Annotated in this window: 128 protein-coding genes, 1 other RNA gene, 1 pseudogene and 1 other annotated feature (2 of these 131 only partly in view); of the genes and pseudogenes, 92 read left to right on the forward strand and 38 right to left on the reverse strand. The window is 45.1% G+C overall.

Annotated elements, in window-relative coordinates; translation table 11 throughout:
* The 6 genes in view from VJ374_RS06380 to VJ374_RS06405 are tightly spaced (at most 54 nt apart) and all read left to right on the forward strand, a layout consistent with a single transcriptional unit that may run on beyond the window.
* Positions 1–141: the 3' end of an ABC transporter ATP-binding protein gene (locus VJ374_RS06380; RefSeq protein WP_056060756.1), read on the forward strand. The gene continues 540 nt to the left of window position 1, outside the view; 141 of the gene's 681 nt are visible here — the last part of the coding sequence; its start codon lies beyond the left edge, outside the window; its stop codon occupies positions 139–141.
* Positions 138–956, forward strand: coding sequence for a hypothetical protein (locus VJ374_RS06385; protein WP_329470623.1), 819 nt, complete (start codon positions 138–140; stop codon positions 954–956). Before VJ374_RS06380 ends, VJ374_RS06385 begins: the two co-directional genes overlap by 4 nt.
* A gap of 12 nt (positions 957–968) precedes the next feature.
* Positions 969–2,042, forward strand: a complete 1,074-nt coding sequence (locus tag VJ374_RS06390) for a hypothetical protein (RefSeq protein WP_329470624.1) — start codon at positions 969–971, stop codon at positions 2,040–2,042.
* 54 nt (positions 2,043–2,096) lie between these two features.
* Positions 2,097–2,978: an ATP-binding cassette domain-containing protein gene (locus VJ374_RS06395; protein WP_329470626.1), complete on the forward strand. Its 882-nt coding sequence runs from the start codon at positions 2,097–2,099 to the stop codon at positions 2,976–2,978.
* A gap of 5 nt (positions 2,979–2,983) precedes the next feature.
* Complete coding sequence (locus VJ374_RS06400) at positions 2,984–4,027, forward strand: hypothetical protein (RefSeq protein WP_329470628.1); 1,044 nt, start codon at positions 2,984–2,986, stop codon at positions 4,025–4,027.
* Positions 4,024–5,121 carry an ABC transporter permease subunit gene (locus tag VJ374_RS06405; RefSeq protein ID WP_329470630.1) on the forward strand — a complete coding sequence of 366 codons (1,098 nt, stop codon included), beginning with the start codon at positions 4,024–4,026 and terminating at the stop codon, positions 5,119–5,121. The genes VJ374_RS06400 and VJ374_RS06405 overlap by 4 nt, the downstream gene beginning before the upstream one ends.
* A 90-nt stretch (positions 5,122–5,211) precedes the next feature.
* On the opposite strand, the gene VJ374_RS06410 is transcribed toward VJ374_RS06405, so the two are convergent.
* The 3 genes from VJ374_RS06410 to VJ374_RS06420 form a co-directional block, all read right to left on the reverse strand.
* Positions 5,212–6,105, reverse strand: coding sequence for a hypothetical protein (locus tag VJ374_RS06410; RefSeq protein ID WP_056060761.1), 894 nt, complete (start codon positions 6,103–6,105; stop codon positions 5,212–5,214).
* Between the two features lie 89 nt (positions 6,106–6,194).
* Entirely contained in the window at positions 6,195–6,401 is a 207-nt protein-coding gene (locus tag VJ374_RS06415) for a DUF2922 family protein (RefSeq protein WP_035408457.1), read from the reverse strand.
* Between the two features lie 35 nt (positions 6,402–6,436).
* On the reverse strand, positions 6,437–6,664 hold the full coding sequence (locus VJ374_RS06420; RefSeq protein ID WP_329470632.1) for a DUF1659 domain-containing protein: 228 nt from the start codon (positions 6,662–6,664) through the stop codon (positions 6,437–6,439).
* Between the two features lie 67 nt (positions 6,665–6,731).
* Here VJ374_RS06420 and VJ374_RS06425 point away from each other — a divergent pair, with 67 nt between their 5' ends.
* The 4 genes from VJ374_RS06425 (at position 6,732) to VJ374_RS06440 (ending at position 10,355) form a co-directional block, all read left to right on the forward strand.
* A complete protein-coding gene (locus tag VJ374_RS06425) occupies positions 6,732–7,727 on the forward strand; it encodes a potassium channel family protein (RefSeq protein ID WP_231496867.1) in 996 nt (331 codons plus the stop codon).
* 69 nt (positions 7,728–7,796) lie between these two features.
* A complete protein-coding gene (locus VJ374_RS06430; RefSeq protein ID WP_313122931.1) occupies positions 7,797–8,489 on the forward strand; it encodes a hypothetical protein in 693 nt (230 codons plus the stop codon).
* 59 nt (positions 8,490–8,548) lie between these two features.
* Entirely contained in the window at positions 8,549–8,962 is a 414-nt protein-coding gene (locus tag VJ374_RS06435; protein WP_023467922.1) for a hypothetical protein, read from the forward strand.
* A 49-nt stretch (positions 8,963–9,011) separates the two neighbouring features.
* On the forward strand, positions 9,012–10,355 hold the full coding sequence (locus VJ374_RS06440; protein ID WP_056060769.1) for a S8 family peptidase: 1,344 nt from the start codon (positions 9,012–9,014) through the stop codon (positions 10,353–10,355).
* A gap of 46 nt (positions 10,356–10,401) precedes the next feature.
* On the opposite strand, the gene VJ374_RS06445 is transcribed toward VJ374_RS06440, so the two are convergent.
* Complete coding sequence (locus tag VJ374_RS06445) at positions 10,402–10,845, reverse strand: hypothetical protein (protein ID WP_029341396.1); 444 nt, start codon at positions 10,843–10,845, stop codon at positions 10,402–10,404.
* A gap of 134 nt (positions 10,846–10,979) precedes the next feature.
* Between VJ374_RS06445 and rnpB the strand changes: the two genes are divergently transcribed.
* The 4 genes from rnpB (at position 10,980) to VJ374_RS06465 (ending at position 14,521) form a co-directional block, all read left to right on the forward strand.
* Positions 10,980–11,353, forward strand: an RNA gene (rnpB, locus tag VJ374_RS06450) — RNase P RNA component class B.
* A 111-nt stretch (positions 11,354–11,464) separates the two neighbouring features.
* Positions 11,465–12,610, forward strand: a complete 1,146-nt coding sequence (locus tag VJ374_RS06455; protein WP_214729810.1) for a THUMP domain-containing class I SAM-dependent RNA methyltransferase — start codon at positions 11,465–11,467, stop codon at positions 12,608–12,610.
* A gap of 478 nt (positions 12,611–13,088) precedes the next feature.
* The gene (locus VJ374_RS06460; RefSeq protein ID WP_329470640.1) at positions 13,089–13,871 is read left to right on the forward strand and encodes a hypothetical protein; all 783 of its coding nucleotides are present in this window, start codon (positions 13,089–13,091) and stop codon (positions 13,869–13,871) included.
* Between the two features lie 140 nt (positions 13,872–14,011).
* Positions 14,012–14,521: a hypothetical protein gene (locus VJ374_RS06465; protein ID WP_251140289.1), complete on the forward strand. Its 510-nt coding sequence runs from the start codon at positions 14,012–14,014 to the stop codon at positions 14,519–14,521.
* A 290-nt stretch (positions 14,522–14,811) separates the two neighbouring features.
* On the opposite strand, the pseudogene VJ374_RS06470 reads toward VJ374_RS06465, so the two are convergent.
* A pseudogene (locus VJ374_RS06470) lies at positions 14,812–14,928 on the reverse strand (excalibur calcium-binding domain-containing protein); the annotation flags it as partial.
* 8 nt (positions 14,929–14,936) lie between these two features.
* Entirely contained in the window at positions 14,937–15,608 is a 672-nt protein-coding gene (locus VJ374_RS06475) for a hypothetical protein (RefSeq protein WP_329470645.1), read from the reverse strand.
* A 184-nt stretch (positions 15,609–15,792) separates the two neighbouring features.
* On the opposite strand from VJ374_RS06475, the gene VJ374_RS06480 reads away from it, so the two are divergent.
* From VJ374_RS06480 to VJ374_RS06495, 4 genes are all read left to right on the forward strand, one after another.
* A complete protein-coding gene (locus tag VJ374_RS06480; RefSeq protein WP_329470647.1) occupies positions 15,793–16,053 on the forward strand; it encodes a hypothetical protein in 261 nt (86 codons plus the stop codon).
* 72 nt (positions 16,054–16,125) lie between these two features.
* Complete coding sequence (locus VJ374_RS06485; protein WP_329470649.1) at positions 16,126–16,602, forward strand: glutathione peroxidase; 477 nt, start codon at positions 16,126–16,128, stop codon at positions 16,600–16,602.
* Between the two features lie 113 nt (positions 16,603–16,715).
* Positions 16,716–16,892, forward strand: a complete 177-nt coding sequence (locus VJ374_RS06490; RefSeq protein ID WP_329470650.1) for a GNAT family protein — start codon at positions 16,716–16,718, stop codon at positions 16,890–16,892.
* Positions 16,877–17,182: a GNAT family N-acetyltransferase gene (locus VJ374_RS06495; protein WP_329470651.1), complete on the forward strand. Its 306-nt coding sequence runs from the start codon at positions 16,877–16,879 to the stop codon at positions 17,180–17,182. Before VJ374_RS06490 ends, VJ374_RS06495 begins: the two co-directional genes overlap by 16 nt.
* An 82-nt stretch (positions 17,183–17,264) precedes the next feature.
* On the opposite strand, the gene VJ374_RS06500 is transcribed toward VJ374_RS06495, so the two are convergent.
* Together VJ374_RS06500 and VJ374_RS06505 are read right to left on the reverse strand one after the other, a co-directional pair.
* On the reverse strand, positions 17,265–17,726 hold the full coding sequence (locus VJ374_RS06500) for a hypothetical protein (protein WP_329470653.1): 462 nt from the start codon (positions 17,724–17,726) through the stop codon (positions 17,265–17,267).
* Between the two features lie 3 nt (positions 17,727–17,729).
* A complete protein-coding gene (locus VJ374_RS06505) occupies positions 17,730–18,641 on the reverse strand; it encodes an EamA family transporter (RefSeq protein WP_329470655.1) in 912 nt (303 codons plus the stop codon).
* A 154-nt stretch (positions 18,642–18,795) separates the two neighbouring features.
* Here VJ374_RS06505 and VJ374_RS06510 point away from each other — a divergent pair, with 154 nt between their 5' ends.
* From VJ374_RS06510 to VJ374_RS06540, 7 genes are all read left to right on the forward strand, one after another.
* Positions 18,796–19,749 (forward strand): SMI1/KNR4 family protein, encoded by a 954-nt coding sequence (locus VJ374_RS06510; RefSeq protein WP_329470657.1) that lies wholly within the window; start codon positions 18,796–18,798, stop codon positions 19,747–19,749.
* 36 nt (positions 19,750–19,785) lie between these two features.
* On the forward strand, positions 19,786–20,214 hold the full coding sequence (locus tag VJ374_RS06515) for a BsuPI-related putative proteinase inhibitor (protein ID WP_312452679.1): 429 nt from the start codon (positions 19,786–19,788) through the stop codon (positions 20,212–20,214).
* Between the two features lie 444 nt (positions 20,215–20,658).
* Positions 20,659–21,552 (forward strand): N-acetylmuramic acid 6-phosphate etherase, encoded by an 894-nt coding sequence (gene murQ / locus VJ374_RS06520; RefSeq protein WP_329470658.1) that lies wholly within the window; start codon positions 20,659–20,661, stop codon positions 21,550–21,552.
* 12 nt (positions 21,553–21,564) lie between these two features.
* The gene (locus tag VJ374_RS06525; protein ID WP_308101342.1) at positions 21,565–22,938 is read left to right on the forward strand and encodes a PTS transporter subunit EIIC; all 1,374 of its coding nucleotides are present in this window, start codon (positions 21,565–21,567) and stop codon (positions 22,936–22,938) included.
* Between the two features lie 82 nt (positions 22,939–23,020).
* Complete coding sequence (locus tag VJ374_RS06530; RefSeq protein ID WP_329470659.1) at positions 23,021–24,067, forward strand: DUF871 domain-containing protein; 1,047 nt, start codon at positions 23,021–23,023, stop codon at positions 24,065–24,067.
* Positions 24,064–24,591, forward strand: coding sequence for a general stress protein (locus tag VJ374_RS06535; protein ID WP_329470661.1), 528 nt, complete (start codon positions 24,064–24,066; stop codon positions 24,589–24,591). The genes VJ374_RS06530 and VJ374_RS06535 overlap by 4 nt, the downstream gene beginning before the upstream one ends.
* A 101-nt stretch (positions 24,592–24,692) precedes the next feature.
* A complete protein-coding gene (locus VJ374_RS06540; RefSeq protein ID WP_329470662.1) occupies positions 24,693–25,250 on the forward strand; it encodes a DUF1349 domain-containing protein in 558 nt (185 codons plus the stop codon).
* Between the two features lie 71 nt (positions 25,251–25,321).
* On the opposite strand, the gene VJ374_RS06545 is transcribed toward VJ374_RS06540, so the two are convergent.
* Positions 25,322–26,428: a citrate synthase/methylcitrate synthase gene (locus tag VJ374_RS06545; RefSeq protein ID WP_329470663.1), complete on the reverse strand. Its 1,107-nt coding sequence runs from the start codon at positions 26,426–26,428 to the stop codon at positions 25,322–25,324.
* Between the two features lie 179 nt (positions 26,429–26,607).
* On the opposite strand from VJ374_RS06545, the gene VJ374_RS06550 reads away from it, so the two are divergent.
* Positions 26,608–26,874: a hypothetical protein gene (locus VJ374_RS06550; protein WP_329470664.1), complete on the forward strand. Its 267-nt coding sequence runs from the start codon at positions 26,608–26,610 to the stop codon at positions 26,872–26,874.
* Between the two features lie 53 nt (positions 26,875–26,927).
* Here the strand turns inward: VJ374_RS06550 and VJ374_RS06555 are convergent, their stop codons facing one another.
* The 6 genes from VJ374_RS06555 to VJ374_RS06580 all read right to left on the reverse strand — a co-directional run bounded on the left by VJ374_RS06555 (position 26,928) and on the right by VJ374_RS06580 (position 32,372).
* The gene (locus VJ374_RS06555) at positions 26,928–27,707 is read right to left on the reverse strand and encodes an HAD family hydrolase (RefSeq protein WP_329470666.1); all 780 of its coding nucleotides are present in this window, start codon (positions 27,705–27,707) and stop codon (positions 26,928–26,930) included.
* 124 nt (positions 27,708–27,831) lie between these two features.
* Positions 27,832–28,527, reverse strand: a complete 696-nt coding sequence (locus VJ374_RS06560) for a dihydropteridine reductase (protein ID WP_329470668.1) — start codon at positions 28,525–28,527, stop codon at positions 27,832–27,834.
* 26 nt (positions 28,528–28,553) lie between these two features.
* Positions 28,554–29,306 (reverse strand): iron ABC transporter ATP-binding protein, encoded by a 753-nt coding sequence (locus VJ374_RS06565; protein ID WP_056060813.1) that lies wholly within the window; start codon positions 29,304–29,306, stop codon positions 28,554–28,556.
* The gene (locus VJ374_RS06570; protein ID WP_329470671.1) at positions 29,303–30,367 is read right to left on the reverse strand and encodes an iron chelate uptake ABC transporter family permease subunit; all 1,065 of its coding nucleotides are present in this window, start codon (positions 30,365–30,367) and stop codon (positions 29,303–29,305) included. The genes VJ374_RS06565 and VJ374_RS06570 overlap by 4 nt, the downstream gene beginning before the upstream one ends.
* On the reverse strand, positions 30,364–31,359 hold the full coding sequence (locus tag VJ374_RS06575; RefSeq protein WP_329470672.1) for an ABC transporter permease: 996 nt from the start codon (positions 31,357–31,359) through the stop codon (positions 30,364–30,366). Before VJ374_RS06575 ends, VJ374_RS06570 begins: the two co-directional genes overlap by 4 nt.
* A gap of 20 nt (positions 31,360–31,379) precedes the next feature.
* Entirely contained in the window at positions 31,380–32,372 is a 993-nt protein-coding gene (locus VJ374_RS06580) for a siderophore ABC transporter substrate-binding protein (protein ID WP_329470673.1), read from the reverse strand.
* Positions 32,373–32,754: 382 nt separating this feature from the next.
* Here VJ374_RS06580 and VJ374_RS06585 point away from each other — a divergent pair, with 382 nt between their 5' ends.
* Positions 32,755–33,711 (forward strand): sensor domain-containing diguanylate cyclase, encoded by a 957-nt coding sequence (locus VJ374_RS06585; RefSeq protein ID WP_329470674.1) that lies wholly within the window; start codon positions 32,755–32,757, stop codon positions 33,709–33,711.
* A 55-nt stretch (positions 33,712–33,766) separates the two neighbouring features.
* Here the strand turns inward: VJ374_RS06585 and VJ374_RS06590 are convergent, their stop codons facing one another.
* On the reverse strand, positions 33,767–34,324 hold the full coding sequence (locus VJ374_RS06590) for a hypothetical protein (protein ID WP_329470677.1): 558 nt from the start codon (positions 34,322–34,324) through the stop codon (positions 33,767–33,769).
* Between the two features lie 253 nt (positions 34,325–34,577).
* Here VJ374_RS06590 and nikA point away from each other — a divergent pair, with 253 nt between their 5' ends.
* The 5 genes from nikA to VJ374_RS06615 are packed head-to-tail and all read left to right on the forward strand — an operon-like array spanning position 34,578 to position 39,581.
* Entirely contained in the window at positions 34,578–36,188 is a 1,611-nt protein-coding gene (gene nikA, locus VJ374_RS06595; protein ID WP_290787387.1) for a nickel ABC transporter substrate-binding protein, read from the forward strand.
* Positions 36,189–36,200: 12 nt separating this feature from the next.
* On the forward strand, positions 36,201–37,142 hold the full coding sequence (gene nikB, locus VJ374_RS06600) for a nickel ABC transporter permease (RefSeq protein WP_329470678.1): 942 nt from the start codon (positions 36,201–36,203) through the stop codon (positions 37,140–37,142).
* Positions 37,139–37,984 (forward strand): nickel ABC transporter permease subunit NikC, encoded by an 846-nt coding sequence (gene nikC, locus VJ374_RS06605; RefSeq protein ID WP_442899602.1) that lies wholly within the window; start codon positions 37,139–37,141, stop codon positions 37,982–37,984. Before nikB ends, nikC begins: the two co-directional genes overlap by 4 nt.
* Positions 37,981–38,787, forward strand: a complete 807-nt coding sequence (locus VJ374_RS06610) for an ABC transporter ATP-binding protein (protein WP_329470680.1) — start codon at positions 37,981–37,983, stop codon at positions 38,785–38,787. The genes nikC and VJ374_RS06610 overlap by 4 nt, the downstream gene beginning before the upstream one ends.
* Entirely contained in the window at positions 38,784–39,581 is a 798-nt protein-coding gene (locus VJ374_RS06615; RefSeq protein ID WP_329470682.1) for an ATP-binding cassette domain-containing protein, read from the forward strand. The genes VJ374_RS06610 and VJ374_RS06615 overlap by 4 nt, the downstream gene beginning before the upstream one ends.
* Positions 39,582–39,627: 46 nt before the next feature.
* On the opposite strand, the gene VJ374_RS06620 is transcribed toward VJ374_RS06615, so the two are convergent.
* Genes VJ374_RS06620 through VJ374_RS06630 form a run of 3 tightly spaced genes read right to left on the reverse strand, consistent with a single transcriptional unit; the run spans position 39,628 to position 41,503 of the window.
* Positions 39,628–40,398 (reverse strand): ABC transporter permease, encoded by a 771-nt coding sequence (locus VJ374_RS06620; protein WP_329470683.1) that lies wholly within the window; start codon positions 40,396–40,398, stop codon positions 39,628–39,630.
* Positions 40,395–41,279 (reverse strand): ABC transporter ATP-binding protein, encoded by an 885-nt coding sequence (locus VJ374_RS06625; protein ID WP_329470685.1) that lies wholly within the window; start codon positions 41,277–41,279, stop codon positions 40,395–40,397. The genes VJ374_RS06620 and VJ374_RS06625 overlap by 4 nt, the downstream gene beginning before the upstream one ends.
* Entirely contained in the window at positions 41,276–41,503 is a 228-nt protein-coding gene (locus tag VJ374_RS06630) for a PLD nuclease N-terminal domain-containing protein (RefSeq protein ID WP_329470687.1), read from the reverse strand. Before VJ374_RS06630 ends, VJ374_RS06625 begins: the two co-directional genes overlap by 4 nt.
* Before the next feature lie 184 nt (positions 41,504–41,687).
* Between VJ374_RS06630 and VJ374_RS06635 the strand changes: the two genes are divergently transcribed.
* Positions 41,688–42,038, forward strand: a complete 351-nt coding sequence (locus VJ374_RS06635) for a cupin domain-containing protein (RefSeq protein ID WP_329470689.1) — start codon at positions 41,688–41,690, stop codon at positions 42,036–42,038.
* A 233-nt stretch (positions 42,039–42,271) separates the two neighbouring features.
* Here the strand turns inward: VJ374_RS06635 and VJ374_RS06640 are convergent, their stop codons facing one another.
* Positions 42,272–43,354: a hypothetical protein gene (locus tag VJ374_RS06640; protein WP_329470690.1), complete on the reverse strand. Its 1,083-nt coding sequence runs from the start codon at positions 43,352–43,354 to the stop codon at positions 42,272–42,274.
* 76 nt (positions 43,355–43,430) lie between these two features.
* Positions 43,431–43,949 (reverse strand): transcriptional regulator, encoded by a 519-nt coding sequence (locus VJ374_RS06645; protein WP_329470693.1) that lies wholly within the window; start codon positions 43,947–43,949, stop codon positions 43,431–43,433.
* A gap of 150 nt (positions 43,950–44,099) precedes the next feature.
* On the opposite strand from VJ374_RS06645, the gene VJ374_RS06650 reads away from it, so the two are divergent.
* Complete coding sequence (locus VJ374_RS06650) at positions 44,100–44,369, forward strand: hypothetical protein (RefSeq protein WP_329470694.1); 270 nt, start codon at positions 44,100–44,102, stop codon at positions 44,367–44,369.
* A 58-nt stretch (positions 44,370–44,427) separates the two neighbouring features.
* On the opposite strand, the gene solA is transcribed toward VJ374_RS06650, so the two are convergent.
* The 3 genes from solA to VJ374_RS06665 all read right to left on the reverse strand — a co-directional run bounded on the left by solA (position 44,428) and on the right by VJ374_RS06665 (position 48,236).
* Complete coding sequence (gene solA, locus VJ374_RS06655) at positions 44,428–45,570, reverse strand: N-methyl-L-tryptophan oxidase (RefSeq protein ID WP_329470696.1); 1,143 nt, start codon at positions 45,568–45,570, stop codon at positions 44,428–44,430.
* 70 nt (positions 45,571–45,640) lie between these two features.
* Positions 45,641–47,338, reverse strand: a complete 1,698-nt coding sequence (locus VJ374_RS06660) for a methyl-accepting chemotaxis protein (RefSeq protein ID WP_329470697.1) — start codon at positions 47,336–47,338, stop codon at positions 45,641–45,643.
* A gap of 430 nt (positions 47,339–47,768) precedes the next feature.
* Positions 47,769–48,236: a DUF2975 domain-containing protein gene (locus tag VJ374_RS06665; RefSeq protein ID WP_329470699.1), complete on the reverse strand. Its 468-nt coding sequence runs from the start codon at positions 48,234–48,236 to the stop codon at positions 47,769–47,771.
* Between the two features lie 142 nt (positions 48,237–48,378).
* Here VJ374_RS06665 and VJ374_RS06670 point away from each other — a divergent pair, with 142 nt between their 5' ends.
* From VJ374_RS06670 to VJ374_RS06695, 6 genes are all read left to right on the forward strand, one after another.
* Positions 48,379–48,603, forward strand: coding sequence for a DUF2188 domain-containing protein (locus tag VJ374_RS06670; protein ID WP_075642185.1), 225 nt, complete (start codon positions 48,379–48,381; stop codon positions 48,601–48,603).
* A 112-nt stretch (positions 48,604–48,715) separates the two neighbouring features.
* Entirely contained in the window at positions 48,716–49,540 is an 825-nt protein-coding gene (locus tag VJ374_RS06675) for an SDR family oxidoreductase (RefSeq protein ID WP_308101361.1), read from the forward strand.
* A gap of 20 nt (positions 49,541–49,560) precedes the next feature.
* Positions 49,561–49,854: a putative quinol monooxygenase gene (locus VJ374_RS06680; protein ID WP_308101362.1), complete on the forward strand. Its 294-nt coding sequence runs from the start codon at positions 49,561–49,563 to the stop codon at positions 49,852–49,854.
* A gap of 211 nt (positions 49,855–50,065) precedes the next feature.
* Positions 50,066–50,272 (forward strand): helix-turn-helix transcriptional regulator, encoded by a 207-nt coding sequence (locus VJ374_RS06685; RefSeq protein WP_308101363.1) that lies wholly within the window; start codon positions 50,066–50,068, stop codon positions 50,270–50,272.
* A gap of 1 nt (position 50,273) precedes the next feature.
* Entirely contained in the window at positions 50,274–50,657 is a 384-nt protein-coding gene (locus tag VJ374_RS06690) for a hypothetical protein (protein ID WP_308101364.1), read from the forward strand.
* A gap of 28 nt (positions 50,658–50,685) precedes the next feature.
* Complete coding sequence (locus tag VJ374_RS06695) at positions 50,686–50,958, forward strand: hypothetical protein (RefSeq protein WP_329470705.1); 273 nt, start codon at positions 50,686–50,688, stop codon at positions 50,956–50,958.
* A gap of 189 nt (positions 50,959–51,147) precedes the next feature.
* On the opposite strand, the gene VJ374_RS06700 is transcribed toward VJ374_RS06695, so the two are convergent.
* Together VJ374_RS06700 and VJ374_RS06705 are read right to left on the reverse strand one after the other, a co-directional pair.
* Positions 51,148–52,062, reverse strand: coding sequence for a hypothetical protein (locus tag VJ374_RS06700; RefSeq protein ID WP_329470707.1), 915 nt, complete (start codon positions 52,060–52,062; stop codon positions 51,148–51,150).
* Between the two features lie 109 nt (positions 52,063–52,171).
* The gene (locus VJ374_RS06705) at positions 52,172–52,723 is read right to left on the reverse strand and encodes a GNAT family N-acetyltransferase (RefSeq protein WP_329470709.1); all 552 of its coding nucleotides are present in this window, start codon (positions 52,721–52,723) and stop codon (positions 52,172–52,174) included.
* 85 nt (positions 52,724–52,808) lie between these two features.
* Positions 52,809–53,054: a binding site (T-box leader), on the forward strand.
* 57 nt (positions 53,055–53,111) lie between these two features.
* On the opposite strand from VJ374_RS06705, the gene ileS reads away from it, so the two are divergent.
* The 3 genes from ileS to VJ374_RS06720 are packed head-to-tail and all read left to right on the forward strand — an operon-like array spanning position 53,112 to position 57,183.
* On the forward strand, positions 53,112–56,195 hold the full coding sequence (ileS, locus tag VJ374_RS06710; protein ID WP_329470711.1) for an isoleucine--tRNA ligase: 3,084 nt from the start codon (positions 53,112–53,114) through the stop codon (positions 56,193–56,195).
* Positions 56,196–56,205: 10 nt separating this feature from the next.
* The gene (locus VJ374_RS06715) at positions 56,206–56,691 is read left to right on the forward strand and encodes an SMI1/KNR4 family protein (protein ID WP_329470712.1); all 486 of its coding nucleotides are present in this window, start codon (positions 56,206–56,208) and stop codon (positions 56,689–56,691) included.
* A gap of 15 nt (positions 56,692–56,706) precedes the next feature.
* On the forward strand, positions 56,707–57,183 hold the full coding sequence (locus tag VJ374_RS06720) for a GNAT family N-acetyltransferase (protein WP_329470715.1): 477 nt from the start codon (positions 56,707–56,709) through the stop codon (positions 57,181–57,183).
* Here VJ374_RS06720 and VJ374_RS06725 read toward each other — a convergent pair.
* Positions 57,177–57,413: a hypothetical protein gene (locus tag VJ374_RS06725; RefSeq protein ID WP_329470717.1), complete on the reverse strand. Its 237-nt coding sequence runs from the start codon at positions 57,411–57,413 to the stop codon at positions 57,177–57,179. The two genes, VJ374_RS06720 and VJ374_RS06725, sit on opposite strands and share 7 nt — an antisense overlap.
* Before the next feature lie 59 nt (positions 57,414–57,472).
* Positions 57,473–58,129, reverse strand: coding sequence for a hypothetical protein (locus VJ374_RS06730; RefSeq protein ID WP_329470718.1), 657 nt, complete (start codon positions 58,127–58,129; stop codon positions 57,473–57,475).
* A 132-nt stretch (positions 58,130–58,261) separates the two neighbouring features.
* Here VJ374_RS06730 and VJ374_RS06735 point away from each other — a divergent pair, with 132 nt between their 5' ends.
* From VJ374_RS06735 to VJ374_RS06770, 8 genes are all read left to right on the forward strand, one after another.
* Complete coding sequence (locus VJ374_RS06735) at positions 58,262–58,948, forward strand: glyoxalase (RefSeq protein WP_329470720.1); 687 nt, start codon at positions 58,262–58,264, stop codon at positions 58,946–58,948.
* A gap of 30 nt (positions 58,949–58,978) precedes the next feature.
* Positions 58,979–59,389, forward strand: a complete 411-nt coding sequence (locus VJ374_RS06740) for a hypothetical protein (RefSeq protein ID WP_329470721.1) — start codon at positions 58,979–58,981, stop codon at positions 59,387–59,389.
* A 20-nt stretch (positions 59,390–59,409) separates the two neighbouring features.
* Positions 59,410–59,883 (forward strand): NUDIX hydrolase, encoded by a 474-nt coding sequence (locus tag VJ374_RS06745; protein ID WP_329470723.1) that lies wholly within the window; start codon positions 59,410–59,412, stop codon positions 59,881–59,883.
* 112 nt (positions 59,884–59,995) lie between these two features.
* On the forward strand, positions 59,996–60,844 hold the full coding sequence (locus VJ374_RS06750) for a Cof-type HAD-IIB family hydrolase (RefSeq protein WP_329470725.1): 849 nt from the start codon (positions 59,996–59,998) through the stop codon (positions 60,842–60,844).
* On the forward strand, positions 60,819–61,784 hold the full coding sequence (locus VJ374_RS06755) for a LacI family DNA-binding transcriptional regulator (protein WP_329470726.1): 966 nt from the start codon (positions 60,819–60,821) through the stop codon (positions 61,782–61,784). The genes VJ374_RS06750 and VJ374_RS06755 overlap by 26 nt, the downstream gene beginning before the upstream one ends.
* A gap of 70 nt (positions 61,785–61,854) precedes the next feature.
* Positions 61,855–62,592 carry a phosphotransferase family protein gene (locus VJ374_RS06760; protein ID WP_329470728.1) on the forward strand — a complete coding sequence of 246 codons (738 nt, stop codon included), beginning with the start codon at positions 61,855–61,857 and terminating at the stop codon, positions 62,590–62,592.
* A 28-nt stretch (positions 62,593–62,620) separates the two neighbouring features.
* Positions 62,621–63,226, forward strand: coding sequence for an AAA family ATPase (locus VJ374_RS06765; RefSeq protein WP_329470730.1), 606 nt, complete (start codon positions 62,621–62,623; stop codon positions 63,224–63,226).
* Positions 63,223–63,855 carry a DUF3108 domain-containing protein gene (locus VJ374_RS06770; RefSeq protein WP_329470732.1) on the forward strand — a complete coding sequence of 211 codons (633 nt, stop codon included), beginning with the start codon at positions 63,223–63,225 and terminating at the stop codon, positions 63,853–63,855. Before VJ374_RS06765 ends, VJ374_RS06770 begins: the two co-directional genes overlap by 4 nt.
* A gap of 45 nt (positions 63,856–63,900) precedes the next feature.
* Here VJ374_RS06770 and VJ374_RS06775 read toward each other — a convergent pair whose 3' ends face one another.
* Positions 63,901–65,877 carry a CDP-glycerol glycerophosphotransferase family protein gene (locus tag VJ374_RS06775; RefSeq protein ID WP_329470734.1) on the reverse strand — a complete coding sequence of 659 codons (1,977 nt, stop codon included), beginning with the start codon at positions 65,875–65,877 and terminating at the stop codon, positions 63,901–63,903.
* 346 nt (positions 65,878–66,223) lie between these two features.
* Here VJ374_RS06775 and VJ374_RS06780 point away from each other — a divergent pair, with 346 nt between their 5' ends.
* From VJ374_RS06780 to VJ374_RS06790, 3 genes are all read left to right on the forward strand, one after another.
* Positions 66,224–67,720, forward strand: coding sequence for a glycosyltransferase (locus VJ374_RS06780; RefSeq protein WP_290749761.1), 1,497 nt, complete (start codon positions 66,224–66,226; stop codon positions 67,718–67,720).
* A gap of 34 nt (positions 67,721–67,754) precedes the next feature.
* Positions 67,755–68,621 (forward strand): UTP--glucose-1-phosphate uridylyltransferase GalU, encoded by an 867-nt coding sequence (gene galU / locus VJ374_RS06785; protein ID WP_329470738.1) that lies wholly within the window; start codon positions 67,755–67,757, stop codon positions 68,619–68,621.
* A 92-nt stretch (positions 68,622–68,713) separates the two neighbouring features.
* Positions 68,714–68,989, forward strand: a complete 276-nt coding sequence (locus VJ374_RS06790) for a hypothetical protein (RefSeq protein ID WP_329470740.1) — start codon at positions 68,714–68,716, stop codon at positions 68,987–68,989.
* 78 nt (positions 68,990–69,067) lie between these two features.
* Here VJ374_RS06790 and VJ374_RS06795 read toward each other — a convergent pair whose 3' ends face one another.
* Entirely contained in the window at positions 69,068–70,060 is a 993-nt protein-coding gene (locus tag VJ374_RS06795; RefSeq protein WP_329470742.1) for a hypothetical protein, read from the reverse strand.
* A 201-nt stretch (positions 70,061–70,261) separates the two neighbouring features.
* Between VJ374_RS06795 and VJ374_RS06800 the strand changes: the two genes are divergently transcribed.
* The 4 genes from VJ374_RS06800 (at position 70,262) to VJ374_RS06815 (ending at position 74,642) form a co-directional block, all read left to right on the forward strand.
* A complete protein-coding gene (locus VJ374_RS06800) occupies positions 70,262–71,074 on the forward strand; it encodes an ankyrin repeat domain-containing protein (protein WP_329470745.1) in 813 nt (270 codons plus the stop codon).
* A 129-nt stretch (positions 71,075–71,203) separates the two neighbouring features.
* A complete protein-coding gene (locus VJ374_RS06805) occupies positions 71,204–71,674 on the forward strand; it encodes a DinB family protein (RefSeq protein WP_329470746.1) in 471 nt (156 codons plus the stop codon).
* Positions 71,675–71,735: 61 nt separating this feature from the next.
* The gene (locus VJ374_RS06810; protein ID WP_329470748.1) at positions 71,736–72,410 is read left to right on the forward strand and encodes a 5'-methylthioadenosine/S-adenosylhomocysteine nucleosidase family protein; all 675 of its coding nucleotides are present in this window, start codon (positions 71,736–71,738) and stop codon (positions 72,408–72,410) included.
* 204 nt (positions 72,411–72,614) lie between these two features.
* A complete protein-coding gene (locus tag VJ374_RS06815; RefSeq protein ID WP_329470749.1) occupies positions 72,615–74,642 on the forward strand; it encodes an acyltransferase family protein in 2,028 nt (675 codons plus the stop codon).
* Positions 74,643–74,699: 57 nt separating this feature from the next.
* Here VJ374_RS06815 and VJ374_RS06820 read toward each other — a convergent pair whose 3' ends face one another.
* From VJ374_RS06820 to VJ374_RS06840, 5 genes are all read right to left on the reverse strand, one after another.
* Positions 74,700–78,224, reverse strand: a complete 3,525-nt coding sequence (locus VJ374_RS06820) for a CDP-glycerol glycerophosphotransferase family protein (RefSeq protein ID WP_329470750.1) — start codon at positions 78,222–78,224, stop codon at positions 74,700–74,702.
* Positions 78,225–78,384: 160 nt separating this feature from the next.
* Positions 78,385–79,959: a glycosyltransferase gene (locus tag VJ374_RS06825; RefSeq protein WP_290749803.1), complete on the reverse strand. Its 1,575-nt coding sequence runs from the start codon at positions 79,957–79,959 to the stop codon at positions 78,385–78,387.
* A gap of 144 nt (positions 79,960–80,103) precedes the next feature.
* Complete coding sequence (locus VJ374_RS06830; RefSeq protein ID WP_329470752.1) at positions 80,104–81,996, reverse strand: glycosyltransferase family 2 protein; 1,893 nt, start codon at positions 81,994–81,996, stop codon at positions 80,104–80,106.
* 175 nt (positions 81,997–82,171) lie between these two features.
* Positions 82,172–82,558 (reverse strand): hypothetical protein, encoded by a 387-nt coding sequence (locus tag VJ374_RS06835; RefSeq protein WP_329470754.1) that lies wholly within the window; start codon positions 82,556–82,558, stop codon positions 82,172–82,174.
* Positions 82,559–82,667: 109 nt separating this feature from the next.
* A complete protein-coding gene (locus tag VJ374_RS06840; RefSeq protein WP_035408336.1) occupies positions 82,668–82,907 on the reverse strand; it encodes a hypothetical protein in 240 nt (79 codons plus the stop codon).
* Positions 82,908–83,439: 532 nt separating this feature from the next.
* Between VJ374_RS06840 and VJ374_RS06845 the strand changes: the two genes are divergently transcribed.
* From VJ374_RS06845 to VJ374_RS06940, 20 genes are all read left to right on the forward strand, one after another.
* Complete coding sequence (locus tag VJ374_RS06845) at positions 83,440–83,628, forward strand: hypothetical protein (protein ID WP_290784004.1); 189 nt, start codon at positions 83,440–83,442, stop codon at positions 83,626–83,628.
* A 369-nt stretch (positions 83,629–83,997) separates the two neighbouring features.
* Positions 83,998–85,293 carry a suppressor of fused domain protein gene (locus tag VJ374_RS06850; protein WP_329470757.1) on the forward strand — a complete coding sequence of 432 codons (1,296 nt, stop codon included), beginning with the start codon at positions 83,998–84,000 and terminating at the stop codon, positions 85,291–85,293.
* A 16-nt stretch (positions 85,294–85,309) separates the two neighbouring features.
* A complete protein-coding gene (locus tag VJ374_RS06855; RefSeq protein ID WP_035408330.1) occupies positions 85,310–85,849 on the forward strand; it encodes a hypothetical protein in 540 nt (179 codons plus the stop codon).
* A gap of 29 nt (positions 85,850–85,878) precedes the next feature.
* Positions 85,879–86,535, forward strand: coding sequence for a hypothetical protein (locus VJ374_RS06860; RefSeq protein WP_329470758.1), 657 nt, complete (start codon positions 85,879–85,881; stop codon positions 86,533–86,535).
* Between the two features lie 30 nt (positions 86,536–86,565).
* The gene (locus tag VJ374_RS06865) at positions 86,566–87,288 is read left to right on the forward strand and encodes a DUF2750 domain-containing protein (RefSeq protein ID WP_308101387.1); all 723 of its coding nucleotides are present in this window, start codon (positions 86,566–86,568) and stop codon (positions 87,286–87,288) included.
* 106 nt (positions 87,289–87,394) lie between these two features.
* Positions 87,395–87,970, forward strand: a complete 576-nt coding sequence (locus VJ374_RS06870; protein WP_329470759.1) for a hypothetical protein — start codon at positions 87,395–87,397, stop codon at positions 87,968–87,970.
* Between the two features lie 26 nt (positions 87,971–87,996).
* Positions 87,997–88,662 carry a hypothetical protein gene (locus tag VJ374_RS06875; protein WP_329470761.1) on the forward strand — a complete coding sequence of 222 codons (666 nt, stop codon included), beginning with the start codon at positions 87,997–87,999 and terminating at the stop codon, positions 88,660–88,662.
* A gap of 74 nt (positions 88,663–88,736) precedes the next feature.
* Positions 88,737–89,909: an SMI1/KNR4 family protein gene (locus tag VJ374_RS06880; RefSeq protein ID WP_329470762.1), complete on the forward strand. Its 1,173-nt coding sequence runs from the start codon at positions 88,737–88,739 to the stop codon at positions 89,907–89,909.
* Positions 89,910–89,919: 10 nt separating this feature from the next.
* Positions 89,920–90,399, forward strand: coding sequence for a hypothetical protein (locus tag VJ374_RS06885; RefSeq protein WP_329470764.1), 480 nt, complete (start codon positions 89,920–89,922; stop codon positions 90,397–90,399).
* Positions 90,400–90,414: 15 nt separating this feature from the next.
* The gene (locus tag VJ374_RS06890; protein ID WP_329470765.1) at positions 90,415–91,047 is read left to right on the forward strand and encodes a hypothetical protein; all 633 of its coding nucleotides are present in this window, start codon (positions 90,415–90,417) and stop codon (positions 91,045–91,047) included.
* A 37-nt stretch (positions 91,048–91,084) separates the two neighbouring features.
* Positions 91,085–91,552, forward strand: coding sequence for a DUF2691 family protein (locus VJ374_RS06895; RefSeq protein ID WP_329470767.1), 468 nt, complete (start codon positions 91,085–91,087; stop codon positions 91,550–91,552).
* A 58-nt stretch (positions 91,553–91,610) separates the two neighbouring features.
* On the forward strand, positions 91,611–92,615 hold the full coding sequence (locus VJ374_RS06900; protein ID WP_329470768.1) for a DUF2716 domain-containing protein: 1,005 nt from the start codon (positions 91,611–91,613) through the stop codon (positions 92,613–92,615).
* Between the two features lie 14 nt (positions 92,616–92,629).
* Entirely contained in the window at positions 92,630–92,797 is a 168-nt protein-coding gene (locus VJ374_RS06905) for a hypothetical protein (RefSeq protein WP_167368361.1), read from the forward strand.
* The gene (locus VJ374_RS06910; protein WP_329470770.1) at positions 92,787–93,158 is read left to right on the forward strand and encodes a hypothetical protein; all 372 of its coding nucleotides are present in this window, start codon (positions 92,787–92,789) and stop codon (positions 93,156–93,158) included. The genes VJ374_RS06905 and VJ374_RS06910 overlap by 11 nt, the downstream gene beginning before the upstream one ends.
* The gene (locus VJ374_RS06915) at positions 93,139–93,573 is read left to right on the forward strand and encodes a hypothetical protein (RefSeq protein WP_329470772.1); all 435 of its coding nucleotides are present in this window, start codon (positions 93,139–93,141) and stop codon (positions 93,571–93,573) included. Before VJ374_RS06910 ends, VJ374_RS06915 begins: the two co-directional genes overlap by 20 nt.
* Entirely contained in the window at positions 93,573–94,007 is a 435-nt protein-coding gene (locus VJ374_RS06920) for a hypothetical protein (RefSeq protein WP_035408320.1), read from the forward strand. Before VJ374_RS06915 ends, VJ374_RS06920 begins: the two co-directional genes overlap by 1 nt.
* A gap of 175 nt (positions 94,008–94,182) precedes the next feature.
* A complete protein-coding gene (locus tag VJ374_RS06925; protein WP_329470774.1) occupies positions 94,183–94,797 on the forward strand; it encodes a hypothetical protein in 615 nt (204 codons plus the stop codon).
* Between the two features lie 57 nt (positions 94,798–94,854).
* Positions 94,855–95,472 (forward strand): hypothetical protein, encoded by a 618-nt coding sequence (locus VJ374_RS06930; protein ID WP_329470776.1) that lies wholly within the window; start codon positions 94,855–94,857, stop codon positions 95,470–95,472.
* A 31-nt stretch (positions 95,473–95,503) separates the two neighbouring features.
* Positions 95,504–95,899: a hypothetical protein gene (locus tag VJ374_RS06935; protein ID WP_329470779.1), complete on the forward strand. Its 396-nt coding sequence runs from the start codon at positions 95,504–95,506 to the stop codon at positions 95,897–95,899.
* A 45-nt stretch (positions 95,900–95,944) separates the two neighbouring features.
* On the forward strand, positions 95,945–96,325 hold the full coding sequence (locus VJ374_RS06940; protein ID WP_290773690.1) for a DUF5412 family protein: 381 nt from the start codon (positions 95,945–95,947) through the stop codon (positions 96,323–96,325).
* Between the two features lie 95 nt (positions 96,326–96,420).
* On the opposite strand, the gene VJ374_RS06945 is transcribed toward VJ374_RS06940, so the two are convergent.
* Positions 96,421–96,843, reverse strand: a complete 423-nt coding sequence (locus VJ374_RS06945; RefSeq protein WP_329470780.1) for a hypothetical protein — start codon at positions 96,841–96,843, stop codon at positions 96,421–96,423.
* An 87-nt stretch (positions 96,844–96,930) separates the two neighbouring features.
* Here VJ374_RS06945 and VJ374_RS06950 point away from each other — a divergent pair, with 87 nt between their 5' ends.
* The 3 genes from VJ374_RS06950 (at position 96,931) to VJ374_RS06960 (ending at position 98,642) form a co-directional block, all read left to right on the forward strand.
* Positions 96,931–97,638: a hypothetical protein gene (locus VJ374_RS06950; protein ID WP_329470781.1), complete on the forward strand. Its 708-nt coding sequence runs from the start codon at positions 96,931–96,933 to the stop codon at positions 97,636–97,638.
* A 37-nt stretch (positions 97,639–97,675) separates the two neighbouring features.
* Entirely contained in the window at positions 97,676–98,245 is a 570-nt protein-coding gene (locus VJ374_RS06955; RefSeq protein ID WP_329470782.1) for a suppressor of fused domain protein, read from the forward strand.
* A 91-nt stretch (positions 98,246–98,336) separates the two neighbouring features.
* Complete coding sequence (locus tag VJ374_RS06960; protein WP_052169499.1) at positions 98,337–98,642, forward strand: hypothetical protein; 306 nt, start codon at positions 98,337–98,339, stop codon at positions 98,640–98,642.
* Positions 98,643–99,555: 913 nt separating this feature from the next.
* Here VJ374_RS06960 and VJ374_RS06965 read toward each other — a convergent pair.
* Both VJ374_RS06965 and VJ374_RS06970 read right to left on the reverse strand, forming a co-directional pair.
* Positions 99,556–100,155 carry a DUF624 domain-containing protein gene (locus VJ374_RS06965; protein ID WP_329470783.1) on the reverse strand — a complete coding sequence of 200 codons (600 nt, stop codon included), beginning with the start codon at positions 100,153–100,155 and terminating at the stop codon, positions 99,556–99,558.
* Between the two features lie 30 nt (positions 100,156–100,185).
* The gene (locus VJ374_RS06970) at positions 100,186–101,310 is read right to left on the reverse strand and encodes a GntR family transcriptional regulator (protein ID WP_047395681.1); all 1,125 of its coding nucleotides are present in this window, start codon (positions 101,308–101,310) and stop codon (positions 100,186–100,188) included.
* Positions 101,311–101,682: 372 nt separating this feature from the next.
* Here VJ374_RS06970 and VJ374_RS06975 point away from each other — a divergent pair, with 372 nt between their 5' ends.
* The 11 genes from VJ374_RS06975 to VJ374_RS07020 form a co-directional block, all read left to right on the forward strand.
* Positions 101,683–103,026, forward strand: a complete 1,344-nt coding sequence (locus VJ374_RS06975) for an ABC transporter substrate-binding protein (RefSeq protein WP_156358989.1) — start codon at positions 101,683–101,685, stop codon at positions 103,024–103,026.
* Between the two features lie 67 nt (positions 103,027–103,093).
* On the forward strand, positions 103,094–103,990 hold the full coding sequence (locus VJ374_RS06980; RefSeq protein WP_035408306.1) for a carbohydrate ABC transporter permease: 897 nt from the start codon (positions 103,094–103,096) through the stop codon (positions 103,988–103,990).
* A gap of 72 nt (positions 103,991–104,062) precedes the next feature.
* Positions 104,063–104,905 carry a carbohydrate ABC transporter permease gene (locus tag VJ374_RS06985; protein WP_082478680.1) on the forward strand — a complete coding sequence of 281 codons (843 nt, stop codon included), beginning with the start codon at positions 104,063–104,065 and terminating at the stop codon, positions 104,903–104,905.
* Between the two features lie 72 nt (positions 104,906–104,977).
* On the forward strand, positions 104,978–106,375 hold the full coding sequence (locus VJ374_RS06990) for an arabinan endo-1,5-alpha-L-arabinosidase (RefSeq protein ID WP_329470785.1): 1,398 nt from the start codon (positions 104,978–104,980) through the stop codon (positions 106,373–106,375).
* A gap of 278 nt (positions 106,376–106,653) precedes the next feature.
* Positions 106,654–108,345, forward strand: a complete 1,692-nt coding sequence (araB, locus tag VJ374_RS06995; protein WP_056060963.1) for a ribulokinase — start codon at positions 106,654–106,656, stop codon at positions 108,343–108,345.
* Positions 108,339–109,037: an L-ribulose-5-phosphate 4-epimerase gene (gene araD, locus VJ374_RS07000; RefSeq protein ID WP_047395665.1), complete on the forward strand. Its 699-nt coding sequence runs from the start codon at positions 108,339–108,341 to the stop codon at positions 109,035–109,037. The genes araB and araD overlap by 7 nt, the downstream gene beginning before the upstream one ends.
* A 33-nt stretch (positions 109,038–109,070) precedes the next feature.
* Complete coding sequence (araA, locus tag VJ374_RS07005; RefSeq protein WP_214769659.1) at positions 109,071–110,558, forward strand: L-arabinose isomerase; 1,488 nt, start codon at positions 109,071–109,073, stop codon at positions 110,556–110,558.
* 43 nt (positions 110,559–110,601) lie between these two features.
* On the forward strand, positions 110,602–112,128 hold the full coding sequence (locus VJ374_RS07010) for an alpha-N-arabinofuranosidase (RefSeq protein ID WP_052019041.1): 1,527 nt from the start codon (positions 110,602–110,604) through the stop codon (positions 112,126–112,128).
* 88 nt (positions 112,129–112,216) lie between these two features.
* Positions 112,217–112,369: a DUF6171 family protein gene (locus VJ374_RS15990; protein ID WP_442899607.1), complete on the forward strand. Its 153-nt coding sequence runs from the start codon at positions 112,217–112,219 to the stop codon at positions 112,367–112,369.
* A 17-nt stretch (positions 112,370–112,386) separates the two neighbouring features.
* Positions 112,387–113,385 carry an aldose epimerase family protein gene (locus tag VJ374_RS07015; RefSeq protein ID WP_329470786.1) on the forward strand — a complete coding sequence of 333 codons (999 nt, stop codon included), beginning with the start codon at positions 112,387–112,389 and terminating at the stop codon, positions 113,383–113,385.
* Positions 113,382–114,004: the 5' portion of a sn-glycerol-1-phosphate dehydrogenase gene (locus VJ374_RS07020; RefSeq protein WP_308101405.1), read on the forward strand. 547 nt of this gene lie beyond the right edge of the window; the window shows 623 of its 1,170 coding nt (coding positions 1–623); it begins with the start codon at positions 113,382–113,384; the stop codon falls past the right edge of the window. The genes VJ374_RS07015 and VJ374_RS07020 overlap by 4 nt, the downstream gene beginning before the upstream one ends.

The following is a 114,004-nucleotide window of genomic DNA, read 5'->3' on the forward strand; positions in this document are numbered from 1 at the left end:
ATCGCTGAAGTCGAGCAAGTGATCGACCGAGTGTTGTTCTTACGAGACGGTCAGATCGTCGAAGTCAAAGAGACGGATGAACTGCGAGGTCATCATCATCAATCGGTCCAAGACCGGATGCGGGAGGTATATCAAGGATGAAACGCTGGTTGTTATTAACGAATGAAGAACTGAAACGAAGTACGAAATTATTGGTGTTGTTGATTTCAGGGTTGATCGTCGCAGAAATCGCGTCACTGCTCTATCAGATTTACGATTATCAAAGCACGATCGAGAAAACGATGCGTATCGATCAGATTTCAGAAATGGATGCCATCGAACAAGGCGGTGGTGCGTTGACTTTCGCACAAGCGATTGATTTTTACGATTCAATCATTGTATTAGCGATGGGGATGATCGTCTTGTTCGCGTTCTGGATTTGGTATCGCGACTGGGTGGGCGAGACGAAGTACATCTACCGGCTACTATTGTTACCGGGGTCACGTCGGGCGATTATTGCATCGAAAATGACGGCGCTCTTACTTGTCGTTACGAGTTTGATCGGAATTCAGTGGGTGTTGCTGTTACTTAGTCGCAATCTTTACTTATGGCTGTTACCTGAACCGCAACAAGTTCCAGCAAGTATCGACGAGTATACGAGATTCCTGAGTGCCTTCTATACGATGTATCCAAGTGATGTTTTGTTCATTTTACTACTTGCTTTCATCGTCATCTCATTCGTCTTTTTAACGGTACTACTGGAGCGATCGCTCGGAAGAGGAAAAGCGATGTTACAGATTGGACTGTATGCTGTCATATTGATTGGCGGTTGGTTCGTCATCGGATTACTATCAGCAGTATTTCCATACGATTTCGGGCAACTCCATGTTCAACTATACTTTGGATACGTCGTGCTCCTGACGCTTTACATATCCTACAAAAATCTACGATTAGTCCAGACGCGACTGTCAGTATAAGGAGAGAACTTCATGAAACGATATCGACAACTCCTAGTAATCGGACTGATCAGTCTCGTAACGGTTGGCAGCTATATCGGTTATACGTGGACGATCAAAGACGCAGCCTTTTCCATCCAGACGGTTAGCGGGCAAACAACAAACAAAGAGTCGTTTACAGTTGACTTGCATACAGAGGGTAAACGTTCTCAGATTTATGAAATTACGAATAAGGGTTCAGTAGATGGGCAGTCGAATAGCTACTTCAATCAGTTCTTTGGAACGAACAACCTTCCAGAAATACCGGACCGTTACTACGAATTCATTACGCAACAAGAGACGAATACGAGTGGAAATCAAACGCTGAATTATGCAATTCAGATCAAAAACAATCATTTGAAGTTCAAGATGTTCAACTATCAAACCAAAGAACTGTTCGAGAAGACGTTCGACTATCCTTCGAAGCTCGAGACGGGGATCGAGTTGCAAGCGAATGTCGTCGATAAGCAAGCGATGAAAGTCTATGTCCAGTTGGATCATATCGATCAACCGAAAGATACGAAGCTCGTCGTGTTGGATTTAGCGAATGGTACGGTGCAGGACATCGTTCTTCAAAAATCAGCTCCAGTGGATCGAGTACGTCAGTTTGTAGCTATCCATCAAAATGAAGTCGTTTATTCCGAGAGAGCATTCGAAAGTGATGGAAGTGAAGAACCCGAAGCATTCCATTTTCTTGATGACGGAAAAAGCGTTCGACCGATCAAAGCGTTGAATCAGCGGAACGTTAGTTATACGACGCATGAAAATGGACGATATCTCGTCGGGTTCCGTTTTCCAGAAGGAGACACGAAACGACTCGAGTGGTCGACATTCGATATGAAGACAAAACAACGATCCGAGCACAGCGTGACGAGTTCACTTGTATTGAGAAATGTCGAGTGGATGAACATGACGAATGACATGAAACTTTATCTGACGTCAGAGACCAAAGGTGGGTTTCAAGTATCCATCGTCGATTTGAAACAGGATCGACTTCTCTATCAAGGAAAAATCGAGGACGCGAACCACCAGAAGAAAACGAGTATTTCTAATTTTGTAGTGCAATGAAATGGAGGCGTCATACCGAAACCGGATGACGTCTTTTTGAAAGGACAGAATGATATGAAACTAGAAATCGAACAGTTATCGAAAATCTATCCGAATCGAAAACAAGCGTTGCAGGATATCACGTTGACACTGGAAGCCGGAGTGTATGCCTTGTTCGGCGAAAATGGAGCAGGGAAGACGACGTTGATGAAGATTCTTGCTGGACTGTTACGTCCATCGCAAGGGGTGATTCGAGTCGATGGTCACGTCGTCTTACCGCTAGAAGAGACGTATCGCGAACGAATCGGGTATTTGCCGCAAGAGACACCGCTTTACGGTGATTTCACGGCAACACAGTTTTTAACGTACTTGGCAACGGTCAAGGGCGTTCCTAAATCCGTCATCACCTCTCGCGTCGAGCAAGCCTTGATCGATGTGAATTTGCTAGAACAAAAAAATCAGAAACTACGTCGCTTCTCAGGTGGAATGAAACGACGGATCGGGATCGCGCAACTACTGTTGAACGACCCGGACTTTTTGATCATCGATGAACCGACGGCAGGGCTTGATCCAAAAGAACGGATTCATTTTCGGAACGTCATCGCGACGATTGCGCGAAAACGAATCGTCTTACTGTCGACACATATCGTCTCGGATGTCGGATCAATCGCAAAGGAAATCATCCTAATGCAGCAAGGGAAGATTATCCGCCAAGCCAATCCCTATACCTTGCTCGATGAGATCGCGACTTCGATCTGGTCCGTCGATGTATCGGACGAGACATTGCTCATCTTGCAAGAGACGTACCAAATGGGTGCGATTCACCAAACGCGCTCTGGTAAAAATCGCGTCCGGATCATCTCGTCCGATCAACCGCATCCAGATGCGGTTCAGGAAGAGCCGCAACTAGAAGATTTATACCTTTATCACTTAGATGAACGGATGCGTGGCGCGTGATGTCGATGTTACGATTCGAATCATATAAATTATACAAATCGCTAATCGTCTGGTTGCTGTTGACCTTGATGGGAATCTTTTTCTTTCCAACATTAGTGGAACCTATTGATCATGTCGTCAAGTCCCGCTATTCTCCATTCGAAGGACCAGCGACAAAAGACGTCTTTAGGATGATTGAGGCAGATGGCAACATCATCAATGATCCAGATACACGAATGGGAGAAGACGACATATTTTACAAGAATGAAATCTATGCTCAAATCTTACATATGGAAGAAGCTCAAATTCAGCGGCAGCAACGCCTCGACGTTTTAAAAAGCGATACGTTCGAGCAAAAGCTCGTCAATCGTATCAACGTCGCATCGATTCGCTATCACGATCCGGCGGAAATCGTAGCGACGTTCGTCAATCAATCCGGACTCCTGTTCCCGTTGATCGCACTCCTACTCGTGACGATCAGTTATACACGTGAACGCATGACCGGAGTCGAACAGTACCAGTTGACGTCGCGGAATGGACGACACGTCTTATTACGTGCGAAATGGATGGCTGCCGTTATGTACGTGACGATCATCCATGTGTTGACGTATCTTGCGACGATCTTAGTCGTCCGTTATCAACTCGGACCAATCGATTGGTCGGCACCGATGCAAGCGATGGACGGACTTGCTGCAGCACCGTATCCATTATCGATTGGTGGATATGTACTGTGTACGTTCATTTATCAGGAACTTGCCTTTGTGACGCTAGCGACAGCTATTTTATGTGCCTCGTTATTCGCGAAACAGTACAGTCACGCCTTCATTTACGTAATGATTTTGATCGGCTTACCATTGACGTATGGTTACGTCATTCCGGATGTCTTTTTCCCAGAGTTCGTACAAATGCTGATCTTCTTTCTCCCAAGTCGTGGCGTCCTGACGCGTGAACTGTTCCAGACAGACATACCGTTCGTCTTACCGATTTTTGTGATGCTCGTTTGGATGCTACTGATTGTCACCCTTTACGTATTCATGATGCGTTACGTTAAAAGGAGGGAGCTGACATGAGTCGCGAGTTATTGAAGGTGGAATGGCAAAAGGTAAAACAACAAAAAATGGTGTGGGTTCTCCTGTGCCTCGTGTTCAGCATCGGTCTGATTTTTTCGTTTAGTCGGATGGGCTTGTCTGGAACGGAACGGACGAATGCGCCGTTTGAAGGGAAACTGACAAGGGATTTCGTAAAGCAGGCAACAGAGGGGAAAAAGCGTGTAATGAAGAATGGGATCACGAAAGCAGAACAGCGTGAATACGACATTTATTCGCAGATTTTGAAGGCGGATGGGCGGCATCAGTCACAATCGCAACGTGTCGACAAATTGCGTCAACAAGCGCGCTCTGCGACATCTGACATCAAAAAACGAAAACTCGAACAAGAGGCGTCGTTGCTTGCGAAAATCGATTATCAACACGTTGGCAACTACCGGACGCTTGATCAATTCATCGTATTTCTCGGTGTCGGAGGATTTGCGTTGCTTGCAATCGTCTTGACGTTAGTAACCGCGACGAGTTTTTCTCGCGAAGCGCAGACCGGGATGTTGCAACTGCTCTATAGCTCAAAGCATGGTCGCAAAGACGTCCTGACGGCAAAATTAACACTCTCGATCCTGCTCGTCACTGGCATCATCCTCGTTTACAATATCGTCCAGTGGCTCTTATTTTTCCGTCAGTCGAGCGGCTGGGAGTTACCGATTCAGTTTAACTATCATGATTCTCCATATCCGTTGACATTCGGGCAACTGTATCTGGTCGCTATTTTGATGCAGTGGCTGGTCGGCATCTCGTTAGTCATGACGTTCACGTTTTTCTCGTTACTCGTCCGGCATGTCCTTGCTGTTCTGATACTCGCATCGATTTGGTTGATTGGTCCGTTCATACTTGAAAAATTCTTTGGAGGCATCATGGCGAGCGAAACGATTCGCTCACTTCTCCTACTGACACAAGGGCAGTCATTGATGGTGTTCGTATTGTTTAGGGATTACCTTGCTATACCGGTGTTTGGGCAACCGATTATTTTACCAGTAGTCGTCATCGCCAGTAGCATCGCGACGATTTTCTTGTTCGGTTGGGGTTGTTACAAGCTTGTCTCGCGTCAGTCTGCCTAAAAAAACGCTTCGCATCGGAAAAAGTTATCCGGTGCGAAGCGTTCTTTTTTTCGTTTTGACTAGGAATCGATACGTCGTGAGGCGAAAGCATCAAGACGTGAAGTTTTTCTCTGTTGCTTTACAGGCACGCAATAAGGCATCCTTGAAAAAACGATCTTCCTGCGAAGCGAGTTGTTGTGTCGCTTCCTCGTCTCCGCGCAGTGAGCGAGCGAGCATCTGAATGACCTTGACCCAGCGCCGGACGTGATCAAGTTGTGGGCGACCCATCGCGACGTACACCGTGAACCAATCATTCTGATCGCGACGGATCATCCGTTGGAACAGTGATTTCGCGAGATCGACTTCTTCGGTCGTCGGGAGTTCGTTCGTCTCGAAATAACGACGTAACGCGGCAACGGCAGTTGCGTACGCTGCTTTGACGTCGTCTGACGGCTGATGCTTACCGTAGTCGGATGTCGACAGATGAAGTAAGGCAGGTTTTTTCTCGACACCCGTGATCCAGGCAGAGATCGTCTTATTGCCTTTATAAGCTTGACGGTTTGCGACCGGGAGCTTCGCCGTGACGTTTCCGACTTTCCCGATCAAGGTCACTTTGTTGTTGCGATCCTGAATTTCGGTCACTTTCAACTCGACCGTATCACCCATTTCATGAGGAATGGCTTTCGGCTGGAGCTTTTCTCCTGCCGAGAGCGGCGAACGCTTGCGGATCATCCGCAATGCTTCTTGTTCAATCCGGTCGTCAAGCGACCACAGATGTTCCGGTGGGACGTTGCGGAACCGGCGACGTCGGACCTTGATGTACTGGTCAAGCGCGTCAGCAGCTTGCTCCCGCGTCGATTCGCCACGTGCGACGGGGCCGATGATGTCTCGGAGCGTAATGGATTCGAGACGTTCCATGATGCCTTCGAACGGGATGAGTTCCATTACGTAGAGACTACAGACGACGAGTTCGCATTCGCGAGGAGTGAGTGGGCGTTTGGCCATAAATTGACTTCCTTTCAGCTGGTTGATGTTTCTAGTATACCAAAAAAAAGCCATCGTCACGTAATCCCGTGACGATGGACTGAAAAAGCTTACAAGACGAATGGCGATTCCGAACTATTTTGCAATTCAGCGGACGCGAGACGTGTGACACCGTTCATGAACGGGTCATGGGCGACGAACAAGTCACCGATTGCTTTGATCTCAGCCACAGTCGCATTTTCCTTCGCACCAGCGATCCGCAAGCGATACGGTTTTTTTGTCACCGTATCAAATGTCAGGACGATCGTATGTTCCATCAATGGTCACTCCTTTCATGAAATGTAGGGATAAGTTATGCCTTGAGTAGAGCGTAGTCACGGCTGATTTCCGTCAGCGCGTAGCGTCCGTCGAGTAAGCTGCCGACCGCTTGACCGATCGAAGCGACGACGTCTGCTGGAAGATTCGAACGTAAGCCGTTATAGCGGCGGCGAGCAACGATGGCATCACCGTTTGCTGTCACCTTGTCCTTCCGCTCGAAGACGATGACGAGACTCGTCTTGATCTCTTCTGCTTGTGTCATGTGTATCACCTCCTTCGCCCTTATTGACAGGGGAAGAGACCGGATTGTTCGAAAGGAATGAAAAAAGATGGTCTGGTTACGTTTTTTACGAAAAGTGTCGTTTTTACGCATGCGGACGCTCGGATATGCGTCACTGATCTTCGTCTTTGGTGTCGCGGGCATCATGTATGCTCTTGAGCCAGAAACGTTCGGATCCTACTTCCGGGCCGTCTACTGGACGATGACGACCGTCGTCACGGTCGGGTACGGCGACTTCTTCCCGAATTCTGATACCGGTCGGATTCTGACGATTTTCGTCTTCATCTTTGGAATCGGGATCGTCGGGGGACTGATCTCAAAACTGGTCGACGGTGTACAGTTGATTCGTAATCAAAAGGAAAGAGGGTTATTACAAGTGAAAGAAACAGGACATACCGTCGTTTTCGGTTACAGTCGGCGTTCGAAGCACGTCATCGATTCATTACTCGAACATACGGATGTCGTCCTCGTCGATGATTTAGAGCGCGAGCCATTCAGTCACCCACGATTTCATTACGTCTGTGGTGATCCGGCACTGACATCGACGCTCGAACGGGCACACATCGAAAAGGCAGTTCGCGCGATCGTCCTCGCCGATCATTCGATTCCACCGGTCCATGCTGACGGACGGACATTGTTGATTGCTTCAAGCATCGAACGGGCGAATCCGAACATTTATACAATCGTCGAAATGATGCTTGAAGAGCACCTCGACAGCTTCGAACAGGTTAAGGTTGATGAGGTGTTACTTGGTGATGAGACGATTGCCCGGATGGCGATCCTCGCGTCCCATCATCCTGGGGTGACGAAGGTCGTGACGGATTTGTTGACGAAGGACGGTGAGGGCATGTTCTCGATTCCGAGTAGACCGGAGTGGGGGACGTACCGTGACGCCTATCATGCCTTGCTAGAAGAAGGCGTCACGATCTTATCTGATGGAAAACGACTCGATTTGAACCGTCGACTCGATGAAGCGATTCCGAAAAACGGGACGTTGATCGTCTTGTGTTCGGAGGAAACCGCCCAACGAATCGGAGCGATTTAGAGAAGAAAGGATTTAACCAATCTTTTTTCGGGTATAGTAAATAAATTTACTAGACGGAGGAAAAAGATTATGACACAACCACAACCAGAATGGATTCAAGAATTATTTGAGACGGTCGATCAAGGCGAAATTAAAAATGCACCAAAATTACTCTATATGGCACTGACGCTTGAACCAAATTATTTTACAAAAGCAGTTAGCCGATTCAATCAACGGTTAGAAGTTGAACCATTAACGGACGTTTCGGAATTGTTGACGGTCTATCGTCAATTTTTCCTTTCAGCTAATCCATCAGAGGAGTACTGGTCACTTGCCTGGAACGAACTCATCCAGACGCTACAACATATGATCGACCGGCCAGAAGCACAGCAATTACTTAAAGAGCATGTCGATTTACTCGACTGGTGGTCGAGCGAATCGTTGCTTTCACTCCCGAGCTGGTTGACGATTTTAGATGTCGCTGAACGAATCGACGCGCTTGATCAATTTAGCAGTTATCTTCCAGATATCTTCGAGAGTTACGCGCTTGAAACAGCGAAGGACGAACCGTTCGCCCGTCTTGCCTGGTACGCACTCGCAAGCAATCAACAAGAGTTGCTTGCCCCTTACAGAGACCGGATTGAAGCCGGTTCTTCAAAGGAAATTCAGTCTCTTCGTCAAGCGGATCTCGTCGATCAAATTGAAACGACGCGGGTCGTTATGTTAAAGTCGAAAGATAACGAGCCGATTGAATTAACATTTGATCGAAAATGGACATTATAAATTATCGAAGAAAAAATGACACCTAGAAGCCGCACGAATTCAGTCCGAGGGGTGTAGGGATGATTCACGTCAATTTACCGAGTGGTGACTATGTCGTGTTAGTAGAAATAAATCGTGAAGTGCTGCTGTGTCATTCGATTGAAGAAGCGGAACAAGCACAACGCGACCGGTATGAACTGGTCGGACGGATGAGCGAACGCTTGCCGGCAGAAGTAATTGGACCATCGATTGCGGATTTTGTCCGCTTTTCGACCGGGTTCATCGGCGAAGAAGTGACGTGGCACGAGGAGGAAGAAGCCTTCTTTTGCCAACAGTTCGAGACATTCGACGGTTCCCCGTTAGGTGAAGATCTGACGGGGATCGATGCAACGCGTTGGCGTGCGGTCCTTGCACGCTATTATGCTTACGTGACGATCGGAAAGATCATTCCTTTTGAAGTCAGCGAAGAACCGGACGGCACGGTTCCGCTTTAGTCCAGACGATTCTTCGGTCGGCGCGTAATCAGAGAAGGGCAGGGTTCCCATGAAAAAGCAACTTGCACTACTCACGCTAGCGACAATCGTCGCCATGCCAACGTCTGCTTTCGCGCAGTCTCAATACGTACAATATGATCCGACGTTTACAGAACAACAAAAACAAGAGTGGTTGGCGAATCAGGGGCTGACCGAGATTCGTGCCTTGAAACAAAAAGGATTCTCGCTCGTTGAGCCGCTTGAGCATCTCGAAGAAAAGGATATCGATGCCGATTTGATTCCAATCACGGACGTCAAAAAAGCAACGGATTCTGCCCAGTTCCAGCAAACGTACCTCGATCAGTCACGGATTCCGGCTTACTGGAAGTACAGCCGCGGGAAATCGGACGTTCGCGTTGCAATCATCGATGATGCAATCGATACGAAACACCGCGAGTTCAAGGACGTCATCTATAAGACGACGACGATTTCTGGAATCCGGAAACCTGACGATCACGGGACACACGTCGCCGGTATCGTCGCGGCGCGTGAAGACGGTCAAGGGATCGTCGGTGTCGCATCTGGTGTCAAACTGATCGGGGCCGATGTCTTCGATGGAGACTTTGCCGCATCGATCGACATCGGCGACGGTATTTTGTATGCAATCGAGCAGGGAGCAGATGTCATCAATCTCTCACTCGGACAATATGAGTTTGATCCGTATATGGAAGCAGCGGTCAAAAAGGCGGAAGCGAAGAACATACTCGTCGTCGGAGCAGCCGGAAACGACGGGCGCAATAAAGTACTCTTCCCAGGATCGATGAGTCAAGTCGTCGGTGTCGGGTCCGTCGGAACGCTGGGGCGTGCCTCGACGTTCTCGAACTACGGTAAAGGAGTCAACATCATGGCACCGGGGGAAGGGGTCTACTCGACAATCGTCGGCAACAAGTACGGCTACTTGGACGGAACATCGATGGCGACACCGGTCGTCAGTGGTGTGTTGGCGCTCGCGAAATCGAAGAACCCATTCGTCTCGAACACGACGATGCGCAGTAAGTTATATGCTGCAGCGACGAAAAAATCAGGTGATACGAAGTTGCATTACGGAGCAGGTCGCTTGAATGCCGGAATCTTAGCGACACTGCCGGCACCGATCTCGAAGATCTCGTTACCGGCAACGGTTAAGCCGAATCAGGCGTTTACATTCTATTTTGATGAGTATGCGAGTGCGAAGACGACGACACGTCTCTATAAGGACGGGAAGGTCGTTAAGACATTCACGCAATCGAATTTAACGAACGGTACGCATAAGTTTACGTATAAGTTGAAAGACAAGGGGTCATATAAGCTTGTCTTTACAACGACAGGTGGACGGCATACGCGGACCGTCGAACGCTTACTGACAGTCAAATAAAAAAGCGCCTCCCACTGAGTGGGAAGCGCCGTACGAGACCTGAAGGTTACTTCGGGTCTTTTCCTTTTTTATAGACGGGCGTCGGAGGCGTCAATGCCTCTCCAGTCCATGTGATCATCGCTTCCATCTTGTATCCTGTGTCATCCTCATGGACGAACGACAGGCGACTGGAATCGATCAATTGGTATAAACCATAAGCGACCTGGTCGGCCCAAGAGCGTAACGTCATCGCTTCATCATACAACGGGATTTGCTCAGGGAACCGTTCGTTCATAAGCAAGATATCGTGTTGATCGAAATGATAGCTACGTTTTGAGAGTGCATCGGGCGCCTTGACGTTGAACGGCTCGAACGCGTGGATGAGCTCTCCTTGACGATAGAAGGCGAAGATGCCGTTTCGCAGATGAAGTGCCTTGATCTCGTCGATCTCGATCAGGAATGTCAACTTGCGAACCGTTCGCCGGTTCGTACCAGAGCGTCGTTTTTTCATGCTGCATGCCTCCTTCTGAACTCTTGTACTATACCGTGAAATGAGGCAGGGACGCAACTTTTTCGTTTATAAAACGAGAATTACCTCTTGCAGGAAAGCGGCATCTACGCTACACTCATAAGCAGTGACTATGTTGGTTCGGACAATCGCGGGGCATTTCGATGCTTTGAGGAAAGTCCATGCTCGCACAGCCTGCGATGGCTGTAGTGATCGTGCTACACTAAAAGATAAGTGTAGGCAGCGTCAAGCTGACGGCAGAAGGAACGCCTAAGTCTTCGGATATGGCCGAAACTTCTTGAAGGTGCCACAGTGACGGAGCTTCATGGGAAACCATGAAGGTGGAACGAGGTAAACCCCACGAGCGAGAAACCCAAATTTGGTAGGGGAATTTCCGGAGCGGAACTGAACGCAATGGAGAGCGTATGCAAATACGGAGATAGATGATTGTCGCCTGCGTGTGAGGGTCAAACCGTTTGGAACACTAAGGAACAGAACATGGCTTACAGGACCACATAGGCTGTTATTTTTAAGTTGAACGAGAGTCCAGGTCCACCCTGGGCTCTTTTTTTATTGCAATGAAACGATACTGTGGAAGAAACGATAAAGGAGTGAACGCGATATGGCAAAACGCTTAGTCATCGCGACAGCGGCGATGGGAATCGAAGCGCTCGTCGCAAAAGAAGTCCGTGCGTTAGGATACGAGTGTACGGTCGAAGACGGAAAGGTCTACATCGATTGTGAGATGGAGGACATTCCCCGTTTGAACATGTGGCTCCGGACAGCGGACCGGATCAAACTTGTCGTTGCTGAGTTCCGCGCAACAACATTCGAAAAATTGTTCGATCAAGTCAAGGCACTACCGTGGCACGAATTGATGCCGTGGGATGCGAACTTCATCGTCAACGGTCGTTCGGTCAAATCGAAGCTGTTCTCGATCCGTGACTGTCAAAAGATCACTGAGAAAGCGATCGTCTCGCACATGCAAGAGCAGTACAACAAAGGAACGGAATGGTTACCGAAGACAGGTGCGAGCTATCCGATCGAAGTCGCTTTGTTAAAGGATATCGCAACATTAACGATCGATACGTCAGGCGACGCATTACACAAACGTGGCTACCGTGAATTCCACTCAGCAGCTCCACTGAAAGAGACGATGGCAGCAGCGATGCTGATGCTGACGAACTGGAAGCCGGACATGCCGCTCTACGACGTCTTTACCGGTTCAGGCACCCTGGCAATCGAAGCGGCGATGATCGGGCGTAATATCGCACCAGGCATCAACCGGGAGTTCGTCTCGCAGGAATGGAAATGCATTCCGAAGAAGGCGTGGTTCGATGCGATCAACGAAGCGAACGACAAAGCGGAGTGGGACAAACCACTGAAAATTTACGCAAGCGATGTCGATCCAGAGATGGTCAAGCTTGCGAAAACAAACGCAGAACTCGCAGACGTCCGCGATGCGATCAACGTCATGCAACGTGACGCGGCAGACTTCAAACCGAAGGAAGACTTTGGTGTCATCATCGGAAACCCGCCATACGGAGAACGTCTCGAAGACGCGCGTGAAGTCCATCAACTGTACCGCAAGATCGGAACGGCATATAAAGAATTCCCATACTATAGTGTCTACATGATCACGTCGTATGTCGAGTTCGAAAAAGCCTACGGACGTCCAGCAACGAAACGCCGGAAGCTGTACAACGGGAACATCGAAGTTCAGTTCTATCAATATTATGGTTTGCGTCGGAAACGTCCGCAGGCTTAATCGATTCATAATGGCCAATTAAATTTTTAAGGTACAAAATAGTGAATAAGATATTACTAAATCTAGATTTTTCAAAACCACTCATTAGAGTGGTTTTTTTGTTCTGTTGGACTTATAAATTATTTCATAGTGATTGAATATTAACTTCTACACTAATATACTATAAAAATTTTAGTAAACTAGTTCACACAAAAGACAAAAAAATAAATTCTAAAAAATACCAATTTTAAAACGCTCGATAATTTATATGCTAAGATCTTTTTAAAGAAATATTCAACATTTTATTTGAATAATAAGGACTGCAACGCCTTATATTTCATATCAGTTAAATGATCAGTAGAAAGTATAAAAACATTATTTTTTGCATTTGATTTTCTATATATAAACTTACATAAAAGTGATTGAATAGTGATTTTTATCATTAAAAATTCAACTGAAGAATGAATTGACATCACTAAGAAAAGTGCTAATAATGTGATTGTATAAAAAATATACTTTTTTTGGACATAAATTACACGCAAAGGGAGTTTTCATTATGATTTTAAAAAAACCATTAATTACTAGTTTGTTAATAGGGGGCCTTATTTCATCAGTATCAGTTCCTGTGTTTGCAGAAAACAATACATCGACAATAAACGATGTTACGAATTCACAGAATGAAGGATTAATTGACATAAACAGTTCAGATCAAGATACAGTGGTAAGTGATGTGTTAACATTCAATCAAGTAGTGGAACAGATATCTGATGAGCAAGGGATTTCCGAAACTCAAGCTGCAAGAGCAATTATCTCGAATACACAAAATCCAATGGTTAAAAATTCATCAAATGCTATTACAAAAGGTTTAGTAGGGACTATGGCAACATCGCAAGCAGTTGCTGCGACGTCAGCTACTTATCGAACAATTAACACGAGATTTACTGTCACTAGTACATACAAACCATCACTCAATTTTTATTGCCAAACAAATGAGGGTGGCACTAGTTTTAGAGCAATAAAAAAAATACTAAACGTGTCTATGAATAGAGCGCATCTTGGAACTGGAAGATCTAAACAATTCGGTGGGGATGTATATACGAAGTTAGAGGACGCAAATCGAATTTATTGGATTGTTAATGGTGACTTTTTCGACAATGGATCAACTACTGGAGGTGGCTCTGTAAATCTTGGGATTGATAAAGCGGCTTCGATAGAGTTTAATGCATCACGTACATCGAATCATTATAAGTATATTTATAAAACAGGCTATACTCGTTTTTGAAATGTTGATATATTAATTTTCGAATTAATTAAAACCTACTGTATTTATTCTAAGGTGAAGTAATTAACTGCTTGTATTTTTTATTTTGCTAATTGAAATGAAAGGATTTTCTAATGAAAAATATATATCTATACTCTCTTATGACTGCACTTGCACTATCAGGATGTAGTACAGAAACCTCAAAAGAAGAAAATGCATCTTTAAATAATGGTGCTTACTTAAAGATAGGTATAGTTGGAGAAAAACCTCATATTCAAAAAGAAAATATTAAGTTTGAAGCTTTATCGTTGGAACAGTTGAAAGATACAAAAAAAGTTTCTTCTAACTTTGATGCTGTATTCATTACAAAAGGTAATTTGAAAAAGGCAGATGACGAAAAATATGTAACTGTTTATGATAATCTCAAAATACCGATTTTCTTCCTTCAAACTACAAAAGGGTTTTTGCCATTTGTAACTGAAGGACTGTCTTACAAAGAAGCTAGTGAATTGAATCATTCCTATGCATCAGGCTATCTAAAAGAAAAGAAAAGTTCATATCGTTATTGGGAGTATGGTTTGAATGATGATGTAGTAAACGAGAAGAATATCAATAACGTTTACTCTCGAATTTTTAAGACAGTTGAAGACGTTAAAAGAGAAAAAAGCTAATATCATTCATATACTTTCTAGACATAAGCACCTATTCTTTATAGGTGCTTATGTCTGTTATTTGAATTTCACCTTTTTGGTAATTATTATTATATTTTTAAAATATACAATATCTATTACATAGAAAGTGATCTTTTTAATGAGAAGAATATACATAAAAAGAACAACTCGTGATTAAATCTACGAATTGTCCTTTTTTCGATATCATTAAGCCTAACGGAATTAAAGGAACAATGATTCAAAAGAAGGTAAAAATAATCCAAGAGCCAACATGATAAAGTTAGAACGAATTAATTACGTTCACATGCAAAATTGTCTTTATCACGATCCATTTTAGCTTGATAGGCAGGATGTGTTTTAGAGACACCATCTGGATATTTTTTATTTAGTTCAGTACAATTTGAAAAGTTTGTTTTTACAGTTTTAGTAGCTTTCTTTCTGTTCTGTTCGCTTCAGCTTGAGCCTTTTCCTGAGCGATTTTTTTCTTTTTGTCTGCTTCAGCTTGAGCCTTTTCCTGAGCGCGCTTCTTCTTAGCAGTTTCTTCGTCACTAGACAATGTATTCTTTTTGATTTTTTCGCTGGACACTGATTGAGCAATGGACTTCTTATTTTCATTTTTGTTGTCTATGTCATCAGTAGCTAGAGCGATAAAAATAATAAAAAGTGCAAACAAATAGAACAGAGAAGCAACCGCCATTTTCCATATTTTTTTACTCCGATAGCCTGGTATTTTACGAAATAATGATTTTCGAAGCTGATGAATTTTTCTTTTTTGCTCTAGTAAAGCAACAATGCTTTCTCCATCGGGATTACCGATAAAAATCGTAAAAATGACTTTTGAAGCACCTTGGTACGTGTTATCTTTTTTCCGTGATCGTAAATACAGTTCCTCTGGGACATCCATCCATGATAGATGATGTAATAAATCTATTTTTGAATGACGTTTCACATAAAAATACAATCCGTCTGATTCATTCACTACTACATAATAAGAATCACCATAAGTTTCTTTTTGGTAGCGACCATGTGTAACATAGCTGTTTGGATGTAAATTTTTAAGTGTTTGAATTACCTCATTCGTATCCATCGATTTCAGCCCCTTCTTGTTTTTCTTCATCATATAACAAAAGGTAATAAATGTGTTTAAAATATAAAAAATAAACAGAAAATTTGAAATATTGAACGTAATATAAAAAATATAATTAATTAAACGATGGTCCTCTACATGTGTACAATAAAAAGAAGGAAATTATGAATTGCTGAAACCTTTAATGGATAAATTAGGTAAAAATAAGGGAGATGATGTCATGGCACGTTGCACGAATTGTCAATACAAGTTCAATACAAAAGAACTACTCGCTGTAAGCGTTACGATACACGGTAAAGGCAAACCATGTCCGAACTGTGGCGTGAAGCAATACATTTCAAAAGACTCGCAACATTACTTATCGCTCGGATATGTTAGTCTCTTGTTCGTCTTGATTCTCCCGTTCGTCATTAAACTGAGCGATCGGGAAAGCTCTGTCTGGTAACGTATCTGCAAGCCGCTAAAAACGACATCGATTTCGCCATGTCGTATACTGACAGCAAAGGAGATGACAGAGATGAAAACGTTATATGAAATCGATGTGCAAAACGCAAAAGGGGAGACGGTGTCGCTAAAGGACTACGCGGGGCGTGTTCTCGTGATCGTCAATACTGCGAGCAAATGCGGGCTCGTCAAACAACTTGGCGAACTGCAGGCGCTTTATGATAAATATGAGGAACAAGGAGTCACAGTGCTCGGCTTCCCATGCGATCAATTCAATCAGCAGGAGTTCGACAGTCAGGAAGAAACGATGGAATTCTGTCAGCTGAATTACGGCGTGACGTTTCCGATGTTTCAAAAGATCGACGTCAATGGATCAAATGAGCATCCGCTCTATACGTTCTTGAAGAAAGAACAGTCCGGCTTGCTGTCGTCGAAGATCAAATGGAACTACACGAAGTTCCTCGTCGACCGGAAGGGACAGGTCGTCAAGCGCTTCAGTCCAGTCGACTCTGTCCATTCGGTTGAGAAAAACTTAACCTTATATCTATAATCATAGTAAACGTCCAGCGCGAGTCGTTGGACGTTTACGAATGAATGCGAGAGGTACATATGAAAATCAATTCTGTCTCAATCAGAAAGATGCAACATACTGATTATAAAATCATGTCTCAATGGTTAAGTACAAAAGAAGTGTTGGAGTTCTATGGAGATGTGAATGCACCATTTACGTTGCAACAAGTGATAGATAAATACGAACCAAGAGTAAATGGAGAGATAGCTGTCGTTCCCTACATCGTAGAGTTAGATGATGAACCTATTGGTTTATGCAACGTTATTTAATAAATGACGAACAAAAAGAGACATTGGGATATCCTGTGAATTTTATCATATTTGGAATAGACCAGTTTATTGGTTATCCTGAACTTTTTAATAAGGGTGTTGGAACGAGAATGATAAAGTTATTCATTGAAGATATTGCTCGAGACAAGGAAGTAAATCGAATTATTTTAGATCCCGCCGTAGCAAATCTTAGAGCAATTAGAGCTTATGAAAAATGCGGGTTTCAGAAAGTGAAAAAAATCAATGAAGATACATGCTGGATGATGGAATATACGATTGACCGTTCATAATGTGTGCCTATAAATTTGCACAGAAAAGATCCATGAAACGATTGTCCGTTTCGTGGATCTTTTGCGTATGAAATGTTTCGGGTCATTCAGCGATGAACGAATCAAATGAATACGTGACGATTGCATCGCTGCGTTTATGTCCGAGGTCGGTCAGAACTGGTGGACGGGGAGACAAGACATGAAAATCCTGCTCGAATGCGCGGAGCCAGTAATGGACCCAGTCTTTTGCAGGATCGAGTCCCATCAGTTCACGCGCAAACGTCAGTAGCTTTGAATCGGTCAGCGTCAGGAGTGGAATCGGATTGATCTCGACGTCTTCTTTTAATTCATAGAGGTCCGGTGAACGTAGCAGAATCGCATCCGCCTCGAAGGTCAATCGGAAGTAATTGCAACTGTAGTCACCAACGATGACCATCGTCTCCTCCGTATGCCCACGGAAATGAAATATCAATCTGTTACCATTTGCGACATCCATCAAGAACTGATCGAGTCCGATGTTGTAATCCTCGCGAAATTGTAGTTTTTCAAGCGTGATTTCTTGCATGATTTAGCCTCCTGTCCGAGTTTGTCGTTCTTCTATCAAAACGGTTTGGCGCGTTGCTAGGCGAGACGAACTGATTAATAAGACGATACCGAGTAACAATAACGAGATCCCGAACCAAGCCGTGCCACTTAACTGTTCGCCGAGGACGAACACACCGAGCAAGGCAGCCGTCAATGGTTCACCGAGCGAGAGAGTGACGGCAGTCGACGACGGTACGTTCGATAGCCCTTTTGCGAATAACCAGTAAGCAAGCCCGGTTGCAACGACGCCGAGATGGAGGCTGATTCCGGCTCCTCGTGGCGTGACTAACCACGAGAGATCAAATAAGAAGAGCAGAGGTGATAGCAGCAAGGCGCTCGTCGTAAAGATGACGGCAACGACCGACAGCGGCGCATGGGTCTTGACAAGATCACGACTGACGAACGTATACCCGGCAAACGATAGTCCGGCACCAAGTGCAAGAACGATCCCAATTGGATCAATCGCGACCGTCCCTTGATTGTTCAGAAGCAACAGACAACCGGTGATCGATAATCCGGTTGAAGCCCACCACAGCAACGCCGGACGTTTTTTTAAGAACAGCCACTCGATGCATCCGGAGAAGATTGGTGCGCTACCAATCGCGACGACGGTACCGACAGCGACACCTGTCATTAAAACAGCCGAGAAGAACAAGGGCTGGTAAGCTGCCATGCTGACGGCAGCAAGTAAAATCGTCCGCAGTGGCCAGTCACGCAATGTCAGCTTTCCTTTTAGGAAGACGAGACAGAGCAAGAACAGTCCGCCGACAGCAAGACGTACAGCACCAATTGCAATCGGGTGTGCATCTTCTGGCGCAAAGGCTTGTGAGGTCCCCGTCGTACCCCAAAAGATCGCAGCGAGTAATATGAGTAACATCGATGATGATTTAGACATGAGTCACCTCTTCGAATGCAATTTTTTAATGATATTAGAACGAGAATACCACAGAAAGAGTAGAGTGGAATACACCAAATAATTGAAAAAATGGTATGGTGTATAAGGTGAAGTCGTATCATTCACGAATGCGAAAACGAAAAGGATGGGACCCATGAAAGAAATGAACCAAATCGAAGCGATACTTGACGTCTTATCACAAAAAATCAATCACGGATCGACCTTTATTCAACGGCGATACGACACTGGAGTCGCACAATTCAATCTGAATGATCCGGTGACGGAACAGGCGATTCAGTCGTTTGAAAAACAGTTCAAGCTAACGTTACCAAGTGAATATAAGACATTCCTTCGTTTACATGACGGAGCGGAGTTGTTCATGATTCAAGGTCTTGGCATCGAACTCTATCCGCTTGAAAAAGTCATTGAAATGACGATCCAGGCTAAAGAGGACGACCTGATCCATGAAGACTACGATCATTTCTTGATGATTGGCGAAATGAACGAAGGATACGTCTTGATCCATACGGAAGATGCGAAGACGGAGGAGACGCCGTATATGCACTGGATGTTTCATGAGTTGTCGACAGAGGAAACTGACCCGATCGGACAGAACTTCGGCACGTTTCTTGAATATGCGATCATTGCGCAAGGGGATATGTTCTGGGAGTTCAAGGACTTCTCGATTGCAACAGATGCTTATTATGTAGAGGACTACAATTCCGAAGAGGAAGTGAGCAAACCTCGACCGATTCGCTTCGTCGACTCGGTTCGCGTTGAAATCGAGTACCCGATTGCGAAGAAGAATGCTTATTTCTCGGTTAAGATTTTCGAAGGGAAACAAGATAAAGAAAGTCTCGGCGCTAGCTACGACTCGGATGCGCGCTTTGAAAAAGTGATGCAATCGGTTCGAGAATATTTAATGGCAGAGCGATTCCAGTATTCGTCGATCAAGGTCTTTCAAACGGAACATCGATTTTGGCAAAACGAGGACGAGACGGGTGATCCTTTGATTCGCAACCACAATCCACAACGGCAAGGAATGAGCTTCGACGGATACCGTGCCTTCGTCGAGGAGCCACCGCGTCCACTTCCAGGATGGGAGTAACTCAGCAATTTCTTTATACAGAATGGAGTTTTATAGATGAAAAAATGGTTGTTGATCCCTATGATTCTTTGTTTGACCGGTTGTATGATCCAACCGCAAAGTGGAAGTGAGACGAATGAGACATCCTTCAAAGGGACTACGAAAGAGGGACTCGTCTTTGAATACAAATTGACGAACACAGGAGACCATGCATTTGATGTCGTAGCTCGCTCTGGGCATTTGTTGAATGTCATCGTTCGTGAGAGCAAATCAAGGACTGTCGTCTTCGATTCAAGAAAGCAACAGAGTAAAACAAGCCAACAAAAGAAACGCGTCAAAGCATCAGAAACCGTCGTTCTCAAACAAACGGTACAAGGCGGTACGATCGAGCCGGGTACATATGATATCGAATATCTCGTTGAGGAGAAAGAAAAGAATAGCGACAGTTCTAGTTCAGTAGAGGATATGGAAGAGAAATTAAAATGATTTACGCCTCTGGTGAACGACTTCTTCAATAAATATCTTAGAGCCTCATACAGGTTCCGGTACGAATGATGCTATTAGTAACATGAGATGTAAAAAGTGGTTTCATAGGAAGCTGATTTTTGTCCTTTAGGCAACTAACGGGTGAAAATCAGCTTTTTGTTTATTAATGATACTATGCGACGCTGCTCTATCAACTGACGATTGATCAACCCTAGGTCCACGAATCCCATTGATCCTTGAAACGATCGGTCGCGACCAAGTCTGTTCCTTACTCGATTTTTCAAAAGAGATGGTCAGCGAAGCCCGCAGGAAATCTGCTGATCCATCCTGAAAAAGAAGAAAAGAACTTTATTATTGTATATAGAAATTTAATTTCAAAATTAAATAAAAAATATTGAATTAAAATTTCTTAATTGTATAATAAAGGGAGGGATAACAGAAAGGGTGAAGCAGATGTTAGATCAGTTAGCAACGGAACGTCGAAATGAGCGCACGATGCATCTCGACGATATGTCGGTCGAAGATGTGTTGCGCGTGATGAATGCCGAGGATCAGACGGTCGCAACGGTCATTCAAACGCAGGTACCAGTCATTGCTGAAGTTGTCAAACACGTCATTACGTCATTTAATGCCGGAGGACGCTTGATTTACATCGGTGCTGGTACGAGCGGGCGGCTCGGGATTCTTGATGCAGCAGAATGTGTACCGACGTTCGGGGTCTCACCAGATATGGTCGTCGGTTTGATCGCTGGTGGCGAACGCGCGTTGATTAAAGCCGTTGAGGGAGCTGAGGATAGTCGAACACTTGCCGTCGATGATTTGAAAGCGCTCCAGTTAGAAGCACGTGATACAGTCATCGGGATCGCAGCAAGCGGACGGACGCCGTATGTCATCGGTGGGCTTGATTACGCGAAGGAAGTTGGAGCGGTGACGGCAGCGATCTCTTGTAACACGAATGCGGTCATCAGTCGGCACGCGCGTTATGCGATCGAAGTCGAAACAGGTCCGGAAGTCTTGACGGGGTCAACACGATTAAAGGCTGGAACGGCGCAAAAGCTCGTCTTGAACATGATTTCGACGGCGGCGATGATCGGTGTTGGCAAGGTCTATCAAAACCTGATGGTCGACGTCCAGTCAACGAACGAAAAACTCGAGATCCGGGCGAAGCGGATGATCAGTGAGGCGACAGGAGTCGATGCCGTAACGGCGGAACGGATCTTCCATGAAGCGCACGGACACGTTAAGACGGCGATCGTCATGATTCTCGCAAACATTCCGTACACGGAAGCCGTCGAACGATTACAGCAAGCGAACGGATTCGTCCGAGACGCACTCTAAGGGGGAAACACGATGAAGAAGGAAGAAGTGCTGGCACAAGCGATCCTCGAGCACGTTGGTGGAAAAGACAATCTCCGGCAGCTTGCGCACTGCATGACGCGGGTTCGCTTATCGTTAAAGGACCCGACGCAAGCAAATATCGATGCGTTAAAACGGATTGATGGGGTCATGGGGGTCATCGATGACGAAACGTTACAAATCGTCGTCGGTCCGGGAACAGTCAATCGGGTAGCCGACCATTTAAGTCGCGAGACGGGACTCGCGATTGGGGAAGAGTCCGTGGATCCGAATTTGACACCAGAAGAACGAGCAGCGGTCGAGCGGCAAAAAGTGAAAGCGAAACAACAGTCACCGTTCAAGCGCTTCTTACGCCGGATCGGGAATATCTTCATCCCGCTCATTCCGGGGCTTGTCGCTTCCGGTATCATCAACGGGGGAGCCAACTTCGCGAAGAACGCGGGTGTCGATGCAACACAGACCTGGATGCAAATATTATTATTGATCGGTGGGACGGTCTTTGCATATCTCGCGATCCTTGTCGGTTGGAATACGGCGAAGGAGTTCGGCGGAACACCGGTGCTCGGGGCGATTGCCGGTGGGATTCTATTCAATCCGGTACTTGCGGACATCACGATTTACGGGGAACCGCTTGTTCCAGGCAGGGGTGGCTTGTTTGGGGTCATCTTTGCCGCGTGGTTAATGACGTATCTTGAGAAACACATCCGTCGTTTCATGTTCGCATCGATCGACATCATCTTCACGCCACTGTTGACGGTGCTGATCGTCGGATTCGCCTCGCTGTATGCGATCATGCCGGTGGCTGGACTGTTGTCAGACGGCATCATGAAAGCAATCAATGCCGTACTTGAGGTCGGTGGACCACTTGCTGGGGCAGTACTTGCCGGCTTCTTCCTACCACTCGTCATGGTCGGTCTCCATCACGGACTAACGCCAATCCACCTTGAATTCTTGAATACGATCGGCAACACGCCACTCTTACCGATTCTTGCGATGGCAGGAGCAGGTCAAGTCGGGGCAGCGATGGCGATCTTCGTCAAAACGCGTAACCCGCGTTTGCGTAACATCATCAAGGGTGCGATTCCAGTTGGTTTCCTTGGAATCGGTGAACCGTTGTTATACGGGGTCACGTTGCCACTTGGTCGACCGTTCGTAACGGCATGTCTCGGGGCAGCGGTCGGTGGTGCCTTCCAAGCGACGATGAAGACTACAGCACTTGGTGTCGGCGTATCCGGTTTATCGTTAACACCGTTGATCGATAACGGAATGTACTTGACGTATATCGGTGGTCTCGTCATCTCATACGTCGCAGGCTTCCTGTTCACGTACTGGTTCGGTTTCAAAGAAGAGATGGCAGACGGTATTTAAAGTAATGAAAAGCAGTTGAATCCTTCGAAAAAGAAGGAATCAGCTGCTTTTTCCCTAAGTAGAGAAGTGAAGGAGTGAGTCGATGAAAGGATTATCGATCTATTTAAATGAACCAATCACGGATGAGACGAATGAGTGGTTGCAGCGGATGCGCACCGTCGGCTTTACGTCGCTCTTTACATCGCTTCATATCCCTGAGGATGATTCCTCACTGTACGTCGAACGCTTGCAAGCGCTCGGTCGTGTAGCAAAGACACTCGGGTATGAGCTCGTAGCGGACATCGCACCAGCGTCACTTGCGACGCTCGGAAAGACGTGGGAGACGGCAGCGACGCTAACGGACTGGGGTGTCACCGGACTGCGGCTTGATTACGGCATCAGTCCGCGACAAATCGCGACATTATCGAACCAGATGATGGTCGCACTCAATGCCAGTACCTTAACGGCAGACGAATTAACTGAGATGAAGGCACATGGTCTGCAACTCGAACGTACGGAAGCGTGGCATAACTTTTATCCGCGACCGGAAACCGGACTCGACCGGACGTGGTTTGACGAAAAAAATGCCTGGTTGCAGGCGCAAGGATTACGCGTCCAAGCATTCATACCGGGCGACGGAACACTTCGCGGACCGTTATTCGAGACGTTACCGACACTTGAAGACCATCGGGGAGTGGCACCGTTCGCAAGTTATCTGGACTTAAAGCCGACCGTCGACCGAATCCTTGTCGGCGATCCACGGTTGACGGAAGCGACGATTCGGCAATTTGAAGCAGAGCAAGACGGAGTCATCGTACTTCGGGCATTCGCGAACGGACGACAAGAACAACGGGATACGGAAACGAATCGATTTGATCCGGCGCGGGATGTCATTCGATCCGTTGAATCGCGCATGAGTCCGTCGACGATTGATCTAACACCGCAAGATCAGTCTGCCCGCCCGCTTGGCACAATCACGATTGATAATGAACGCTACGGGCGATACGCCGGTGAGGTGCAAATCACGAAGTGCGATCTTTCGGCAGATGAACGGATTAATGTCCTTGGACGCGTGATTGCAGAAGATCGTCCTTTGATTGCGTTACTTGGTCCAGGAAGTAAATTCCGGATTGACTGGGTGGCGCCATGAGGCAGATCGTTGCCGAGCGCTTCGCCTATCTATACCGAGGGGAATTGTTCACGGTCATCACGATTTTACCACTCAGCTGGTTTGGTAATCGTGTCTTTCCGCAACTTCAATTATTTGAACTCAGTGCATTTTGGATGTCACTGTTTTTGTTCGAACTGTTGTTGATTCAGGGTGCTTGGTATTGGTATAGCAAGTGGAGACGTCTGAAGAAAGAAGGAACGTCAATTACCCGAGAACCGGTCGTCCGACGATTACGCCACTGTCGTGTCATCAATATTATTCTAATCGTTCTGACGACGTGCACGTTCGGAAGCGACTGGATTCGTTTTCAATCTGAGCTTCCGGTGTATGGATTACGAATCACCTTGTTTTTATATATTTTTGCGATTCTTGAATATATCAATTATTTCCATATCCAACTGATGTACGATAACCGGTCGGATGTGCAATACTTAATACGGAATCGACGTTTGAAACGATCAGCATTGAATAAGGATATGCAACGACTTCGTAAAGTAGTCTAAGGGTTCATAGAAAATAGGAGGGATTGTATGCTCGATATGCTCATTCGTGGCTATCGAAAGTTAAGGAAGTTAAGAGGGCGTTAAGAGGGAGGATACTATCGATGAAGTGGATCAATCGACCGACACGTATCGAACAGGAGACACCGTTACGCTTCATGACGGATCCGGATACGGATTTTTGGCGCAACACACATTATCAGTTTAATCGTCAGACGGGGCATGCGTTGTTGCAGGATGCTCCAAATGGAGAATTCAAATGCCGGATTGAAGTGAAATTAAAACCGAATGCTACATATGATCAAGCGGGGATTTTGCTATATGTGAACGATGACCACTGGGTGAAAGTCTCGGCTGAGTTCATTCCGGATGGTCCATCACATCTCGGTGCCGTCGTGACGAGCTTTGGGTACTCGGACTGGTCGTGTCGGGATGTCGACAACACATTGTTTGATGCGCCGCTTGTCTTTGAACTTCATTATCTCAATCAAGACGTCACGTTGTATCACGTGACGGGAGAGCACAAAGAGCAGCTCAGGATCGCACACTTACATGACGTGACCGATTTGAAGATCGGACCGTACGCCTGTAGCCCGGATGTAGAAGCGGCAGGATGTGAAGTAGAGATATTGAATTTCACATTAGAGAAAGTCGTTGAATAAAACATCAAAAAAGTGGGGCGATGCTATACATCGCTCCACTTTTTTTAAGAAATTGTTAAAAAGAAGGCGGATTAAAACTTAGCCGCTTTTTCTGGCATCGGACCCGTATACAACGATTGTGGTCTAAAGATTCGGTTGTCTCCTGCTTGTTCAAGGATGTGTGCCGTCCAACCGATGATGCGGCTAGATGTGAACGTCGGTGTGAACAGTTCTTTCGGAATATCGAGTCCTTTTAAGACGGCTGCTGCAAAGAACTCGACGTTCGTATAGAGTTTTCTGCCCGGTTTGTACTCTTCGAGTAAATCAATTGCTGTTTGCTCCATTTGTGTAATCAGATTGAACCAATCGCTTTCTTGCGCGAGATCTTTTGAGACGACTTTTAAAGCTTCTGAACGCGGATCACGTGTTTTATAGACGCGGTGACCAAAGCCCATCAGTTTTTCGCCTTTCTCTAACTTGTTCCGGATCCACGGTTCGATGTTGTCGATCGTTCCGATCTCATCAATCATCTCAATGACTTCTGACGGAGCACCACCATGAAGCGGTCCTTTCATGGATCCGATCGCGGCACAGACGCCAGAAATCATTTCCGATTCCGTCGAGACGACGACACGAGAAGCGAACGTTGAAGCATTCATGCCGTGTTCAATCGTTAGGATCAGATACGCCGTCAGTGCTTTGATCTCAACTTCACTCGGCAATTGTCCTTTGATCATATAGATGTAATTCGCGACGTGATCAAGTTCCGGATTCGGTTCGATGAAGTCAGCACCTTGATTTTTTTGATACTTATAGGCGATGATCGTTGGTAAGAGTGCTGTTACGTGCATCGCTTGATCAATTGTCGGTGGCCAAGCGAAAGCGGGTGTACCAAGTGCCGAGATTGCTGTTCGCATCGTACTCATGACATCCATCTCGTTCGGCAATGTATCGAGAATCGTTTTAACGTAAGAAGGAAGTTCGCGATAACTCGTCATCTGTTCTTTGAATGTCAAAAGTTCCGATTCAGTCGGGAATTCACCATTCCAGATGAAATACGCCACTTCTTCGAATGAATAGGATAATGCGAGTTCCTTTGCCCAGTGTCCGCGATAGATAAGGTGACCTAACGTTCCATCGACTAAACCGATTTGTGTTTCAGCGGCAATGACGCCTTCGAGTCCTTTTTTGTATTCCATCTTCAACACTCCTTTTCTAATATCTACTGTCAGTATGACTTACAACGATACCAAATCACCAGTTATTTGAATGCGTTTCCAAAATTATTCTGAGGTGTTCTATAATCAAAGAAGAAATTATAATGGTTTAATAGAAAATTGTATCTACTATGACGTACATAGTTGAAGAAGGAGTACATATGAATAAAGCCATGATTATTCGCTTATTAGGATTTTTCTTTGTATTGAATGTCTTTTTAATGATCGATATTTTCTTTTCAGTGAGCCGAACGATTCTTGAGCCAATGGCATTAGTCGTTGCTTCATTGACCATGTTCATTCCTGTGAAACGGCTCAAGCCACTAGAAGAACAAACGCTGTCGATTTTCAAATCGAGTATCGCTGTCATAATAGGGATGCTCTTGATGAGCGGATTATTCTTACCCATCGTATTCCTCTTTGGATGAGTAACTATTGATAGAGATTTAACTATTGATCCGAAAATTTCACCAGGCGTTATTTAGGAATACGACGTGGAATAGACGTATTTTTGGCTTAGATGTCTGATTTGTTCGGCTATGCGAGATTCTAAAGGACTGGTGGAGTCAATGGTGTGATCTGCGTAAAAACGGAGTGATTTATGGCTTCCGATCATGACCGCATACTGTGCTCCTTTGAATAGCTCGATATCATTCGCGTCATTCCCAAAAGCAATGTACCCCTCGTTCTCGATACCGAGTGTTTGTAAAGCAGTCCGTTTATTGATGGTAGTCGGACTAATGTCCAATACTTGTTCCGATCCATGATAATGAACAACGACATCCATTCGAAGTAGCTCGTTTTCTAAGGCTTTCAGATTGTTGGCACTCAAAATAAGTATTTTTATGATTCGATCATGGTGAGCTAGCGGAACGTTTTGTGCCGTCTTAGCCGGATCTAGATTGTTCAGGATAGGATGGTCTTGCGGTCCGTTATATGTATAATTCCAGTCACTATCGATTAAATATGTGGCTTTATGCTTGTCGAGTAATCCCGTAATAAGGGAAAGCTCACGATCGTCGAATGATTTGGACTGAACGATTGTTTGTTCCGATGCGACCAACGATCCGTTTCCGCCGATTAAGATATGGTCGTGGAATGAAGGATGAATGACGGGTAGCATGTCACGGATAGGACGTGCTGAAGCAAAAATCACACGGTGTCCGTCGTCCTCGACTGCATGAAGCGCCTGTGCGATGTCTTGAGACATCGGTTTTCCTTTAAAACAAATTGTTCCATCGAGATCAAATACAAAATTCATAAGCAACCCTCCGAAAGTCAGTTGATGCACTTATCATAACAAATATTTACAGATAACATACCAATTCTTTATTTTGAGAAAACAAAAAGACTCCAGTCAATGCTGAAGTCTAATCATTGGTACCTTATGCTAAAAACGTATCTCGCTGGTCCTGACGTTTATCAATCATGATTTGTGCTGCCGGAATGTTAGCAGCCTGCAACACGTCAATCGTATCTCGGAGAAATTCATCACTACCAACGATGTAGAACAAACCTTCCTTGTCCGCTGTCATCGCTTTGACAGCATCGTAGTAGGCAGAGCGACTCTCGACATAAGCGTGACCAAACTGCTCATGTGAAGAAAGCTGAGTCTTGAATAGTTCAGTTTGCGTAGAATCAACGTTCAACGAGTGCATGTGCGGAATGCCATTTTTGTCAGTCTGATATTGCAAGATGATCGGGCGAAACGTTGCCAGACCGACGCCTGCTGAGAGTAAGTACACTGTACGATTTTCCCGGCGTAGTGGAATGTTCGAATGCGTCTTAAACAAAGCAATCTTCTCACCCATTTTCAGCTGCTGAAGTGTCTGCTTAAAGACGGAACATTCCGGTTTGATCCGTGTCGTAATCCCAATCGTTCCTTCATGAGGGAGCGTCGAAATCGACATATGCCGGATCAGACTGCGGTTCGGCTTTTCGTCTGCATTAAAACCTTCCAGTGCCATATGCGTGTGTGCGCCTTCCTCCCAAACGAAATCATCCGGGCGTTTCAAATGAAACGTATAGGTATGTTCGCCCTCTTGCGTCACTTGTTCTAGTGGTAGCCAATCGATCTGCATCGTTCATTCCTCATTTCTATTAAGTATCAATATACAGCAATTGGACCATACGGACCTTCGATGATCTCAAGCCGTGTCTCGAAAATCTCGGATAATAGCGCTTCATCCATGACTTCGGCGACCGTTCCGAAGGCAGCAATTTGTCCGTCCTTCATCGCACAGATGTGATCAGCGTATTTCGCAGCAAAATTGATATCGTGCAAGACGGTGATGATCGTCCGTCCAAACGTATCGGCGACGTGTCGCAGGTACCCCATCATCTGGACCGAACGGGCGATATCGAGATTATTGAGGGGTTCGTCGAGTAGAATGTATTCCGTTTCCTGGCAGAGTACCATCGCGACATAGGCCCGTTGTCGCTGTCCGCCCGATAATTCGTCGAGGTAGCGGTTCTCAAGCGACGTCAGCTCGAGAAAATCGATGTATTTCGAGATGATCGTTTCGTCGTCCGCTGTCAGGCGACCTTGTGAGTAGGGAAAACGTCCGAAGCCGACGAGCTGCCGGACCGTCAGCCGGGTCACAAAATGATTTTCCTGCCGCAGGATGGTGATGATCTTTGCTAAGTCTTTCGATTTGCTACTTGTCACGTCCATCCCGGCGACTTCGATCTGTCCGGCATCGAGATCAAGCAAACGACCGATCATCATCAACGTCGTCGACTTGCCAGCGCCGTTTGGACCAATCAAAGCCGTGAAACCGCCTTTTGGAATCGTTAAGTCGATTGGACCGATTCTGACATCGTCTGTATACGATTTTTTAACTTGTTCGAGTGATATCATAGGGACCTCTTTCTAAGCAACACGATAAGGAAAATCAGCCCGCCAAACAGTTCGATGATGACGGAGACGACGCTTGGCGTGTTGAAAATGTGATACATGAAGAAATAGGCAGTCGTTAAAACGAAGAAGCCGATTGCGAATGCCATCGGGAAAACATATTTATGATCGTATGTCGCAGCGACTTGATAACTGAGCGTCGCCACTAAGAAACCAAAGAACGTCAATGGTCCGATCAGAGCCGTCGACATCGACATCAGGAGTGAAATCAAAATCAAGAAGTAGATGACACTGCCGCGATGATTGACACCGAACGATGTCGCGACCTCTTTTCCGAGTGCGACGACGTTGAGTCGTCCGGACGAAAAGTAGAGCAACAGACCAACGACGAGGACGACCGGAATGACGATCGGGAAGTAAGCTGCGTCGGCATTCGTGACCGAACCGAACAGGCGCGCTTGTAAGATGTCGAACTCGGACGGCGCGAGCATCTTTCGCATGAATGACGATAGCGAGTTGAGACCAGTACCGAGAATGATTCCGACGAGTAACATCAATTGCAAGTTCGCGTACTTACCAGACAATAACCAGCCGTATAACAAGAGGCTCATCGCGAGCATGATCGCGACCTGTGTTAAAAAGGCATTCGTGCCGGTAAAGCCAACGAGTGCTCCCGCACCGAAGAAAAAGATCATCGATGTCTGGATCGTCGAGTAAAGGGCATCAAAACCAAGCAGGGACGGTGTGATGATCCGGTTGCTCGTGATCGAATGAAAGGCGACGGTCGCAAGACTTTGGCAAATTGCTGCAATCGCCATCGTGATGACTGCGGTGATTCGGCGTTCGACGACCGGCCAAAAGGATGGAGAATCAACCGGAACCGGATTATTGTAGAGCAAGAGACCAATCGTGCTGAACACTCCGCCGCTAAGGAACAGGATGAGGAGAATCCAGTAGCGGCGCTCGAGTCGTTTCGACTGAAATGCAGACGCCCGGCGATTGGTTTCACGTGTAACGCTCGGTTGATTTCTTGTATGTTCCTGTTGTCTAATCGCGGTACTCATCTAACACCTCCAGTCTTCCGCCGACGTAACAGAATGATGATGAAGACTGCTGCTCCGACCGTTCCGAGAATCAAGGAGACCGGCAGTTCAAACGGGCGGATAATCGTGCGTGAAATCAGATCACTAATTAGAATCGTTGCCATGCCAATCAGACAGACCCACGGCAAATTACTACGAAGATCGTCACCGCGAAACATCGAGACGATGTTCGGAACGATCAAGCCGAGGAAGGGCAAATTGCCAATGACAGTCGCGACGACACCGACGGATAGGGCAATTAGTCCGGTCGCAATCAGCATCAGCCGGTTGTAGTTGACTCCGAGACTCGTCGCGATGTCTTCGCCAAGCCCAACGAGCGTCAAGCGACTCGCAAGGAAGAAGATACAGACCGTGACACCGATGATGATCCAGAGATACTCGTAGCGACCGATCTGAACGGACGCGAACGAACCAACGAACCAGCCTTCGATTGCCTGACTGGCACGGAAGAACAAGCCGAGGAACGTTGAAATCGCAGAGATGACGGCTCCGAGCATCAGACCGATGATTGGGACGATTAATGATGACCGCAGTCGGACCGAACGGAGAAACCAGAAGAAGACCATCGTCCCGATGAATGCAAACACGATGGCACCAGTCATCCGCATCATTAGCGACGGTGCCGGAACGAGTAAGTAAACGGCTAACAGTCCGAGTCCCGCCCATTCGATCGTTCCCGTCGTCGTTGGTTCAACGAGCCGGTTTTGGGTGATCAGTTGCATGACAAGTCCTGCCATCGCCATCGCAGCACCGGTCAGCATCAAGGCAAGTGTTCGCGGAACGCGCGTGATCCAGAACATATCGAAATCGTTCGCGGCACTCCGTAGTTCGTAGACGCCGGTGAAGAGGGACGCCGTTGCGAGCGCTAAGACGAGACATAAGGTCAAGACGAACGGCTTCGTCCAAACGACAGAAAAGGAAGGTCGAGCGGGTGGCTCAACTCTTCCATTCATTTGTTGCTGTGCATGTGCCATTACTTCTTGAGCGCTTTCGCGATGTCAGTGAAGAATTCCGAGTACGTCTGGATCGATTCGTTTAAGTACGTATCTTTTGGTGCATAGACGATGTTGTCGTCTTTGATTGCTTTCGTTTTTTGCAGAGCAGGCGCACGGTCGATGACATCTTGCGCCGGTACGGCACCTTCTGCGTTTCCGAGTGGCGCGTCACGGTCAAGGACGAGTAGCCAGTCCGGGTTACTTTGAGCGATTGCTTCGACCGAGACTTCATCACCTTGATCGTTCCCTGATTTTTGTTTAACTTCGAGGGCTGGTTTCCAGTCGAACAAATCATACATCGGTCCGAAGACACGTCCACTCATCGGCGCTGAGAATCCAATATCGCCACCCGAGACGATGACCGACATGACGCTGTCCTGTCCGTTATACGATTTTTTGACGTCTTTGATCGATTGCTCGAGTGTCGTCACGAGCTGATCCGCTTCTTGTTTTTTATCGAAGATCTGTCCGAGTGTCTCTGTCGTATCTTCAAGTCCTTTGACGAGTAACTCACCTGGCGTACCAGAGTTTTCCGGTAATGCGATGTCAAGATCGATGACAGCGGCGTTTGGAACGAGTTTTTTGATGTCTTCATAATGATCAGCGAAACGCTGCCCGACGATGACGACGTCCGGATTGACACCAGCGATCGCTTCGAGGTTCGGTTCGAAGTGCATGCCGACATCGACGATATCCTTATCTTTTGCATAAGGTGACTCAGCCGGGAGCAGTCCGACTGGTGCTGCAACAAGTTCGACGTCCCATGCGGCAAGCGTCTCAAATGTCCGGTTATCGAGTGCGACGACTTTCTTCGGATCAACCGGAACGTTGACCGTTCCGTGTGCGTCCTTGATTTTGACCGTCTTTGGTGCTTCTGCGTCCTTCTTCGTGTCTGCTTCTCCTGCATTCCCGCATGCTGCGAGTAAAACAGCAAGCGAACTCACGACGAGTGGTGTTTTCCATTTCCCCATGATGATTCAGCTCCTCATATTTGATTTGATAACACATAAATCACGGATTGAGCAGCAGATGGATTATGTATGACTACCTGATTAATCTGTTCTCAATAAGTGATAATGATTATCATTGTCATGTTCACTGAGAATCATAGCAAACGAATTCGGAAGACGCAACGCCATTTTCCAAGGAATTACCTGGAACAGTTTTTTACTTCTATAAACTATACAAAAATAAAAAAATGATAATCCTTCTCATTTGGATGTAGAAATAGGACCATCGGACGCTTTTAAGCAACAGAGGTTTAGACGACTTCAAAAAGAGAAAGTGGTAATATATGTATCAAATTTTCAAATCAGAGACACCGCAGAAGACGACTTTGAAATGAGGTGCTGTATGAATCAACCATTTGAAGAATTGAAGATGTATCAAAATTTTGATGAGCTTGCTGACGATGTACTCGATTTCGCAAAAGAGATTTTACCGGATCAGATGTTGTACTTATCAGCAATCGAAGCAGGACAACAACGGATGTTAAAGATTGCAAACGATAAAGCAGATATTCCGATGGTGGAAGGCATGCAGATTGAATTGAACCAATCATTATGTAAACTGGTTGATTTCGAGACGAAACAGCCGGTCGTCCTCGAAGATATTCCAAACGCGGAACAACTCGGCGATTGGCGAAAAGGTTTGGAGGAGGCTCACGTCCGGTCCTACTTAGGGATTCCAATCGTCTTGACGAGCGGGGAAACGTTCGGCACATTATGTGCGATCAATAATCGGGTCAGCTTGTATGAACAGAAGAATGTTCAGCTATTGCAACGGATCGTCCGACTCTTCTTGTACTACTTAGAGCTTGAGCGTCATGCTTGGAAGGATGCGTTGACAGGACTGTATAATCGGCGCTACTTAACGAAGCAGTTCGAGGATCATCCCGGACAGACAGGAGCGGTGTTCTTCCTTGATCTCGATGGCTTTAAGCAAGTCAACGACGTCTTTGGACATGAGACGGGGGACATTGTTTTGCAAGAGGTCGCGCAACGTCTACGAAAGTTCGTGCGCGAACAAGACGATGCGATGGCCGTGCGCCTAGGAGGCGATGAGTTCATCCTCCATTTCGGTCATGCTGATTCAAGGGAAGGGTGGGAGCGACTCGCGAAGCGGATCGTCACTTCGTTAAGTGAGTGGGAAACAGACTACCGAGTGTCAACAAGTATCGGGATTGTGATATATGACACCGAATTTCGTCCAGAGTTAAAAGTCTTGCTACAGCAGGCAGATGTCGCGCTATATGCCGCTAAGTCGTCAGGAAAGAATACGTATCAGTTTTATGAGATGGCGAAGAAATGACGAAATATTAAAAGACCTGACGCTTCTGAGTCTTCACAGAAACGATCAGGTCTTTTTAATTGCTATGTAGGCGATGGACGATCCGAATGATGTCTTTTTTCGGACGGTCAGGAAACCTGAGACACAACGTCTCGACACACTTCACAGCATCCTCATTCTCTAACAAGCGGAGGGCTTCCTTTACGACTGGATCATGTGATTCGGTGACTTCGGAAGATTTAGCAGTCAAATCTCCTAATTGATGAATCAGGTAAAACAATACCGTATGTACGGACACAAGTACGATTTTCGTCGCGAGAGAAATCGTGATGGACTCAATGTAGAGATCCATCCAAAGCAAGACACTTAAACTTACCCAAAAATTCACTACGGCAAAGAGTACGTTCGAGATAGGGCGCTTAAAAAGTCCACCGAACGCACGCATCGTTCCGTCGAAGATGACGCTAACAAGTAGACTCGCGAGATAGAAACATAAGAGAAACACAAGGCAACCAACGAACAAGTCGTAGGAAACATCTCCGATGGATAAAATCAGCCCATCGATCATTAGCAAAGGAAGAACTAAGAGGAGAGCGAGAAACACAAGCGAGACGGAGGAAACCAGTCGTGACATAACATCATCCTTTCAATACGAATCGTCTTGTTGCACAAGAGACATATCCTACAGATTAGGATACCGTTTAACGTATTTGATTACAATTATTTACAAAAAAGAGACGTGCTCAGAACGTTCTCTGTTAATTGTGGAAACCCTGTCAAAAAGCGCTTAAAGTCCAGTCAACATCTAGATTATTCATTGACAATCCTTATCTTTCCCTCTTACAATTGAAAATGATTATCAATAGAAGTTGGGGGATCTGCTTACCATGAACGTTAACCGTAAAAAATTACTGATTTCTACCGTCTCGATCCTGTCTTTGACATCATTATTGATCGGCTGCTCGAATCCGGGCGAGTCGACAGGAGAGCGAAAAGATAAAGATACATTGACGCTCGCGTGGCCACGCGACGTTGGAACGATGAACCCGCACGTCTATAACCCATCACAACTGTTTGCACAGTCGATGATCTATGAGCCACTCGTCCACTACGGCGAAGGTGGAAAGCTTGAGCCATACTTAGCCTCATCTTGGAAGATTTCTGAAGACGGAAAAACGTATACGTTCACGCTCCGTGACGGCGTCAAGTTCTCGGACGGTTCGACGTTCGACGCAGCCATCGTCAAAAAGAATTTTGATGCGATCCTTAAACAAAAAGCCTTACATAGCTGGCTTGGGTTCATCACGAAAATCGAGAAGACGGAAGCGGTTGATGCGAAGACATTCCGTCTGACATTATCCGAAGCCTATTACCCGACGATTCAGGAACTCGCGGTCGTCCGTCCGGTACGTTTCCTCGGAGAGGCTGGATTCCCGGAGAACGGCGATACATCGAAAGGTGTCAAAAAGGAAGTCGGGACAGGTCCATGGATGCTCGACGAGTACAAACCGGATCAGTACGCGACGTTTAAGGTCAACAAGAACTACTGGGGACCGAAGCCGAACGTCGATCACATCAAGGTCGACATCATCCCGGATGCGGAGACACGTGTCTTAGCACTCGAAAAAGGACAGGTTGATCTGATTTACGGGGAAGGGGCGATCAGCATCGATGCCTTCAACCAGTTGAAGACGGATAAGTCGTACAAAACGCAGATGTCTGAACCAGTCGCGACGCGTCTCCTCGTCTTGAACACGAAAAATAAACGTCTGTCTGACGAACGCGTCCGCCAGGCGTTACAGCACGGGTTCGATAAAGCCGCCCTCGTTGAAGGGATCACGTCGGGATTAGAAGCTCCAGCTGATTACTTGTTGCCACCGAACATGCCGTACACGTCGAACCTGAAAGTGAAGCAACGGGATTATGACGTCAAGGAAGCGAATCGTCTTCTTGACGAAGCAGGCTGGAAACTGCCGAAAGGTGAGAAGGTTCGCGTCAAGGACGGTCAACCATTGCAAATCGGGATGATGTATGACGCAGCAGAACAGGTCCAAAAGGCGATGGCCGAGACACTTCAGTCGGAATGGTCAAAAATCGGTGTCGAGCTGAAGACAGAAGCTGTCGAACTACCGGATCAAGTCCAGCGCTTCAAGGATAACCGGTTTGATATCAACTTCTACAGTAACTTCGGTGCACCGTATGATCCGCATACGTTCGTGAACCTGATTGATACGGATGGCTTCGGCTTCAAGGAAGCGATTTCAGCTTATCCGAATAAAGAACAACTGTTGCAAGAAATCAAAGATGTCTTGAAGACGACGGACGAGACGAAACGTCAGAAGATGTACGCCGACATTCTGCCATCACTCCAAGATCAAGGGGCATTGATTCCGATTTCGTACTTGAAGAAGATGGCGATCTATCAGTCGGACGTGACGAACTTCCAGTTCCCGGCGAACCGGGATGAGAGTCCATTTGCCCGGATCGGCATTAAGTAAAGGAGGGATGACATGGGGGTCTTCCTCGTCAAACGTATATTATCCGTCATCCCGATCTTGTTACTAGCTGTCTTGATTCTGACCGGGTTGATTCATTTATCGCCAGTTGATCCGGCACAGGCCTATCTATCTGCTGCCCATATCCAACCGACGGATGAACTACTCGCGGCAAAACGAGCAGAATTTGGGCTCGATCAACCGTTCTACAAACAATATATCGATGCCGTCATCCGCTTGGCGCAGCTTGATTTCGGAACATCGTATCTATCGGGTAAACCGGTCCTTGAAGATGTCTTGCTCCGTTTACCACCGACAGTCGAACTGGCTTTGACGAGTCTGTTGCTGGCGCTTGTCATCAGTATTCCACTCGGGTTCCTTGCCGGCATTAAGAAAAATGGCTTCTTTGACCATCTGAGTCGGGGAATCGCCTTCATCGGGGCTTCGATTCCGTCGTTTTGGCTCGGGTATCTGTTCATCTTCTTCTTTGCCGTAAAGCTTGATTGGTTTCCAGTCGGCGGGACAGGAAGTGTGATGCACTTGATTTTACCGGCATTGACACTCGCCTTTCCGTTGATTGCCCTTTATACACGATTGCTGCGCGGAAGTGTGATTGAAGCATTGAATGAACCATATGTCTTGTTTGCCCGGACACGTGGATTAAAGGAAGGACGGATTCTTGGCAAACACGTCCTTCGGATGGCGATTCCGCCGATGATCACCGGTCTTGGGATGAACCTCGGGAAGTTGCTGACGGGAACGATCATCGTCGAGACCGTTTTCTCGTGGCCTGGCTTCGGTCGCTACTTCATCGAAGCGATCTTTGATCGAGACATACCGGTCATCCAAGGCTACGTCTTTCTCGCGGCACTCGTCTTCATCGGCAGCAGTTTGCTCGTTGATATCATTCAAGCCGTGCTCGATCCACGACTAGCGAAAAAAGGAGGAGCAGTATGAATACTCCACTTCCAGCAACGATGATTCGGTCGCGATATACACCGCTTCTTTATCTCTGTGCCCTCGTCTTGATTGGCATGGCAGGCGTTGCGTTGTTTGCACCGTGGATTGCGCCGCATGATCCGAATCTAGTCGACTTGACGCAAAAGCTTCATGGACCTTCGTCAGCCTATCTGCTCGGAACCGACCAGCTCGGACGTTGTCTCTTGTCGCGCTTGATCTATGGTGCGCGGATCTCACTCGGGTGTGCCGTGTTGATTTTCATCGCCTCACTTGCAATCGGATTGTTCGTCGGAACACTTGCCGGCTATCGTGGCGGTTGGGTCGATCAACTCTTAATGCGTCTGTGCGACGGTGTAATGGCGTTTCCGAGTCTGATACTCGTCCTCGGTCTCGTCGGTATCTTTGGTCCGGGTCTCAAGCAGGTCATCATCGCCTTGATGCTCGTCCAGTGGGTTTATTACGCGCGGATGTTCCGCGGAATGGTCATGACGTTGAAGACGGAAGCGTTCATCGCGGCTGCTCGCGTCAACGGTTCATCTTCATGGAAGATTATCCGGACGCACATCCTGCCGAACATCTTACCGCCGCTACTCGTCATTGGGACACTTGAGATGGGCTGGGCGATCATGGATATCTCGGCGATGTCGTTCCTTGGGCTTGGTGTCCAGTCACCGACAGCCGAATGGGGAGCGATGATTCACGAAGGAAAATCGTACATCCGGACGAATCCGGAATTGATGATTTATCCGGGACTTGCGATCATGCTCGTCATCATCAGCTTTAACCTAGTAGGAGAACAGTTAGCAGAACGATTCGGTGTATCAAAAACGATGAAATGAGAGGAGGTGCCCGTATCAAACCGATCTTAGCTGTCGACGGTCTGACCGTCCGTACGAAACAACAAGTAACATTGATCGAAGGGGTGACGTTCTCGATTCAACCAGGTCAAATCCTCGGTCTCGTCGGAGAAAGTGGTTGTGGGAAGACAGTGACGAGTCTTGCGTTGATGCGTCTGCTTAATCCGCAAACGACAGACGTGACCGGTGATATCCGACTGAACGGAAAATCGATCCTTTCCTTATCGGAACGCGCTGTTCGGTCGATTCGGGGCGGTGAGATTGCATTCATCATGCAAAATCCGATGAGTGCCTTCACACCGGTCTACTCGATCGGGCACCAGATGATCGAGACGATTCAGACCCATTCACGTTGTTCAAAGCGTGAAGCGAAACAGCAAGCGATGACGGCACTTGAAGAAGTTAATCTAACGGATGCCGCCCGGTTGCTCAAAGCTTATCCGTTCGAGCTGAGTGGCGGGATGTTGCAACGGATCATGATCGCATTAGCCGTCGCCCTTCGCCCGAGCGTCCTGATTGCCGACGAACCAACGACCGCGCTCGACGTCTTCAATCAAAAGACGGTTCTTGAGTTACTTGAACGGATGAGGGCGACCTACGGAACGGCGATGTTACTCATCTCGCACGATCTCGGTGTGATCGCTGAACTTGCAGACGAAGTCCTCGTCATGCAACAAGGACGGATCGTCGAACAGGCGGATGTCTTTGAATTGTTTGATCGACCGCAACATCCGTATACGCAGTCACTTCTCGCACAGCATATCGGAAGGGAGGCGCTCGGATGAGTCTACTGCAAATTGATCAAGTCTCGCATGTCTACAAGCGCCGGTTTCAACCAGCACAGATTGTCTTACACGAAGTCTCATTGACGCTTGAAGCCGGACGCTGTCTCGGGTTGCTCGGATCGAGCGGTGCCGGGAAAAGTACGCTCGGACGACTATTGCTTGGACTCGAACGTCCCTCGAGCGGAATGATCTGGTTTAACGGTGTCGATCGTTACGCGACAAAACGTCCGTTTCAAGGTGACGTCCAAGTCGTCTTTCAGGACTCGTTTGCTGCCGTCAATCCGAAACTGACAGCGGCTGATATCATTGCGGAACCGCTTGATAACTTCATTCGTTTAAAGGGAGAGGCGCGGCAACAACGCTTGATGACGTTAATCGAACAAGTCGGGCTCAAGGCGACGGATTTGACGAAATATCCAGCGCAGTTCAGTGGCGGGCAACTGCAGCGGATCGCGATTGCGCGAGCGATTGCTGCTGAACCACGTCTGATCGTGTTAGACGAAGCAGTCAGTAGCCTCGACATGGTCAACAAACGATTGATTCTTGCATTGTTAGCTGACTTGAAGCGGCTACACGGTCTAACATATGTCTTCATCACCCATGACATTAAAGCTGCCGAGCAACTTTGCGACAGCTTCGCGATTTTGGAGCAGGGACGCCTTGTCGGTCATTACCCGAGTCTAGCGGCGTTCGATGCTGCGACGGATCCTGCCGTTGAACGGATGCGTCAAGCGAAGCTTGCCATGCACCCAAGACAACGAACGATTCGAAAGACACAACCAAACAAAGGATAACGGACTGCTGAACGCCTCCGTTATCCTTTTTTGTTGTAGAGTCGGATCAGTAAGCCGTTTTTCGGAACCGAAGTGCCGACCAGCCGAGTGTGAGGACAATCCAAACGAGACAAGAGATGACACCGAACAGATGGGACGAAGAAAAAAACGATGTGTTCGATGGAACTGACAGAAGCGCACCAGGCATGAAAAATAGAACGTCTGACTTTAGAGAAGGAAGTACAACAAGAAGCAAGGAGACGACGAGCGATAGGATGCCAATCGGTACAGCGCGTTGCAAGAAGGTGCTGATCAGTAATGTCAGACTAACGACGAACAACGTCCAAAGACTAAAATCGAGGATGATGCGTAGCGCAAGCATCGGCGAAAGGAATCCGAACCAATAGACGGTCAGACAATAGGACGTGAGTGCCCCGATTAGAATTCCGAATAAACTGATCATACCGTGACTGAACCATTTCGACAGCAGATAAACATTCCGGGAGACAGGGCGCGTCAGAATGAAATCCTGCATGCCAGTTTGTCGGTCTGATGCGAGCAGTCCCATGAAGCTCATGATCAGGACAATCAAGCCGAGCTGATTGAACTGTCCGTGAATGGTTGCGCTGAAAACGTCAAGCGGTTGTGGAGTAGGACGATTCGGATCGACGATGATTCCGTCTGCATTTCCGACGTGTGCGAGCAAGACATCCATGTACATCAACAGCAATGGTTGCGTCACGCCGAGGGCAATGAAGAACAGCGGTAACCAGACGATTTTCCATTCTTTCCACGCTTCCAACCACTCGGTCAGCGTCAGCGTATAAAACGTCCTCATACGTCCGCCACCATGTCGAGGAACCGTTCCTCGAGTCCAATTGGTTGATAGGCGATCGAAGCAATCGACCATCCTAGTTGAATCAAGGTGGTCGCTAACTCTGAAAGGTCAAGTGGCTGCTGTGCAGAGAATTGATAGCAGCATGGGTTGATTCGATTAATCTCGACTCGTGGAAATAGCGTCGCAGAAAACGGTAGGACAGGTGTAAGCGTCTCGACTTGAATCCGGTATTGATCAACGTTGCGTTGATTGTCGAGCGGACCAAGCAATTTTCCATGTTTGATGACGAGGAAACGGTCGCAACACGTTTTCGCATCTTCTAACAGGTGTGTCGAGACGATGATCGTCATCCGTTTCTTTAAACGGAGGATCAACTGATTGATATCATGCCGACCATTTGGATCAAGGGCGGAAGCTGGTTCATCGAGAATCAGAAATGTCGGTTCATGTAAGATCGCTTGGGCGATCCCGAGACGTTGGCGCATCCCGCCGGACAAGCGTTCAATGACTTCTGCTTGTTGAGCGTGGAGTCCAACTTCATGTAGAACTTCCGGAATCCGCTTATTTAACGTTGCGCGATCAAGCCCCGACAAGTGACCGAAGAAACGCAGTGACTGTTCGCACGTCATCCAAGGTTTAAAGTCGGTTTGTTGGGATAAATAGCCGATCGATCGCTGCTGTTGCCGGATGGGGCGGGAAGACATCGTGATGGAACCACGATCACTCTCGATCATGCCGCTTAGACATTTCAGGAGTGTCGTCTTTCCGGCACCATTTGGACCAATCAGTCCGAGACATTCATGTTCGTGAATCGTAAAGGAAATATCGTCTAGAATGAGACGTCGTTGAAGTGAAAGCTGGAGATTGGAAATCTGAATCATGCTGTCATCCTCCTTCCGATGACGAAGTAAAGAATCGAGCCAATCGGTTGGACGAGAAGAATGACCATTAACCATACCGCCGGTGTCGCAATCCGGTCCTTGCGTCTAAACCAATCGATACAGGCGCAGATGAGTAGAATCAGATTGATGGAGATGTAAATCAATAATAGGGGCAAAAAGCGTTCCCAGTCGATTTGTGATAAGGCAGAGAAATCTGTATTCATGAAACACCCTCCTTTTCTATTTCCATTATCAATAATGAAAATAGAAAAGTCAATGACCGATGCGAATTACCGTTTGTTTTCAATCCATTACAGCTATGATAAACTTCTCTTATCAAAATTTTCCAAATGACACATAGATTGATTAGTTTGAATGAAAGACGAATTATAATTTATAGGAGGTCATATGCAGATTTATCAATTCAAAAAAGAAGTTGGTAAAAAAATTTCGAAATTCGATTCGAATTTTGTGATGTCACGGATCATGCAGACGGAAAAAGTGACGCACATCGGATGTATTCATTTAGAAAAGGATGGCGTAGTCGGTTATCACCAGGCTGTCGTACCGCAACTTCTATTAATTGTAGAGGGTGAAGGTTGGGTAAGAGGGGAAACGGATGACTACATAAACGTTCAGAGTGGGGAAGCCGTATTTTGGAGTCAAGGAGAATGGCACGAAACGAAGACAGATACGGGTTTAACGGCGATTGTAATCGAAAGTGAAGAACTCGATACATCATCTCTCGTTTCCGTTTAACAAAACCTAGCATGATACATAAAGAGGCTGACTCAAAAAAAAGAATGATTCGCTTTCTCACGCCCTTTCCTCAGGCGAGACACAAGCCAGTTTTCCTGCTTCATCCAAGCAGGAAAGCGGGTCTTGTTTGTCTCTGACAGCGCAATAATGCGCTTTTCCTGTAGGAGTTGCGTGTAAAGCATCATTCTTTTTATCTTTGTAGAGACTACAGTTTGAGTCAGCATCTACTCTTATTACGTACACCATTTTTCTAATTCTTCGAGGCATAGATGCAAGCGAGCAGTTATCATTTCCCGATTCCCCATCTGTTGCGTTGTTTTATGATTGAGGTGAGGTTGCTGTAAGGTTTCATAGTGCTCATACGCTTCTTGCAATATCCATAATGTATATTCATCCAGTAATCGTCTAATTTGAGTAGTGCGTTCGTCTCCAACCACGTTAAAGAAGTATCCACTTATAAATCCATCAGCGATTTCTTTTAACACATTACTTTTTTCTTGATACGCTTGATTTATGTATCTTGGTGCATTCGAAAAGGCTGGTAACAGAAATTTGTAACAAAAAACAAAGTAAGCCGTATGTTTCAAATCAAAATCCAATCTTGGAAACGGATCAATGATTGCAATCTGCTCATTGTTTAAGATTAAATTTTCTGGGGTTACATCTTGATTAACGAGAGAGATATTTTGAATTTGAGTTCGTCTATTTTTAATTAAAGCATGAATATGTTTATCGACTTTTTCTTTATCAAAGCGAAGGCTAGAATGAATGAGTGTACTTAAAGCGGTTAAGACATGGTCATTTTCTTCCTGCCATAATGTATCACTGTTTCTTAAATCGCTACCTTGTAGAGTTTCTGCCTGCCAGCGCAGTTCTCCGAAACCTTTAATGGATGTTTTATGGTTATGTATATTGTGATAAATTTGTCCTAATTTCGTACCGTAAGAATGGGATTTATTCTGATCGAATAACAATAATTCTGTTCCACGACCCATGAAAGTCTCTACTGTGAATACTGTGTCATCTTCAATAAAATACTCATAAAAGTCAGGACAGACATGTTGGCCACTTGTATTGGCGTGTAAATAGTAAGCTTTCGTTGACTCATACTCTGTAGTCAACTCTTGTTCATCAATCTGTTGTAACTCGCCATAAGCCTTATTTTTTTTCATTCGAATTACAAGGTCTTGATCATCTACTCTCTTTAATTGATATACAGTATGCCAAGCTCCTTCACCAATCTTAAGAATCTGCTCTGCTTTTATGTTCAACGTGTCCATTACAATTGCATCAAGATCTTCTTTGATGTGTTTCATGGGGTCCATTTTCTCTCCCTCGTAATATGGTCTCGTTTCATTTTGATAAAAACACCCTCCTTAAAACAGAGAATAGTTATGGTAAGATGACGAGTGAGACGGTCCGTTCTTTTGCTTGGTCTTCAGTCTCCAAGTGATGATATTTTTCGAGCAATGTCCGCATGTCCTGTTGGAAATCATTGAAGGTTTCATCCGTCAGCTGCAGTTTAGCAATCGAGAACGTCGAGTAGTCCTGACCTTCCGTTTGAACGGTCTGTTCGAAGTATGTTTGGTACTGCTGTAAAACATACATGAAGTAGAACGAGACGAAATTCACTTTTTCGTCGTACGTCGCACTGTTCCAGTCTGCTTCGCTGATTTGATAACCGCTTGTGTTTAAAGCATATATTTTCTCTTCGACTTTTCCGACACGCTGAACGGCAACGACTTTCAATAACTGATCGTCCATCATCGCATTGACTTGCCGGTATAAGGTCGACTGCGGTACATCCGTTAAGCGTTGATTCAGTTGCATGATTGATAAACCATCTTCGAGATCAATCAATTCGAGCGCAATCTTAAAACGGACATGGTTTTTGAAGAGATTAAAGTTCACGTCGTGTTCCCCTCCTTCATTTAATCGTTTCCTAAAACTATCTTAGCATGTTTTTGGGAACATTCTTAAAAATGATAATGAAAAAAGAGGGAATGTGATGCCTCTCTTGAATGATTTATAGTAGAATATTGTAAAGAAAGGAGTCATCATATGAAAAATATAAGTTATCGCTATGGTACATATGCACTCGTTACTAGTTTTTTCTTATTCTTCATCGTTCAATTATTCCAAGCGTATATTGAATTATCACCCGAATTTCTAGGAGAAAACCTTGGAGAATACGGTTTATCGTTTTTCCCGATAAGTGCATTGCTCGTTGGACTCGTATTATTTATCCACGGCTGGTGGAGTGAAGATGAAAAAAAGCAGCATGAAAAACTAGCTGCAAAAAATCAGCAAGAATCGAAGGAATCGGTGTGAAATCATACCGTTGAAAGAGAAGACCGACAACGAATTTTCGTTGCCGGTCTTTGTCATTTCATATGCCTTGTTTCGCAAATCGTTCAATGGCGAACGGTGCGATCGGTTCATTCGTCGATTGTTCCATGATCAATTCACTGAGTACTTTTCCGACCAAGCTGCTGAACTTGAATCCGTGACCGGAAAAGCCGGCGGCAATCGCGATGTGCGGATAGTCCGGGTGCAGATCGATGATGAAGTTTTCATCTGGCGTCATCGTATAAAGACATGCTTTACCATGAGATAAGGTATCGATCGAGGGTATGAATGTGTTCGTGAACTGTCGTAAATCTGCCAGATCACCGGCTTCTTGACCAAATGGACGGCGTGGATGATTCGGATCAACCGGGATGCCGCCATCGTGGCGTCCGATTTTCAGACCGGCTTGAGCGATGCTTGGAAAACCGTAATAATAACCGGCGGGTGTATCAAAGGCGAAGGCAGGGAACACCGCGTCGTTGAATACTTCTTCCGCTGCTTCAAACCAGGCAAACGTCTTTCGGACCGGGCGAAGCGGTAAGGAGAGGCCGGTCTGTTCGAGCAACGGACCAGACCAAGCCCCGGCTGCGACGATCAACGCGTCAGCTGAATAGATGTCTGATCCAACCGTCACGTTAACACCAGTGGCATGAGCAGTAAGCGTCGTCACTGTTGCATTCGTCCGGATGTCGACACCGTTCGCGACAGCAAGGTCCCGGTATGCTTCAATACAATCCTCGCATTTCAATACACCAGACGTCGGTTCAAAACAACCGATATAATCGTCGGGCATCGTTAAGCCGGACCAGCGGATTCTAACTTCCTCAGCCGTCAGGACCTCGAGCGGTAAATCGTATTGCGCTGCACTCTTGATGATCGTCTGCATCGAACGGGACGAGCGTTGACCGGCATTCAAGACTCCGGTGTTCAGGAACAAGCTCCGACCACTGACCTGTTCTAACTCGTACCATAAGCGTTGCGCAGTTAACGCGAGCGGTACGTAAGCTTCCCCTTCACCATAGGCATGGCGGATGATCCGTGTCTCCCCGTGATGACTTGCTTGATCATGCGGCGGATTGTGGGCGTCTAGTAGTAAGATTTTTTGATTGGTTCGTGAAAGATAGTAACCGGCAGCCATTCCCATGGATCCGGCACCGACGATGATGACATCATATTGGGACATGTGGTTCGACTCCTTCATATGTATATTCATACCAGTATAAAGTGAGAACCAAAACATGACAAATGAGATATCAAATCTCGAAGCGACGGGCTTCTTGTTCTAAGTGTTCCGTTCGTGCGTTTAAATCAACGACGAGCGTATGCAACGTCGTGATCGTCGCAATCATCTGTTCAGACGCAGCGGCGACTTCCTCGTTACTTGCCGTATGCTCTTCCGCGACAGCGGCAATTTCCGTCAAGGCATTGCGAATGAATCGTTCTGCCTGCAAGACGTCTTCCATCTGTTGCGTCATCTGCTGTGTTGCTGACGAGACGTGCGTGACTTGATCCGTCAACCGTTCGAACGTTGTATCCGTATCAAGGACGATCTGCTTACCGGCTGCTGTTGCTTCAACCGTCGTCTTGAAACTGTGTTGCATCTGTTGCGCACTGTCTTCAATCGAGGTGACGATTGTTGCGATTTCACTGACACTGCTTGCGACATGACTTGAGAGATTCTTGACCTCGGTCGCAACGACGGCGAAGCCTTTGCCTTGTTCGCCAGCCCGTGCTGCTTCGATCGCGGCATTGAGGGCAAGTAGATTCGTCTGCTCGGAAATACCGCGGATAATGCCGACGAGCGTTTGGATATCCGATGATTGCTGTTTCAGTAGATCAATCTGTTCAGCAGACTGGGTGACATGTTGATGAATGTGGCGCATCTGTTCGACAGAAGCAGACATTTGATCCCGTCCGACTCGTGTCAGTATTGCCATCTGATCCGTCGTTCCTTGAATTTCGACACCAGACTGATTCGTCGTCTCGATTAATGCTGCGAACTGATTCATCTCGTCATTCAATGAAAGCGTGACTTGCGTCTGACTTTCAGTTCCCGTTGCGATTTCCGACATCGTATGAGCGATTTGCTCAGATCCGTCGAGTACTTCTGATGTACTTTGATCAATCGATTGACTCGTCGTCGAGACGAGAGTGGCTGTCTGTTTGATATCAACGATCATCGTCCGCAGCATTTCATTCATATCACGAATCGAGATCGCAAGCGCATAGATTTCGTCCTTTGAAGCGATTGTCAAATCGCTCAACGTCTGTTTCGCCTGATCCAGTCGTCCGTCGGCAATCAAGGCAGCGACTTTCTGTAACGTCTCGAGCGGACGTAATTTTCGACCGAGCACGATGTAGAGCAAGACGAGGGTGATCGTTAACAGCAGGAGCATTAACCCGATGAAAATCGGAGCGTTTTGTTGTAATAGATCCGTCGTAAGCGCATCGACTTCCTTCGCAGCGATGTCGGTTCCAAGAATGCCGATGACTTGACCGGACGCATCTTTTAACGGAACGTAGATGCTCATATACTGTCCATATACAGGATCATTAATGATGTCCGTCGCATGTGTGTCGCCTTTTAATACATCCTGCATATCCGCGACTTTTGCACCGCTTGCTGGCGCATCAATTTTAGCCGCATCTTTTTTGGGGAGACCGTCAATCAGCAAACGGACCTTATTTTGGTCGATGTGTGCTGTGTATGCATACAGGAGTCCGTTTTGCTTACGTAATGTATCAAGTTCATTTCGTAACGTTTCATATTGCTCAGACGCGATAGGCGATTGTAGAAATTCGCTGTAAGCCGCCGTGTTGAATGTCTTGCTGATACGTAAAGCATCCTTTTCAGCGGTCGCTTTAAGCGTTGAAACCGCAGTTTGCTTCGTATTGAAGTATAAGGCCAGACTACTAAAAACAAAAAAGGCAATCAAAATTAAACTAATCATTACTAAAAGTCGTGTTCGGATGGAATGGTTCTTGGTTGTGTTCTTCACGTGTAACTAGTCCTCTCAACTCATATTTTCTATCTATAATTCATTTATCGGTCGGTAAAATACATATTAAACAGGACCTTTTAACGATTTTTTTATGCCACTGCTGGAAGATAAACTATTTCTTCTAAAAAAAGGATTTATCAAGAATGATTCAGGGCACATATTAAATAGAAAAAAATACAAATTGAGGGAAGAGGGATCGAGATGGAAAGTGAAGTCGATCATCGAATCAAAGCAAGACATGTATATGAAAATGAATTACGAAGACATGCGGTCAGCACAAAAAAGGCAACCTTTCGATTAATGACGTGTTTACATTGTCAATCGAAAATCCTGTTGAAACAGGGACATCAGGACACACATCAATGTGATAGGGCGTAAATTACTTGACGGACTGCAGGTTTCGTAATAGAAGTTGTTGTATGCAAGCAAGTAAGGAACCAACTGTCAAAGGGATAAGGATTAAACTAATACCAACGAGGATCAAGCCAGGTGCATCATCGATTTGACCGATGTAAAAAAAGACAGGGAAGACGCATAAGGTCATTACTGAAATCACGTAACAATTCAGCTTCAATGATTGGATGGAAGATGTGATTAAAGGCAATGGAAGCGGGTCCGTCACAAAGTATTGCAATAGCCGCAACATGTGAATCAAAATGAACAGGACTGGAATCAACACGATATAGGCCATGATCAATACGAAGTAGCCAGGACGTTCGAAGAGCAATTGTTCTGAAAGTCCATGCCATACAAGAGGAATTCCACTACCAGCTATGCATAACAAACCGATCAGGATACAAATCATAATGAATTTTAAATAACGAACATGCCAAATGAGCCGGTTCATGATTCACGCTTCCTTTCAAGTCGGACACTTTCTTTTAGTATACTTCATAAAATAAAATGTTATTAAAATTTTAAAGGTAGAGGACATGTGGATCTCAAGCAAGTATTTAGAGATGAAACATACCGCAGAAAGGAGCTATACTATGCGACGAAATCAACATGTCTCCCCGCATCCCAAAGGCGGTTATCAAGTGAAAGCAGCCGGAGCGACCCGAGCAACAAAACGATTCGAGACACAGAAAGAAGCTATCGCAGAAGGGCGACGGATTGCGAAAAAACAAAAAACAGAATTATTGATTCACAATAAAGAAGGACAAGTTCGTGAAAAGGATTCGTATGGGCATGATCCTTTCCCGCCAAAAGGATAAAAAGCACTTCCTGAATGTATAGGAAGTGCTTTTTTTTACTCTACTAAAAATCGGTTTGAATTATGTGTGGCAGGGAAAAATAATTTAAACAAGTATAAAGGAGATATGTTTTATGGCTGAGGCGAACTTTTCGATTGAACATACGAGACAACTGGATCACGGAGAACAATCCTATAAAGGAAACAATAAATTACTCAACAAAAAAATCTTAATTACAGGCGGAGATTCAGGTATCGGTCGAGCCGTTGCCATTGCTTATGCGCGGGAAGGGGCAGACCTGGTCCTTTCATACTTACCTGAAGAGCAAGCAGATGCTGAAGAAGTAAAAGCACTAGTAGAACAAGCAGGGCGTACAGCGCATTTAATTCCGGGTGATCTATCCGATGAAGCGTACTGCGTTCAACTCGTCCAAGAAGCACATCAATGCCTAGGCGGATTAGATTCGCTGACATTAATTGCAGGGACACAGAATCCTGTAGAGCATATTTCAAATCTTGAGACAAAACAACTTAAAAGAACATTCGAAGTCAATGTATTCTCTGCATTTTGGATGGTGAAGGCAGCAGTTCCATTGTTGAAGCCTGGATCGACAATCATAACGACTACATCGGTTCAAGCTTATCATCCAAGTGAAATATTGCTTGACTACGCATCGACTAAATTTGCTTTAAATGGCTTTACGCGAGGTCTTGCGAAACAATTAGCACCGAGCGGCATACGTGTCAATGGTATTGCACCTGGTCCCATTTGGACGCCACTTCAGTTCACAGGAGGATTACTGCCGGATCAGATGCAGGATTTCGGAAAAGACACGCCACTCGGGCGTTGTGGTCAGCCTGCTGAACTCGCAAGTACTTATGTGCTACTTGCCTCAGACGAAGCAAGTTACATCACAGCACAAATTTATGGAGTCACTGGTGGGATTGAATTAGCTTGATGGAGTGAGGAGGAAGTGGCATGGATCAGTTTGGTGTTCTGACACATTATAAATGCACAGTAAATGATCAGGAAGCTTTATTTCAAGTATTGAATGAGCTACAACAACTTGTCTTGGAACAATCCGAATGTATTTTATATACGATTAATGTGTCAGATAAACAATCGGAGACGATTTTCACATACGAAATTTGGAGTTCCGCAGCTGCGTATCAAAACTCGCTCTCGCATGAGCTACAAAAATTCGTTCCGCTTGCTCCTAGTCTACCGGTAGTCGTAGTAGAAGAAACAAATACTTTTCGAGTTCATATGTAAGAACATTTTAGTTACTCTCCATGTCAGACGATCAATCCTGAACGATAAAAAGAAATTTCAAGCAACTTGAGATAAAGATCAAAGCACTTTCTGATGAACAGAGAGTGCTTTTTCATATTAAATTTGAATCTGAAATGTCAATAGTTTTTGACATGATGAGAGAAGTTCATTACAGTGGAGATGTAAAAAGAATTTGACACGTCGTGGAGGAATGAACGTGAGAAACCACATCAAGGAGCGACGTCTAGCAGCAAAATTATCGCAACAAGAACTGGCTGACCGCTGTCAGGTCAGTCGCCAGACGATCAATGCGATTGAAAACAACAAGTATGATCCGACTTTACAATTAGCATTTAATATCGCCAAAGTCTTACGAACACAAGTCGATCATCTGTTCATTTCAAAACAGGAGGAATGAGATGTCTAAGAAAAAAACAGTTCTATTTTTAGTATCGCTCGTGACGATAGCGAGCCTTACCGTCATCAGTATGATCTTTGAAAACAATGTAACATTCTTCTCGATCGTTCAATTGGCAATTCTGTTGATCATGTTCTTCTCGTATTTTACGTGGGCACGGTCAGGAAAGGACGAGCGTCCGGTACCAGATGATGAGCTCGGCAAAAAGATTACGACGGAGAGTGGACTTATTAGCTATAAAATCCTGATTGTCCTGATTTTTGGATGTATCTGTCTCGATTACTTTTTACATAAATCAGCGAATCTGTTATTGATCGTCTTATTCGCGATCGCGTTAGTTACACTACCAATCATCGAGTACATCAAAGCACGATCTTATCGATGAAGCTATTTAAAACGTAAAGGAGTAAAGCATGGACGAACGACAGTATCGGCTTACAAAACATATCATCAATACGGATTTTGATAAGGCGTATGAAATCGTACGGAATTTGAGCGAAGAAGAACTAGAGGAACTGATGCTTGATATCGGATCAAGGACGATGAACTTGACCGTCTATTCTTTCATGAACTATTTGTTGCAACTAAATGAGACGAGTAGCTTTCATTCCGTGACTTCACTTCTAATGGCATTTTCGTTGTGTCATATGGAAGGTGCCTACACAATCAGCTTGCATCATGCGTGAAAAGCAATTAAGCTCGCACCGCAAGATGTTACTTATTATGAATTTATCCTGTTTTTTGAAGGCAATCCCTATGTCTTTCTGTCTAAAGAAGAAATCACGGCTACGCACGAACGGATTAAAGAATTAAGTAATGAATGAGTAAAAAACGCCTAGATGAGATAGTTATGATCTCTTCTGGGCGTTAATTTATTATTTTGTTAGTACAGGTGAAATTATTGTAGTAACTGTATTGTTTCCTTCTGCAGTTACACGAAGATTCGTCACACCCGTCACATCAACATTAAAGTCGATTGGGTCATCGCCATATACAATATCATAGCGACCAAGTTCTTTTCCGTTATTGTCGGAGAATACAAGTGTCATTTCGTCATCTGGATAAGCATGACTTAGGTGGTTAGAACTTTTTGTTAGTGCTTGTTCAGTCAATAATGACACTTTCCCAGTTAGTTTTTTATACTTTTGGTCCAAGCTGAATGTAGCATATTCGTCATTATAGAAACCCGATAAAATAACATTTTGATTGTTCAGTTTACCATTTACTAAAATGGATTGATTTTTTTCAATCGATTCAAACGATGAAGAGGCGATATGAATCGATGAAAGCGATGTACCTGAAAGTGGTGTTCCGACTTCATATGCAGTAGATGTCTCGATTAGAGATAATCCTGAAAGGTCTGCTAATAATTGTAATGGTACATATGGTGTCTTACCGAGCATCAACAAGCTTTCTGTATTTTTGTACTTACCAGTTACGACTGATCCATCTGTGACAAGTGATTTCGAAGATGTGAGAAGACGATATCCAGTCGAAAGTTCTTTAACTTTCTTCTTGTTCCCTTCGTTCTCAATTTGAAGATTCTTGTACTTAGTATCTAGTGATTTATAAGATTTTGAAAGACTCGTGTGTTGTCCTTGTAACGTCTTATAGGCATTTTCCGACTTCTTTGTTTTTTTCTTTTCGTCGGCTAGTTGTTTTTGAAGTGCTGCTTTTTCCTTTTTCAGTTTAGCGACTTCTTTTGAACTTGAATTTGCTTCAACGATTGATGTCTGCATGACACCGAATGCTAATGATGATACAAGACCTGCTGCGATCCATTTCTTCAAGATAGTTCCCCCTTAAATGTCAAAAATGATTTCTTACACTTAACAGTATATTCCAATACCGTCTTTTTGGATTTCAATCATTTTGAAATGAAGGAAATGATTTTATAGATTAAAATTGAAGCCAATCACTCCGCAATAACGAGTACATATACAAATCATCAAACTGACCGCGTGTTTTTTCATATTGACGAAGCAACCCTTCACGCTGAAAACCAAGTCGTTCAAGCAATCGTTGCGATGTGGCATTATCGGGTAAAACGAGTGCTTCGATTCGGTTGAGCGAAAGTTCCTTAAAACCATATTCGATGACCGCAAGCGCTGCTTCCTTCGCGATGCCTTGTCCCTGATAGGCAGGGTCCAGCTCAAACCCGATTTCAGCCCGCTGATGGCGTTCCGATTGATTTAAGAAACCGCAACTACCGATGATGACATCGTCTTCTGATAAAGCGATCCCAAAACGGATGCCCGTACCCTCACGACGAATCGAAGCGTACCAATCAATCTCTTCGAGGGCGTCAGCTTCCGATTGGAACGGAGCGAGTCCCATCTGTTTGACGACGTGTTCGTCTGATAAATAAGCGAGGACACTCGTAGCATCTGTAGGTAACACTTCGCGTAAGGCGAGACGGTTCGTTTTAAGCGTTGGGAAAGTATGTACCATTCAAAAAAACTCCTTTTCAATAAAATGTAAAAAAGTGTTGTTTAACGTTTAAGGCATATGGTAAGATTCTCCACAACAAGAGCATATCATTTCGTTGACGAGAAAGAGTAATGATTGTTTCTCTGCCTTACAGAAAATCGGGATTGCTGAGAACCGGTAGCCAGATCAATCATGAAGATCCTCTCTGAGAAGTCACGCTGAACCATTCAGTAAGTGTGACCGGGTGTCCACCGTTACATGGAATGCGCATGATAGTGTGCAACTAAGTGCTGTCGAGAACAAGCATTCTCGACGGAATATGGGTGGTATCGCGGTGAAGTCCGTCCCTGTCAAAGGGGGCGGACTTTTTTATATTCTCTTATTTACCGATTAAAGGAGCGAACAAGAGATGACGTCACAAAACCAAGCAGAAACCGTACAACAACGGGAGGACCGTATCCGAAACAGATGGAAACAAGACCGTGTCTTCGCACGATCGATTGAGCAACGTACGGAAGCAGAATTTGTATTCTATGAAGGTCCACCGACTGCGAACGGTTTACCACACGTCGGCCATGCACTCGGACGAACCGTCAAGGATACCGTCGCCCGCTATAAGACGATGCAAGGGTTCCGGGTCGAGCGAAAAGCCGGCTGGGATACGCATGGGCTACCGGTCGAACTCGGTGTCGAGAAACAACTCGGCATTTCCGGCAAACAGGCGATCGAAGACTATGGTGTTGAAGCATTCATCGCACGCTGTAAGGAAAGTGTCTTCTCCTACGAAGCACAGTGGCGCTCCTTCACGGAAAAACTCGGCTACTGGGTCGATATGGATGACCCTTACGTGACGATGGAGGACGAGTATATCGAAAGCGTCTGGCATATCCTCGGGACGATCCATGACAAAGGCTGGTTGACGAAGGGACACCGCGTGTCACCGTATTGTCCGAGTTGTCAGACGTCCCTCAGTTCCCATGAAGTCGCACAGGGCTATCAGGACGTGACGGACTTATCGGCGACGGTCAAACTTCCGATCGTCGGTATGGAGCAGACGTTTCTACTTGCATGGACGACGACACCGTGGACGTTACCGGCAAACGTCGCGGTGGCGGTTCATCCGGAATTGACGTATGTCACGGTAGCGTTTGAAGGAGAGCGATTCATTGTCGCAAAAGCGTTAGTCGCTGAACTGTTCTCAGAATCCGTCGAGGTCGTATCCGAACAGCTCGGTGCGGAACTCGTCGGCTTGCGTTATGAACCACCGTTTGATTTCGTGACGCCAGAGAACGGTCACACGGTCGTCGAGGCGTCCTTCGTCCAAGCGACGAGCGGAACCGGACTTGTCCATCTTGCTCCAGCGTACGGGGAAGAAGATTACCGGGTCGTCCGGGAAAACGGACTGTCATTCGTTAATGTCGTCGACGCTGCTGGGTGTTACACGGATGCCGTTCCACCACTCGTTGGTCGATTCGTCAAAGAGTCAGACGTCGCAATCATCCAGCTGCTCGCTGAACGGGGACGCTTGTTTGCGAAAAAACGCTATACGCACAGCTATCCGCATTGTTGGCGATGTGACTCACCACTGCTCTATTACGCACAAGACAACTGGTTCATCGAGACGACGACCGTCAAGGAACAACTCCTTGCGAACAATGCGTCTGTGACGTGGTATCCCGACCACGTCAAGGAAGGGCGGTTCGGGAAGTTCCTTGAGCAACTCGTCGACTGGAACATCAGTCGTAATCGCTACTGGGGGACACCGCTGAACGTCTGGGAATGTGACACGTGTGATACGATATTCGTTCCAAAAAACAAAGTAGATTTATTACGCCGGACGACAACACCGACAGAGTCGGTCGAGTTGCATAAACCGTACGTCGATGCATTATCGGTCTCGTGTCCGACGTGTCAGGGAAAGATGCACCGGACACCAGAAGTGATCGATGTCTGGTTTGATAGCGGAGCGATGCCGTTCGCGCAACAGCATTACCCGTCGCGGACGCAGACACTTAACCGGTATCCAGCCGATGTCGTCATCGAAGGCATCGATCAGACGCGCGGCTGGTTCTATAGTCTGCAGGCAATCTCAACGCTTTTTACCGGCCAATCTGCCTATAAACGGGTCCTCGCGCTCGGTCACGTCCTCGATGAGAACGGACAAAAGATGTCGAAGAGTCGTGGTAATGCCCTCGATCCGGTGGCATTGATCGAGACGTATGGTGCTGATAGCTTGCGCTGGGCACTACTCGTCGACAGCAGTCCGTGGAGTGCAAAACGGTTTGCCGAGCGGATCGTCCAGGAAGCGAAATCAAAACTAGTCGATACGCTGGATCACGCCGTCCAGTTTTATCTAACGTATGCTGAGCTAGATGAATTCGATAGATCACGTCCACAGAAACCGACGCGTCTAGACGAATGGCTACTCTCGCGTGTCCATCAGACGACGCAAGACGTGACGGATGCGATAGACGATTATCAATTGACTCAAGCAGCGCGGAGTCTTGCGCAACTCGTCGATGAGATTAGCAATTGGTACATCCGTCGTTCACGGGAACGGTTCTGGCAAGTCGACTGGACGGAAGAAAAACAAGCCGCGTACGCGACGCTTCACGTTGCACTCTCGACGACGGCACGACTACTCGCTCCGTTCACGCCGTATCTTGCCGATGATGTCTATCAGCGATTGACGGGAATGAGCGTTCATGTAGCGGATTATCCGGTTGCCGATCCATCGATGATCCAATCTACTCTGGAATACGAGATGACACAAGTCGTCACTGTCGTTGAGCTAGGACGACAAGTGCGAAATACACATGCCTTAAAGGTCAAACAACCGCTTGCAAGTCTAACCGTCCAATCGAGCGACACCTTCAAGTGGTCGGACTATCTGGCGCTCATCAAAGAAGAGCTGAATGTAAAAGACGTACAGTTCTTAACAACGACAGGAGACACAACGAAGTTTCGCCTTAAACTGAACTTCCGCGAAGCCGGAGCAAAATTTGCGCAACAGGCGAACGCGATCCATCAATGGTTACAACTACTGCCGGATCAGGAGACGATGAACTTGCTAGAAACGGGCAGCGTATCGTATCAGACAGCACTAGGACATGAAGTAGAGGTAAGTTTAACCGATGTCATCGTCGAACCAATCGTCAAGACGGGTTTTGCTGCCGCGACGGGTGGTGGACTCACAGTGACGCTTGATACGCGGATCACGGAAGCACTGGAGCAGGAACGCTGGATACGGGAGCTCATCCGCTATATCCAGTCTGAACGAAAGGCACAAGCGTTATCGCGTGACGCACGAATCGATCTCGTCTTGTCGGTCGATGCGACGTTCCGACCGATCGTCGAGACGTTTGAGCCTTTGTTATTCAAACATCTTGCCTTATCCTCCATGCGAACTGAATCGCTACAGGGAGCAGGAGATATCCAGCTAGGCGGACACGATGTCAGTGTTTCGTTCGCATCAACGAAAGAATACTGTTAAGGAGAAGATCATGATTGCATTAGAAACATTAAAAGGTCGCCTCGTCGACAGTTTGTTAGAGGTTCAAAAAGAAGACGGATATGTTGCCCGAGAACGTTTCATCTTTAACCAAGGAGCGACGGACGAACAGTTAGCGCAATTACCTGAGTGGACGGCAGACGACTATAAGACGTTCTTACGTCTACATAACGGGGCTAAGCTCTTTCAGCACGAAACGTTATCCTATAATGATGGATTTGAACTCTTTTCGATCGAGGATTGTCTGACGTATAGCGAGATTTGGGAATGCCCCGAAAACTTCCTAGCAATCGGTGCAGGACCAGACGGGGAGTGGATCGTCTATGAGATGAATCGACCGGAAGGAAATCGGATTTGGAGTGGGGAATTTCTTAATTTCGAGGAGTGGGAAGAAGACGCGATGCCGTTCGGCTTCGAGCGATGGCTTGATTACTTGATCGTCGCGCAAGGTACACAATTTTGGAATTGGTTCCGTTAAGAGAGGACGAGTACATTGGATATTCAATTAAAGACAGCGTCTCTTGCAGACGCTCCGAAGCTTCATAAGCTCCAAATCAAGGCTTTTTCAGAGACACTCGAGCGGTATCAAGATTTTGCGACGAATCCGGCGAACGAATCGATCGATCGTATCATTCACCGGATCACACATCCAAGCAGTACGTTCCATCAAATCATCGTCGACGATGTCGTCGTCGGCGGGATTTGTGTCGTTGCGAAAGCGCCAAGTCGCTACGCGATCAGTCCGATGTTCTTAGATCCAGGTCGTCAAGGTGAAGGGATTGCACAACGCGCATTACAACTCGTTGAATCAGCGTATCCGACTGCTGCAGCATGGGAACTGCGAACGATTCGCGAAGAGACGCGCAATTGTTATTTCTATGAGAAGATGGGTTACCGATTGACCGGTGTCAGTCAACCGCTCAATGAACGAGCGACACTCGTTTCCTATCGAAAATCCGTGTCTCAGTGAGCTTGTTTTGTCGGAAGGAAGAACCACCACAAATTCGTCACCAAAGCAGAGAGAACGGCAAAATTAAAGAGATAAAGGCAAAAGAAGAAGACGAACTCACCGATGTCTTCTAAGCTAGCTAACGAATTATCGATCAAGTACGATTCGTGACTGACGCCGAAGATGAATAAAGGAAAGAAGACATAAAAATATCGTTTCCAAAAGAATGACGCACGATCTGATTGGAACATATGAGCACCTCCTGAAAGGAATGACACGCTTCTTCTGACGGGAAGAAGCGTGTGTTCATTTACGATAAAGACGGTGTACCGACAATCTCGACGTGCCGCGTGACCGTATCAAACAAGCGTGTCCGCGTATCGTTATGAGACAACAGTAATGGCTCACCGGTCTCGTCATAGACGAACGCAATCGGAATCGAAAAACCACAGTTACGGTACGAACCATCGGCATGACTCGTTCCGATCATGATTGCTTGTTGTGCTTGACTGATGATACGTGCTTCACCGGACCACTCGACGTACTGTTCCTCGCTGAACATGCCGACGCCAATCGGGTTGAAGATGAGATCAAGTCCGGATTCCTCGCGTAGTCCGTCTTTTCCTAAGAAGATTTCACGGCAGAGGACGTATCCATAGCGGAACGACCCGTCGTTTGCTGTTGATGGTGTAAAAAGCGGTCCAGCTTCTGGTGTTTTGGCGCGATCAAGCAGAATCGTCCCAGTCGCATCGATGATGACAGCGCGATCGAGATTCGCTTCATCTTTGTAACCGAGGACGATTGCTGTTTTGAACTGTTTGGCAAGATGTTGCACGCGTTCGAGTTCGGTGACCGTACAATAGCCTTCCGGGTAGACAATCAGATCGACTTCAGGATAAGCGGCGATTTCACGTTCGAATTGTTCGAGTCCGGTCTCGCGTTTTGGTTGAGCGATTAATAATTTCATCAAAACATCCTCTCAGGCATAAATATATCTGAAAAATCAGACTTTCCATTCGTCATGATTTTACCATTAGTGGTAAAATAAAGCATATCGCTTTTTGATAAATTTTACTGCAAATGAAGGAAGGTCATCAGCTTGAACATTTCAAAAACCATTCTTGTGACGCGCGATCTACCGGCGATGAAGGCTTTTTACATAAACCAGATCGGATTTCCGCTCGTCTCGGAAACGAATGAGTCGTTTACGATGCAAATCGGTACCGATCAGCTGACATATCAACAGACGGACGATGTTGATACGCAATACCATATGGCGTTCAACATTCCGGAAAACGTCTTCCAACAAGGTAAAGCGTGGCTCGTAGAGCGGACACCACTCTTGATCGAAGACGGACAGGACGAGATTTATTTTGACTTCACGGACTCACATTCCTGTTACTTTTATGACCCGGATGAGAACGTCTTGGAGCTGATTGCGCGGCATCAAATCAATCCCTCTAAAGCGGAACTGACGTTTGATGTATCGGACATCCTCGGAATCGGTGAGATGAGTCTGACGGTAAAAGATGTGCTTGAAGTGGGTGAGCAGTTAGCAGAGATCGGCGTTGTCGAGCGACGGGAACGTCCGCTTAACGGCGCGTCACTCAACTTCCTCGGACCGGTCGTGGATGGAACGCATATCTTGCTCGTCCCAGAAGGTCGGACATGGTTGTTCTCACCGAAGACGGCGAAGATCAGTCCGATTGAGATGGAACTCGACGGCAGACATCGGGTCCGGCTTGACGCAGCGGGCGTATGGCATCAAAGTACCGTGTCTTCATAATTCATTATTCTAAAAAGTGAGGGAAGTAAGATGAACAAAGCGGTGAATGCGAGTATCGCGTTCGGATTATTGTTGTTCGTATGTGGTTTCTTTTTTCTGTTTGGCTATTTGGCCCGGTCGATGCCGATTCAGCAGGGCGGTGACCCGGTCATCTTACCGGTCGCAGCACTCCTCGTTCTCCTACCATTCGTGATCCGTGAAGGCATGCGTGTTTTAACGTATGTCTCGCTGACACGTCGACAGGTCGGCGTACTCATCTTACTTGCAATCAGTGGAATCATACTTAGTAGTTGGATTGAGGTGCAACAGAATGTTGCCGTAATCGATTTCCGTTCCCTCTTTACGATTCATACGTACGTACTGTTCGTTTCGGGCATCATCTTGATGTGTCTCCTATTGACGGGACTCAAACGGATGCGCGTCCGAACGAAAGTGATTTAAATGGAAAAGGACTGAATGACATGGGATACATCACAGAATTACGCAAACTCGTCGGCACACGACCACTCGTCATGGCAGGGGCGTGTGTCATCGTCGTCAACGATAAAAAAGAAGTTTTGTTACAACTTCGGCAAGATAATCGTTGCTGGGGACTCGCTGGTGGAGCGCTTGAGATCGGGGAGACGCTCGTAGAAACAGCAAAACGTGAATTAAGGGAAGAGACCGGTCTTGAAGCGGAGCATCTCGAATTATTGAACGTCTATTCGGGTGATGCGTTTTACTATAAGTATCCGCATGGGGATGAAGTCTATAATGTGATCTCGGCATTTCTGTGTACAGCTTATACGGGTGAAGTGGTTCGGGATCCGTCAGAAGTCGCAGAATTACGCTTTTTCGCTATGGATCAGCTACCAGAAAACCTCAATCCACCGGAACGACCGATCTTGATGGAGTATGTTCAGAAACAACGGACAGCGCATCGCGTTTCTATTTGAAGCAAAGAGTAAAAACAAAAATCTTGAATGAACTGTTCATTCAAGATTTTTTGTTGCACTGGGACGCGTTTCAGCCTGTAGCATCAAGAGGACACGAAAAGGAGGAAACGCGATGCGATGCTTTGCGATTGATTTAGATGGAACGTTATTGAATAAGGAACACGGGATTTCGGATGCCAATCAGGCAGCCATCAAGAAACGGCAAGCCCAAGGAGATATTGTCATCATCGTCACCGGGCGAGCTGCCTTTGATGCACGACGGATTCTAGCGCAACACGGACTGGATTGTCCAGTCATTGGTGCGAACGGGGCAGAGATCGAAGCGGGACAGGATAGACGGTATTTTTTGAGCCGTTCTAGCAGTCGAACGATTTGGGAGATCGTACGATCTACAAACATATTCATACATATTTATCTACAAGATAACATCTTGTTACCGCAGTTTTCGTTTGCTACCCTTCAAGGCGGAGATCGTGCATTTCAAGGAGCGATTCAGGCTCAATTAACGCAATACGGTGTCGAGGAAGTTGACGAAATCACAATCGATCAACTGGACGTCATCAAATTCATGTTCGTCTCACCTGACAGATGGCGACTCGAACACCTCGAACAACAACTCCTTCAGCTGAAGATCTGTTCCGTGACACGTTCAGGTGCCTATAACTTAGAAGTCATGGCAAACGGCGTGACGAAAGGGACCGCCCTTCAAGACATCGCAAGAGCGTACAGGATGACACTCGAGGACATCATTGCGATCGGTGACAATCAAAACGATCTACCGATGTTCGAAGTGGCGGGAACATCGATTGCCATGGGAAACGCTGAAACGTCTGTCAAAAGCAAAGCGACATATCTCACCAGTAACCATGATGAGGACGGTGTAGCGGAGGCATTAAACGGCTTAGAACGATGGGAACGAAAGAAGGAGGGACAGCATGGCGAATATCTCGGACATCGCTAAACAAGCTGGCGTCTCGAAGTCGACGGTATCCCGTGTCTTGAACGGTCATAAGCATGTATCAAAAGAAAAGCGACGGATCATCTTAGACGTGATGGAGCGACTGGAATATAGTCCGAACGGAAATGCGATCAACCTCTCACGCGGTAAGACGAATACGATTGGTGTCCTCGTGCCGCGTGTTGGTCATCCGTTTTTTCATCAATTAATCGAGGGGATCGGTCAAGTGTGCATGGAACAAAACCACACACTCCTTGTCATCCAAACGGAACACGATCCAGCAAAAGAGGAAGCGAGTGTGCAATACCTTCGCGATAAGCGGATTGACGGATTGATCATTGGCGCCATCAGTCAGCCGCAGTTACTTGCGACGATGCGGACACTTGGACCAGTCGTTGCCTGCGAAGACCATCAGGATATCGTGCCGTCGATTTCTTTTAATCATGGAAAAGCGATGACGATGTTGCTGCAACATGTAGAAGAACGAGGAGCAAAAACAGTCGGTCTCTGTCTTGGAAATCCAGATAGCGGAGTCGGAAGAGTCAGACGGGATGCGTTCGACCAATATCTCAAGACGTCTTCGCTCCGTCATGGAATTCAATGGTACGCGGATCGGTGCTATTCTTTCGAAGACGGACAAGCACTCGCAAATCAGCTTCTAACAATCGATTTACCAGATGCCATCATCGTCGGCAATGACGAAGTCGCAGCAGGTCTTATCCATCAATTTCGCAAGGATGGCATTCGGGTGCCAGAGGATATCGCCATCACGGGATTTGATGATCGACCGATCGCACGAGCGCTTGGATTGACGACGATCCGGCAACCAGTCGTGGGGCTTGGGCGACTAGCGGCAGAGCGGTTATGGAATGATGGATTGAAACATAATAGTAACGGAAGTGCGTTACTTGAACCTTCCTTGATGATTCGCGAAACGACTTAACGAACTAAGTGATGGGAGAAATATGGCGATGACTAACGAAAAAAAAGGTTCTACCGCTACCGTAATGACAATGTCTGACGAACGAGTACGCAAATACTTCCATGAATCGATTGAAAAACAACGAATCGTACAGGAATTTCGTATGCTCGAAGAACTCGAGCGGACGGTTATCCCGACGCCAAACGTATATGCTGTTGCATTAGAAGATTCGCCGTTCATTGAGATGCAGCAGATCGACGGCAACGAAATGTTAGAGTTGTTTGATCCCTCCCGAATAACGGATTTTCTTAATGCCTTCGCGACATTACATCAACGGATTCATCAGCATCAATCGCGTGTAGCACCTGGATGGCACGATGTCACCCATCAAAAAATGCGTCATCTATCACCTGCGTTACGCTTGAAGGCGGAACGATTGTTAGAGACGCTTCACATTCCGCAACAACAAGGATTGCTCCACGGGGACTACCATTTCCAGAATATCCTCGTGACAGCGGATAAAACGTTCGTCGTCATTGATTGGCATGATGCGACGACAGGGCCACCGATCGCGGATGTCGCGCGGACGTTGCTCTTGCTGCGAATAGCAGGTGAAATAGCAGTGCCGGACGAGGTACGACAATACGTCTGCGGAGAATACCTCGACCGCTATCAAGCTGTTTCGTCAATCCAGCTATCGAATCTTGCAGACTGGTTACGACTCATGGTCATTCTTAGGACGCTTGAGCAAATCCCGGATGCTGAACAAAGTCGGTTAAAGGAATTGATCAGTCATCCAGACCTCAGCTCATATTTTTTTAATACTTAAGTATATACAGGTAGGAGGAACGCCATTCATGAGAACCATCATCTCGATCCAAGGGGCTATGGCATCCGGGAAGACGACGCTTGCGCAAGCGCTCGAAGACGCTTACCCGGAGTTGCATGTCTATTATGAACATCCGTATCCGATCGTTCAAAAAAGAAAGGAGCTCGAATTAGACATCCGTACCGAAGACGGATTCGTTGAGAATCAGCGCTTGTTCATTCAAGCGGAACTCGAACGGTTTCGCCATTTTCCCGACGGACACATCATATTAAATCGTGGTCCGGAAGATCTTGAATTTTATACGCTTCATTATCCACAGGTACATGGGTATGACTGGGATATGGAATTCCGTTTAAAGACAGAACTAGAGGCATTAAGAAGATGCCGATCAGACCTGATTCTTTATTTACGGGCACCAGACCATCTCTTACGAGAGCGGCGCGACGCCGATCAGACAAGAACGCGCCAATCTTTCGCACAACACGAACCGCTTTGGAAACTTGAAGAAAACTGGTTTGAACGGTTTCCGGTACATCCGATTGATACGACAGCGAAAACGCTGGAGCAAGTCCGACAAGCAGCGGTTCATCGGTTGGCTGTCACCGGAATCTTAGGAAGGGAGAATGAGATATGAATGTAAAAGGGATGACCTATCCCCTCATCGAGGGACAAGACGAAAAACAGGTCTACTGGATAGAGCAAGGAGAATCGGTTCAAATTGGACAGACTTACGAAACGATTCGGTTAGAAAAAACATCACATCAATCCATCCTTGTACGGGAGCAAGAATTAGTGTCAGAAAAAATTGGCAATCGAACGATCCGCCTGACGATTGATGCAGAAGACTATACGCCACTCGAATTCGTCGAGTACCAAGATGGAGTCCAAACCGTGCATGCGTTGTATCGAGCGGATGCAGTCGTAATTACGCGAGGCAATGAGCAGTCTGTCCTACCGATTCATACCGAAAGTGTTGATCTGTTTTCAATCGAATTGTTGTTGCGAGCATTACCACTAACCGTTGATTCGACGTTTTCGTTTAGTGGCTTTAGTGCCGTTTCAGGACTTGCGGTACCGATTCAGGTGCGACCCTTGCGGTACGATCGATTGACGACCGAATCAGGCGAACACGTAGAGACACTTTGCGTCCACGTTGCGTTTGGTGAGCGGGTTCAGTATTACTGGATTGATCCAGTCAAGCGGGAGTTGTTAAAACAGTCCTCACAGATTGCGGACGGGATCTCATTGGAATTTCGTCGATGAAAAAGGAGCAACGAAACGGTAGACCGTCTCATTGCTCCTTGTCTGTTATAGATGAAAATGATGTTGCATCGCTTCAAAAATCCGCTTACTCGCCTTTGTATCATCAAAAGCATAGATGTGACTGAGATTGCGCTTAAAGCGTTTCGGCATCTTCAATTCGCGTAACGACTCCATCAAGGCTTCTCTGGATTCGATGACGTCTCCTGGTAATAAGTCTGTCGATTCACCAGCGTTATCTTCACCGATCAAGACAGGTGGGCGATAGTAGAGGACCTTTTTGTGCATCAAGGAGAAATCGAGACCGACACTCGAATAATCTGTGATCAACACATGATGATTCTCGAGTAGCTCCTTGACTGTGAACACATCCTGACCGACGACATCGACGAAATCCGAATGGAACAAGTGGCTGAATTTTTGGAAATTACGATGGAGGTAGAACGAGACTTCATACTTGTTGTCCATCACTAAGTTTTTCAACCGTTCGTCCGTGATTAACGCTTGAAACTCCTGATAATAGTCACTTTCCATGAACTGCTCGTCCGGATATGTATCAAGTTTCGGTCGCCATGTCGGCATGATTAAAATCTTCTTCCGATTCTTATACCGCTTGAGCCAACGTGACCGTTCGGTGATCAATTGATCAAATCGGGCCATCCCTGTTACGACGATTTCATCCGCATCAAATCCGTAGTCGCGTTCAATCAGGTTTTTTTCTCTTTCCGAAGACACAACGAATAAGTTCGTAAAGGGATGGGGTAATTTTTTACCATAAATACTACTCACGTCTTTCGAACCTGTCACACCGTGTTGCAGGAAGATTTTGTGTTTTTCCTGAATGAACTGTTCTGTCCGATACGTCGAGAAGGGAAGGGCATAACTCGATGAATGCGTATGACATAAAACGTCCGCAGCCTGAACGACCTCGATATTCTCCGGAGATTTATAGAACACGATATGGTTCTCATATCCGGCAAGATTTTTGAGGTCCGGACTCGACCGACTGATGATGTAGTAGATGTTGAACTGTTTCCGGTGCTGGTCAACAAGGTACTTGAAGAAAATCATCCCATTATCTTGTGCTTTATCCGGGTATTCATAACAGACGATCGTCTTCTTAGTTGGATCCAGTCCAAGTAACGGTCGGGGTTCTGCATAATATTCGACAGTCTCGACTGGCACCGGGATTAGACGCATTGCAAGGCGTTCTGACACGGTCGAATAGGGACGAACCAACACATCGTATTGCTCATTTAACGGCAACCAGTGCTCGTCATTCAAGAGTTCTGGATGATTTTTAAAGTGACGAATCCGAGGTGTGAATCCAGATATCGGCATCTCACGAATCGAAAAGCCAAATAAAAGATCATAGATGTTCGCGTTAAAGGCATCGTATGTATACCGGTCACCGAGCAACTGCTCAACGAGTTCTTTATCGATCACGGCTTCGACTTCGGTGCTGAAGCGACAGGCGTCGACTGGTGTGACGGTGAAGCGTTCAATCGGTAGAGCGATTTTTTGTTCCTGATGTCTGAATTTAACGAAGCAACTCGGTTGCGCGACTTCGACATATTTCGAGTGAAACGAAAACTTCAATAGAAGCACGTCGTCTTGACGCGTCATGCCCTCAAACTGGACATCTCGGTCGTAAAAATTCATGATGGACGGTTTTTTGTTATAGATCAGACTGAGCTCATCGTCCTGATCGATGAAGATGAAATAGGAATGTTTCCCTTGTTTGATGTAACTGTTCGGTGCGATGTCCAGTGGCTTGGAAAGATGTTTGAATGAGATCGGTGTTCCAAGTTCATCGACGAATTTAATGGGATGATTCTTTTTTCGGAAAATATCGAGTAATGTATCGATCGATAGCGAAAAACCTGTTTCTGTTTGTTGTACAGGTATATGTTGTTCGTTAATAGCTAAATATAGGGTTTGTTGCGGGAGATTCTCGATCAAAAACGTATGGTCACGACAGGTGATTTTCATTGATGCATGGCTTCCTTTCTCACTCTGAATCATATGGTATCTCTGTTACATCCTTCACCATACAATATCTTCCGATTTCTGCAAAGATGTAGTTTGAATGGAAATCAGTGAAGTGTCGTTTATCTCCTTAAACTTGTTGGGTAGAATCGACCGCTCGTTCAGCTTTACGAACTACTAGTTGCAGAACCATGACAATGATTGGATATTATGCAAAAATAATTGACTTTGTTCGTAAAAAAGGGGATAAATAGAAATTGTATTGGTTTTAACTGTCTGAACAAGACACGTTTAGAAAATAGCAGATTCGGTAACATATATAGGTTGACCTCACACAAAAAAAGAGAGATCGATCTTAAAGGGTAGAGGAGAGTAATTACAGATGCTGTATACTGTTACATCGACATTACCACCGAAACACGGTGGTAGAACGAAATCACTGTTGAGTCGGATTGCACTCATGGAAAAAGAATTGAGTGTTGGTTCGACGATCGTCACGACGAACTACAATGCCAACTACATGGAAGTGTACGAACAGTTCCGAGCTGAAGAAAAAGTCGGTCCAATGGTCCAATTCGAAAACATTTATGATTGGTTATCCGATTATAAATTATTGAGCATTCCGACAACCCGTTTTCGGAACAAGCCGATCGTCAAAGAATCGGCGCGTGAAATCGAAGGGTTGAAAAGCGTTGAGAAAAAAGGCAGTGATGCCGTTCGCTATTATGATGAAGAGGGTGAATACGTCCTCTATCGTAAATTCTATCCGGAGACGCAAGTCGTCGAATTCGAAGATTTCATGACGAAAGCATCGCCTAAAAAGGTCGAGCGCTGGGAATACAACGTCTACGGTCAATTGCACCGCAAGACGATCTACTCACCCGTCCATCACGGGAAAATGATGGAGGAGTTGTATGATTCAGAAGGTGCTGTCTATTGTAAGAAGTTCTACAATGAAATGGCACGTCCGAAACTCGTCTTGATTCAATTATATCGAAACGGCAGAATGTACAAAGCGTTCAAAAAAGAAAAGGATTTGTTTGAATACTACTTCAACCGTCTGTTTAAAGATGGCGATGTTTTGTTCGTCGATGCTCGTTTACTCGATCGCTCGATTCTCAACATCAAAGCAGCCGTCAAACGCGTCATGGTCATCCATAACTCGCATTTAGATGGTTCAAACGTCAAAGGGTCGTACGCGACGATGTTCTCAGAATCTGATAAGGTGACACGTTTCATCAGTCTGACGAATCACCAAAAAGAAGACATCTTAGAACGGTATAACATCCCGGAAGAGAAAATCTCCATCATTCCGCATTTCATCGTTCCGGAACAAGCGCAACGACGTGACCAGGTCAAAGATCAATTCTGTTTCATCGGTCGATTCGGTCTGCAAAAACAGATGGATCATTTAATCAAGAGTTATGCACTTTTCAAACAGTCAGGTCACACGACGAAACTCGTCCTTTACGGCATGGATGAACAAGGGCAACTCGCGATGATGGAACGCTTGATCGAGGAGCTCGGTTTACAGGACGATATCGAAATCCACGGTTTTACGTCGAATCCGGCAGAAGTGTTCCGTGAATCGAAAGCCTCGTTGTTAACGAGTGAATTTGAAGGATTCGGGCTGACGGTCATGGAAAGTATCAATGTCGGCTGTCCGGTCATCTCCTATGATGTGAAATACGGACCACGCGAAATCATAGCCCATGGCGAAAACGGATATCTTGTTCCAGCCAATGACATGGAAGCCTTCGCACAAGCGATGGTACAACTCGTCGAACAACCACTCGAGCGGGTCGAGACGAAGCCATCCCTGTACCTTGAGACGGCTGTAAAGAATTATGGACGATTACTAGAAGAATTGAACAACTAAATCTACTACTTGAACGATGAAGAGGATGAACGATATGAAAAAGATCACAAAAGCTATTATTCCAGCAGCAGGACTCGGAACACGTTTCTTACCTGCGACAAAAGCAATGCCAAAAGAAATGTTACCGATACTTGATAAACCAACGATTCAGTATATCGTCGAAGAAGCCGCAAAAGCCGGCATCGAAGATATCATCATCGTCACGGGTAAACATAAACGAGCCATCGAAGATCATTTCGATAACCAAAAAGAACTCGAAATCACACTCGAAAATTCCGGTAAAACGGAATTGCTCGAGAAAGTTCAATTCTCAACGAACCTTGCGAATATCTTTTATGTCCGCCAAAAAGAACAAAAAGGTCTCGGGCATGCCATTCTGACGGCAAAACAATTCATCGGCAACGAACCGTTTGCTGTCTTACTCGGGGACGATATCGTCGAGTCGGACAATCCGGCAATCAAACAATTGATGGACGTTTACGAACAGACAGAAAAATCGGTCATCGGTGTACAAGAAGTCCGTCCGGAAGATACGCATCGTTATGGCATCATTGATCCGGTCTCACAAGACGGACGACTGTATGATGTAAAACAATTCGTCGAAAAGCCGGCACACGGAACAGCACCGTCAAATCTTGCGATCATGGGACGTTACGTACTGACACCGGATATCTTTGATTATCTAGCAGATCAAGAAGAAGGGGCAGGCGGCGAAATCCAATTGACGGATGCGATTGAACGCTTGAATGCGGATAGCCAAGTCTTTGCGTATGATTTCGAAGGCAACCGCTATGACGTCGGGGAGAAACTCGGCTTCGTCAAGACGACGATCGAATATGCGTTAAAAGATGCAGAGATGAAAGATGAGCTTAAAGCTTTTATCAAGACACTAGATATTTAAATGACGAACCACCCTGACATGATGCAGGGTGGTTTTTTTGTAATTCATGAAACCAATCCGTCTAGTCGAAACGTAGAAAAAGGAGAAGAGAGGTGCTACATATGTTAACGTGGCTCGGTGTGAAGGCTGATAAAAAAGCAGAGCGACAATTTTTCGCAGGTGTCGAAAAGAAAACAATCTTCCTGATCTTACTCCTAGCGCTTGCGATCTTGAAGGGTGTGAAGTGGGGAATGACAGTACTCATCCCAACGGCATTTTTCAGTGATCCGATCGTTTCCGTGTTACCAGGCGTGCTTGGCGTCCTAACAGCAGTCGTTTTCGTACTTTTGGTAGAGCGCTCCCTGCAGGATAAGTCGAGTGAAAAGTAAGAGATATACGAAGACCACCTGAAATTGGTGGTCTTTTAAGTGCGAGATGCATTGCTTAGAGTACAAAGAAAGTATTGCTTATAATGAAAGTACGACGGGGAACGTATGTGGCGGTGGTGTGATGATGGAACTCTTGATTTTCTTCATCTTCTGATTAAGTATAGTGACGGTGTATACTCTTCGCTCAACATCTCCTTCTAGGACGTAATAGCATCGTTCCGGAGCATGATATCGAAAATCAATCAACGCATTGTTTGAAGCATAAGCTCGCTTCACCTGTTTCGTCTTATAATCGACTTCGAGTAACGAATACGCATTTAATAGAAGCTCTTTCTGACTTGAGATTTGCTTTGTTTTACTGACCCACATCACACTTTCGGGTACTGTGAGAGTCAATTCACTAGATTTCGTTTTGATGTCATACGTGCTGATGGCTAACTCTTCGTTTTCTTCCGTCAGGTTTCCGTAAATCTTGAGCTGCTGATCAATCTTTTTAAAGTAGAATCCAAAAGTGAGTTGAGGGATGATTTTTGCACTCTTTACTTTTAAACTTTTCCGGTCAATCGTATAAAGCGTAACATCCCGACTTGTGTCACCGTACACGTTTGCTAAGACATAGATGTTACTCTGATCGATTATGAAATCCCTCGCATGACCGACGAACCGTTTCGTACCTTGGCTCTTTTTATAACTAGTCGTATATTTGGTAATCGAAAACTCATTCAAATTCGAGTTGTTCAATGAAACGAGTCCATCGTTGACTCTCTTGATATTTAGTGGATTTACCTCAGTCTTATGTACGGATTTATCCTTTGATTTCAAATCAATCAACGTATCTCCATACATATCAAAAATTAAACCGTCACTGATTTTGGTGACTCCTGATATTTTGTATTGTTTAGTTTCGATTGGCTTGAAATTTTTGAAAACTTGAATGGACGTAAAGGGTTTTGAATAACTCGTAGAAATTACTTTGAATTCGGCTCCATGTGCCATGGAATCATTCGAAAATCCGTAAAGCATCGTAACAGCAGATCCAACTAGAGTGAAACGAATCAACTTGTTCTTCATGATCATGAAAAGCTCCTTCAAAAAGTTTTTCTTTTATTTTACATCTTTATCTATTCATTTCCTTAAAATAAAGATGTTTCACGAATGGCATACCGAACTTGTCACAAAAGACATCAGATGTTCAAAGGCGTTTTTGCGCATGACAACTGATTGTTGTTGTAAAATGAGGACAATGACGGAACAGGTGAGGGGCGAACGGACATGACGAAACGATCCATCCAAGATGCTGCTTTTTTGGGCAAACGAAAACAAGTAATGCGCTGCATCGAACGTGGTGACGATCTGAACGAACTGGATGAAGAAGGATTTGCAGCACTTCATTGGGCGATTCAGGAAGGGTACCTACGGATCGTCGAATTGTTGCTCGATCACGGGGCGGATGTCAACCTTCCGAATCAGGACGGGATGTCACCATTGCATATTGCGCTTTATGATCAAAAGACCGACATTGCGTTACTTTTGATCAAGCGAGGCGCTCATCTTGATTTAGATGAACACGGATTCTCAGCACTTCATTTAGTAGCGGGCCGGGGCGGCAATAAAAAAGTCTTACGCAAACTAGCGCAGAACGTCGAGTTGTTACATCAACGGACCGATGACGGGGAAGGAGTGACACCGCTACATTATGCGGCGCAGGAAGGTAAGTCGAAAAAAGTCCAGCTATTACTGGAGGCAGGAGCAGAAGTCGATGCTGTCGGATTAGATGGATTCACACCGCTGTATCTCGCAGTCGGGAATAATCATTCGAAAGCGGTCAAAGTGCTTCTAAAGGCAGGAGCTGACATCGAAGCGGAAAACGTCGCGGATGGCGATACGGCAGTCCTCGCATTAGCGAGTGCTTATGGCTATGAACGGGTCGTCCGGTTATTACTCTCTTATGGAGCCAATCCACTGCATCGAAATGAAGACGGACGGACAGCGCGTGATGCGGCACTGGATAATGAACACCATCAGATTGCGGAGATCTTGCGCCAAAAAGAGATTGATGCGTTATCTGAGGAAGAGAATAAGTGAACGATGGACGACAAGACAGGAAACATCTGCGGGTGCTTCCTGTCTTTAATTTTTAAAGGATTTTCAAATTGCTTTGTCAAAATAGAGATTAAGAGAACACTTATTCGCTATTGAAGGGAAGGATGTATCGTGAACGCAATCGATTGGACGGTATGGAATTTAAACGAAGTGAGAAGAAGAAGCATCAAAGTCTGGCAGTCGATTCCTGAAGATAAATTGAACTGGAAACCGGATGAGAACGCCATGACGTGTTTTGTGATGATCCGTCATGTGTTAGACAGCGAGTATTATTATTTCTTAGCCTTACAGAATCGAGGCAGTCTACCGTCGTATGAGTCCCCGTTTGAAGGGCGCGACTTCGTATCCGTGCAAGAGGAATTAGACTTTGCGGAAGCCTATCGTGAGGAATTCATGGCATATGTCGAGCAACTAACGGAATCAGATTTAGCGATCGTTGAGATTGATCGTTCGGAATCAGGATATGTGCGTTCGCTCGGTGATATGTTGTTACGAATTGCTTATCACGAAGCAGTGCATACAGGACAGTTACTCGATTACTTAAGAACAGCAGATATTGAGCGTGTACGGGTTTGGGATTAATGTTGGGAGATAAGAAAATAATATCTTCATAATGAAGATAAAAATAAAGGAGTAAGATGGAATGATTGGAATCAGCATCGCCACCACATGGGAGTTTGACGCGACACTTGCGTATTTTCATGTCTCGCCTGAGGAAAGAATCACTTATCCGTATGGTGAATACTTCACGCGTGAGATAAACGGGAAGACACTTCTGTTTTACAGCACGGGCGTTCGAAAAGTAAATGGCATCGGAGCGAATCAATATATGATCCTCCGTTTCTCATTGACGAAGGTCATCGTTGCCGGAACGTGTGCCGGGATTGACCCCAGGTACGACGTACTTGACATCATCGTTCCAGATCGTGGCGTTCAATATGATTGTACGGTCAAAGAGATTGAACCACTCATTAAACCGTCATTCATCGTCAATCTCGACGTCTCAAAATATGGTAACGACTTTCATCTCGGAACGATCGGAACGGCTGATCGCGCTGTCGTCATGTGGCGAGACTATATCGAACTGCGAGATAACGGTCTGACGATTGCCGATACGGAGGCGGGGGCTGTCGCGTACATCTGTCAGAAAAATGCCGTTGAATGTATCATCATCAAAGGCATTTCCGATTTTCCGACCGAAGAGAAGAACGAGGGTGCTGTCGAAGCAAACGTCGAACAGATGCGAATCTATATCGAGAACACACCGAAAGTGATGCGACGGATTTTTGACGACTACTTGCATCAATTTCTAATGTAATTTGTACCCGATGCACTTCTTTTACATATTTTCCAAGTTTCTTACGGCATTATAGTTCATTGGCATTGTATTTTTTGAAATATGTTCTATCATAGTGAATGGAAACGTTTTCTCGAAATGGTGAGTACATACCGAACTGTACAAGAAATGCGCTGCAATCGTCAGGATTCGTAGGTGTAGAAGTAGATGGAGGGACATAGAAGCATGCAAGAATGGAAAGCATCTGGTCAGTCTGGGCAGAAACGGATTGATATTGAAAGCCGGTTTCGTCCAGAAATCGAAGGGCTACGCACGGTAGCTGCCTTACTCGTCGCAATTTATCACATATGGTTCAATCGTGTCTCAGGTGGTGTCGATGTCTTCTTCGTCATCTCGGGCTTTTTAATCACGACATCAATCATCTCGACGATCAACCGGACAGGAGAGTTCAAGTTCCTTCCGTATGTGACAAAGTTGCTGAAACGACTGTTGCCATCGGTTTTATTCATCTTAGGAGTCGTCTTGGTATTAAGTACGTTTTTATTACCAGCATCGATTCTCGGTAAAACGATTCGTGAAGTCGTCGCCTCGATGTTCTTTTATCAAAACTGGCAACTCGCCGTCTCAAGTACTGATTATTTGGACGCGACGCAAATGAAGTCACCCGTCGAACATTTTTGGGCGTTATCGATCCAGTGGCAATTTTATATGATTTGGTTCGTTTTGTTTTCGTTCATCTTATGGATGATGAACAAATATCAGATTCGGTCAATTAAAGCCGTCCTCAATGGTCTGCTTGGATTCTTGTTCGTCACGTCACTTGCGTACTCGATCTATCTGACTGAAGTCAATCAGCCATGGGCGTATTTCATTACGCCGACACGGGTTTGGGAATTCGCCTTAGGTAGCTTGTTATGCGTGAACTTATCGGCGATCCGTATCCCGAAATGGGTGGCAACGATTATCGGCTGGGTTGGTCTGATCGGTTTGCTGACGACCGGCGTCCTGTTTAATGTCTCGCAAATGTTCCCTGGCTACATCGCACTCTGGCCGATGACATGCGCCTTGATGATCGTGTTATCAGGGACACAAGAGACACGATTCGGATTAAAACGGTTCCTCGGATCAAAACCGATGGTCAAGCTCGGTGGGATTGCCTTCGGGATTTATCTCTGGCACTGGGTACTGCTTGAGTTCTATCGCTACAACGTCCAACAAACACCTGGTCTGCTCGTCGGCACATTGATTATTGTCTCGTCGATCGGCTTATCGTATCTGATGACGGAATGGATTGAAAAACCGATCCGGACTTCAACCGTCAATCGGACAGCGTTCAAGAAATTAGGTGCGCTGTTGACGGTCAACGTTTTGTTAATCGGATCATTACTCGGATTCGCTTATATGGAAGAACAAGAGCTGAAACAAGCCGTCAGTAAGAATAAATATCCGGGTGCCTTAGCGATTGAACAGGCACTGTCTGTACCGAAGCAAGACCCATTCCCGTCATATGCGAACGTCTTCAATGACTTACCCCTCGTCCATACGGATGGTAGCAACCAAGGGCTGCAAAAGACGGAAGCAAAAGTCGGCGAATACGGGAAGACGAAGGAGTATAAAGCAACGATCGCACTCGTCGGTAGCTCGCACTCGGAGCAATGGTTCGGTGCCTTACATGAAGCAATCAAAGGGACGGACATCCGTTTACTTAACCTGACGCGGTCAGGAACACGTTTTTCAACCGGCTATGAACCGGACTCGCTAAAAGGGATATGGAATCAGAACGTCTTGAACTATTTGAAAGATGCCGATGTCGATTTGATCATCTCGCACGTGACGGCAGCGGATGCTTCAAAAGACAGCATCCATCAACAAATGGTCGACCAGATGCAGTTCGTCAAGGACGAGTATGGGATTGAGGGGCTAGCACTCCGGGACAATCCACGATACGATTTTAACGTACTCGAGGCACTGGAGACGACAAGCATCGCTCATACGACGAAACAGATGAACGCACAACCGAATCAAACGGATGGAGGGTATTGGCAACAATTCGAAAAAACGAACCAGTCGCTCCATAAGCTGGATTTGACGCGTTACTTCCACGTCAAAGGTGAGTACCGTCCCGTTATCGGCAATGTCGTCATCTATCGCGATAACAGCCATATGACGAATACGTATGCGGAAAGTTTTGCTCCGATGTTTAAGAAAAAGCTCAACGAGGTCCTCGCAGAAAAGTTAGCAACGGACGAATAAAATATGTAAAACGGCTTGCATCCGTAAAAGGGTGCAAGCCGTTTTTCGTATCATCGGTCAAACAGAGTAACTGCCGTCTGGTTGTTCAAGTAATTCAAGGGTTTGAGTGCGCATCGTTTGATCCGTTTTGAAGTACGCATCGACGACACGAGAAGCGGCAAACCCATCCTCCATCGGACCGTACGTCGCACGGAATGCATCGAGTTGCGCTTGATACATTTTCGTCAGACGCGGAATGTCCGATAAGGCGTGAAGCAATGCTTCTTCCGTTTCTAAGATCGGTCCTGGAAGATCGTTGTAGTAGTCGAGGTAGAACCCGCGCAGCGTATCGCGGTAGAGATCAAGGTCATACGCATAGAACATCATCGGACGATTCATGTTCGCGAAGTCGAAGAAAACAGAAGAATAGTCCGTGATCAGTAGATCGGTGATCAAGTATAGTTCTTGAATATCCGGATAAGTTGTCACGTCGATGAACTGTTCCCGGTGCTGTGCCGGAATCTTCGGCTTTTTCGTGACGAGCACATGCGTCCGAATCAAGAAGACATACTCATCGCCTAACGCTTCTGCGACCCGGTCGAAATCAAACGGATAGTCGAAGTAGAACTTCCCTTTACCGAGCGACTGATGGTCACGGAAAGTCGGTGCATACAAGATGACTTTCTTATCTTCCGGCAGTTGAAGCTGCGTCCGGATCCGTTCGATTGTCGCCGTATTATTCGCCGTAAAGAAGAGATCGTTTCGCGGATAACCAGATTCGACGACCGGTCCCCCGTACTGGAACGCACTTCTAAAGATGTTCGTCGCATAGGGACTCGGAGACAAGAGGACGCTCCATTGCTGGATCGCGTTCGTTACACGCTCGACATAGCCTTCGTCCCGTCCATGGATCTCGTCTAAGTCGAACAACATCTTCTTCAAAGGTGTGCCGTGCCACGTCTGGATGTAGGTCGTCTCTTTCCGTCGCGTCATGTAATGCGGGAAGTTCTGATTGTTGACCCAAAACTTCGCCGTCGCCATGTAATAGAAGTAGGCAGGAGATAAGCGTTTGACGACTTTAGCGTTCGGATCACCGAGATAAAGCTTCTTGTTATAGATCCAGACGACTTTGTAGCCGAGTGCTTGTTTCTTCAGTTCCTCATAAATGTAACGCGGACTGTCCGCGTAATGTTTACCGAGCCCACTCTCGAAGACGACGAGTTTCGGGTCGACCGGCAAGACGCGTTGCATGAGTCGATATCCAGCATTCATCGTCGGGAAGTAGAACCGGCTTCGGCGATAGACCTTAAAGAGAATGTTCGCTGCCTCGTTCGTCTGAATCTTTTCAAAGAGGCTCGTCTGTTTCGTATAGTTCATGATCGTTTGATAGACCTGATCAGAGTAAGTCGTATCCGTTTTCGTCAAGAAGACGTCAGCGCGTCGTTTGTATTCGTCCGCCATCTCAAAATTACGGCGTGCCGTCGCGTCAAGATCGTCGAACAGGTCATCAATCGTTTTTGAGATTCGACCCGGTAATTCGTTCTCGAGATCGAGATATGAACCGAGTGGACCGATGAAGCGTTTCGGGTCGAATTGGAGATAGTGAACCGGTCGCTTTAAGAAACTGAAGTCAAAGGCAACACTCGAGTAGTCAGTGACGAGCAACAGGCTCTCTTTTAACAACCCTTGGACGTCACGTTCGCCTTGGTGGATGACCGTGATCGGTAAGTTCTCGAAATGACTCGAATATTGCTGCATGTTTGGATGCAGGCAAAGAACGATCTCGAGACGATGTTGTTTCGCATACGCATGCAAACGATCACTCGATAGGAACGTTTGATACTGCTGATAGTATTCTGATTCGAAGAACTGGAGAGGCGTCTGTAGCCACGACCGCCACGTCGGAATGACGAGCATCTGACGTTTGACCGGGACGTCATTTTTCAAGAGTGCATCAAAGCGAGACAAGCCAGTAATTTTGACCTCGCGCTCAGCGTATCCCATATCTTGTGTGACGAGTCGCTTTTCCCGCTCCGAGCTGACAAGGAACAAATCCGTGTCGAAGGCAGCAGCAAATTTCCCGTATTGATTGTTCATGTTCTTCGTTCCGAGAACTCCGTGTTGGATGAAGACACGATCTGCTCGCATCTTGCGTTTGAACGGCTCCGAGCGAAGCGGATACAAGTATTCCGCGTGGTGTGTCCCGATGACCTTCTTTGCCATCAACGAGTGATAGATGTGTTCCTTCGATTTGATCGGCAAGACGTTTCCGAGCGGAGCGACTTGCGCATATTCGTTCGACGCCGGATCGATGACGTAATAGACCGGTCGCTCAGGATAAGTCTCGCGCATGTATTTGAAGAAGTGGTAACCATTGTCCTGCGCTTTATATGGACGTTCTCCGACGAGCCACGTGTTCTTCTCGGCAAACAGCCGGTAGAGCGGGGCGAACGTCATCAGATGATTCAGATAGGCGTAATTTTCATTCGTGAACTCGGTCATCTCAAATGATAGATTCCGGTGACCGACCGTGTAGTACGGAATGATATGCATCGTCGACGTCTCATCTTTCCCTAACGCTTCCGGTGTCAGCTGACGCGTAATATAACGGGCACGACCGAGACGGTATAATTTCGGTTCCGATCGGTGATAGAAATCGAGCGCGATGAAAGCATCATAAACCCCTTCTTGCAATTGGGCTGCTTGATGGAGTTGTGACCAGTGAATCTTCGCCGTGTAATGATAGCGATACAATCCGAATTTTTTCGCACTTACCTCGTTTTGGTACAACCAATCGATTGGGACAGGGACTTGATCGCCACTCTCTCGGTGAACAAGGAGCAACCGTCCCGTCTTGATGAACGCATGACGCGTAAAGGCTTTTCCGCTTATGACCGTCGTCGCTTTCGTCTCATTACGGACCGCATCGATTTGAATTTTCGGCTTCATCTGCGGTTCTTTATTCAGCAAGAGACGCAGGTTGCCTTTTAGATCCGTATACAACTGGACGAATTCGTTGAACGTCTCATCCATCAACGGCGCGAGAGGCGCAGGAATCTGTGTATCAAGAAAGCGCCCTAACAGAATTTCGCGGGTGAAGACGGTCGCGTCGAGCGTAGCATGGCTCGGTAACCCGTCGGATTCCCATTTTTGTAATTGTTCCGGTGTGAGATGCTCGACTTTTTTTGTGAACGTTAGCCAGAGTGAAAAACGACCAATCGGATAGAGCGTATCTTGATCGGCTTCGACGGACTCGATCTCAGCGAGACCGTCCTCTTCGATCGTCGGAACGTCCGCCTCTTCTTGCATTTGAGCAACATGTTGACTCAGTTGAGACACGATTGAATGCGACAGCTGAAAGGTGAAGCGATGATCGTCCAGTTGGTTCGGCACTTCAAGGACCGTCTCTTGCGATCGATCGCGGATACGTAACGACGTGATCGTCAGCAACGGATCATTCAATTGACCGGATAGCGTATAGTCTGTCGGCGAAGATTGAATCTGTAACGATTCTTTTAATGCCGATCGTTTAAGTTTTTTTTGTTTTTTCGGAAGTACGGAATGTCCAAATTGGAGCACCCGGAGAGCAGATTTAAACAGCATGGAATCAAGGAACCTCCTACTAAAAGATGTTATATGAAAGCGTTCTCTTCCATTAGCATTTTATCATAACCAATAGCTAAAACATCCTAAAATTTGAAAAACAATGCGGACTTTGGTGGATAGACAAAAAAACCTCCTCACAGGGGAGGAGGTCGACTAACTATTCGTCGAGCTGATTCAAAAGCATCAGCCAATTTTTCGTGAAAAGATCATCCGAAAAACGCTCAACCGAATGCAAGGCGGCTTCGCCCATTTGACGTCTTAGGGACGGTTGCTCCATCAAGCGAATCGCTGCGTCAGCAAAGGCTGACGAGTCTCCAGGTGGAATGATAAATCCAGTCGTTCCATGCTCAATGATTTCACGGGGACCGTAACAAACATCGTAGGCAATGACCGGAACACCGTGACCCATGCTCTCAAGGATTGCCATCCCGAACCCTTCGGATTGCGACGTGAAGATCGTTGCGACAGCACCATGATAAGCGTCTTGAATGTTCGTAACGAACCCTTTGAAACGGATGTGCTTCGTTAATGACAATTCCTTGATCAAAGCATGGAGATCCTTTTCGAGCTGATCGTTGTAACCGAAGCCATAGAAATCAAGGAAGGCATTGGGGTGGTGGTCGACGATCTTCCGCATGACACGGACACTCGCAGCGACATCCTTTTTGATTTGAATGCGCGAGACAACGATGAACCGATTCGGATCAGGTTCAGGAAGTACCGAGTAGTCGGCTTCCGGAACAGCACCAACACCGTGTGGAATCGCATGGAACGTTTCCGGATGACCGAACTGGTTGGTCATATGCGCTTGTTGACGAGGTGTTGCCGTGATGACACGATCCCACTCGTCGATGCGACCGAATAATGTATCCCAGACACCACTGACGGCTGCTGTCTCATTGAAGGGCGACACGAAGTGATTGCTATGCCCGAAGGCAATCTTTTTAATATTCGGATGCTTGATGTCTAGGATGACCGCATCCAAATTCTTTTTCGGTAGGTTGGCAAGACGATCCCGGTATTCTGATGAGATCAAGACCGCGTCATGTTGATCTAACAGCTTGTTCAAAACGAACGTATTAAAGATCGCTGGATCATTGAACTGTTTTTCCTGACCGGCTTCGAAATAAAACAGATGGCTCCAATCCGCCGAGTTGATTTTATGCCAAATCGTCAAATAACACGTTCCATCACTGTGGAAGAAGGAACGAGAGACCGGCTTATTCGATGTAAGCGAATACTGGATCGTCTGCACCAACTGCCCGTTATCAAGGTATTCCTCGCGGCGTAGGCGATGGCGATTCTCTGAAAAATAATCGATGAAGCTGAGCTGATTGTTAGCGTCAAACCGAGCGTACTGGACGTATGTACCATTGTCGAACAATCGATAGGAATCTTTTTCGGCACGGCTCGCATCGAGGAACAACGTATACCGTTTTTCCCAACGCGGAATCAATTCGGCTTTCGAAGAAACGACGGACCGTTTGTCTGCCTGGCGACGTGCTAAATAATTGATGACGTTGACGACCTGGATGCGAGGATCAAGCAACCGTGCTTCGACCATCTCTTGACGAATTGTTTCGAGATTCGGTTGAATCCCTAACGTCACGAGCGTCACGTTTCGCTCCGGATCAGCCGCGATGATCGCATTCGCGCGTTTAATGACTGCTTTTGATAAACCGCCACGCTGGGCTGCTAACGTATTCAATGTAAAAAACAAATCTCGTGTCATAGGGCATCTCCTTATATAGCGCTTACAATTTTATTTAGTAGCATAAAATATGGATCATATGGTGAACCTTGTCCATACTATAGCATACTTTGTTGGAATAATAAGGAACCTAGGAACGAGATCTCTCTATCCCTAGGTGTATTGTTAAGCTTCGTTGATCGGTTGAACGAATGATCGATTGGCTGTGATGTACATATCCTGAGCCGTTTTCAAGCGTGGTGTGCCTTTCGATGACAGGACGACCTTCTCGATTTGAAGCACCGTATCGGGTGTGTTTTTCGTCGGTAGTTCATTTTTAAAGTCACGATCGGCGTACTGTTTACATGTCTTCAAAATCCGGACTGTTGCTGGAGGCACAGTCAGATACGTCTCGTTATCGATCACAGGCGGAAGATGGATATATTTTTTGTTTGCCGTGACGTAAGCCCCATCAGCCGTGACGAGTCGTGGTGTGCCAGCAAGCGTCAACTGTAGATCACTGATCGTCAGGAGTTGACCGACTTCGAGCGCTGCTTGCTTATGCTCGAATTCGAGGTCATCATACAAAAAGGCTTTCTCGAGTACGACGACTTGCGTCGGTGCTTCGATATGATACTTCGTCGCGTCGATTTTCTGTAACGGTGATTTTTGTTCCTCGGGACGAAATTCGACTTTAAGTTGCTGATAATGCAAATGCATTTCGTCGACACTACTCGGTAACGTCATCCGGACGACGAACGGATGATAGTCGTCATGGATCAGCATCAATTGGAATGGATCTGAACGCGGTTCGAGTGCCTCCGTCGGAATGAACAGTTCGTTCTCATCGATATGGAACGGAACGTCGGTCTCCGTTGTTTCATCATTGGGTGCGATTAAGAGAACTTGATCGACCGAAGACATGTCGTCTTTGAGTAATTGTACGACTTCATAGAAGAGACCATCAACGAGACGCGTGCCTGCATACGTAGCAAAGAATGGCTCAAGGACAGGACCGAGATGACTCAACGAAGCAGGCATCCGGTAATAAAGACGATTCTCCGATACATATCGCCGGGCTTTATGTTTTTGGACGAGCAACGTGATGAAGGTGACGAAGCTGTCATAATCTTTTTGCTGAAGTAAGGCGTACTGTTTTTGAAAGATGTCATCAAAAATGAAATCCGCTGGATCTGCACCATGGCGTTCAAAAACGGCAATCATTTCGCGGAACAGGTCAAAAAAGGTCTGCTGTTGCGGATGCTCAAGGAAACGCTTGTTGTTGAACAGTCGGGAGAGGAAGTCCATCTCGATCAATCGACTCAAAGCATGGGTTTTAGCAACTGCCGGAATATCAAGTTCGAGCGTTTTCTCAAGCACTTGTAAATTGAAGGTCGTCTTTTCGAAAATACTTGTTTGTCCGACAAGCGAATCATTCATCGCGAAACGATTGACGTGATAGACCGGTGCCGGATTCATCGAAGCCGTTTGGCATTTCGAGATGGCTTCAAAGAAGAAGAGTTTATCTTCACCGTACTGCATCGCGCTGAACCGAATGTTATGTTCAAGCAAGACGGAGCGCTTCAGAATTTTCCCCGGAGGTCCGACCGCGCGGAACACTTTGTCGATTTCATACGGAACAAGCTGATTCGCTGTCGTAAACGACGCAAAGCGACCAACCTTTTGAATCGACGTGTCGGTATGTTTGATCGTTTGACCGAATGCGATATCGGCATCATGCGAAGCGGCTTGTGCGACGAGTCGAGGGAATCCGACTGGATCGAGACGATCATCAGCATCTAAGAACGTGACGTAGGTACCTGTCGCTTCTTCAATTCCGACGTTTCGCGGTTGTGCAGGACTGCCCGTATTTTCAGGAAGTTCGATGATGCGAATGAAATCCATCGTTTGCGCAGCAGTGCGAAGAATTGATAACGACTCGTCCGTCGAACCGTCATCAACGAAAATGGCTTCAATTGTTGAATGATCAAGTTTAAGTGCCTGAATCGACTCGATACATGTCGAGAGATACGTCGCCTTATTGTATACAGGAATGATGATTGATACGATTTTTTCCAACAGTAATTCCCACCTTAAACAAAATATTAAAAAAATACCATCTGAACTGTACCATAAAACGGTCGGCTGCATGAAAGAGAAGGGCGAGAAAACGCAAAAATAGACGATGACTCCATTAAAGAATAGAGTCATCGACCATTTAAATAGGTAATACATCAGCCTTATAGGATTGGAATTACTTGATTCCAATATTCTCAAGGTATTTTTTTTCAGAGGAATCAATTTTACGGTTGATTTGTTTCGTATATGTCTTTCGCTCGTAATTTGATCCGTCTTTCTGATAAATGGCTGTCTCACGTCCAGATAATTGATTGTAATAAATTTCAATTAAATCTTGATCCTCATAGACGATGACACCCGTTTCATCAGTGTTTCGCTTTAATTGGCGGTTGTCCTGTTGCTGCTTTAAGTACTGGTTTTCAGATTTAATGACTTGATCGATGGCTGCATCATATTTCTGTTTTGCTTCCTCACTCGTCGTATTTCCGTCTTGATCGTAATCACTACACCCTGCTAGACAGACGATCGAAAATAGCAGTAAAAATAAAAGTTTACTTTTCAAATGCGAACACCTCCGAAGTACACGTTCTGTATTACCGATAGTGTACATCAAGGCAACACTTCATATGTAGCTTACTTAAGAAAAAGGGAAGTGTTTCATGTTGGTCGCACTATAGTTCGATGGCATCGATGACGCCTTCAGGATACTCCCAGACATTGCCTTCAATGAGCCATTGATGATGGCAGTTCGGACAAGCGACTTCCGAAGAAAAGTCATACTGGATTTCGAGACCTAAGCGCCGGTCTTCGTACGCTACACTATGTAAATCTTCAATGAGAATCTCATCCTTGAATTTCTCGCGACAACGTGGACATTTGAATTTCGAATAATGACTGATGACCGTATCCATTCGATTCAACTCCTAAATAAAGAATAAGTACCGTATACAGTATAATGATAACGCTTACATAAAAGTGTTTTAAATTAAAATTGTAATCAAAATGGAATATATCAACTAAATTGGATTTTGATTTATAGAGATTTCGAGGAAGGACTGTAAGAGGAATACCTGTACCTATACATCCGTTCAATCCAAATGAGGCATATTTTGATGTTAGCAGTTAGTTAGGATCACGCTAAGGTCGTTCAAGTGTTGCTACAGTACGGAGTAGATCCAAATCATCAGGATACAATGGGAAAACGGTTATTGATTATGCGAAGAAATATAAAAATAAAAAACTTCTCAAACACTTCGATGGATTGCTTTGAAGGATTCGTAGCACATCTTCTTTTAACCATATTTTGAGTTCTAGCGGTTGTGCTATTAAAGCATCTACACATACTTCACATTTTCCGTTTATCACATGCTAAACTTAAACAATCTATTTCTAAGTAAAGGAATGATTTGGATGTGGAAGGCACTATTGTTTAATTCTATTTGGATGGGTATCACAATTCCAATTCTTTTGAGTGTCGTTTTTACAATCTTGCATCCTCTACTCGTTTTTGAATACAGTGGTGTTCTCATGATTGTTGTTACATTAATCATTGGCATAATTGATGTTTACCTAGCAATTCGGATTTGGACATGGATCGAAGGAAAGTTCTTCGAACGAAAACGGTACATGTGAGTACAGCCTAACAAATGGACGCTTCAAAAAAGTCGTTTTAACTTTTTCGTTACTATGAGGTGGCTTCGGTATTGCACCGGAGTCATCTTTTGACATTTTCAGTTGTCTCGATATTCTTTACCTAAGTAAGAAATACCGCTTTACAGGATTTTATGCTTACATTTCATCGATTTTCTAATCGTCTTTCATATGAAGCGCAGTTCTTATTTTCGAACTAAGGCGTCCATCTTGTGCAACTAAATAAAACATTAAAGTAACAGGTATAAAAAATAAAAAATCCCAAAAATGTATTATGAAATATATAATATATGGTAGAAGATACTTTTTGAAAATGACATTTTTTAATGTCTTGAAATGAGGATATAAAATATGAATTACATAGAACACTTAGAAGCTCATTGCGGTAAAATTACAGGTCATCTAGAGATTGAAGAATTACAAGAGCAGGCGATTCAATTGTTGCAGTTTCAAAATGCACCGTGTGCTAATGCTATCACGATGACGTCACTTGGACTGTTACGCCATCCGTTACAATTCGAAAATGGTGCTATCGTTCATCAAGAAGTGATGCTATCCGTCATGCAACAAGATGCTGAGTCGGACTTGATTGAATTGGTTTATCGCTTGACGCTAGAAGCATGGAAGACTGGACATGCTTATGATCTAGGTGAGTATTTACCGATGCCAGATGGATTGTTATCGAAGTACGGCTTCGCTGCTCTATACGTGACGACACCATTCTACTTTGAAGAATCGTTTCAAGTCCATAAAGGAGACGCGGCATTCGGGGAACCGGAAACGGTACTACCGGTCTGGTTCGTACCGATCTTTGCTTCAGAAGTCGCATACATCGAACAATACGGTACTGAGAAATTTAATGAGATGTTACATGAAACTGAGATGCAGTTGCTTAATTTAAAGCGGCATCCGCTCGTGGGAGAAGAAGCAATCGAAGCATTGAACGCTAAAAGACAACTCCTCGTTCTCGAGTGTGAGATTACAGATATTCTTTTTGAAGATGAAATTCAACGACCATTATTGCTAGACGGACCATTAAAAAAAGCATATGCCATTGACCTTGATTCGGAAGCACAAGGGAATGCGGTCGAAACTCAAACCTTCCTATTTGATTTTCTAAATCATCAAAATCGTTTTCCGATCTACACGACCTTTTTTGCTTTTGAAGAAGACAAAGACAACAAAGCGTTCTTCACGCAACATCAAATGTCGTTCACTTCACATGTCTTGTCTAAGCAAAAACAAACGGACGGATGGTTACGCGGAAAACGAACATCGACAAGGGAGAGTCATTACTTCACGGTCAAGATTGAAGATGCTAAGATGCTCGAACTCATCCTTGAGCAAGCCTATGCAGCCGCATTAATGAACGAACTGTTCATGTTTTCATATTCCGATCGTTTGTCAATTCAACGAGAGGTCGAAACGACGTATCGAAAAACACGTGTCCTAGAAGATCGATTCGTTTATCCAGAGGAGACGACCGTCGTGATCGTCGGTCATGATGGTGGAATGCTTTATGTCCTCTCGAACGAAGAACACTTCGCGTATGATCTTCGTACAGACTGGGCGAAACGACTGCGACAACAGTTACCAAGCGATACGGTGATTCGCCAGCTGAATGGAGAATGGTTCGCAGACCTATAAGAACGGGAGGAACTGCATGCAACTCATTAAACAAATCAACGGTCATAATCATTTTTGGTTGTTCGAGAAGGATGGACGGACACTTTACACGTTTCACGGCATTATGGGAGAGCGGTTAGAAGAACCAATGAGCGAGCAGAAGTTCTCGCGATTTTTCAATCTGGATGCCTACATTCGGGAGCTCGTAGCGGAGAAAGAAAAAGACGGTTACTCCGCCGTTCAAGAAGCAGATTACTATGAGATTGTCGTCGAAATCTTTTGTCAGGATACAGAGTATGACATCATCTTTGAGCATCGTTCGAATATCGAAGACGACCTTCATACATTTCTTTTTCAAATCGGCAACGGTTATTTTGTTGAGGATGATTATGGTCCGGAAGCCATCGAATTCGTCCTTCATGTCCTCGAACCATCTCAGATCGTCCAACCCGTCATTGAATATTTTAAGAAACAGTATGGAGTGACACGGCTTCGGATGGGGCAGGCAAAAGTTCATTATGGCAGACGCTTGACCGGGCTCTATCCTGAAGGGAAAAACTTTAACCGAAAAAATTGAGCAATGACGACACAGGTAGGAGTGACAGTATGAACGAGCTGACGATCGATGAATACTTTTTTCAGTCGAAGAGTATCCAACGTATGCTTCAGACATCCGAAATCAATGTGCTTGGTCACTTGCAAACTATCTACGAAATCATGTGTTGTGACCATACAATAGGTAGCTTTACGAGTGAATTGACGGAGGAGGTATTGTATGACACGCTAGTTCGCTACAATCATTTTCCTTTATATATCACGACTAATTTTGATGAGATTAGAGAAGATGAGATGCACCTCTTAGAACGTTTAAAATCGCGACCATTCGTATGCCACGAACATCCGCGGTACGAAGGCGATCATTGGCGCACCAGTTTTTACTGTTGTATCGAAGTGTTGAATGCGAACGATCTGCGTTTCGTCTTAGAAGAGTCCTTTTTTCGAGCTGCCTATAGTGAAACGTTCCTCATCACGTTCGCTCGCCCCACGTTTGAGTTGAAAACCTCTGGAAAATGGATCTTTAAAGAAGCGAAATACACGCATGTGATTGATGCACGTGATAGATTACCGTTCATCCTTCCGTCACATGATGCGCTCGGTTTCATGTGGTTTTCGAATGGAGATGCCTTTCAAAACGTCGATCAGCTACAAGCGATTTTACCAACGGATTATCAAATCGATCATGTACTAAATTCCTACGAATAATTCAATTGAAGATAAAAGGAGTCATACAGAATGATATATCAGAGTGGATTACCTGGTGTTACAGAAGAGAGACTACAAGAGGTAGAGACAGCACTCGGTTGCGAGCTTCCAAAAGAACTACGAAACCGGTACAAGCGCGAAAACAAGTTCAACGTCGGCGAATGGGAGTTTCATCCAATCAAGGACGAGCAGTATATCAAGCGAACATGGGATGATCTTGTTCGTGTCAACTTGACCGATGCAGAAGAGTATCCAGAAGGGTTCTTGCGGATTGCGGCGGACGGAACGGGTGACGAACTCGGGTATCAATTTCCGGACACAAAGACGATCGTCTGGTGGGATCATGAGGAACAAGAGCTGTTTCCGGTAGCACCAACGTTGATGGCGTTCATTGAAAAGGAACAACAAATGGAGCAGAGTGCGGAACAAGCAGAAGACTTCTTACAGACAGTTCTTGAAACGGACGCTGTCTATGGTCTATCGAAGTTTGAACAGTCGGGCTGGGCGTATTGTCCGTCGAATCAAGAGGAAACGGACGTGCTGTTATTCTTTTCGACGGAAGCAGGGGCGAAAGCGTTGCAGATGAAGGAATGGGCGGACTATCATCTAATTCGCTTGGATCTGGATCTGTTCATGGATGGCTGGTTACCGAACATGATTGACGATGGACTATATTGTGGGTTGAACTGGGGAACTGAGCTCGTCGGGATCGAACTTGATCCGGAAGATGTCCTAGCCGATTTAGAAGGTTAATAGGATTTGGGCGTTTTGAAACAAGTCGATAGAATGTCAGATGTGTGGCGTATCTATCGCTATGGATAAAAGAAGATTATCTTAATGGATTAAGGATGATGAAAAAATGATTGTCACACTTAGTAAGCAAGTGGATGGCATCACCTATTTCTGGTTTATGTATCGCGATGGTCGAACGATTCAGATGTATCACGGTGTCACTGAGCAATGGAAACTCGATCAGGATGTCAGTGATTCAATGGAAGAACGATACACGTTTCGGCGTCAAGCAAAACGAAGACTGAATGAATTGATTGCAGAGAAACAGGCGGAGGGATACAGACAAGATGATATCTACGGGATGCAACCTGGACGAAAGGAACGCGAGAAGTTTCGACGACGGACATCGTGGTTCGCCTATCTACTTATAGGACTAGGTATATTTCAGTTAGTAACACCTTTCTCTGTCTTACCAACTGTAGTATTTGGAATGGGTATACTCTTGATGTTTTTAGGTTTTCTCAGTAAAGGTTACCTCCCTACATGGCTTCGAAGTGTCTGCTTCATTAGTTACTTTTTCATGCACGTGATTCATCAGCAGGAATCGTACATCCCGTATCTTTTCCCGATTCTTTCGATAAGCACGGGAGTATTATTATGGTCTCATCTTCGAAAAACAAGACAAAATATGAAAGTGGAATAATAGCACTCTTTAAAAGGAGATGAAACATGTCGCTTCTAAATAAGTTACTACAAGATCCTGTCGTTTCTGAGATACCACGTTTACATAATGCTCTTCTTGCGAAAGAACGCGGCTTGCGCAAAGAGTGGTTAGTACATATCGACGAATTCATTGAAGAAGCGAATGCGTGGGATTTCGAAAGACAACGGACGTATGTGAGTTGGTTGCTGTTAACGTGTGAAGGAGAGTCAGACGTTTCGGTCCTTTTGATTCATCCGATACAAAAACGCCTTCTAAAACCTATCTTGAATCAGTGGATGAAAGAGTTGCCGGATGACGTTCGACCGTATCGCTGGTATGGTCTCTTTTTTGATGAAGATGACCGTTTCATCTACTTACAAGAGGCAATTACGCGTGGGGGAAGGCGGGAGCAGTTAGCGATCGAGAGAATGATTGACCATCATTTATACGGGTTATGGTATTCCTTCCATCATCTCGATGAAGATTTGTATTTAGGAGAAATAGAAGAGGATGCAGCATTTTTAACTGAGGCTCGGTTGCTAATCGAGCAACTCGATGATGTAGTTTTCAAATCGGAATGTATCATCGAATGGCAGAAGTTGAATCAAACCTTAACGTACTGGGTTCGTTTCCGAGAAGAACACACCACCGGATTCATGGAGTGGCGCATGCAACAAGAATTAAAGGATTAAATTTGATTAATCTAATGGCATTAACAGGTTAGAAATGCCCCCTCTCCGTTATATTTAAGAAAGAGGTATACACCATGAAAAAATTAGGCACGTTTACAAGTCGGGAAGGAAATCTGATCGTCTCGGATCCGGCTTTCCTTGAGCCGGATATAGAGTACAACGTGACGATACCGGTTGATCAAGGTTCGATTTGGACGGTCTTCTATAACGAAGATGAGTTCGAATCGATCAATTTGCTTTACCTGACGAGGAATGAAGAAGCGGAAGTGGCTCCATCGGCTTTCGAGCCGTTATCCGATCTAGTCGTTGTTGATTCAGCGCAGCTCGTTGTCATGAACACAGCTGATTACGGGAGACGGGAAGCCATCGACTGGGAGATTCGAAATACCTTGGAGTTCGACGAAGAAATCGACCCGTTCTATATCGCAATTTCAGACGAAATGATGGAAGACGAGATCTTCCTGTTTCCGTTCGGTGTCGCCGTTCAGTTGATGGGGGACGGACACTATGAAGTCCTCGTCCGCCGAGAAGACGGGAACGTGACAGGCATCGCGATCGTCCTCGGAGAACATGAAGCTTTTGAAGAACACGATGACGAGGAAGAATTATCGCTGGAAGACGTCGACGTACCACGACTGAATCATCAGAACACTGCTTTGCCTGACGATGCCTTTCTTACGAGTATCCTTCAGGCGATGCGATTATTTTATGTGAACGATCAAAAATCCTTGAAGTACAGTATTCCGATTGAAGGTCAGAAGGTGGAGCACAAACTGTATTTGTATGATTATTCATCCTCCATTCAAAACTATCAAGTGGCAGTGGAAAGTCCCTGTCCAGAAGCTCGTATCCAAGCATTCGAGACCGATCATTTTGCAATTCCGGAGTGGTATAAAGATATTTTGAGAGTCTGTAACGGTGTGCGTTTTGCCGAAGAGTTGAACTTATACGGTATTCCGTTGACGAGCTGGAACGGGTTATCGCATGAGATTCAAGGCAATCTCTCCGTCAGTCTCGAGGAATACGCGTTAACCGAGTTCGATGCGATTCGCGACAAGTATTTCTTTTTTGGATCGTCGTTTAGACAGAATGAATATTATGCGGTATTGAAAGAGCGTCCAGACGAAGCCGTCTATTGCTTCGACTATAGAACGTTGAAACTCAAACGCCAGGCGACGACTTTCCAAAATATCGTTCGTGATGCATGGCGCGCTTGTAATCTCAAAGCATTCCATAAAAGAATGTGAGGATGATCTCATGAGAACAATCTATTTGCGTGAAGACTTACTCGCACTCGACGATCCTTTTGAATATGAGGTGGGGTTACCGATCCGAATCAGAGAACTCCCGTCTTCCGTCATCAAAGAGGAGATACCGGATAGCCGTGAACAATTGGATCGTCTTCTGAAAGATGGCTATACCTTGGTCATCCAGAAACCGCGAATTCCGAACGCTCCCGTATTTGCGGGGTTACCCGTGATAGCGGAGAATACGATCATGAAATTGTATATCTACGAGGCGAATCGTTGTGAGGATGCGTTATGGGATGTTTTGTCTGAGAATGAATACGATCGGCACTGGGCTTATTTTTTATTGAAGAAGATCGAAGGTGTCAGATTCGAATTGGCTTATACGCAACCATCACAACAATCACTCAGACTCACTCATCTTGGTACGAATCAACTCGTGTATCTACAGTTTGAAACGTATCAAAGCGTATCGTGTCAGTGGGATTGAAAAAGAAGATTTTTCATGAAAACGTATATCGAAGAGCATAGCGATGCGACACGTATCTTCCCTTGGCTTGCGGATGCGAGCTCATCAATTCGTTGTCTATGTGTGGTCGGTGAGATGCTTTTGTTTCCAGAAGAAATCGTCCAGTTCAAACAAATAAGTAGTGAAATGTTCCGTAACGAGCTAAGGCAAAAGCATGAGCTGAGCACTTATCGCTTTTATTTAGTAGTGTGTGCCGGAAATGGGTTCCAGTCAAAAAGAATCTTTGATTATTACAAACTGTGGCGTTTGCTCGAACGAGAAGAGATGCTTGATGGCTTCACATCCCGAATAGAAGTACCAGTCCAAGTTGGAGAAGAACCGTATTACGTCGGTATCGCTGAATTTGGTCTCGAACAGCTTTCGAGAGCCATTGAAATGATTAGTGACTCTCCATCTAGGTATACCATTATTTGTGCGAATCATGATCGACCGTCACACTGTCAGGAGTTACTTGATCAGGTGCTTGACTTCGGCTTAACAGAGAGTGGAGGTTTGCCAGTCGTCGAGATGGTCACGACATTGACCGCACAAGGTTACGCCGTCTGCACGTGGGGAAGTTCAAGTGAAGAACAAGAACTACAGTGTTTTCATACGGTAGCCTTCTTATGACAAGATAGAAAGAGGGGATTCGATGAGTCTGCGTGGTGTGTCATTTGAAATCCCGAATGAACCGGGGCGTATCTTGATCGACATATTAAGTGCGATTGAAATGAAAGAGTATGATTGGTTTCTTCGTAATTTTGATTTTCCAATCCAAACCATGGACGGGGAGTTGTATGACAGTTTAGAAGAGTTTTCGGTCGATCAGAACGTAACAGGACGTGAACTAGCGAAATGGCTAAGGGGACCTAGCAATTACCTAATCTTTGCTGAATTGTTTGCATTTCAAAGTGGTCAGACTGAAGAAGTAGGAATGACGTATGAGTGGTTTCAGGAAAGCAAATGTCACATCGCGATGTTGATTTATGACTGCACGTACGTTGATATCTATTGCAAGGAGCAGCACGTATCCGAAGCGTTTTATGAGAACGCTGTGAAACGTGGATATTCCGGAATTAAGTGGGTGACCGATGACAATGATCCACGGACCCGTTTGTCGGTATGGTCAGAATAGGACGTTATTCATACTAGCAGATGTAAACGTGTTGTGATGGAAGGGAGCGAAACCACTCATGATCCAACTGACAAAACAAAACGGCTCGGATACACTCTACCAAACAATCTATACGGAGGGACGCCTCATCATTCAACATCAAGGAATCGTTGGAGAGTGGGTGAGAGCGGAAGACATAGGACAGATGCGTGTCTCGCGCTTCAAACGATTAGGTGTACAGATTTTGCAGCTGATCGAGAAGTTTGAACGTCAAGGCTATCGCGAGCTGAACGAGGCAGATTACCGGGAACTAATCGTCCAGTTTCCTTATGACGAGGGTCAGGCAGAAGCAGCACTCGAGCGTCGCCATATGATGGAAGAGATAATCGATGAAGGTCTGCTTCATACAGGAAACGGCTACTGTGAAGGGGGAGATATAGGAAGTGGCACGACGAATATCTTTTACTATGTCCTTGATGTCGAGGCAGCCGTTTCTCTGATTTTTGAAGGGATGAAGGAACACAATGTGCGAGGCGAACCGATCATCGCGGTATCAGAAGGAGAAGCGTACACCGTTCTCTATCCTGAAGGAATGACGTTCGATCTGATTGGTGAAGGGAAACCATGGAGCTGGATTCCGATGACGCAAGCGGAGGACAAGAAGATATGGCACGTCATTGATCAACAATTTCAATTCTCGCCTAGTACGACGGTTTTCCCCTCATACCACTCCCCAAGTCCGTTCATTACATATGAAGTGGATTACGAGAAACGCGAAGAGATCGAGCAAACGTTAAAGCGTATTCTGACCGAGCTGACCGTTGAAGGAGAACGCGTGATGGCACTCGATTGGAATCATCAAGGATACTGGATCGACCCAAGGCGCACGTTTCTTCGAAATGAAGAAGGAGACTGGATGATTCCAGCAGTTCCAGATGGCGATTACTCCTTTTTCATCGCTCGTGATTTTCGCTGGGGGTACCTCGGTCACCCGTGGGAGGGTAGCATCACGTTATTTGGAGAAGACATGATCTCTGCGTTTCAAAGAACGGAGAGTTTTTCGAATGAAATCCGAAGAGGATAAAAGGAGGACCGGAAGTGAGAACACCATACGACGAATATCACGGAACCGCATTATGGCAGGTCATCTCGGAGACAATCAATGAATTAGTCGACAATGATGATCTTGAAGAACGGACGACGCATGAACATATCGTGGGCTATCTTTGTAGCAAACTAGAAGGTCGGATGAAAGATGAAAAATAAGAATAGGATGCTACTTGACCGAAACGACTGGATCGATGTGTTCCGGGAATTGCTACCACGCGACGATTGGCAAGACCTCATCCGTCTTCAGGTGAGTCAGCATTCGTATCCGTTTGAAGTGAAGTTACTAGAACGACCAATCAAGCAGAATCCAAATATTCATGATTTATCGGATTGGACGGTTCGTTCCCACTTCATCATGACCGACGCCGCGCAGCTTGACAGATTTCTCGAACATCTTGTCATCGAACAGCAAGAAATGGCAACTGAAGCAGAGGTGACACTCATCGTCCAAAAAACAAGGACAAGGAATCGTCCGGGTCACAAACGATTGTGTCTCGATGTATGGAGTCGCATATGAGGAGCTCGATGACGCAGGGACAGAATATGAGAACTTTTTTGATGCGATTTTACCACACGCCACGTTTCCGGTCGAGGTTGCCTTTTGTGGTCGAGGTGTCTTAGATAATGATGATTCGATTCACGTGATGACATTGCACGATACCAATTGGCAAACGGTATTTGAAGAACATTTATTGCATTTGCTGAATCGAAGAGAAGTCACGTCAGGATTATTTTCGAAATATGCACGTCCATCACAGCAAACGCTTGAGGACTTTATGTCTGAATTCTCGTTATTGATGGCGTATAACTTCATCGTTACTCACGATGCGATGGATCGATTTGGCATGCTCGATCACTTTTGTACGAATGGAAAGATCGCGCATTTTGGAAAGATAGACGATGGAAACATCATACAGAAGGAGGAAGCATAATGAGCTTAGCATCATATATCTGTATGGAGAGACAAATTCCTGAACAGTATCTCAATTTAGATGAAAAAGGTGAAACCGTTCCTTTATATATCGGCCCCTGTTTTGCGGATCAAGACTGTCTGTATGAAGTAAAAACGAAGCATTTTCATAAATGGTATGTATATGAAATTTCGAGTCACTGGGGCATCGAGATCGTTGAACCTTTTGATTCCGAAATTGCACTGGAATCGAAAGAAAAGCTGCGTTATTTGTTTACGCTCATGAGTGACTTCTTAGACGAGGGCGAATCGTTTGAATTGTATACCTGTTGGATTGGGGAAGAGTCCGATCCGCAAGTGAAAAGTATGACGTTATCATTGGCACTTGATCAGTTAGAAGACATTGAGATTCCTGAAAGAACGCATATTTTGATCACGAAACAGAGTGAAAACTAAGAAGCCGCTGATTCATAGCGGCTTTGGTTTAAAAGGTTCACTTTGAAGTTTGAAATGACAAAAGTAAGACGGTGGTTAATTAAAAAAAGAGAGTAGTGCCAGTAATCGAATAGAAGCACTCTTTCCAGACGATAAAATCGAGCGGTAATAAAGTGATTGAGAGAGGAGTGGCATCGTGTTATATGTCTATTTTGAGAAGCGTATGGATCACGCACAAGTGTTTAAGGACAGATACTTGTACGTTGATCGACCAGAACGTATCGACTTCATCTATTCGATGGGTTGTCTACCGGATATGGAAACTAAAAGAGACTATCAAGGCGATTCAAATCAAGTCCTGAAACAATTTTTGACGCGTCTCAATCGCTACCCGATTTTCGTCACGTTCGGTGGAGGTTTTACGGACGAGGAGGTCGAGCCGTTTTTTCAAAAGCACGATCTATCGTATACAAAGGTTCGACCAAATAAGAACTTATACTATAGCGTTCAGGTGCATGATGCGAGCGAACTGGAGTTATTGTTAGATGAGACCTATTGGTATGGGGCTGTGAACGAAGACTTCTTTATATCGTTTACGAATCTCTTGACGTTTGAGCTGAGAATGGTCAAAGGATGGTTTTTCAAAAAAGAACGTACCGTTCCCGTCATTCGTGCGACGAAAGAGATGTCGTTCATCACGATGGAGCATGATTTCATGGGCTATTATCTGTTTTCGAATGAAGCCTGTTTTAATACCGAGGACAAGGTGAAAGCAATCTTTTCTGACGATGGTACCATTGAATTCTATTGATGAAACAAGCAGTTGAATTATGTAGATGGATCTAGCAGAATACGTGGAGGAATTTTTATGTTATATATCTATCTCGATGAACATACGAATCATGCAAAAGTGGTCAAAGACCACTATCTCGATATTGATCCACCAGGTGCTGTTAAGTCGATTTATTCGATGGGATGTATTCCGAATGACGAGAAACGTGACTATCAAAATGACTCCAATGAAGTACTGAAGCATTTTTTGACGCGTCTGAATCGCTTTCCACTATTCGTTACGTTCGGCGGTGGTTTTACCAATGAAGAGGTGGAACCATTTTTTCAGAAGGAAAACCTATGCTATACAAAGGTTCAACCAGGTAAGAGCAGTCCTTATTATAGCGTTCAGGTAAACTATATAAGCGAACTTGAGCGTCTACTGGACGAAACGTATTGGTATGCAGCTGTGAATGATTTTTACTTCCTATCCTTTACGAATCTCCTGACGTTTGAACGGAAAATGGTCAAAGGATGGTTTTTCAAAAAAGAACGTATCGTTCCTGTCATTCGTGCGACAAAAGAGATGTCATTCATCACGATGGAGCATGATTTCATGGGCTATTACCTGTTTTCGAATGAAGCTTGTTTTGATACTGAAGACAAGGTAAAAGCGTTTCTTCCGAAAGGAGACGGCATCGACTACTATGATTGACATCCGGTCGGATGATAAAAGGGAGGACATCATGTTTGGAATTAGTACAAGTTTAAAAGAAATGCCAGAAAATGAAAAAGAGATTCTCTGGTATCCGAGTAACGTCCAACGCTTTTTGAAAGAAGACTTCGCAAGGATATCTAATCGTTGCGATCTCTTGATTAATCTCGATCCTTACACTGATAAGTTGTTTGGAGCGAGAGAAGTGAATGAGTTGATCGGAGTTTGCGAACTACTTATTCAACGCTATTGCACACCGAAGGAAGCGTGGATGATGAATCAAGCGAATTATTATGCGAATGAGCCGTGGGTGATGCATCAGTCAGACAAACGAGTAATGGAACTGCATCAATTTTTAGAGTTGCTGAAGCGAATGTGTATCGCATCTGTCTATCAGAACGCGTTGATTTGTTTTTGGGGCGACTAATCGTTTAAATTTTGATGAATAATTAAAAATTGGAGTTTTTGAAAAGTGAGAAAAAAGCTGAAAATAACTGGAATAGTAGTTGGCATAAGTTTGGCTGTATATATTGTATGGATGATCTATCGACTATTTTTCTTAGTTGATATCAATGTTGTTCCAAAAGAAGAATATATCTCAAAAAGTACATCGCCCGATCAGGCGTATACGGTTCGCTTTTACCGCGCAAATGGTGGTGCGACGGTGGATTATGCAATGCTCGGCATTATGGAAAATAAGAACGGAGAAAAGCGTAGAATGTACTGGGAGTATCCTTGTCGCGAAATAAAAGAAGTGAAGTGGACGAAGGATACGGTGACAATCAATGGCACTAAAATCAAGATATGGAGTCAAGTGTACGACTTCAGAGAGGGCATATACGAAGCAGACTAAGAGGAACATGAGGATGATGATATGCATTCAGCAAATTTTGGCGTACGACCACGTGACGTAGTTGTTAGAAACCAAGCATGGATGAAAGACGATATTTACCGATTGCTTGGTTTCTTCAATAGATAGCGAGGTGGTGGACCGAAAGATTGCTCCGCTTCGAAATACGCTAGTTCGCCTGGAATACAGGAAATGATCGAGGCGAATCCAAAGCCGATAGCGTGTTCGAGTGCTTCACGGAGAGGTAACGTTTTCCCGCTAATCAGCTCGTTTTCTGATAGGCAATAGCACATATCCGGTGCACCGTACTGCTTCAATAAATCATACGTATCTTCAGGCCATGAATTAGGTGGTTTGATTTCAATCAAATAATCATTCTTCAGCATGCTTAAATACCGGTGATCTAACCGCTGGAGCGCCATATCTCGTTTCTTTGGCGTGAACAGTTCATGCAGAACGCGCTCTTGAACGCGTTTGACGAAAAACGATTGGACGAGCACTCTTTCTTGATCTTTATCCATGTTTTCATTTCCTTTCTACTTCATCTATCGTACCGAATCCATTACTTACACTCGTTGAATTCATTTTACATGACAAGGAGCCGAATCATGCACTATTTATCAGCAGGATATTATCTTATTCTGCCAACTTCTCGAAAAGAATACATGGACAAGGCTGTTATTCCTGAGTCCGTTCTATCCGTAAGTGAATGCATCTGTACACACTATCCTGACATCAGTATCTTATGGGGAAACGTGGAAGTAAAGAAAGAACGTTATATGGAGCAACTCGGTCTATCACTTAATACCTTTCAGTTACTCGAACAATGGATAGAAGAACATCGGAAGACAGGAGATATGTTGTTTCCTCAAGTGTTCTCTAACTTAGATGCTGCGCAAACGTTCGTAGATCGTTTTTTGAATCATCTTCCTGACATACGCCTCATCAGCATCGGTTTGCCCGAACAGTATAGAGTGGATTTCCTTGATGACGTAACGGCTTTTAGTAATAAAAATCCTGATCCTTATGGAGTAGAAAAAATCTTGCAACGGCAACTTCCAGTTAATATGGAGGGAGCACAAATAATCGGGTACGAAGTGTTAGGATTTGATTCGGGATCATTTCATTCGTATTTGTGTAATGGACTGGAACGCGATTTCAGTCACCATTTTAACTTTTCATTAAACAGCCATGGTTTGATCCATACGTTCGAAGAAGCGGATCGTTACTCAGATTATTGTAATGAATTAGGCGAGGTGACAGAAGCAGTCTTATGGCTTCCGTGGGCGATTTTTGAATATGAACGCAGCAATTAGAAGCAAGTAATCATAAATTTTAATGGAGGTTGATTTAATGAACTATCTTGATCATTTAGAAAAGCATTGTGGAGAATTTTCGGAAGCATTTCCAATCGAGGAACTTGAACAAAAGAACGTCCAAATCTTGAAATTCAAAGATGCACCATTCAAGGAAACCTATACGATTGCATCCTTTGGATTACTTTTTCATCCACTCCAAATGGAAGATGGTTCACTGATGCATCAAGAAATAATGATGTCAGCGGAACAACCAGACGTTCAGGATGAGATCATTTTTCTACTCTGGCAATTGGCTGAATACGCGATGAGAACAGGACATGCATTTGATGCAGCAGAATACTATCCACTCCCTGAAGGAATATTTGAAAAGTATCAGTTCTCATCTGTTTATGTTACAAGTCCTGTGTACTTTGATGAATCTTTCTGCCTATTTGAAACAGATTCTAATGTTGGGAACGAGCCTGACACAGTATTGCCAGTATTGTTCGTACCGATTTTTGAATCTGAGGAAAAATATATTGAAAAACACGGAGCGGATCGATTTGAAAATCTTTTATTTGAGACAGATGAGTTAGTAGATTTTAACCGTAAACCACTCGTATAAATGGTTACTGATAGTTATTTGAAAGACAAAACATCAATCATACATGATCTGATTGAAGATCTTAGAGGTTTAGAGAATAAAGGAGAATCAAATGAAGACGCCTCGTATACATGACATCATATCGAAATTAGAATCGGTTTTAGAAAATCAACTACCAAGGGAAGAAGCTTCAGAATGGGCTTACAAATGGATGATGATATCAGAAAATGAAGAGGGTTTGGAGACTACAGATTACGATATTTTAGTTTTCCAAGGCTTAACTAAGGTGTATGGCATGGACATGCTCAATAGTCCTACCGAATATCTTCATTGTGAGGAAGATATACGCGACTGGGTAAAGGAACTCCAAAATATCGAAAACCGTTATCATCAGAAGTGTAGAAAAAACTTCAACTAAAATTTTGATTATATCGCGCAATTACAGTAAACGATCTAGTTTCTTTGCAAAAGAAAGCTAATTTATCGGTTGTCACGTAAGGGGGAAGAAACTGAAGATTTTTGTGTTGACTCTTCTGATTTTTCATTAATGAATTATGTGCTTGAAATCGTCAAAACGTATGGCAGGGATGTATTCTCGCCTCTATCGCCCATGCTATCTTTGTCGCGAATAACCCTGATTTTGCTTATGAGCATTCGTGTGATGGTGATCATTACAGTAAGAATGATGGTCAAGGCTGTAGAGGAACAGTAACATTTGGACGAACAATTTTTTTAGCGGGCTTTCGAAACGAAGAATTTTTTAAAGAGACTACAGAAGCGAACAATTTACTAATCGTAGCTCCAGAAAAGCAGAAAGACTTGCTGCAGATGATACTTTTCAATATCTATTAGATGATGTTGAAGGAGTCATTCTCCCAGTCGTTACTACTGTCTTATGGGAATATATTTATGTACTAAGCCATGAAAAAAATACTTTTATTTCTTCTATATCAAATGTGGATGAAATTGTTCTAGGTTGCTATCTATACAAACTTAAGATTAGTAATAAAAATGAGTTGTACGAGTATATAAGCTTGATTTATCTAGACTCATTTAATGGATACAGTATGGTTATTTCAACAAATAAAGATATATGAATTTCTTAGTTCTACTACAGAAACATACTTTCTAACATTAGGTCACGATGGAGATGGTTTTGACTTTATAGCAAATTATAAAAATCACCCATACAAGTATGTAAAAATAGTTGATAAGTAATTAAAGAGAGCTCTCGATGATCGAGAGCTCTCTTTATCTTGATGTTTTAAAATTAAAATTCATACTAAGAAAACAGATATGTTGTAATTGTGAGAGCTCTGATCCAACAACGATTAAGATTCAAGCATCACGCGATCCAATTGATGCAAATACAGTTTGGTAGTAAGAAAAATAACAAATGAAAAGCCGAACAGCAAATAAAGTGGTGATTGATATGTTAAGACACTCAATGTTGCTAGTAGAAGAAATGAAAACAATAAAATGTATCCATAGCGTACTAGACTAAAAAGGGCTAGCTTAAGGGCATCCCTTTTTTTCAAATCGTAATGCGAGAGAATCGGAAATAAGAAAACAGAAATAGCCAAGAAGAACAGACTGACGATTGAAAGACTCGTAAATAAGAAGGTCTGTCCTGTCTCTAAGTGGCGAATGATTAAAAAGTCAAAAAGTAAAAACAGTAAGATGAAGGTCCACAAAATACCGAATTTAAAATGGAACTGCATCGCTTCTTTAAAGAAACGAATGTAGGCTCGAAAAACACTGTAATCTTGATGAACTGACCATTGTCTTGTGACGGCAGTTAGTGCATAAAGAGCTGGGAAAATCGTGATGACTGGTAAAAGGGTGATAAAAAAAATGAAGTTCAACTGTACGAGTCCAGTAGTGAATTCAAGTAGCTGGAATAGTTTGTTTTGTTCATGTCTTAAGTTCATAAGTACCTCCCCCGAAGTTCTGCTCAAAAATTAACTAGATTTAGATTCGAGACGATTAAATGGTGCTGTTGAGTTACGAATAATTAATTCCGGTTCATAAATGTGAGATGGAGGGGCTTCTTTTTTTTCCACCGCTGCAATAATCCGTTCTGCTGCAGCGCGTCCAAGTTCTTGTTTCGGGTGAATGATCGAAGTCAATTTCACTTCCGTTGCCACTGCAAGTACGGAATCATCATAACCCACGAGAGAGACATCTCGAGGAACAGATAGATGTAGCTTCCGTAACTGATCCAAGACACTTAATGCCAATTGGTCATTGTAACAAACCACAGCACTTGGTCGATGCTTTCCATTTTCAAAGAGACGTCCAATCGAATCATAAAAACTTGGAATTAACTCTTCCGTTGTATAGGTAATGATTAATTCTGGCTCTAAGGGAATGTTGTACTCACGAAACGCACGAAGGAATCCACGCATTCGATAAACACCCTGTAAATCATCTGTCTTAAACAAGCCTATGATTCGTTCATGACCAAGGTTGATTAGATGTTCCGCTGCTAAAAATCCACCTCTTTCGTCATCCATCATAAGATGAGGAGGCATTAGTTGAGAGTAATATTGGTTGATCATCAAATAGGGAATGTTTTGCTGCTCAAGTTCTAGATAGTATTTGATGTTCGGATTATAGTTACTACTTTTCGTGGGTTCAACAATTAATCCATCAATTTGACGATCTAACATCATTTCGAGGCATTGACGTTCTTTGTCTACATCATTGTTTGTGCACGAAAGTGTCAGCGTGTACCCTTTTGAAGCTAAATGCGATTCAATTCCTCGAATGATAGATGGAAAGATGTAATCAGACATATACGTTGTAATGACACCAATGTTTTTTCCATTATTAGCACGTTCAGTTATCTCAGCTTCTAGTGTAGGAAGTACTTGGGAGCAGTAAGTTCCTGATCCTTGTTCGCGGTACAGGTATCCTTCATTTACAAGTTCTCCAACTGCTTGACGAATCGTGTGGCGACTAACTTTAAAGGATTGTACAAGCTCACTTTCAGGAGGAATTTTTTCGCCCGGACGTACTGTGCCATCTTTAATCCAATCGAGAATATGATCTTTAACGATACTATATTTTGTCCGTTGTGCCATGAGGCGTCCCTGCTTTCTTTCTTGTAACAGCAAACTTATCCGTACAAGATGTGATAGTACTTACATATTAGCAAATATTTGTCCGGTTTGCTATGGATTTAAGAGAAAATCAATAGATATACTAATTAAATGTACGTACAAAAAAGAAATAAATGACAAAAAATCGAATTGACATGTCCGAATGTGTGTAATAGACTCAAATTGTGCAGAAAACGCTTTCATTGTTCATTTAACTCGTTTTAATTGTCTTTCTTATAGCGTTGTGTGGGCTTCGCTATAAAAAACATTGTTTTTACTTAAATAAATATGTACGTACATCTTAATTCCGCTTTGACACTGAAAACTAAATCAATGGAGGAATTCACAATGAACATTAAATCAAAGAAAATGTTTGCGCTAACCATGACTGCCTTGATGACTACATCGATAGCATTAGCTGGTTGTTCGGGAGATGGCAAAAGTGCTGACGGGAAAGTCGAACTCACATTCATGTTTCGCGGGAATCCTGAAGAATTAAAAGCGTACAAAGCAACAGTAAAACGATTTGAAGAAGCCAATAAAGACGTTAAAGTGACAATGGTACAAACAGCTCCAGATCAATATGATACGAAATTAAAATCTGCAATTGCAGGACGGAAAGTGCCAGATGTCTTCTTTTACAATCCGGCTCAAGTCAAAGCTTACGTGAACTCAGGTGTACTACTAGATATTACAAAGAACGTCGAAGGATCGAAAGACATTCAGTTAGAAGACATCTGGAAAAAAGGGGTCGATAAGTACCGCTATGATGGAAAGGTACTTGGTAAAGGGGCTATATATGGTTTACCCAAAGATTTAGGACCATTTGCGCTTGGCTATAATAAAACGATGTTCGAGAAAGCGAAGGTACCGCTTCCGGATAAGGACAAACCGTACACATGGGACGAATTCATTCAAGTAGCTAAAAAGTTAACGAAAGATACGAATGGCGATGGAAAAATGGATCAGTACGGTACAGGATTTAATGTGAACTGGGCATTGCAACCGTTCGTTTGGAGCAACGGAGCAGATTGGATCAACGAAGAGGGAACGAAAGTAACGATTGACGATCCAAAATTCATCGAAGCTCTCCAATTTTTCGTAGACCAGCAACTAAAGCATAAAATCACTCCATCAATCGGAGAATCACAAACACTCGATACCTATCAACGCTGGATGAAAGGACAACTTGCGTTTTTCCCTGTTGGTCCTTGGGATATGGCAGCTTTTAAAGATCAATTGAAGTTTGAGTATGACCTTCTTCCGTGGCCAGCGGGATCAACAGGTAAACCAGCAGGGTGGGTCGGCTCACTCGGGATTGGTGTAGGATCAACGACGCAACATCAAAAAGAAGCAACAGAACTAGCCATGTACTTATCTGCTAACCAAGAAGGGCAACAAGCTTTAGTGGATGCGCAAGTTCAATTACCAAACAGCATGGAAATCGCAAAAACTTGGGTGGAGGACACATCAATCAAGCCTGCCAACAAACAAGAATTCCTTGATTTGATTAATGATTATGGACGTGGTCTCCCGGCAGAAAAAACGTATACTGCTGAATGGTATGACGAGTTCTTCAAAAACATCCAGCCTGTACTCGATGGAAAAACATCAGTTGAAGACTATGTAAAAAAAGAGCAACCGAAAATGCAAAAGTTGCTAGATGATGCCATCGCACAAGAGAAACAGGCGAACTAACTAGAGATGATGATTTAGGTGGCGTAAGTCGCCACCTGAATCTCTAGCGTAGAAAGGATGGAAGACAATGAAGACAAAACCGATTCCCAAGTTATATCGTACGGAACAACGGTATGCCTATCTATTCGTTGCGGCTCCGGTGATTGGGTTCTTTCTATTTGCGTTAATTCCGTTAATGTATTCCTTCTATGGTGCATTCACGAACTGGAACGGACTCGGACAAATGAAGTTCATCGGACTAGAAAATTTTATTAATGTGTTTCAAGATGAGTATTTTTATAAAGCCATGTACAACACGCTGTTCATGATGATCGGAATTCCAATTGGCATCGTATTAGCACTTCTCCTTGCCCTCGCGTTGAATCGAGGGATTTTTGGTACTAATACGTTCCGCGTCATCTATTACATTCCCGTTATCTCTTCCATCGCGGCTGTCTCGATTTTGTGGCAGTGGGCATATAACGGTGATTATGGTTTGGTGAATCAGTTCTTGGACTTGATTGGTATTGATGGTCCGAACTGGCTCCAAAATGCCAATACCGTTAAGCCGGCATTGATCGTCATGGCGATTTGGAAAGGTCTTGGCTATACGATGCTCTTGTATTTGGCAGCCTTGCAGAGTGTACCGCGTTCGTATTATGAAGCAGCAAAATTAGATGGGGCGAATGCGTGGCACTGCTTTTGGTATATTACGCTCCCAATGGTTAAACCGGTCACCTTCTTCATCATCGTGACAAATATTATTGGTGGGGCGCAAATCTTTACGGAAATCAACGTCATGACGCCTACAGGGGGACCGGAGTATTCCTCTGCTTCTGCCGTCTTCTACATTTGGCAAAAGTCCTTCGGAAACTTCCAGTTGGGCTATGCTTCAGCGATGGCACTCGTTCTCGGTCTTTTCATTTTCATCGTTACCTTGTTCCAATTCCGTATGAACGAAAAATCATCATTTGACTTGGATTGAGACATTCATACCTTAGAAAGGAGAATGACCATGCAGTTAGCCCTTACCCGTAAAAAAGAAAAAGTAGAGACGATGTCCGTGAAGAAAAAAGATCGAATTACTGATATATTCGTCTTCATCTTTCTGACGATGGGTGCAATCGTCATGATCGCACCATTATTGTGGATGGTATCGACCTCTCTGAAGTCAAAAGATGAAGTGTTTTCCCTTCCACCGGTTTGGATTCCCACAGACATATCGTTCAATAAGTATATGGAGATTTGGAATATGGGTCCGCTGTTGTCTGGTATATCGAACAGTTTGATCGTCGCGTTATCTGTCACGATCGTTGGAACGTTCACCTCGAGTCTTGCGGCATTCGCGTTCGCTAAGTTGAATTTCAGAGGAAAAAATAAAATCTTTCTTCTTTTGTTCGCGTCTGTCATGATTCCGTATCCTGTCCTGATGATTCCGCAGTTTATGATGTTCTCGGAAATCGGGTGGGTCGATACCCTTCTTCCGTTGATCGTACCTGGTTTGTTCGGGAATATCTTCATGATTTTCTTCTTACGCCAATTCTTGAACAGTATTCCGAATTCGATCATCGAAGCGGCTAAAATTGACGGTTGTTCCTATTTTCAAATCTTTTATAAAATCGTCTTTCCATTGATCAAGCCCGCTGTAGCTGCACAATTGATTTTATGGTTCATGGCGATTTGGAACGATTATCTCGGTCCGATTCTTTATCTCAATTCTCCCGAAAAACAAACCCTGCAATTGGTCATCGCCAACTTTAATGCATCCTATGCTATTCAAAGTGATTATCCGTTAATCATGGCCGCGTCTGTTGTCGCCTTATTACCAATGCTGATCGTCTTCATGATCTTTCAAAAACAAATCATCGAATCGATTGCCATTTCTGGCGTTAAAGGTTGAGCTGTAACGAAAAGATGAAACACCCGTCTTAAGTAAAGGCGGGTGTTTGTGATTAAAGGAGGAAAAAACAATATGAAAAAAATGATGATGGGGATCATTGTCTTATTCATTGCAGGGTGCTCTTTTTTTTGGTGGTCTACGAATGCGTCTCTCGAAGATTTGGATTTACCGAAAGCGCCATTCGATAAGGAAGTAGCAGACGTACAACCTGATATTTTGAATCAGGAAAAGAAATGGACTACAAACTTTGCGCATGACGGAGCAATCATAAAAGAAGGTGATACCTATTATGTGTTTTCGACAGATTATATGGTAGGGGGACCGCCGACACCGGGCATCCAGATTCGAAAATCAAACGATCTCATTAACTGGCAATTTACAGGACGTGTATTTGACGAAGTCTCTCAAGAAGCATTCAAATGGACAGGAGGAAATACGTTTTGGGCCCCTTCTATTACGAAGATCAAGGATACATTCTACCTCTACTATTCTGTCTCAAAAGTCGGGAGTCGTACCTCGTATATTGGAATGGCGAGCGCTTCAAATATTGAGGGTCCATGGCACGATCAGGGAGTCGTCATCGCCTCAAAAGAAGGAGATGGAAAATCAGTCAACGCGATTGATCCTCATGTGCTCCAAGATAAAACGGGGAAATGGTGGATGACGTATGGCTCCTATTTTGGCGGTATCTTCTTGACGGAAATCAATCCGAATACAGGAAAGCTGATGAAAAAGTCATCAGAAGGGGAGTTGCTGGCTAAGCGAAAAGATATGACGATGGGAATTGAAGGCCCAGAAATTCTTTTCAACGCAAAGACAGGTTACTACTACTTGATGGTTTCATACGGTTGGCTAGAAGATTCGTACAACGTAAGGATTGGGCGATCGAAATCGATCAATGGACCTTATGTTGATTCACGTGGTCGTGATCTACGTGATACTTCAAATGAATCTTTTGATACGGGTGTAAAAATTGTAGGCTCCTACCGTTTTGAAGAAGACGACGGTTATGTAGGGACCGGTCACTCTGCATTTTTACAGGATGGAAAAGATACCTTTATTATTCATCAAGCTCGACCAAGTGAAGATATCTACTGGTCGCAATTGCAGGTGAGGAAAGTGTATTGGACAAAAGATGGATGGCCAGTGGTTTCGCCCGAACGATACGCAGGTGAAAAGAAAATCAATGTTCAAAAAGAGCAGATCGTTGGAGAATGGGAGATCATTGCTTTCCCGCGCTTTGATGACGGTCAGCAACAATCAAGAAAGCTAAAGTTGCAAATGGATGGCAGTCTTTTGGGTAAGAAGGGTTCATGGCAACTAAAGGGAAGCATCCTTGAATTACGCATAGGACAGGAGACATACGAGTTACAGGTTGGTGCAGCATGGGATTGGGAAAATTGGAAATCAACGATCATCATGACAGGTCTTAGTAAGGATGGAACAGCAGTTTGGGCAAAAAGACGTTGAACCCATCATTTGTACGGACAAATGAATGTATTAAAGAAGGTTGATCATCTGATAGATAGAAAAAAACGTCAAAAAATGCGTATTTTTCTGAAAAATGATTGCATATTCCTAAATAATTGATACAATCATAGTATAAGTTATACGTACAAATTTATTGTTTATTTAAATTTTCTGCATGGATTTTGATTATTTGTCCGGATGAAAACAAGAGAGTGCCCACACACTTTATTTTTTCTTCTGAAATGTAAGCGTATTCTTTTTGGGAGTAGGGTGATGAAATGTCGAAATATACAATCGGAATTGATTATGGCACGCAATCAGGTAGAGCCGTCTTGATTGACGTCGAAACAGGTCACGAAGTGGCGACTGCAGTCAAACCATACACACATGGAGTGATGGATCAATTTTTGCCTGATGGAAAAACACGGCTTGAACATGACTGGGCACTCCAACATCCGCGTGATTATTTAGAGGTCCTGGAAATGACGATCCCGGCAGTTGTCAAAGAGGCAGGTATCACGAAAGAACAAGTCATCGGGCTCGGCATCGATTTTACAGCTTGTACGATTCTACCGATCGATGCCGATTTAAATCCGTTGTGCTTCCATGAAGAGTATCAACATAATCCGCATAGCTATGTGAAGTTGTGGAAGCATCATGCAGCTCAAGACGAGGCAGACGCTTTAAACCGTATTGCGACTGAACGCGAAGAACCTTTTTTAAAGCGTTACGGCGGGAAAATCTCGTCCGAATGGATGATTCCAAAAGTCTGGCAAATTCTAAACGAAGCACCCTCCATTTACGAGGCTGCTCACGAAATTTTAGAGGCGACGGATTGGGTCGTTTCTCAATTGACTGGAAAAGTGGTACGCAATAGTTGTACGGCTGGCTATAAAGCGATCTGGCACAAACAGGAAGGCTATCCTTCAAATGAGTTTTTTAAAGCGTTAGATCCACGACTTGAGAACGTAGTTGAAGAGAAGCTTTCCAATGACATCGCACCAATCGGGGCCAAAGCAGGAGAATTAACGATATCCTTTGCAGAACGAATCGGTCTCCTTCCGGGAACTGCCGTTGCAGTAGGAAATGTTGATGCGCATGTTGCAGTACCTGCCGTTGGAATCACGGAACCCGGTAAGTTGTTGATGGTGATGGGAACCTCTACTTGTCATATCCTGCTTGGTGAAGAGGAGCAGGTCGTACCCGGTATGTGCGGGATCGTCGAAGACGGAGTCTTACCAGGGTATATGGGGTACGAAGCTGGTCAGTCCTGTGTCGGAGATCATTTCGAATGGTTCATCGAAAACTGTGTACCAAGTGACTATTTGCAAGAAGCAACTCTTCAAGGAGTTAGTACGCATCAATTATTGACCGATAAGGCAACGATGCAACGCGTCGGTGAACATGGATTGATCGCCCTTGATTGGTGGAACGGAAATCGTTCTACACTAGTGGATACAAATCTGACGGGTGTACTTCTAGGTGCAACATTACTGACAAAACCAGAAGATATCTACCGCGCATTGATTGAAGCGACGGCCTATGGCACGCGAACGATTGTCGAAGCGTTCCGCACAAGCGGTGTTCCCGTCCACGAAGTATACGCTGCAGGAGGAATTGCGGAGAAGAATGCCTTGATGATGCAGATTTATGCTGACGTTCTAAACATGGAAATCAAGATTTCAGCCTCTTCTCAAACCCCCGCTTTAGGATCTGCCATGTTCGGTGCCGTAGCCGCAGGAGCAGAACGAGGCGGTTATGCCACCATCACGGAAGCAGCGACGAAGATGGGACGTGTAAAAGAAAAAACATATCTTCCGATTCCAGAAAACGTTGAAGTGTATGAGGCGCTGTTCGCTGAGTATACGAAACTATACGATTATTTCGGTCGTGGAGAAAACGATGTGATGAAGCGATTAAAGAAAATCAAAGCTGAAGCGTCGCGTCAGAAGGGAGAACCTGTATGGTGAGTCGTCAATTAAAAGAAGAAGTGCTTGAAGCGAACCTAGCATTGCCAAAGCATGACTTAGTCACCTTTACGTGGGGAAACGTCAGTGGGATTGATCGAAATGCGGGTTTAGTCGTTATCAAACCGAGTGGTGTCCCCTATGACGCTTTGACGATAGATGATTTAGTCGTAGTCGATTTAGAAGGCAATGTTGTCGAGGGTGATCTACGTCCATCTTCTGATACGCCAACACATTTGGCTTTGTATCGTGCTCTGCCTGAGATTGGAGGCATTGTCCATACGCATTCCCCTTGGGCGACAAGCTGGGCGCAAGCAAAACGAGCAATTCCTGCATTCGGAACGACACATGCCGACTACTTTTATGGAGAAATTCCGTGTACACGTGAACTATCTGATGAAGAGATCGAGACGGCGTACGAGTTAGAAACCGGAAACGTCATCATTGAGACGTTGAACGAACTACACTTGGAAGCTGTTGCTGTACCAGGTGTGCTGGTCGCAAATCATGCACCTTTTTGTTGGGGGAAGCATGCGGATGAAGCCGTGCACAATGCAGTCGTACTTGAGGAAGTAGCCAAGATGGGTATTCATGCCTTGAATCTGAATCCAGGATTAGCACCCATCAAACAAAGCATCTTAGATAAACACTACTTGCGCAAACACGGAGCAAACGCCTACTACGGTCAGAAATGATAGGTGCACATAGCTAGATGAGGGGGATTTTAAATGTTGACAGCAAACACACACGAATTTTGGTTCGTGACAGGAAGCCAGATGCTCTACGGTGAGGAGGTAATTCGTCAAGTCGAAACACATTCAAAAGAGATGGTCTCAGGATTAGATGCAGCGGACGTCTTCCGGGATCGAATTGTTTACAAGGGAGTCGTCAAAAATGCAGAAGAAATTCGGCAGATGATGTTGCAGGCGAATGCTGATGATGCCTGTGCCGGTGTGATCACATGGATGCATACCTTCTCACCATCGAAAATGTGGATTAGTGGGATGCGTGTCTTACAAAAACCATTGCTCCATTTTGGGACACAGTTCAATCGTGACATCCCGTGGGATGCGATCGATATGGATTTCATGAACCTCAATCAGTCGGCGCATGGTGATCGTGAACATGGTTTTATCACAAGTCGAATGAACGTGAAGCGAAAAGTGCTCGTCGGTCATTGGGAAGATGAACTCACACGTCAAAAGATGTCATCTTGGATGAATGTAGCGCATGCGTTAGCGGAAAGTAAGAACTTAAAAGTCGCGCGATTCGGTGACAACATGCGGAATGTAGCAGTGACAGAAGGTGACAAAGTCGAAGCGCAGATTCAACTGGGCTGGACGGTTGATGGGTATGGTGTCGGCGATCTCGTCACCTACATGAATGCGGTATCGGAGTCAGATTTAGATGACTTGATGGAAGAATATCGCACGCGGTATGAAGTGACGAATACTGGAATGGAAGAAGAAGCATTCCAGGAATCGGTTCGCTATCAAGGTCGCATCGAACTCGGCATGAAGGCTTTTCTTGAAGCTGGTGGATACACTGCCTTCACGACAACCTTCGAAGACCTACATGGCATCAAGCAACTACCTGGGCTAGCCGTTCAACGATTGATGGAGCAAGGGTACGGGTTTGCTGGAGAAGGAGACTGGAAAACCGCAGCGCTTGTTCGTCTTATGAAAATCATGGCGAGCAACGAACGGACATCTTTCATGGAAGATTATACTTATCACTTTGAACCAGGCAACGAAATGGTCTTAGGGGCGCATATGCTCGAAATCTGTCCGACCATTGCGGTCGATAAGCCTAGAATCGAGGTACATCCTCTCGGAATCGGAGATCGTGAAGCGCCAGCGCGGATGGTATTCGAAGGACAGAATGGCAAGGCATTGAACGCTAGTTTGATTGATTTAGGACATCGCTTCCGTCTCTTGGTAAACACAGTCGAGGGCATCCAGCCGGATGAAGCAATGCCGAATCTTCCTGTGGCACGTGTTCTATGGAAAACAGAACCATCGATGGCTCAAGCTGTCGAAAACTGGATCCAAGCCGGGGGAGCGCACCATACTTGTTACTCCTATGAAGTGACAACTGAACAACTACGCGACTTCGCAGAACTTCTGAACATTGAAATTGCTATCATCGATAAAGAAACGGAGACGGTTCGGTTTAATAATGAGTTACGTTGGAATGAACTGTACTATCGACCATAATTTATAGGGACCTTCCTAGGTCCCTTTTCTTGGAGGAGATACTATGAATAACCAACTCGTCACATCAACACTAAATACAAAAGAAGCTGCAACACAACTAATCGTCAATGTGGATTTACCAAAAGGTAAAATCAGTAAGCATATCTATGGGCACTTTGCGGAACACCTTGGACGTTGTATTTATGAAGGGCTTTGGGTTGGTCCAGAATCATCCATACCGAATACAGATGGCATTCGGAACGATGTATTGACAGCATTGAAGAAATTGAACATTCCGGTTTTACGATGGCCGGGTGGATGCTTTGCAGACGAGTATCATTGGAAAGATGGTATTGGACCAAATGAAAACCGAAAGCGGATGGTCAATACACATTGGGGTGGCGTCGTCGAAAACAATCACTTCGGAACCCATGAATTTATGCGCCTTTGTGAATTACTAGAGTGTGAGCCTTATATTTGTGGAAACGTTGGAAGTGGGACCGTCCAAGAAATGTCTGAATGGGTCGAATATATGACGTTCAATGGAGAATCACCGATGGCGAACTGGCGTCAGGAGAATGGCCGTACAGAGCCGTGGTCGCTTACGTATTTCGGTGTTGGTAACGAGAACTGGGGTTGCGGTGGGAATATGCGTCCGGAGTATTACGCCGATCTATATCGTCGCTATCAGACATATGTCCGCAATTATGATGGCAATCAACTCTATAAGATTGCTGGTGGTGCAAACATTGATGATTACAAATGGACTGAAGTTCTCATGCGTGAAGCGGGTACGATGATGGATGGTCTTAGTCTGCACTATTATACGATTCCGGGCGATTTTTGGTTAGGTAAGGGATCAGCGTTAGATTTTACGGAAGATGAATGGTTCATCACCCTAAAACGTGCTTATTACATGGATGAACTGATCACAAAGCATGGGCAAATCATGGACCAGTATGATCCAGAAAAGCGCGTCGGTCTCATTGTTGATGAATGGGGAACGTGGTTCGACGTTGAACCAGGAACAAACCCAGGCTTCTTGTATCAACAAAACTCAATCCGAGATGCACTTGTCGCAGCGATTCACTTCAATATCTTCCATAAGCATAATGACCGCGTTCACATGGCGAACATCGCACAAATGGTCAATGTGCTTCAAGCAATGATCTTAACGGAGGGTGACCAGTTCATTCTTACGCCAACGTACCATGTCTTTGAGATGTATCGCGTTCACCAAGATGCTGAACGAGTCGAGCTAGCAGCCATCACGCGTGACTATGTAGCTAAAGAAGAATCGATTCCTTCTGTAAACGCGACAGCTTCTCGCGATGCTGATGGTGTATTGCACATTAGCCTCTGCCAGCTTGATCATCAAAATAGCGATAAAGTAGAAATTGATTTGCGGGGAATGGGGACGATTTCTAACGTATCGGCACGTATTTTAACAGCAGATCATCTCAATGCCCATAACACGTTTGAACAACCAGATGTGGTTGCGCCGCGTGATCATGAGGTCCAGGTGACAGAAGACGGAAAGCTCATCATGGATGTTCCGGCGATGAGCGTCATCACAGTGGCGGTTCGCTAAGATGAAAGTCGTCGAGACAAGACGGTGTCGTACTTGTCCACCGACAAAAGTAGACACTGATTGGTTATTAACCATCGACGCGGAAGTCATGCCGCAAGTCACGGACGCTGAGTATCAGAAACGTCTTCGTCAATGTGCAGTCTGTCCGTTTTATCAGGACGATACCTGTTTGAAGTGCGGGTGCTATGTCTCTTACCGGGCACGCCTTGCAACAAAGCATTGCCCGGTGAAGGTTTGGTGAAAAAGGAGCGACTTGAGATGGAGCGACAAGAAGTAGTAAATCAGACGGCATTTACGCTCGAGAACGATATGTGTCGTTTACGCATTTTGGCATATGGAGCAACCCTGCAAGAGTTTTCGATTCAAGATGAGGGATGGAAAAATCTCATTTTGTCATACGATACGGTTGAAGAATACAAGACAGACACGTATTACTTGGGAGCGACTGTCGGACGTGTCGCTGGTCGAATCGAGGACGGGACATTCGATATGGACGGTGCAACTTACCATCTGCCTCAAAACGAAGGGAAGCATCATCTTCACGGTGGAGACGGTCTCCACTGTCAATTCTGGAAAATGGAAGACGTATCCAATACTCATCTCGTTCTTCGGTATGTAAGTCCTGATGGTGAGAATGGCTATAAGGGTACACTCGATGTCAAAGCATCGTTTGAATTGTTAGCTGACGGTGTCAAAATTACGTATGAGGCAATCAGTGACACGGATACGGTATGCGATATGACAAATCATACGTACTTTAATCTAAGTGGTGGAAGTCGTGATATTTTAGGACATGAATTGACGTTACCGGCTAATCAATTTGCTGAGCTGCGAGATGATTTGATTCCTACAGGACGCCTATTGGATGTCGATCAGACCCCTTTTGACTTCCAATCAGGACGAATGCTAGGAGATGGTCCAGCTTCAAGCCATCCACAAAATCAACTCGTCAATGGTTATGATCATCCATTTTTATTCGACGACCAACGAAAAGCGACGCTGTACGATCCTGAAAGTAAGCGTTCCTTGATGTTGTCTACGACTGCACCAGCTCTTGTGCTCTATTCAGGAAACCAGATGAATGAAGAAACGATCTTACGTGAGGGACGCTCTCGAAAATATTATGGTGTTTGTCTCGAGCCGCAACATCTTCCGGACGCCGTTCATCACAGTAATTTTCCATCTATTCGATTATTAGCAAGAGAGACGTATCACTGGGAAACGGAATATCGCGTTGGGAAAGGAGTCAGTCGATGAACCTCGAACAGATACAAAAGCAGGTTGCTACTTGTTCGTGTGGAAATCTACATTACCCCATTACGATTGAACAAATCAGTGCCTCTGAAAAAGTATGGCAATCAGTGGTCGAGTTTGTGCAGCAAAAAGAGTGGCGGCACCTCCTCGTCATTGGTGATGTCAATACGCAGATGGTCGGTTATTCTCCACTGAAGAAAGCATTACTGACAGTAGGAATTGACGTATCAATAGTCACGCTCTCGCCGAACAGGCAAGGGGACGTTTTAGCTGATGAACTATCAGTTGTACAAGTAATGCTCGAGTTGGACGATAGTGTGGATGCGTTGATTGCACTCGGAGCAGGGACGATTCATGATGTGACGCGGTTTTGTGCTGCGAAAGCAAAAATCCCATTTCTGTCTGTTCCGACCGCTCCTTCGGTGGACGGGTTTACTTCGAAAGGAGCTCCCTTAATTATAAGAGGGAAAAAAATCACCTATCAGCTCGTCTCACCAATTGCCGTATTCATCCCAAGTGACATTATCCGTGATGCACCTCGGGCGTTAATAGCAGCAGGTGTCGGGGACATGCTTGGGAAGTACACCTCCTTACTGGATTGGCGTTTTGGTGCCTTTGATGG

This window comes from Exiguobacterium sp. 9-2 (assembly GCF_036287235.1).
Taxonomy (GTDB): domain Bacteria; phylum Bacillota; class Bacilli; order Exiguobacteriales; family Exiguobacteriaceae; genus Exiguobacterium_A.

Excerpts from the sequence above, each read along its gene's own strand:
- VJ374_RS06385 (WP_329470623.1), top strand. The coding sequence starts at position 138 with ATGAAACGCTGGTTGTTATTAACGAATGAAGAACTGAAACGAAGTACG.
- VJ374_RS06390 (WP_329470624.1), top strand. The coding sequence starts at position 969 with ATGAAACGATATCGACAACTCCTAGTAATCGGACTGATCAGTCTCGTA.
- VJ374_RS06395 (WP_329470626.1), top strand. The coding sequence starts at position 2,097 with ATGAAACTAGAAATCGAACAGTTATCGAAAATCTATCCGAATCGAAAA.
- VJ374_RS06400 (WP_329470628.1), top strand. The coding sequence starts at position 2,984 with ATGTTACGATTCGAATCATATAAATTATACAAATCGCTAATCGTCTGG.
- VJ374_RS06405 (WP_329470630.1), top strand. The coding sequence starts at position 4,024 with ATGAGTCGCGAGTTATTGAAGGTGGAATGGCAAAAGGTAAAACAACAA.
- VJ374_RS06410 (WP_056060761.1), bottom strand. The coding sequence starts at position 6,105 with ATGGCCAAACGCCCACTCACTCCTCGCGAATGCGAACTCGTCGTCTGT.
- VJ374_RS06415 (WP_035408457.1), bottom strand. The coding sequence starts at position 6,401 with ATGGAACATACGATCGTCCTGACATTTGATACGGTGACAAAAAAACCG.
- VJ374_RS06420 (WP_329470632.1), bottom strand. The coding sequence starts at position 6,664 with ATGACACAAGCAGAAGAGATCAAGACGAGTCTCGTCATCGTCTTCGAG.
- VJ374_RS06425 (WP_231496867.1), top strand. The coding sequence starts at position 6,732 with ATGGTCTGGTTACGTTTTTTACGAAAAGTGTCGTTTTTACGCATGCGG.
- VJ374_RS06430 (WP_313122931.1), top strand. The coding sequence starts at position 7,797 with ATGACACAACCACAACCAGAATGGATTCAAGAATTATTTGAGACGGTC.
- VJ374_RS06435 (WP_023467922.1), top strand. The coding sequence starts at position 8,549 with ATGATTCACGTCAATTTACCGAGTGGTGACTATGTCGTGTTAGTAGAA.
- VJ374_RS06440 (WP_056060769.1), top strand. The coding sequence starts at position 9,012 with ATGAAAAAGCAACTTGCACTACTCACGCTAGCGACAATCGTCGCCATG.
- VJ374_RS06445 (WP_029341396.1), bottom strand. The coding sequence starts at position 10,845 with ATGAAAAAACGACGCTCTGGTACGAACCGGCGAACGGTTCGCAAGTTG.
- VJ374_RS06455 (WP_214729810.1), top strand. The coding sequence starts at position 11,465 with ATGGCAAAACGCTTAGTCATCGCGACAGCGGCGATGGGAATCGAAGCG.
- VJ374_RS06465 (WP_251140289.1), top strand. The coding sequence starts at position 14,012 with ATGACTGCACTTGCACTATCAGGATGTAGTACAGAAACCTCAAAAGAA.
- VJ374_RS06475 (WP_329470645.1), bottom strand. The coding sequence starts at position 15,608 with ATGGATACGAATGAGGTAATTCAAACACTTAAAAATTTACATCCAAAC.
- VJ374_RS06480 (WP_329470647.1), top strand. The coding sequence starts at position 15,793 with ATGGATAAATTAGGTAAAAATAAGGGAGATGATGTCATGGCACGTTGC.
- VJ374_RS06485 (WP_329470649.1), top strand. The coding sequence starts at position 16,126 with ATGAAAACGTTATATGAAATCGATGTGCAAAACGCAAAAGGGGAGACG.
- VJ374_RS06490 (WP_329470650.1), top strand. The coding sequence starts at position 16,716 with ATGTCTCAATGGTTAAGTACAAAAGAAGTGTTGGAGTTCTATGGAGAT.
- VJ374_RS06495 (WP_329470651.1), top strand. The coding sequence starts at position 16,877 with ATGCAACGTTATTTAATAAATGACGAACAAAAAGAGACATTGGGATAT.
- VJ374_RS06500 (WP_329470653.1), bottom strand. The coding sequence starts at position 17,726 with ATGCAAGAAATCACGCTTGAAAAACTACAATTTCGCGAGGATTACAAC.
- VJ374_RS06505 (WP_329470655.1), bottom strand. The coding sequence starts at position 18,641 with ATGTCTAAATCATCATCGATGTTACTCATATTACTCGCTGCGATCTTT.
- VJ374_RS06510 (WP_329470657.1), top strand. The coding sequence starts at position 18,796 with ATGAAAGAAATGAACCAAATCGAAGCGATACTTGACGTCTTATCACAA.
- VJ374_RS06515 (WP_312452679.1), top strand. The coding sequence starts at position 19,786 with ATGAAAAAATGGTTGTTGATCCCTATGATTCTTTGTTTGACCGGTTGT.
- VJ374_RS06525 (WP_308101342.1), top strand. The coding sequence starts at position 21,565 with ATGAAGAAGGAAGAAGTGCTGGCACAAGCGATCCTCGAGCACGTTGGT.
- VJ374_RS06530 (WP_329470659.1), top strand. The coding sequence starts at position 23,021 with ATGAAAGGATTATCGATCTATTTAAATGAACCAATCACGGATGAGACG.
- VJ374_RS06535 (WP_329470661.1), top strand. The coding sequence starts at position 24,064 with ATGAGGCAGATCGTTGCCGAGCGCTTCGCCTATCTATACCGAGGGGAA.
- VJ374_RS06540 (WP_329470662.1), top strand. The coding sequence starts at position 24,693 with ATGAAGTGGATCAATCGACCGACACGTATCGAACAGGAGACACCGTTA.
- VJ374_RS06545 (WP_329470663.1), bottom strand. The coding sequence starts at position 26,428 with ATGGAATACAAAAAAGGACTCGAAGGCGTCATTGCCGCTGAAACACAA.
- VJ374_RS06550 (WP_329470664.1), top strand. The coding sequence starts at position 26,608 with ATGAATAAAGCCATGATTATTCGCTTATTAGGATTTTTCTTTGTATTG.
- VJ374_RS06555 (WP_329470666.1), bottom strand. The coding sequence starts at position 27,707 with ATGAATTTTGTATTTGATCTCGATGGAACAATTTGTTTTAAAGGAAAA.
- VJ374_RS06560 (WP_329470668.1), bottom strand. The coding sequence starts at position 28,527 with ATGCAGATCGATTGGCTACCACTAGAACAAGTGACGCAAGAGGGCGAA.
- VJ374_RS06565 (WP_056060813.1), bottom strand. The coding sequence starts at position 29,306 with ATGATATCACTCGAACAAGTTAAAAAATCGTATACAGACGATGTCAGA.
- VJ374_RS06570 (WP_329470671.1), bottom strand. The coding sequence starts at position 30,367 with ATGAGTACCGCGATTAGACAACAGGAACATACAAGAAATCAACCGAGC.
- VJ374_RS06575 (WP_329470672.1), bottom strand. The coding sequence starts at position 31,359 with ATGAATGGAAGAGTTGAGCCACCCGCTCGACCTTCCTTTTCTGTCGTT.
- VJ374_RS06580 (WP_329470673.1), bottom strand. The coding sequence starts at position 32,372 with ATGGGGAAATGGAAAACACCACTCGTCGTGAGTTCGCTTGCTGTTTTA.
- VJ374_RS06585 (WP_329470674.1), top strand. The coding sequence starts at position 32,755 with ATGAATCAACCATTTGAAGAATTGAAGATGTATCAAAATTTTGATGAG.
- VJ374_RS06590 (WP_329470677.1), bottom strand. The coding sequence starts at position 34,324 with ATGTCACGACTGGTTTCCTCCGTCTCGCTTGTGTTTCTCGCTCTCCTC.
- nikA (WP_290787387.1), top strand. The coding sequence starts at position 34,578 with ATGAACGTTAACCGTAAAAAATTACTGATTTCTACCGTCTCGATCCTG.
- nikB (WP_329470678.1), top strand. The coding sequence starts at position 36,201 with ATGGGGGTCTTCCTCGTCAAACGTATATTATCCGTCATCCCGATCTTG.
- nikC (WP_442899602.1), top strand. The coding sequence starts at position 37,139 with ATGAATACTCCACTTCCAGCAACGATGATTCGGTCGCGATATACACCG.
- VJ374_RS06610 (WP_329470680.1), top strand. The coding sequence starts at position 37,981 with ATGAGAGGAGGTGCCCGTATCAAACCGATCTTAGCTGTCGACGGTCTG.
- VJ374_RS06615 (WP_329470682.1), top strand. The coding sequence starts at position 38,784 with ATGAGTCTACTGCAAATTGATCAAGTCTCGCATGTCTACAAGCGCCGG.
- VJ374_RS06620 (WP_329470683.1), bottom strand. The coding sequence starts at position 40,398 with ATGAGGACGTTTTATACGCTGACGCTGACCGAGTGGTTGGAAGCGTGG.
- VJ374_RS06625 (WP_329470685.1), bottom strand. The coding sequence starts at position 41,279 with ATGATTCAGATTTCCAATCTCCAGCTTTCACTTCAACGACGTCTCATT.
- VJ374_RS06630 (WP_329470687.1), bottom strand. The coding sequence starts at position 41,503 with ATGAATACAGATTTCTCTGCCTTATCACAAATCGACTGGGAACGCTTT.
- VJ374_RS06635 (WP_329470689.1), top strand. The coding sequence starts at position 41,688 with ATGCAGATTTATCAATTCAAAAAAGAAGTTGGTAAAAAAATTTCGAAA.
- VJ374_RS06640 (WP_329470690.1), bottom strand. The coding sequence starts at position 43,354 with ATGAAACACATCAAAGAAGATCTTGATGCAATTGTAATGGACACGTTG.
- VJ374_RS06650 (WP_329470694.1), top strand. The coding sequence starts at position 44,100 with ATGAAAAATATAAGTTATCGCTATGGTACATATGCACTCGTTACTAGT.
- solA (WP_329470696.1), bottom strand. The coding sequence starts at position 45,570 with ATGTCCCAATATGATGTCATCATCGTCGGTGCCGGATCCATGGGAATG.
- VJ374_RS06660 (WP_329470697.1), bottom strand. The coding sequence starts at position 47,338 with ATGATTAGTTTAATTTTGATTGCCTTTTTTGTTTTTAGTAGTCTGGCC.
- VJ374_RS06665 (WP_329470699.1), bottom strand. The coding sequence starts at position 48,236 with ATGAACCGGCTCATTTGGCATGTTCGTTATTTAAAATTCATTATGATT.
- VJ374_RS06670 (WP_075642185.1), top strand. The coding sequence starts at position 48,379 with ATGCGACGAAATCAACATGTCTCCCCGCATCCCAAAGGCGGTTATCAA.
- VJ374_RS06675 (WP_308101361.1), top strand. The coding sequence starts at position 48,716 with ATGGCTGAGGCGAACTTTTCGATTGAACATACGAGACAACTGGATCAC.
- VJ374_RS06680 (WP_308101362.1), top strand. The coding sequence starts at position 49,561 with ATGGATCAGTTTGGTGTTCTGACACATTATAAATGCACAGTAAATGAT.
- VJ374_RS06685 (WP_308101363.1), top strand. The coding sequence starts at position 50,066 with ATGAACGTGAGAAACCACATCAAGGAGCGACGTCTAGCAGCAAAATTA.
- VJ374_RS06690 (WP_308101364.1), top strand. The coding sequence starts at position 50,274 with ATGTCTAAGAAAAAAACAGTTCTATTTTTAGTATCGCTCGTGACGATA.
- VJ374_RS06695 (WP_329470705.1), top strand. The coding sequence starts at position 50,686 with ATGGACGAACGACAGTATCGGCTTACAAAACATATCATCAATACGGAT.
- VJ374_RS06705 (WP_329470709.1), bottom strand. The coding sequence starts at position 52,723 with ATGGTACATACTTTCCCAACGCTTAAAACGAACCGTCTCGCCTTACGC.
- ileS (WP_329470711.1), top strand. The coding sequence starts at position 53,112 with ATGACGTCACAAAACCAAGCAGAAACCGTACAACAACGGGAGGACCGT.
- VJ374_RS06715 (WP_329470712.1), top strand. The coding sequence starts at position 56,206 with ATGATTGCATTAGAAACATTAAAAGGTCGCCTCGTCGACAGTTTGTTA.
- VJ374_RS06725 (WP_329470717.1), bottom strand. The coding sequence starts at position 57,413 with ATGTTCCAATCAGATCGTGCGTCATTCTTTTGGAAACGATATTTTTAT.
- VJ374_RS06730 (WP_329470718.1), bottom strand. The coding sequence starts at position 58,129 with ATGAAATTATTAATCGCTCAACCAAAACGCGAGACCGGACTCGAACAA.
- VJ374_RS06740 (WP_329470721.1), top strand. The coding sequence starts at position 58,979 with ATGAACAAAGCGGTGAATGCGAGTATCGCGTTCGGATTATTGTTGTTC.
- VJ374_RS06745 (WP_329470723.1), top strand. The coding sequence starts at position 59,410 with ATGGGATACATCACAGAATTACGCAAACTCGTCGGCACACGACCACTC.
- VJ374_RS06750 (WP_329470725.1), top strand. The coding sequence starts at position 59,996 with ATGCGATGCTTTGCGATTGATTTAGATGGAACGTTATTGAATAAGGAA.
- VJ374_RS06755 (WP_329470726.1), top strand. The coding sequence starts at position 60,819 with ATGGCGAATATCTCGGACATCGCTAAACAAGCTGGCGTCTCGAAGTCG.
- VJ374_RS06760 (WP_329470728.1), top strand. The coding sequence starts at position 61,855 with ATGTCTGACGAACGAGTACGCAAATACTTCCATGAATCGATTGAAAAA.
- VJ374_RS06765 (WP_329470730.1), top strand. The coding sequence starts at position 62,621 with ATGAGAACCATCATCTCGATCCAAGGGGCTATGGCATCCGGGAAGACG.
- VJ374_RS06770 (WP_329470732.1), top strand. The coding sequence starts at position 63,223 with ATGAATGTAAAAGGGATGACCTATCCCCTCATCGAGGGACAAGACGAA.
- VJ374_RS06775 (WP_329470734.1), bottom strand. The coding sequence starts at position 65,877 with ATGATTCAGAGTGAGAAAGGAAGCCATGCATCAATGAAAATCACCTGT.
- VJ374_RS06780 (WP_290749761.1), top strand. The coding sequence starts at position 66,224 with ATGCTGTATACTGTTACATCGACATTACCACCGAAACACGGTGGTAGA.
- galU (WP_329470738.1), top strand. The coding sequence starts at position 67,755 with ATGAAAAAGATCACAAAAGCTATTATTCCAGCAGCAGGACTCGGAACA.
- VJ374_RS06795 (WP_329470742.1), bottom strand. The coding sequence starts at position 70,060 with ATGAAGAACAAGTTGATTCGTTTCACTCTAGTTGGATCTGCTGTTACG.
- VJ374_RS06800 (WP_329470745.1), top strand. The coding sequence starts at position 70,262 with ATGACGAAACGATCCATCCAAGATGCTGCTTTTTTGGGCAAACGAAAA.
- VJ374_RS06810 (WP_329470748.1), top strand. The coding sequence starts at position 71,736 with ATGATTGGAATCAGCATCGCCACCACATGGGAGTTTGACGCGACACTT.
- VJ374_RS06815 (WP_329470749.1), top strand. The coding sequence starts at position 72,615 with ATGCAAGAATGGAAAGCATCTGGTCAGTCTGGGCAGAAACGGATTGAT.
- VJ374_RS06820 (WP_329470750.1), bottom strand. The coding sequence starts at position 78,224 with ATGCTGTTTAAATCTGCTCTCCGGGTGCTCCAATTTGGACATTCCGTA.
- VJ374_RS06825 (WP_290749803.1), bottom strand. The coding sequence starts at position 79,959 with ATGACACGAGATTTGTTTTTTACATTGAATACGTTAGCAGCCCAGCGT.
- VJ374_RS06840 (WP_035408336.1), bottom strand. The coding sequence starts at position 82,907 with ATGGATACGGTCATCAGTCATTATTCGAAATTCAAATGTCCACGTTGT.
- VJ374_RS06845 (WP_290784004.1), top strand. The coding sequence starts at position 83,440 with ATGGGTATCACAATTCCAATTCTTTTGAGTGTCGTTTTTACAATCTTG.
- VJ374_RS06850 (WP_329470757.1), top strand. The coding sequence starts at position 83,998 with ATGAATTACATAGAACACTTAGAAGCTCATTGCGGTAAAATTACAGGT.
- VJ374_RS06855 (WP_035408330.1), top strand. The coding sequence starts at position 85,310 with ATGCAACTCATTAAACAAATCAACGGTCATAATCATTTTTGGTTGTTC.
- VJ374_RS06860 (WP_329470758.1), top strand. The coding sequence starts at position 85,879 with ATGAACGAGCTGACGATCGATGAATACTTTTTTCAGTCGAAGAGTATC.
- VJ374_RS06865 (WP_308101387.1), top strand. The coding sequence starts at position 86,566 with ATGATATATCAGAGTGGATTACCTGGTGTTACAGAAGAGAGACTACAA.
- VJ374_RS06870 (WP_329470759.1), top strand. The coding sequence starts at position 87,395 with ATGATTGTCACACTTAGTAAGCAAGTGGATGGCATCACCTATTTCTGG.
- VJ374_RS06875 (WP_329470761.1), top strand. The coding sequence starts at position 87,997 with ATGTCGCTTCTAAATAAGTTACTACAAGATCCTGTCGTTTCTGAGATA.
- VJ374_RS06880 (WP_329470762.1), top strand. The coding sequence starts at position 88,737 with ATGAAAAAATTAGGCACGTTTACAAGTCGGGAAGGAAATCTGATCGTC.
- VJ374_RS06885 (WP_329470764.1), top strand. The coding sequence starts at position 89,920 with ATGAGAACAATCTATTTGCGTGAAGACTTACTCGCACTCGACGATCCT.
- VJ374_RS06890 (WP_329470765.1), top strand. The coding sequence starts at position 90,415 with ATGAAAACGTATATCGAAGAGCATAGCGATGCGACACGTATCTTCCCT.
- VJ374_RS06900 (WP_329470768.1), top strand. The coding sequence starts at position 91,611 with ATGATCCAACTGACAAAACAAAACGGCTCGGATACACTCTACCAAACA.
- VJ374_RS06910 (WP_329470770.1), top strand. The coding sequence starts at position 92,787 with ATGAAAAATAAGAATAGGATGCTACTTGACCGAAACGACTGGATCGAT.
- VJ374_RS06915 (WP_329470772.1), top strand. The coding sequence starts at position 93,139 with ATGTATGGAGTCGCATATGAGGAGCTCGATGACGCAGGGACAGAATAT.
- VJ374_RS06920 (WP_035408320.1), top strand. The coding sequence starts at position 93,573 with ATGAGCTTAGCATCATATATCTGTATGGAGAGACAAATTCCTGAACAG.
- VJ374_RS06930 (WP_329470776.1), top strand. The coding sequence starts at position 94,855 with ATGTTATATATCTATCTCGATGAACATACGAATCATGCAAAAGTGGTC.
- VJ374_RS06935 (WP_329470779.1), top strand. The coding sequence starts at position 95,504 with ATGTTTGGAATTAGTACAAGTTTAAAAGAAATGCCAGAAAATGAAAAA.
- VJ374_RS06945 (WP_329470780.1), bottom strand. The coding sequence starts at position 96,843 with ATGGATAAAGATCAAGAAAGAGTGCTCGTCCAATCGTTTTTCGTCAAA.
- VJ374_RS06950 (WP_329470781.1), top strand. The coding sequence starts at position 96,931 with ATGCACTATTTATCAGCAGGATATTATCTTATTCTGCCAACTTCTCGA.
- VJ374_RS06955 (WP_329470782.1), top strand. The coding sequence starts at position 97,676 with ATGAACTATCTTGATCATTTAGAAAAGCATTGTGGAGAATTTTCGGAA.
- VJ374_RS06960 (WP_052169499.1), top strand. The coding sequence starts at position 98,337 with ATGAAGACGCCTCGTATACATGACATCATATCGAAATTAGAATCGGTT.
- VJ374_RS06965 (WP_329470783.1), bottom strand. The coding sequence starts at position 100,155 with ATGAACTTAAGACATGAACAAAACAAACTATTCCAGCTACTTGAATTC.
- VJ374_RS06970 (WP_047395681.1), bottom strand. The coding sequence starts at position 101,310 with ATGGCACAACGGACAAAATATAGTATCGTTAAAGATCATATTCTCGAT.
- VJ374_RS06980 (WP_035408306.1), top strand. The coding sequence starts at position 103,094 with ATGAAGACAAAACCGATTCCCAAGTTATATCGTACGGAACAACGGTAT.
- VJ374_RS06985 (WP_082478680.1), top strand. The coding sequence starts at position 104,063 with ATGTCCGTGAAGAAAAAAGATCGAATTACTGATATATTCGTCTTCATC.
- VJ374_RS06990 (WP_329470785.1), top strand. The coding sequence starts at position 104,978 with ATGAAAAAAATGATGATGGGGATCATTGTCTTATTCATTGCAGGGTGC.
- araB (WP_056060963.1), top strand. The coding sequence starts at position 106,654 with ATGTCGAAATATACAATCGGAATTGATTATGGCACGCAATCAGGTAGA.
- araD (WP_047395665.1), top strand. The coding sequence starts at position 108,339 with ATGGTGAGTCGTCAATTAAAAGAAGAAGTGCTTGAAGCGAACCTAGCA.
- araA (WP_214769659.1), top strand. The coding sequence starts at position 109,071 with ATGTTGACAGCAAACACACACGAATTTTGGTTCGTGACAGGAAGCCAG.
- VJ374_RS07010 (WP_052019041.1), top strand. The coding sequence starts at position 110,602 with ATGAATAACCAACTCGTCACATCAACACTAAATACAAAAGAAGCTGCA.
- VJ374_RS15990 (WP_442899607.1), top strand. The coding sequence starts at position 112,217 with ATGCCGCAAGTCACGGACGCTGAGTATCAGAAACGTCTTCGTCAATGT.
- VJ374_RS07015 (WP_329470786.1), top strand. The coding sequence starts at position 112,387 with ATGGAGCGACAAGAAGTAGTAAATCAGACGGCATTTACGCTCGAGAAC.